Source organism: Burkholderia mycopellens (assembly GCF_964265025.1).
In the GTDB taxonomy this organism is placed as follows: Bacteria; Pseudomonadota; Gammaproteobacteria; order Burkholderiales; family Burkholderiaceae; genus Burkholderia.
Window position 1 is genome coordinate 451,618 of record NZ_OZ183802.1, and the last position, 113,507, is coordinate 565,124.

Genomic DNA, 113,507 nt, shown 5'->3' on the forward strand with positions numbered 1-113,507 from the left:
CGACCGGCAGCGGCAGCGTGAGGCCGCGCTCGATATGCGACGAGCCGCTCTGCATCACCGGCCGCAGCAGCGAGCCGAGCGCGAGCATCGCGCCGCGCAGCCGCACGGGGTGACCGCTTTCGAGCAGCATTTCCTGGAGGCCGTGCAGCGACTGGTGTTCGACGAAATCGTTGAAGGTGCCGTCATGCGACGTGCCGGGGCCGCCGACGTCGATCGGCACCTGCGTGTCGCCGAGCGCCTGCAGCGCGCCGGGCGGTTCTTCCTTGCCGAGCAGCGGCGGGATCTGCGTGGCGACGCGCGACCACAGCCGCGCGAACGCGAGCGGGCTGCGCGCGAGGAACGCGAGCGGCCGGTCGACCTCGAGCGCGGTTGCGCCGAGGAACGGGAAGCGGCGCATCGATACGTCGTGGCTCGCGACCATGTGGCCCGCGATCGCGAGCTTGCTGCGCGAGCCGAGGAATGCGAAATGCATCGGCTTCGCATCCTCGTAGACGAGCTTCCAGCGCGGATCTTCCGCGAGCAGTTCGAGCGCCTGCGCGATCCAGCGGTCGAGCGTCTGCAGCAACTGCGGGTTGTGCGGGCTCTTCACGAAGTCGCCGCGCGACGGAATCTTGCCGAAGTAGGCGATCTGCGCCTGTACGGTTTGCGTCATTGCGCCCCCTGGGCATTCGTTGCGTTGGCGGCCGCGACGGCCGGCGCTGCGGCCGGCGTGCCCGTGCCGGTGGACTGGGTCGCGTTCAGCGCGGCGCCCGCGCTCGCGTCGGCGACCGACGACGGCAGCTGCAGGCCGCGCAGGCTCTGCTGCTGCGGCTGGTCACCGCCACCGCCGGACGGTTGCGACGTGCTGATGATGCGCATCGTTACCGACACGTTCACGCTGCCCTGCGCCCACGTCAGGTCGAAGGTGCCGTCCGGACGGCGCTTGCGCTGCGCCGAGTTGATCAGCTTCTCGAGACCGTAGCGGCCCGGCTCGTTGACGAGCTGCACCGTGCGGCCGTCGAAGGTCGTCGCGGACAGCGTCGCGCCCGGCGAGCCCTGCGGGTTCGGCCACACGAAGTTGGTCCACTGCGGCGGCGTGTTGCGGTAGCGCAGCTGCTGGCCGTCGATCGCGATCGTGTATTCCGTCGTGCCCGTGCTCGGCTGCGGCAGGATCTGGAACACGGTCTGCGGTTCGGACGACGCGGCCGCGCTGCCTGCCGCACCGCCCGCGAGCGGCGCGACCCAGCGCGCGAAGCCGTTCGTGAAGTCCGGCGTGAGGCCGATGCCCATGTCGCCCCACGTGCGGGCGGCGAGGGTGTCGCCGCGGCGCACCGCGAGCGGCCCGAGCGTCGTGCCGACGAACTTCGCGATCGAACCGTCCGGACCGAACACCTGCGCGATTTCACCGGCGCCGGCCTCGACCTTCGCGCTCGCCGCGAACGGGTACTTCGTCGCGAGCGAGTTCTGGAACGGCTGGTAGACCTGCGCGTTCCACACCTTGTTGACTTCGGCGCTGGCCGGCTGGATCACGACCGCGAACGCCTGCATCAGCGGCCGCACCAGCAGCGGACGCAGCGACTTGCGTTGCGAATCGGTGAGGCCCGTCAGCATCTGCTCGTCGACGAGCTTCAGCGAATCGGCGAGTTCCGAACCGTTGCCGTCGAGCGTCTGCTGCATCAGTTGGCGCGCGCCCGGGCCCGGGTCGCCCTGGTTCTTGATCACGTTGAAGCGCGTGCGGACCTTCGACAGCGAATCCATGTAGCTCTTGAGCATCGACGTGCCGTCGTGCGTCGCGACGATCCGCGCGAGCCCGATGAACTCCTGGCCGATCGGACCCATCGGCACCTCGGCCGGATTGCCGTTGATGTCGATGTTGGCGGCCGCCACCTGGCCGGCCTGCGAGCGCGAGAACAGTTGCTTGACCCAGTTCACGACGCCCGTCTGCGCCTTCTTGATCGTCACGTTCGCGAGCGACGGGTTGTCCCACGACGTCTGGTCGTACGCGGTCTCGAGGATCTTGCGGATCGGCGAATCCTGCGGGTCGCCGAGGCGGTTCATCCCGTCGACGGCCTGGCCGAAGCTGCTGAAGCCCTGCACCGCGATGCCCTGCATGAACTTCTGCCAGTGCTGCGCGTACTCGGTCTTGTACATGCCGACGAGCGTCTTCTGGATCTGCTCGGGGCTGCCCTCGAGCGTCAGGTCGTCCTGCGTCGACGTGTTCAGCACCCAGTCCTTCGCCTGCAGTTCCTTGGTCGCCGCGTCGCGGATCGCCGGCTGCACGTAGTCGAACCATGCTTCGCGCGTGAACGTGCCCGGAATCGCGTAGCTGCCTGCCACGAGGCCCTGGTTGCCGTCGCCGACGATGCGCGCGATGGTCATCGGTGCGAAGCGGGTCGATGCGCGCGCCTTGATTTCCTCGTACACGCGCTGGCGGGCCGGCATGCCGCGCACCACGCGGCGCAGGTTCTCGCGGGTCTGGTCGACGAGCGCGAGGTTCGCGTCGATCATCGGCCAGTCGTCGTCATTCACGCGCGACAGGTAGAACGAGATCATGCGTTCCGCGCTCTTGATCATCTCGTCACGCGGCATGTTGCCGCGATTCGTCTCGAGCCAGCCGCGCCAGAAGCGGGCGAGCTGGTCGGTCAGGTGCGCCTGCTCGACGTGACGCTTGTCGGACAGCATCAGGTACGTCTTGAGCGCGTTGTACGCGTCCTGCACGTTGGTCGGCGACGCGTCGCTGTAGAGGCCGCCCTGCGGTGCGGCCGGCTGTGGCGCGGCTGCGGCCGGCGCGGTGCCGGATGCGGCCAGGGCGGCGCCGGCTTGCGGCGCGGCGCCTGCCGCATTCGTCGAAACCGGAATCGCGCCACCCTGCACGGCACCCGATTCGGGCGGGCGCGTCATCGGCACGAGCTGCTCGGGGTGCGCGTTCACGTCCTTCATGAACGATGCGAGGTTCTGCGACACCGGGGCCAGCAGGATCTGGCGCACGCCGTTGTAATACTCGGTCAGCAGGTGCTGCTCGAGACGATCGCCCTGGTACAGGCCGAGCGACACCGAAACCGGCTTGTCGCGGCGGAACTGCTCGAGCTGCTCGATCCGGTCCTCGAGGATGTCCATCGCCTGCAGGCGCGACTGCAGGTCGTTGCGGCCCTGCTGCAGCCGCGTGACGTTGTCGAGGTCGGCCTGCACGTTCGCGACGAGCTGCTGGTTGCCGATCGTCGACCAGGTCCAGCCGCCGAGCGCGAGCGCGAGCGCCGCGACGAAGCCGAAGAAGGTCGCGTAGCGCAGCCGCGTCTTGGTCGGGCTCGCGAACTGCCGCACAGTCTGGCGGTCCGCGAAGATCACCTTCGAGAACAGGTCGCGCAGGAAGAAGCCGTTCTTCGAGAACGCGCTGTGCGGTTTCGGCAGCGCGGTGCCGTCGAGGCCGAAGCGATGCGCGATGCGCTGCGCGGCCGCGCTGTTGGTTTCGCCTTCCTGCAGCGCGCTGGTGAAGTAGAAGCCGCGGAAGATCGGCTTGTACTGGAACGGGTTGTTCTCGAACAGCGTCGCGAGGAACGCGCGCAGCGACGGCTTGATCGTCGAGAATTCGAGCGGGAAGCTCAACTGGCCCGGCGACAGCTGGTTGCCGCGCGACAGCGACAGCTGCGCGACGCTGATTTCCTTCAGCCCTTCGTAGAGTTCCTCGAAGTGCGTGTCGAACTGCGCGACGACGTCGCGCTTGTCGTCGGGCTCGTAGGGCAGGGTGGCGCCCCACACGCGGTCGTACTCGTGCTTGTCGCTGCTGCTGAAGAATTCGGTGAAGCCGGTGATCAGGTCGGCCTTCGTGAACATCACGTAGACCGGCGCGAACACTTCGAGCTTCTCGGTCAGCTCCTGAACGCGCTGACGGAGGTTCTTCGCGAGGTTGATCGCGAATTCGGGGCGGTTGCCGGTGAGTTCGGCGATGCTGGCCGTGACGATGATGCCGTTGATCGGCGCCTTCGGGCGATAGCGCTTGAGCAGGCCGAGGAAGCCGAGCCACTCGCTGCGGTCTTCCTCGTGCACCGAATAGCGGCCGGCCGTGTCGAGCAGGATCCCCTCGGTCGTGAAGAACCAGTCGCAGTTACGCGTACCGCCGATGCCGTGGATCACCGCGCTGTTCTTGTCGGCGAACGGGAACTGCAGGCCGGAATTGAGCACGGCGCTGCTCTTGCCCGCGGCCGGGTTGCCGATGACGATGTACCACGGCAGTTCGTACAACGCGGAGCCGCCCGACACCTGGCCGATCTTCGACGTCTTGATCGTCTTCACCGCGTCCGACAGGCGCGTGCGCAGCACGTCGAGGTCGGCCGTCTTCGCGTCGGGGGCGAGCGCGGCGGCGGCGGGCGCGGCGATCTTGCCGGTTTCCGCCTGCTCTTCCAGCACCTGCCCGAGCTGCTGGTTCGCGCGCTTCACGCGCCAGCGGCGCCACAGCGCGACGACGAGCCACAGCGCGAGGATCGCCGCGAACGCGATCGCCGCCCACAGGAGCGGCAGCTGCAGCATGTCGGCGACGATGAAGAGAATGGCCGCTAGCGCGACGATCCCGACGATCGAGAGCGTACGCGGATGAGTCAGCACGTTGAGGATGCGTTGCATAGGACGTTCAGGTTCCGGTGCGATTCGGTGAGGCGACGCAGGCGCGCCGAGCGGTAAGGGTGGCGCCGCGATGTGTCGCCATGCTGTCAAGCGGGATGAAGGGGGCTGGCATCAAAGCGCCCGCGGCATCGGAGAAGGCGCGCGCATTAACGAAAGGACGCTGTGAGATTTAAAACGGAAGCGGCGGCCGGAAAAAATCGCGCACCGGAATGCATGATTTTTTGCGCCGCCCATATCGTTTCCTGCCGGGATATTAAAAAGCCCCATGCCGCCCTCATTATTTCCTGTCCGGCAGCCCTGGCTAGCTGCCGCGTCCCAGTTTAAAACCGGGTTTATGGTATTCCACGTGCCCAAGATCCATCATTTTCCAGCGGCCCCCCCAGGTCAGGCCAACCTGTTCGGCGACCTGGCCATACAACTGGTAGCCGCGCATCGCCCACGGATCTTTCTCGGAAATGACCAGCTTGCCGTCGCGCAGGAATGCATTGTCGGCCGCCAGCCCGAATTGGTGATAACTCTGGAAGGCTGCCGCGTTGGTCACGCTACCGCCCATCTGCGCCAGCCGGTTCTGCCGTTCCGGGCTCCGGTAACCTTCCAGCAACGCCATTTCATAACCATATTGTTCGTGCATGATCTTGTAGACCAGCAGCAAACGCGTACGGAAATCCGGATCCAGCAGGTTCCAGTCTCGGCTCGCATCCTTCAGCGCCGGGCGTACCTGTTCGACTTCCTTGGTAGCAAAGACTTCCGGCGGCAGCGGCGGGGGCGGCACGAGTTGTTCGCCCTGCAGCAGCGCGGCGATCTTCTCGTCGGGCACGCGCGCCGTGTCGTCGTACTGGAACAATTGCCGGCCGCGTAACGCAATGGCGACCAATGGCGGCGTCGCAAGAATACCTGCCGATACCACAATCATCAAGCGTCGCCGAATCAGTAAATTTTGCACATCGTTTAAAGCGCCGCGCGTAGCGCTTGCCGATTTAACAATCTGACTTCGCGTACGTGCGGCGCGATCGTTCGCACGGCGCGTCAGGCGGCCGTGAAACTGCGTGACGGATTCGAAAACGGTCGCGCGGATACCCGGTAAAAGCAACAGTGCCGCAACGGCTACGGCAAGGGCGAAATAGGCGACGAGTGCGACGGCAATCAAAGAAATCCCCGGAAATTGGAATTGATTGTGTTTTGCAATGCTTGCTCTTAGAATCAGGCTGCTTCGAGAGGCTGGGCTATATTATCGCGGTGAATTAAACTAGGATTCAATGAGACGCTGAATGAGTGCGCCGGAAAATTCAAATTCGAAATCTCCGCCCAGCCTGCTGTCCGATACCAAACCGGCAGGCAACGGAGCTCAGCAGTCGCGCATTCTCGCGAATCTGGAAGGACGTGTCACGCCGCCGGCCGAACCGCCGCGCCGTTCGCTGAAGGCGCCGATCGCCGCCGTCGTGGCCCTGGTGGTTGCCGTCGGTGGCTGGGGCGCGTGGCGCATGCAGCATTCGGGCGGGCAGGCCGCCGCCGTCACGGCCGAGGCCGCGCCTGCCGCAGCCGCCCCGGCGAAGGCCGCGGCGGCCAGCGACGCCGCCGTGCAGGTCGCGCAGAATGCCGCATCCGCCGCATCCGCCGCGCTACCGGCCACGATCGTCAACGACGACGCAGCTTCCCGAACCGTTGCATCCGCATCGTCCGCATCAGCCGCGGACAACAGCCGCCTGTCGCGTGCGCTCGCCAATGGCGCCGACGACGCATCGGGCGCGGCCACGGCCGCCGCCGCTGCGGCTGCCGCGACGACCAAGACCGCGAAGGCCGACGCCGCGAAGGGCGCGAAGGTCGCCGCGCATGGCAAGACCGACACGAAGGCCGATGCAAAGGCCGAGGCCCGCAAGCATCACAAGGAACAGCAGGCCGAGCTCGCGCAGGCGAAGAAGCATCGCGATGCGACGCCGACCCGCACTGCGAAGGCGGGCGGGAAGGACGATCCGGATGCGGATCTGCTCGCGGCGCTCGTCGCGCGCACGAAACCGGCCGACAAGAAACTCGCCGCGCAGAAGGCGCAGGCGGTGCCGACCAAGACGGCCGCGACGACCGGCTCGCTGGCGTCGCGCGTGAAGGAGTGTTCGGAGCGCGGTTTCTTCGAGGATCAACTGTGCCGCTGGCGCGTCTGCGAGGGTCACTGGGGCAAGGATCCCGCGTGCCCGAGCGCCGCGCAGTCGGAGACGCGGCAGTAACGCGTCTCGCGCGTGTCGACCCGCCGCACCTGCGCCGCCCGTTGGGCGGCGCTTTGCATTCGGGGCGCGGAATCGGCCGGCATGATGCGGCGTGACGCTGTCACCGGCGCGTCATGCCCGTCGGGCATACGTTTCCTTTCCTTTTCCGGCGCGGGCGCGCGGCCTGCTTTGCGCGGCGCGCCGTGCGCCGCACGACCTTCGACACGATGGACCTGATCGTACAGACTTACGGCGCCGATACGTCCGGCATGGTGTGCGGATTCCGCTTCGTGCCGGGCGGATCCGGCGCGACGCTCGATGCGGACGCGGCTGCCGCGTGGCTGCGCGCGTGCCGCGAGCACGATGTCGCGTCGGACGATTTCGTCTGGCTGCACTTCAATCTCGCGCACGGCGCGAGCGAGCGCTGGATGCGCACGCATCTCGGGCTGCCCGACAGCTTCTTCGAATTCCTCCACGAAGGCTCGCGCTCGACGCGCATCGAGCAGGAAGACGGCGCGTTGCGCGCGATCGTCAACGACGTGATGTTCAACCTCGAACTGACGCCGTCGGAGATCGCGACGCTGTTCGTCCACGTCGAGCGGCGCATCATGGTCACCGCGCGGCTCAAGCCGCTGCGCTCGGTCGACACGCTGCGCGCGTGCGTGCGCGACGGCGAGCCGTTCAGGTCGCCCGCCGAGCTGCTCGTGCACCTGCTGCGCGACCAGGCCGACCTGCTGATCCAGATCATGCGGCGCACGAGCGTCGACGTCGACCGCATCGAGGATCGCTTCCTGTCGATGCGGCTCACGTCGAGCCGCATCGAACTCGGCGCGATGCGCCGCACGCTGACGCGCCTGCAGCGCATGCTCGCGCCCGAGCCCGGGTCGATCTTCCGGCTGCTCGCGAAACCGCCTGCGTGGCTGCATCTGGAAGACGTGCAGGAGCTGCGCGAATCGACCGAGGAGTTCTCGCTGGTGCTGGCCGATCTGGCGGGGCTCAACGAGCGGATCAAGCTGCTGCAGGAAGAGATCGGTTCGCGTCTTGACGAGCAGAACAACCGGACGCTGTTCACGCTGACGCTCGTGACCGTGATCGCGCTGCCGATCAACATCGTCGCCGGCTTCTTCGGGATGAACGTCGGCGGCGTGCCGTTCTCGGAGAACAAGCACGGCTTCTGGCTGATGGTGCTGCTCGTCGCGGGTTTCACGGGGCTCGCCGCGTGGTGGGCGTTCCGCCGGCGCGACGACCGTTAGGGCCGCCGGCGCCGGATCGACTCGTCAGCGCAGCAGCGCGATCGCGCGTTCGCCGATCACCATCCCGAGCAGGCCCACGAGCGCGACGAGCGGCGGGGCCGGCGAGCGCACGTGCAGCAGCGCGTACAGCACGCCGACGCCGAGGCCCACCGCGAGCGAAATCACGTAATCCATCATGGCGGTCTCCCGTGTGGTCCGGTGTCAGGGCTTGAGGATGACGCGCTCGCGTGCACCGGCCAGCACCGCGCGATACGCGTCGTGTGCGCGCTCGAGCGGGTAGACGTAGTCGTCGCCGATCGGGAACGGGCGCAGCGTGCCGTTGCCGAAGCCGGGTGCGAGCGTGTCGAGGATCTGCGCGACCGTGGTACCGCCGAGCTGTAGCGAATCGACGCCCACGAACGTGTGCTGGCCGCGATAGAACGCGAAGATGTCGAACGGCACGCTGCGGTCGATCGTCGAGATGAAGATCTGCCGGGCACCGATCGCCATCGACGCGTTCGCCGCTTCGAAGTACGGGCTGCCGACCGTGTTGTAGACGATGTCCGCGCCGTGGCCGCCGGTTGCCGCGCGCACTGCGTCGGCCACCGATTCCTTCGACGCATCGATCATGCGCACGTCGCCCGATGCGTGGCCGCGGTAACCGCCGGCGCTGCGCTCGACGCCGATCACGGTCGCGCCGTGCGCGGTCGCGAGCTGGATCGCGGCCTGGCCGACCTTCCCGTTCGCGCCGAACACGAGCACGACGTCGCCGGCCGTCGGCATGCCGGCGCGGCGCAAGCCCTCGTATGCGGTGACGAACGGCACGCCGACGCCGGCCGCCTCGTCGAGCGTCAGCACGGCGGGCTTGCGACGCACCAGGGCCGCGTCGAGCACGAGCCACTCCGCGTGCGAGCCGTCGCGATGCACGCCGAGATCGCCACCCGAACCCCACACCGGCGCGCCGATCCAGCCGTCCGGGCCACTGCGCACGATGCCGGCCCAGTCGCGCCCGGGCGTGCGCGGCCACACCGCGTGCGGCATGCGGCCGAGCGCGGCCTTCACGTCGCTCGGGTTCACGCCGGCCGCGCGCACCTCGATCAGCATCTGGCCGTCGGCCGGGACGGGCGTGTCGATTTCCCTGACCCGCGCGTCGAGCGACTCGATGTCGGCGGCGGGGGCGTCGAAGCGGATGCTGCGCATGATGATCTCCGTGGCGGATGGCTGTCGCGCGGCCCGGCGGGGCGTGCAGCGGTTGAAAAGGATGAATGCAGTCTAGTCGTCCCGGTTTGACGCGGAAACGTGCAAAGGCGGATGATTGTTTTGCGATAGACGCATAGCCAAATCGGAAGGCACTGAATGGACGACTTTCTTTCCCCGCATCTGGCGCTGTTCGTCGACGTGGTCGACCAGCAGAGCTTCTCGGCGGCCGCACGCCGGCTGGGCGTCGCCGCGTCGTCGGTCACGCGGCGCATCGACCGGCTCGAGACGCAGCTCGGCATCCGTCTCCTGCATCGCACCACGCATGCGCTGCGGCCGACCGAGGCCGGACAGCTGCTGTACGGGCGCGCGACGCGGATGCTGGCCGAGCTGCGCGGCCTGCAGGAGGACCTGCACAGCCAGCATGACGAGCCGAGCGGGCTGCTGCGCGTCGACTGCCCGGCGCCGTTCGGCCGCCGCCACCTGATGGCCGCGCTGGCTGCGTTCATGCAGCGTCATCCGGCGTTGCAGGTCGACCTGGTGCTGACCGACTCCATGGTCGACCTGCAGGGCGCGCGGCTCGGTTCCGACGTCGATCTCGCGGTGCGCATCGGCCCGCTCGAGGACACGCGCTTCGTCGCGACCGTGCTGGCGCCGCAGCGGCGCGTGCTGTGCGCGAGCCCGGCGTATCTCGCGCGGCGCGGCGAGCCCGAGTCGCCCGACGCGCTCGCTGGCCACGACTGCCTGGCATGGCACGGTGCGCCGCCGCCGGGCGCGTGGCGCTTCGGCGAGCGCCGCCACATGCCGGCGCAGCCGCGGTTTCGCAGCAATCATTCGGAGGCGTTGCTCGAAGCCGCGATCGACGGGCTCGGTCTCGCGCACCTGCCGACCTGGCTTGCCGCAGACGCGTTGCGCGACGGACGCTTGCGCGCGGTGCTGCCGCAGTTCGCGGTGGCGCCCGAGCCGGCGACGATCCACGTGTTGCGCCAGCCCGCGCGCGGCGCCGCACGCGCGTCGCGGCTCGTCGCGTTTCTCGCAACCTGGTTCGCGCAGCCGGCGTGGGATGCCGCGTGGGCATGACGGCGACGGCGGCCGGCACGCCGCGCGGCCGGCCGAATGCCGGACATCAAGGCGCCGGGCATGAAAAAGGGCCTCGCATGCGAGGCCCGTCAAAGGTCGGAGAAGCCGGTACGCCGGCCGGCAGCCGCAGGCTGCGCGGCGCCGGCCGGATGCGCACCGTTACTGCGTCACTACCTTGCGCGGCTTGAAGATGCCCTGGTATTGCAGGGCCGGGCGTTCCTTCGTCACCGGCTCGATGCCGCCGAAGGTCGGCGTCTGGCGCAGCTTCATCGCGGCCGGCGAAGCGACCGAGCCGATCGACGTCGAGCGCGACGCGGGCGCGAGGTTGTTCGCGACGAGCAGCGCGGCTTCGCTCTTCAGGTTCGCGAGCAGGACCGGATCGGTCGAGCCGTTGACCTGCGTGAGCAGCCCGCTCCAGGCCGCGTCGCTGTAGTTCACGACGTAGTAGTCGAGCCCGCTCGGGTCGGCGACCACGCCCGAACAACCGTCGATCCGCGTTTGCGTCTGCGTATCCTTCAGCGCGAGCGTCGTGCGTTTCGCGAGACCCTGGCCGTACGCGAGCGTGATCGGCACCGTCCACTGCAGGCCCGGATACGCGTTCTTGTTCGGGAACGGCTGCTGTTTCAGCGTGACGACGGTCTGGTTCTTCGTCAGGTCGCACTGCGTGTCGAGCGAGATCAGCGGCACGCCGGTCTGGCGGACGTAGCTGTCGCCGATCGCGCCGATCGCCTGGCCGCTTTCCTTCGACAGCGCATCCCACAGGCGCTTCGGCGTGCCGTTGCCGAACGAGTAGTCGACCAGGTACTGCTGCAGGCCGCGACGCAATGTCTGTTCGCCGAGATAGTTCTCGAGCGTCTTCAGCACGTGGCCGCCCTTGTCGTACGTGAACGCGCTGGCGCTCAGCACGAAGTCGTTCGACGCCCAGCCGTTGAAGTTCGGCGCGACCGGGAACGCGTTCGGGCCGATGTCACGATTGATCACGCGGTACTTGTTCTTCACCTGGTCGAGCCAGCTGAACTCGTCGGGGAAGAACTGGATCGTCGTCTTCGTCTCGAAGAACGTCGCGAACGACTCGTTGAGCCACACGTTGTCCCACCAGTCGGTCGTGACGAGATCGCCGAACCACTGGTGCGCGACTTCGTGCGTCAGCACCTCGTTCCCATAGTGCGACATCGGCTGGCCCGGCTGCGGCAGGATGTCGTCGGCGAACTCGAGGATCGACCCCCAGTTCTCCATCCCGCCGAAGTTCAGGTCCTTCTGCTCCTTGAACGCGTCGTTCGCGGCCACCGTGTCGAACTTCGTGAGCGGCAGGGCAATGCCCGTGTAGCGGTAGTAGAAGTCGAGCGCCTGCTTGGTGCGGTCCATCGCCGGCTTCGCCCAGTCGCTCATGCCCGGCGGCGTGAACACGCGCAGGTGCAAGCCGCCCTTGCCGCCCGGCAGCGGGCTCGTGAAGTCGTCCTCGTAGGTGTCGAACAGGCCGCCGCCGAAGAACAGCAGGTACGACGGCATCGGCGGGGTCTTCTCGAACTGCACGAGCTTGTAGCCGCCGCCGACGTTGGTCGACGGCTTCTCGGCCGCGTTCGACACGACCCGCCAGCTCTGCGGCACTTCGGCCGTCACTTCATAGGTCGGGCGGAACGCCGGCTCGTCCCAGCCGGGGAACCACTGGCGCGACAGGTTGGTTTCGCCTTGCGTGAGGATCGCGCCGCTCGTCTTGCCGTCGGTGCCCTTCAGGTCGACGCGGAAGATGCCTTCCGCGGCCGAGCAGCCCGGATACGGATCGTTACCGCAGCTGCCGCCGGTCCTCGCGACCGGATCGTCATACGACTTGAAGTTGATGATGCCCGACCATTCCATGTGCAGCGAATAGTTGCCCGGCGAGATCGTGCCGCTCACGGGGCGCAGCTGATAGAAGTCACCCTTGTCCTGCGGCGTCGCGATCAGCTGGATGTTGCCCGGCTGCAGCGTGATGCGGCCGTTCGTGAACTTGATCCGGTGGCCGGCGATCACGATGTTGTTGACCGGCTTCAGCACCTTGATTTCGACGTCGGCGCGGCCGTCGAACGCGTTCAGCGCGTCGTTCGGGCGGAACCAGAGCCGGTAGTTCACGGGTACCACGGTATCCGGCAACTCGACAGGCGATACGCTCTTGTCGACGTTGGATGCGCTTGGCGGCGCGGTGACGGCGGGCGACGAGCCCGAGTGCGGCGCGCCGGCGGAGCTGAGCGCGGAAGCGGAGCCCGCGCCGCCGTCGTCGCCGCCGCACCCGGCGAGCGCGAGCGCGGCGACGATCGGCAGATAACGCATCTTGCGAATGTTGATCGACATGACTGAAACCTCGATTGTTGAAAGAATCGTTCAGTGCTGCGAAAACGCCGGCAAAAGCAATCCCCTCGCCGCTAATCAACAGCGATGAAAATGCCAATGACGGATTATTCGAAAAGACGGCGGCCGACTACGTGAAGGTAATCATGGTTTACTGCCCCCTCTGGATTTCCGGATGTCGGTTAACTTGCCGGTTCAAAATGGCCGGGCGCGTGTTGTACTGAATTGATTTCGCGCGCACGACACGGAACCGCACGCCCTGCGCGGGCGCGCCATCCCCTTGAACAGACGACCTACGGGGCTGGCCGGGCCTGGTCGCAGGATGGCAGGAAGGCGTGTCGCCGTTCCGTAAAATCACCGTCATGCGGTTTCAAGGTTTGTCGGCTTGCTCGAAGGATGCGTAAATATACTTGATGGTTTTGGGTAAAGGAAACGAAAAATTTAGAAATTGCATCTATTGAATTCGCCGTGCTTCATTGAATGCTGGAAAGCATTAATGTGCTTTCCGTTCAGGTGGTATTTCCGTAGTTTTAATCTATTAACGATCTCGCGCGACTGCGAAAACTACGAAACCCGGCGTGCGCAGGCGTGCTCGGTACAATGCAGCGACGATTCGCTCACCGATTGCCGCTAGGAGGCCTTCCCATGACCCGAGCCCTGTTCCGTATCGCGCCGCTGCGCGCCGTGCTGCTGCTGTGTGCCGCCGTGCTCCTGCTCGGTGGTTGCGCGGGGCTGACGCGCGACCCGGTGCGCGTGTCGGTCGCCGGGCTCGAACCGCTCGTCGGGCAGGGCCTCGAGATGCGCTTCAGCCTGAAGCTGCGCGTGCAGAACCCGAACGACGCGCCGATCGAATACGACGGCATCTCGGTCGCGCTCGACCTGAACGGCACGCCGTTCGCGAGCGGCGTCAGCGATCGCTCGGGCACCGTGCCGCGTTTCGGCGAGGCCGTGCTCGACGTACCGGTTTCCGTGTCGGCCTTCGCTGCCGCGCGGCAGGCGTGGAACCTGCCCGGCGCGGCCGCGAACGGCGAGCTGCCGTATGCGCTGCGCGGCCGGCTCGCGGGCGGCGTGCTCGGCACCGTGCACTTCAACGATGCAGGCACGCTGCGCCTGCCCGCGATGCCGGGGTGGGGCGGATAGCCCGCGCGCCGCGCGGACGCCGGCGTCATGCATGTCCAAGCGGCGCGCGTGTCGGCCCTGACGATTCCTGACGATTGAATTGCGCCGGCCTTGCGTTTTCCTGGCGGGATCGCGCTTAAACTGGCCGGGTCCGGAAGGCCGGACGAACTTTCACCCGAGGGGGATCCCAATGGCAGCGAAATTCGTCATCAAGAAAGCGAGCGACGGTCAGTTCCTGTTCCACCTGAAGGCCGGCAACGGCGAGATCATCCTGCGCAGCGAGCTCTACAAGACCAAGGCGTCGGCGGAGAACGGCGTCGCGTCGGTGCGCAAGAACGCGCCGGACGACGCGCGCTACGAGCGCAAGACCGCGAGCAACGGCCAGTTCATGTTCAACCTCAAGGCCGGTAATCACGAGATCATCGGCACGAGCGAACTGTACAAGGCCGAAGCGGGCCGCGAGAACGGCATTGCGTCGGTGAAGCAGAACGCGCCCGACGCGGCGCTCGACGACGAGACCTGACGCGCGCGTCCCGGGCGGCGGTGCGCCGCCGCCCGCGCTTTGCCGCGAGGGCAAAGCGCGGTATGGTGTGAGCCGCGCGGCGCCCGCAATCCGGTCGCGCCGCCCGTTGAAGCCAACCGTAACCGAGTTCGCGTGACCGATTTCCCTGTTTTCCACTGGACCGACGCCGATGGCGCCGATCATGCCGTGCGCTGGCGCTCCGAAGCCGGCGTGCAACCGCCGAAGCGCGCGGTGCCCGCCGACGACCGCCTCACCGCCGACGCGGCCTTCCGCCTTGCGTGCGAGGGCACCGCGCTCGTCTGGCAGGGCGACTTCCAGAATGCGCGCCAGCTCGTGCAGGCGATGGCGCGCCGTGTCGAGCGCAAGCCGAAGAAGGCGAAAGCCGCGGCCGGCGTCGAGGCATTCAACCTGCATCGTCTCGCGCAGTCGCAGCGCGCCCGCACGCTCGGCATGCTGCTGATCCCGCTCGACGCCGACTACACGATCCCGCTGCGCCGCGCGCCCGACGTGCGCGCCGCATGCGAAGAGGCGTACGGGCCCGGCGGCGTGCCGTCGGTCGTGTCGTTGCGCGAACTGCTCGGCCTCGTCGGCGCGCATGAATGGCGCAAGAAGGGCGTGCCGATCCCGGCGCTCGGCGGCGCGCCGATCCACCCGCACTACGGCGTGTTCTCGCCGGTGCGTGGTGAATACGTCGAACTCGTCGCGCGCGCGACGCTGCCGGCGACGTCGCTCGCGTTCGACATCGGTACGGGCACCGGCGTGTTGGCGGCCGTGCTTGCGTCGCGCGGCGTCGAGCGTGTCGTTGCGACCGATCAGGACGCACGGGCACTCGCCTGTGCGCGCGAGAACGTCGCTCGGCTTGGCCACGCGAGCCGTGTCGAGGTTGTCGAGGCGGATCTGTTTCCGGCCGGCCGTGCGCCGCTCGTGGTCTGCAACCCGCCGTGGGTGCCGGCCCGGCCGAGCGCACCGATCGAATATGCGGTCTACGATCCGGACAGCCGCATGCTGCGCGGTTTCCTCGCGGGGCTCGCCGCGCACCTCGAGCCGGGCGGCGAAGGCTGGCTGATCCTGTCCGATTTCGCCGAGCATCTCGGCCTGAGGCCGCGCGACACGCTGCTGCAATGGATCGACGAAGCGGGCCTCGTCGTGCTCGGCCGCGACGACATCCGCCCCGCGCACCCGAAGTCGATGGATGCCGACGATCCGCTGCACGCGGCCCGCCAGGCCGAGGTCACGTCGCTCTGGCGGCTCGGCGCACGAGCCTGACCGCGCATTTTCGGTAAACTACCGCCATTCCTCACGAATTCCCGCCGCTGGGCCGTGGTCGACCGACCGTGGCCCGGCGCCGCTTCACGATGTCGAACAAGACCCACGAAATCCGCCCGGAGCAGTCCGTCGAGCTGCTGAAGGAACTGCACATCCTCACCCGCGACGGGAAGCTGAACCAGGACAGCCGCCGCAAGCTGAAGCAGGTCTATCACCTGTTCCAGTTCATCGAGCCGCTGCTCGCCGGCGTGCAGGCCGAGCGCGGCAGCGTGACGCTCGTCGATCACGGCGCCGGCAAGTCGTATCTCGGCTTCATCCTGTACGACCTGTTCTTCAAGCAGCAGCCGGGGCACGGCACGCCGGCGTTCGCGTCGCACGTGTACGGGATCGAGACCCGCGAGGAGCTGGTCACGCGCTCGGCCGAGCTTGCCGAGCGGCTCCGGTTCGGCGGCATGTCGTTCCTGAACCTGTCGGTTGCCGATTCGATCACGTCGCCGAAATTGCCTGAGACGGTCGACGTCGTCACCGCGCTGCACGCGTGCGACACGGCGACCGACGACGCGATCCGCTTCGCGCTCGCGAAGCGCGCACAGCACATCGTGCTCGTGCCGTGCTGCCAGGCAGAGGTTGCGGGCGTGCTGCGCAAGAACAAGGGCAAGTCGCTCGCGAACGCGCTGACGGAAGTGTGGCGGCATCCGCTGCATACGCGCGAATTCGGCAGCCAGATCACCAATGTGCTGCGCTGCCTGCAGCTCGAAGCGCACGGCTACCAGGTCAGCGTGACCGAACTGGTCGGCTGGGAGCATTCGATGAAGAACGAGCTGATCATCGCGCAGTACAAGAACCTGCCGCGCCGGCGGCCCGGCGAGCGGTTGAACGAGATCCTCGGGATGTTCGGGCTTGCCGAGCTGAACGAACGCTTCTTCGTGCCGGAAGCCGCGGCATCGGGCGGCGACGCCGTCGAACCGGCCGCCAGCTGACCTGCGCGCGGGGGAGGGCGCGGCGCGCGTCGCACGTTGCCCGCCGCGTCAGACGTCGTCGCCCGGCCGGCGCATCCATTCGCGCCAGCCGTCGTGGCCGAGGCGGCGCAGCGTTTCCTGATTCCTTTCGTAGATCGCGGATGCGTCCGGGAACGCATCGACCGCACGCGCGATGCTGTCCTCGCGCAGCAGGTGCAGGATCGGATACGGCGCGCGGTTCGTATAGTTCTCGATGTCGTCGGGCTCGCTGCCTTCGAACCGGTAGTCCGGATGGAAGCTCGCGATCTGCAGCACGCCGTCGAGCCGCAGTTGCCGCACCAGCCGGTCGGCAAAGAACAGCGCGTCGTTGTAGTCGACGAATTCGGCGAATGCATGCGGGAAGATCACGAGCGTCGTGTCGAGCTGCTGCGGGTCCGCCGCGTCGAGCGCGCGCAGCTCCGTTTCGAGTTCGGCGAGCGCGTCTTCCAGCGTCGTCGCGTCGCTGATCGCGTAGCGCACCTGGTCCTTGACATAGACGCTTTTCGCGAACGGGCACAGATTGAGCCCGATCACCGCGCGCGCGAGCCAGTGCCGCGTGGCGGCGAGGATGTCGTCGTGCGATTCGGGGCGGGTGTCGGTCATCGTGAAACCAGTCGGGCGGAAGGGCGGCGAGGGCCGCATTGTAGCGGGCGCGCCGTCACGCGCAGGCGGCTTCGATCAACTGCGTGACGAGCGCGGGAGCGACGCCGATCGGCGTTTCACCGTGCCGGTAGGTCTGGCTTGCCGCGTAGATGCCTTCGATGACCAGCGCGAGCGAGTCGGCGAGCGCTTGCGGCTGCCGCGCGCCGGCGTCTTCGCTCAGTGCGACGAGCCGCTTCATCAGCTGTTCCTTGTTCCGCGCGACGCGCTCGCGGGCCGGGTGCGACGCATCCGGGAATTCGGCCGCGACGTTGACGAACGGGCAGCCGCGGTAATCCTTCTGCGTCGCGCGCTCGGCGAGATCGACGAAATACTGGATCAGCTGCGCTTTCGGCTGGCCCGGGTGCTTCGCGACGCTCGTGTTGAAGCGGTCGAAGAAGCACGCATCCATCCGCTCCAGGTACGCGAGGATCAGCTCGTCCTTCGACGAGAACTGGCGATACAGGCTCATCTTGTTGACGCCCGCACGTTCCACGACCGCCTCGACGCCCACCGTCCGAACGCCTTCCTTGTAAAACAGCTCCTCGGCGGCGCGTAGCAGGTGCTCCTGCGCGGTGGCGCCGTCGATCGGCCGGCGCGTGCGGCGCGCCAGCGGTTTGGCGATCTCGATGCCCGACATGATGACCCTCGACTGCATAGTGGACTGCTTGACATGTTACCGATTGGTCACTACGATCGCAACACGATTGTGACCGCTCGGTAACAATGCCGGTCGGATCGACAGACAAATGCCAAGCGTCGGCCCGGGTCAGCCGATGCAGCGTGCGGCGGAGGTGGCCTGGCAGGGCGGGCGGCGTGGGTGCGCAGGCACGGGAGCCGCCAACTGGAGAACGCGAAGATGAACTGGGCGGTGACACGAATCGGCGGGCGCTTCCACTACGGATGGCTCGCGGCGGCGGTGGTATTCCTGATCCTGCTGGCCGCGGCCGGCACGCGCGCGACGCCGAGCGTGCTGATGGTGCCGCTCGAACGCGAGCTCGGCTGGAGTCGCGCGGCGATTTCGCTGGCGATCTCGGTGAATATCGCGCTGTACGGACTGACGGGCCCGTTCGCGGCTGCCGCGATGCAACGCTTCGGGCTGCGCCCGACCATTCTCACCGCGCTCGTGACGATGAGCGCGGGCGTCGCGCTGTCGTCGATGATGACGCAGAGCTGGCAGATGGTAATGATCTGGGGCGTGATGGTCGGCTGCTCGACCGGTGTCGTCGCGCTGACGCTGTCCGCGACCTTCGTCACGCGCTGGTTCCATGCGCGGCGCGGCCTCGTGATGGGCGTCCTGACCGCGAGCACGGCCACCGGCCAGCTCGTGTTCCTGCCGATGCTCGCGGCGATCGCGCAACACCATGGCTGGCGGCCGGTCGTGCTGGTCGTCGCGGTCGCGGCCGCGATCGTGATTCCGCTGGTGGCGTTCCTGTTGCCCGAACGGCCGGCCGACGTGCAGTTGCGCCCGTACGGCGAGCCGGCCGATGCGCCGCCCGCGCCCGAAACGACGAAGGAGAACCCGCTCACGGTCGCGTTCCGTACGCTGCTGACCGCGAGCCGTTCGCGCGATTTCTGGCTGCTGTTCTTCAGCTTCTTCATCTGCGGCGCAAGCACCAACGGTTACGTCGGCACGCACCTGATCGCGATGTGCAGCGACTACGGGATGACCGAAGTGCAGGGCGCGTCGCTGCTCGCGGCGATGGGCGTGTTCGACCTGTTCGGCACGACGCTGTCGGGCTGGCTGTCCGACCGCTACGACAATCGCGTGCTGCTGTTCTGGTACTACGGCCTGCGCGGGCTGTCGCTGATCTACCTGCCGCACGCGTTCGGGATCGATTTCTTCGGATTGCCGCTGTTCGCGATGTTCTACGGGCTCGACTGGATCGCGACCGTGCCGCCGACCGTGCGGCTCGCGACCGACGTGTTCGGCAAGGCCGCGGCGCCGGTCGTGTTCGGCTGGATCGTCGCGGGCCACCAGCTCGGCGCGGCGTTCGCGGCGCTCGGCGCCGGGCTGTTGCGCGCAAGCCTTGGAACTTACACGGTCGCGTCCATGATCTCGGGCGGGCTGTGCATCATCGGTGCGCTGATCGTGCTGCGGATCAACCGCGGCCCGTCGCGCGCAGCCGCGCAGCCGGCCTGAGCGCGGCAATTCGATGGCCCGGCCGGCCGCGCGGCGGATGGCCGGGCAATGCACGCGCGGAGATTTGCATAGCGTGGGAGCATCAGGCGCGCATCGGCTCAAGCGGGTATGCTTGCGGTTCGCAAGGCGTTCGCGCCCCTTCATCGATGTCAGCGAGGAACCGCATGTCCGTCAAACCTGCTCCCACCACTGTTTCGATTCACGACCTGATCGCGGGCCGCTGGAGCCCGCGCGCGTATTCGGATGAACCCGTCAGCGCCAGTGACCTGCACGCCGTGCTCGAAGCCGCCCGCTGGGCGCCGTCGGCCTACAACGCGCAGCCGTGGCGCTTCATCGTATTCGACCGCACGCAGGACGACGACGCATTCAAACGCGCGTTCGCGACGCTGGTGCCGTTCAACCAGGGCTGGAATGCCCCCGCGCCCGTGCTGATCGCGGTGACCGCGCACACGCTCACGCCGAAGGGTGAGCCGGCGCCCACCGCGCTGTACGACGCGGGCGCCGCCGCGATGTCGCTGGTGCTGCAGGCGCACGCGCTGGGCCTGGCCGCCCACCAGATGAGCGGCTTCGACGCGAAGGCGTTTCGCGACGCGTTCGCGATTCCGGCCGACGTCGCGATTCCGTCGATCATCTCGCTCGGTCACTACGGCAACGTCGACAAGCTCGATCCGGTGCTGCGCGATCGCGAGAAGGCGCCGCGCACGCGCCATGCGATCGGCGAGGTCGTCTATGCGGGCGCGTGGAAGAAAGGTTTCGACGCGGCAGCCTGACCCGCCAGGCGGACGGGCTGCATCGCGCATCCCGCCCGCAGGTTTCCCCCGCGCGCCACGGTGCGCGCCGTTGCCACCGAGGCCCGCTGCGCGGCCCTGGTGGCTGGCCCCGGTTGTGATCCCGCGGGCTTCATGTTAAAAAGCCCGTCCTTTCCGTTTTCGCGCCGGCCCTGCTGCGGCAACTTCCCATGACTTACTGCGCGATCGATTTCGGCACGTCCAATTCCGCCGTGGCGCTGCCCGACGGCGACGGCATGCGCCTCGCGCCCGTCGAGGGCGACCACCTGACGCTGCCCACCGCGATCTTCTTCAACAACGACGAAGAGACGATCGAATACGGCCGTGCGGCCCTGGCCTCCTACATCGACGGTTTCGACGGCCGGCTGATGCGCTCGATGAAGAGCATCCTCGGCTCGCCGCTCGCGGAAACGACGACCGATCTCGGCGACGGCAGCGCGATCGCGTACACCGAAATCATCGCGCGCTTCCTGACGCACCTGAAGCGCAAGGCCGAAGCCCGCGCGGGCGCGCCGATTGGCCGTGCGGTGCTCGGCCGGCCGGTGTTCTTCGTCGACGACGATCCGCGTGCCGACCGCCTCGCCCAGGACCAGCTCGAGGCGGCTGCGCGATCGGTCGGCTTCATGGACGTGCAATTCCAGTACGAACCGATCGCGGCCGCGTTCGACTACGAGTCGCGCCAGCAGGCGGAGCGCCTCGTGCTCGTCGCCGACATCGGCGGCGGCACGTCCGACTTCTCGCTGGTGCGCGTCGGGCCCGAACGGATGGCGCGGCTCGAGCGCAAGGATGACGTCCTAGCCCACCACGGCGTGCACGTCGCGGGCACCGACTACGACCGGCGTGTCGAACTGGCGGCGATCCTGCCCGCATTCGGCTACCGTTCGCTCGACCCCGAAGGGCGCGAGCTGCCGAACAAGATCTACTTCGATCTCGCGACCTGGCACCTGATCAACACCGTCTACACGCCGAAGCGGCTCGGCGAGTTGAAACTGATGAAGCACCTGTACCGGGAGGTACGGCAGTACGACCGGCTCACGAGCGTGGTCGAGCAGCGGCTCGGGCATGCGCTGATGGCGCGTGCGGAAGAAGCGAAGATCGGCGTCGCGGCGGGCGGCGAGACGATGATCGACCTGAACGACGTGGAAGAGGATTTGCAGATCGCGTTCGATGCCGACCGGCTCGTCGACGCGAGCCGCGACGACACCGCACGCATCGTCGATGCCGCGCGCGAGACGGTGCGGCTTGCGGGCGTTGCGCCACGCGATGTCGGCGCGCTGTATTTCACCGGTGGCTCGACGGGGCTCGCGTTCCTGTCGGGCGCGCTGGCGGCGGCATTCCCGGATGCGCAACCGGTGTTCGGCGACCGCCTCGCGAGTGTCGCGACGGGCCTCGGCATTCACGCGCAGCGGTTGTTCGGTTGAATGCGGGCGGCTGAGCGGCCGCCATGCCGGGCAACCGGCGCCGAAAAACAAAAAGCCCCGCCGAAGCGGGGCTTTTTTTCACGAATTATCGCGCCAAGCTTAGACCGGACGGATGTTCGCAGCTTGCAGACCCTTCGGGCCCGTCTTCACTTCGAATTCAACCTTCTGGTTTTCTTGCAGCGTCTTGAAGCCTTCGACGCGGATTTCCGAGAAGTGCGCGAACAGATCGTCGCCGCCGCCTTCCGGGGTGATGAAGCCGAAGCCCTTTGCGTCATTGAACCACTTGACGGTACCGGTTGCCATGTTACTTGTTCCTAAAAAGATAAAACGGGGCCGAAGCCCATGGGGTGCGGAAAATCAAGGAAGGGGTAATAGGACCAACCGGAGTACCGTTGATGGGCGAACTACGAAAGAACCAATTCACTCGCCACTTGAAATCCTGCGAAGTTCTTTATACGGCTTATTAATCGCGTGGTCAACCGTATTTCCATGGACTCAGGGTTATTGCGGATATCAGGTTTACAAAGCTTGCAAACGACGCGAATTTTTTGTAGGGGTCGAACGATTTTGGCGCCACGTTTCAGGTGCAACCGTTAAACTACGCGCCGCGCGGCCGGGTTGCCCTGATCGGGTGGCTCGCCCCCCCAAAATTGCGTGCGCGTTGCTGTCCGAGCCGATCCCGGACCGCGAGCCGACCATGCTTTTTGAGACATAGGAGAGGATGTGAAGAGTTCTATTCAACGGAACATCGGCCCGTTTGCATTGATGCTGACGGGGCTGGGTTCGATTATCGGCTCGGGCTGGCTGTTCGGCGCCTGGAAGGCCGCAAAGATTGCCGGTCCGGCGGCGATCTGCGCATGGATCATCGGCGCTGTCGTGATTCTCGCCATTGCACTGACGTATGCGGAGCTGGGTGCAATGTTCCCCGAGTCGGGCGGCATGGTGCGCTACGCGCGCTATTCGCACGGTTCGCTGGTCGGTTTTATCAGTGCGTGGGCGAACTGGATCGCGATCGTATCCGTGATCCCGATCGAGGCTGAAGCGTCGATCCAGTACATGAGCACGTGGCCGTATCCGTGGGCGCATGCGCTGTTCGTGAACGGAGAGCTGACAACGCCCGGCCTGCTGCTGTCGGCCGTGCTGGTCGTCATCTACTTCATGCTGAACTACTGGGGCGTGAAGGCGTTTGCCCGTGCGAACACCACGATCACGATCTTCAAGTTCCTGATCCCCGGCCTCACGATCCTCGGCCTGATGCTGACGAGCTACCATCCGGAAAACCTCGGCACCGCATCGAATGCAAGCTTTGCCCCGTACGGCTGGTCGGCCGTGCTGACCGCGGTCGCGACGAGCGGTATCGTGTTCGCGTTCAACGGCTTCCAGAGCCCGGTGAACCTTGCGGGCGAAGCGCGCAACCCGTCGCGCAGCGTGCCGTTCGCGGTGATCACGTCGATCCTGATCGCGCTCGTGATTTACGTGCTGCTGCAGGTGGCGTACATCGGCTCGGTGAATCCGGCCGACGTCGCGCAGGGCTGGTCGCACTTCAACTTCAAGTCGCCGTTCGCCGAACTGGCGATCGCGCTGAACCTGAACTGGCTCGCGATCCTGCTGTACGTCGACGCATTCGTCAGCCCGAGCGGCACCGGTACGACGTACATGGCAACGACCACCCGCATGATCTATGCGATGGAGCGCAACAACACGATGCCGAAGATGTTCGGCAACGTGCACCCGCTCTACGGCGTGCCGCGCCAGGCGATGTGGTTCAACCTGCTGGTCTCGTTCATCTTCCTGTTCTTCTTCCGCGGCTGGAGCTCGCTCGCGGCGGTGATTTCGGTGGCGACGGTGATTTCGTACCTGACCGGCCCGATCAGCCTGATGGCGCTGCGCCGTGCGGCGACCGACATCGAGCGTCCGCTGTCGATTCCGCTGATGAAGCTGATCGCCCCGTTCGCATTCGTCTGCGCGTCGCTGATCCTGTACTGGGCGAAGTGGCCGCTCACGGGCGAGATCATCCTGCTGATGATCGTCGCGCTGCCGGTGTACTTCTACTTCCAGGCGAAGTCGGGCTGGACCGGCTGGGGTGACGACCTGAAGGCCGCATGGTGGCTGGTCGCGTACCTGCCGACGATGGCCGTGCTGTCGCTGATCGGCAGCAAGGAGTTCGGCGGTCACGGTGTGCTGCCGTACGGCTGGGACATGCTGATCGTCGCGGCCATTTCGCTGGTGTTCTACTTCTGGGGCGTGAATACCGGCTACCGGACCAAGTATCTCGACGAGCGTGAATCGGAAGACGAGATCCTCGAAGGGATCGGTGCCTGACGCGTGAACCTGCCGCCGGATTCGGCGGCGGCAGCCAGCAGCGGAAAAAAGCCCGCCCGAGCGATGCTCGGGCGGGCTTTTTGTTTGGCGGTCGACGCTCGCCGTGCGACGCTCAGGCCTCAGGCGGCCGTGCTGGCGAACACGTAGTTCGTCATCGCGAGCACCCGCTGGTAAGTGCCGAGCGACTGGATGCCGAGCTGGTAGTCGTCGTCCGCCGCGCCGAGCGCCGTGAACACCGGCAGCAGATGCTCGTCGGTCGGATGCATCAACGCTGCATGCGGCGCCTGCCGGCGGTAGTCGAGCAGCGCGTCGACATCGCGCGCGGCCAGTTTCGCCTCGAACCAGTCGGTGAATTCCGTGACGCGCGGGTCCGCATCCTCGGGGGCCGCACCGAAATCGGCGGCGCGCAGGTTGTGCGTGATCTGGCCCGAGCCGATCACCATCACGCCTTCGTCGCGCAGCGGTCGCAGCGCGCGGCCGAGCGCAAAGTGGTGGGCGGCATCCGCGCGCGGCTGGATCGACAACTGCGCCACCGGCACGTCGGCTTCCGGGAACATCAGCAGCATCGGCACCCACGCACCGTGGTCGAGGCCGTGCTCGGTCGTCGCGGTCTCGATGCCGGCCGCATTCAGTAGCTCGGCCGCGCGCTTGGCGACGTCGGGCGCGCCGGGCGCCGGGTAGCGGATGTCGTACAGCGCCTGCGGAAAGCCGTAGAAATCGTGGATCGTTTCCGGATGTGCGGCGATGCTGGCGACGGGGCGCTGCGTGCCCCAGTGCGCGGACAGCATCAGCACCGCGCGCGGGCGTGGCAATTCGGCAGCGAGGTGCGTGAATGCGCCGGACGGCAGCGTCGGGTCGATCGGCAGCGTCGGGGCGCCGTGGGACAGGTAGAGCGAAGGCAAGCGGTTCATGGTGGTGGCCTGCAAAGGGATTTGCCTGTGACTATAGGCGCGCACGGGGTATTGATAAATCCGCGATTCCGAATTTGATTGACGCTCACTTGTTGATAATGCGGGCGACGTCGTGCGTTCCACGGCAGGTGGGCGCTGTATTCGTGAAATCGAGTGATTTGCCGTTGAAATCGGCGAAGATGCGCGAAGAACGGATCGGCGGGGCGCGCTTACTGGGCGTGCCGGATGCCGGCCCACGGCGTCGTCTGCGGTGCGCTGAGCGCGAACAGGTCGAGCACGCGCGTAACGGTCTGGTCGATGAGTTCCTCGATCGTCTTCGGCATCGCGTAGAACGCGGGCAGCGGCGGGAAGACGATGCCGCCCATTTCGGTGACGGCCGTCATGTTGCGCAGATGCGCGAGGTTGAACGGCGTTTCGCGCACCATCAGCACGAGGCGGCGGCGTTCCTTCAACGTGACGTCGGCGGCGCGCGTGATCAGGTTGTCGGATAGTCCGTGCGCGACGCTCGCGAGCGTCTTCATCGAGCAGGGCGCGATCACCATCCCGTCGGTCGCGAACGACCCCGATGCGATCGTCGCGCCGACGTCGCGCACCGAATGCACGACGTCCGCACGGCTTTCGACATCGGCCTTCGACAGCTTCAGTTCGTGCTGGATGTTGAGCCAGCCGGCGTTCGAAATCAGCAGGTGCGTTTCGACGCCGCCGGCGGCGCGCAGCAGGTCGAGCAGCCGTACGCCGTAGACCGCGCCGGTGGCGCCGGTGATCGCGACGATCAGCCGGCGTGGCGGCGCGCTGGGAGATGCCATCGAAAGGGGGCGACGCGTATTACGCGGCGGCGAACAGTTGCTGCAGCTCGCCCGACTGGTACATCTCCATCATGATGTCCGAACCGCCGATGAATTCGCCCTTCACGTAGAGCTGCGGGATGGTCGGCCAGTTCGAGAATGCCTTGATGCCCTGGCGGATCTCGTCGTCTTCGAGGACGTTGACCGTCTTGAACTGGTCGACGCCGCAGGCCTTCAGCACCTGGACGGCGCGGCCCGAAAAGCCGCACATCGGGAATTGCGCGTTGCCCTTCATGAAGAGCACGACCTGGTTTTCGTCGACGATTTGCTTGATACGTTGTTGGGTGTCCATGACTGACCTTGCTTTAGCGGGGCGGTAGATCGAAATGATAGCGGATTTCAACCGGGCGGGCCGGGCATCAGCCCGGCAGGCGGCCGCCTGTCGTGCGTTCGATGGCGGCCAGATCGGCGAGCGATTCGACTGCGACGAAGCCGTGCGATGCGAGCACCGCGCGCACGGCCTCGGCCTGGTCGTAGCCATGCTCGATCCAGAGCGTGCCGCCCGGCTTCAGGTGGGGGCCGGCGCCGGCGACGATCGTGCGGATCGCGCTGAGGCCGTCGGCGTCGTCGGTGAGTGCGCCGCGCGGCTCGAAACGCAGGTCGCCTTGCTCGAGGTGCGGATCGTGCTGCGCGATGTACGGCGGGTTGCTGACGATCGTGTCGAATGCGAGCGCCGGATCGAGCGCCGCGTACCAGTCGCTCTCCAGCCAGTGCAGCGAGCCGCCGGGACGGTGCGCGTCGAGCAGCTTGCCGGCGTTGCGTTGCGCGACCGCGAGTGCGGCCGGCGAACGGTCGAGCGCCCACACGCGCGTATCGGGGCGCTCGGCGGCGATCGATACGGCGATCGCGCCGCTGCCCGTGCCGAGATCGAGCACGGCCGGATGCGACAGCCCGTCGATCGCATCGAGTGCGGCTTCGACGAGCAGTTCGGTTTCAGGGCGGGGGATCAGCACGTCGGGCGTCACGTCGAACGCCCGGCCGAAGAATTCGCGCATCCCGACGAGCTGCGCGACGGGCTCGCCGGCCACGCGGCGCGCCTCGAGCGCGCGGTAGCGTTCGACCGTAGCCGAGTCGAGCGGCGCGTCGCCGCGCGTGATCAGTTGCGTGCGCGTCCAGCCGAGCGCGTGCGCGAGCAGCACTCGCGCATCGACCGCATCGAGCGGCGACGCGCGCAGCAGTTCGCGGGCGGTGGTGTCGGGCATCGCGGCCTCAGTCGGCATCGCCGAGCGACGCGAGCAGTTCGGCCTGGTGTTCGCTGACCAGTGCGCTGATCAGTTCGTCGAGGTCGCCGTCCATGAGCGCCTCGAGACGGTACAGCGTCAGGTTGATCCGGTGGTCGGTCATCCGGCCCTGCGGGAAGTTGTACGTGCGAATCCGTTCCGAGCGGTCACCGGAGCCGATCAGGCTCTTGCGCGTCGCGGCTTCCTTCGCGTGCTGCTCGTGATACTGCTTGTCCTTGATGCGCGCGGCGAGCACCTTCAGCGCGCGATCCTTGTTCTTGTGCTGCGAACGGTCGTCCTGGCACTCCACGACGATCCCGGTCGGGATGTGCGTGACGCGCACCGCCGAATCGGTCTTGTTGATGTGCTGGCCGCCCGCGCCGGACGCGCGGAACGTGTCGATCCGCAGGTCGGCCGGATTGATCTCGACCTCGCCGATTTCGTCGGCTTCCGGCATCACGGCGACCGTGCACGCGGACGTATGGATGCGCCCCTGCGTCTCGGTGGCGGGCACGCGCTGCACGCGATGGCCGCCCGATTCGAACTTCAGGCGCGAATACGCGCCCTGGCCCGCGATCCGTACGATCACTTCCTTGTAGCCGCCGAGATCCGACGCGCTCTCCGACATCATTTCGACCTGCCAGCGCTGGCGCTCCGCGAACCGCAGGTACATGCGCAGCAGGTCGCCCGCGAACAGCGCCGATTCGTCGCCGCCCGTGCCCGCACGGATTTCGAGGAAGATGTTGCGGTCGTCGTTAGGATCCTTCGGCAGCAGCATCTTCTGCAGCTCGGTCTCGAGGCGGGTCATGCGCTCGCGCGCGTGGCGGATTTCGTCTTCCGCAAAGTCGCGCATCGACGGATCGCCGAGCAGTTCCTGCGCGGCCGTCTCGTCGCTGCGCGACTGGCGCCACAATGCATACTGTTCGACCACCGGGCCGAGTTCAGCATGTTCACGCGTCAGCTTGCGGTACTGGTCGAGGTCGGCCGTGACGTTTTCGCGGCTCAGCAGGTCGTTCAGTTCGGCCAGCCGTGTGGACAGCTGGTCGAGCTTGCGTTGCATGCTCGTCTTCATGGTGTGGAGCGGCGCTCCCGGGCAAGGGGTATTCGGAAAGGATAGGCCGGCGCGCGGCCGGCGGCAGGGCGATCGGCCGTCGCTAGTGGCCGGACTGGTCGTTCGAGCGCGGTGCGTGCTGGTAGAAGCCGCGCATCAGGTCGATCAGCGAATCGCGATCGGCGCCGTTCACGCGGTTGAGCGCGCTCGTCGGGCCGTGGATCAGCTTGTTGGTCAGCGCTTGCGACAGCGCTTCGAGCACGGCGACCGGATCGTCGCCGCGTGCGAGCAACTTCTGCGCCTTGTCGACTTCGGCACGGCGCAGTGCGTCGGCCTGAGTATGCATGTGTCGGATCACCGGCACGACGCTGCGCGTGTCGAGCCATTGCATGAAATTCTGCACGCGCGTCTCGATGATCGCTTCGGCCTGCGCGACTGCGGCCTGGCGCGACGCGTTGCCTTCGCGCACGATCGCGCCGAGATCGTCGACGGTGTAGAGGAACACGTCCTTCAGCTTGCCGACCTCGGGCTCGATGTCGCGCGGCACCGCGAGGTCGACCATGAAGATCGGGCGGTGGCGGCGCGCCTTCACTGCGCGCTCGACTGCGCCGAGGCCGATGATCGGCAGCGTCGACGCCGTGCACGACACGATGATGTCGAATTCGTGCATGCGGGTCGGCAGATCCGCGAGCGGTATCGCACGGCCGTTGAAGCGCTCGGCGAGCCGCTGGCCGCGTTCGGCCGTGCGGTTCGCAACCACGAGTTCGCGCGGGCCTTGCGCGGCGAAGTGCGTCGCGCACAACTCGATCATCTCGCCGGCGCCGATGAACAGTACGCGCTGATCGGACACTTTTTCGAAGATCCGTTGCGCGAGGCGCACCGCGGCGGCGGCCATCGACACCGACTGCGTGCCGATTTCAGTCGTGCCGCGTACTTCCTTCGCCACCGCGAACGTGCGCTGGAACAGCTGGTTCAGATAGGTGCCGAGCGCGCCGGCTTCCGTCGCGGTGCGGACGGCGTCCTTCATCTGGCCCAGAATCTGGGTTTCGCCGAGCACCATCGAATCGAGGCCGGATGCGACGCGAAATGCGTGCCGGACCGCTTCCGACTGCGGCAGCGCATAGACGTGCGGCGCGAGCTCGTCGACCGGAATCCGGTGATACTCCGACAGCCAGCGAACCGCGCCTTCGCGTGCCGCGCGATCGTCTGTCGCGCAATACAGTTCGGTGCGGTTGCAGGTGGAGAGGATCGCTGCTTCGGGCGTATTGGGCGCCTGGGGGCCGAGAAACACGTTCTTGAACGTGACGAGAGCCGGCTTGATCTGCTCGAGCGGAAACGCCACGCGTTCGCGCAGGGCGACAGGCGCAGTGTGGTGATTGATTCCGATCGTGAGGAGTTGCATATCGAGGGCTATCGTTTAGCCCCATATTATAGCGTTTCAGCGATTTCCTCACTCGCCGCATACCGGGCATCAGCGTGCCGGGGCCGGGAATTTGGGGGCTCGATCGGCACGCGGTCGAGTTGATAGCCATAGCCGTAGAGCGGCAGCAGCCGGTAGCCGCGCTCCGGAAGCAGTTGCAGTTTGCTGCGCAGCCGGGACGCGTGGGTATCGAGCGTGCGCGACTTCATGTCGCGGCGGCGCGCCCACACTGTTTCGAGGATATGGGCGCGCGACACCGGCCGCGACAGGTTCGTGAACAGCAACTGCGCGAAACGAAACTCCTTCGGCGTGAGTGAAACGATTGCGCCGCCAAAGCGAACGAGGCAGTGCGTGGCGTCGAAAGCGTAGTCGCCATACATTTCGCGCGAGCGGGTGGGGGCCCGGCGCACGCCGGCGCGCCGGCTCAGCGCGTTGACGCGCGCGAGCATCTCGGGCCCGCTCACGGGGCGCACGAGGCAATCGTCGGCGCCCGCATGCAGGCACGACACGATTTGGCTTTCGCGCGGCAACAGCATCACGACGATGGCGGGCAGCCCGGGCAGGATGGCCTGCGCGCGCGGAATGACTTCCTCGGCCGGCTGGTCGCCGGCCCACTGGCCGGTGATCAGCATGTCGCAGGTGCCGGTGGCGAGCCACTCGAAGAACGCCGCACTGGACGGAAACGCGTGGCACACATGACCGCCTGCGAAGAGCAGGCGGTTCAGGAGCGCGGCATGCCGCGCGTCCGGATCGATCAGAGCGATTCGCATGAGAATTTCTTCAATACGGCAGCCGGCGCGCGCTTGCCATAACGCCGAGTCGGCCCCTACACTCGAATGTTGGCGGCACCCGGCTGGTCTCGGGTTCGATGGATGAATCGATGCTAGCCGCTGGCAACGTTCACGCCTATGGGACGAATCTGAATTTATAGAAGGCGTCGAATGAACTGGTTTGGAATGCTTGTCCTGGGAGCGGCCGTCGGGCTGTTCGGCCGATGGCTGCATCCGATGCGGCGCACGGGCCGGCCGGCGTGGTGGATCGCGGTGCTCGCCGGCATCGTCGGCGCGGGTGCGGCCCGCATGGCCGGCAATCTCTCTGGATTGTTTTACGATGGCGAGACGCTCGAATGGCCGGTCTGCACCGGTGTCGCGTTCCTCGTCGTAGCCGTGACGGTTGCGCTGTCGGCCCGTCGCTGAATGTTCTCAGGTGAAATCATGAATGCCCGTCTTCCCGAAGTCTCGCCGGTGCCGGCCCGCCTCGCGCTGCTGCGTGACGCCATGGCCCGCGAGGACCTGGCCGCCTATCTCGTGCCGTCCGCCGATCCCCATCTGTCAGAGTACCTGCCGGAGCGCTGGCAGGCGCGCCGCTGGCTGTCCGGCTTCACCGGCTCGGTCGGCACGCTGGTCGTGACCGCGGATTTCGCGGGGTTGTGGGTCGACAGCCGCTACTGGGTGCAGGCCGATGCCGAACTGGCCGGCACGGGCGTGCAACTGATGAAGATGACGGGCGGGCAGCAGAGTGCGCCGCACGTCGACTGGCTCGCGCAGAACGTGGCAGCGGGTGCGACGGTCGGCGTCGACGGCGCCGTGCTCGGCGTCGCGGCCGCACGCGGGCTGACGGGCGCGCTGAACGCGCGCGGCATCGCGCTGCGCACCGATCTCGACCTGCTCGACGCGATCTGGCCCGAGCGGCCGGGGCTGCCCGGCGACGCGGTGTTCGAGCACGCGGCGCCACAGGCCGACACGACACGCGCCAGCAAGCTGGCCGAAGTGCGCCGCGCAATGCGCGCGCAGGGCGCGCAATGGCATTTCGTCTCGACGCTCGACGACCTCGCATGGCTGTTCAACCTGCGCGGCGCCGACGTCAACTTCAATCCCGTATTCGTTGCGCACGCAATGATCGGCGCCGATCGCGCGACGCTGTTCGTCGCCGACGGCAAGGTGTCGCCGGCGCTGGCCGCATCGCTCGCGAAGGACGGCGTCGACGTTCGCGCCTACGACGCCGCGCGCGCCGCGCTTGCGTCGCTGCCTGACGGCGCGACGCTGCTGATCGACCCGCGCCGCGTGACGTTCGGCACGCTCGAGGCCGTGCCGGCCGGCGTGAAGCTCGTCGAGGCCGTGAATCCGTCGACGTTCGCGAAGTCGCGCAAGACGTCCGCCGAGATCGAGCACGTACGCGTGACGATGGAACACGACGGCGCCGCACTCGCGGAATTCTTCACGTGGTTCGAGCAGGCCGTGAACCGCGAGACGATCACCGAGCTGACGATCGACGAAAAACTCACGGCCGCGCGTGCGCGGCGCCCCGGCTATGTGTCGGCGAGCTTCGCGACGATCGCGGGTTTCAACGCGAACGGCGCGATGCCGCACTACCACGCGACGCCGGCGTCGCACGCGACGATCGCCGGCGACGGCCTGCTGCTGATCGATTCGGGCGGCCAGTACGTGACCGGCACGACCGACATCACGCGCGTCGTGCCGGTCGGCACCGTCAGCGACCTGCAGCGGCGCGATTTCACGATCGTGCTGAAGTCGATGATGGCGCTGTCGCGCGCTCGCTTCCCGCGCGGCATCCGCTCGCCGATGCTCGACGCGATCGCGCGCGCGCCGATGTGGGCGGCCGGGCTCGACTACGGCCACGGCACGGGGCATGGCGTCGGCTACTTCCTGAACGTGCACGAAGGCCCGCAGGTGATCTCGCACTACGCGCCGGCCGAGCCGTACACGGCGATGGAAGAAGGCATGATCACGTCGATCGAGCCGGGCGTGTACCGTCCCGGCCAGTGGGGCATCCGGATCGAGAACCTGGTCGTGAACCGCGCGGCCGGGCAGACGGAATTCGGCGATTTCCTCGCCTTCGAGACGCTGACGCTGTGCCCGATCGACACGCGCTGCGTGCTGATCGAAATGCTGCATGACGAGGAACGCGCGTGGCTGAACGCATATCACGCGACGGTGCGCGAGCGTGTCGGCCGGCACCTGAGCGGCGATGCCAAGGCATGGCTCGACGCGCGTACGCAGCCGATCTGACACAACGAGCGAGAACGGCCTGACCACGGCCGAACGACACAACCGAGGGCAAGCAATGGCGGACACCGCAGTGATCGTGGTCGACATGCAGCGCGGGTTGGTGGAGCGGGCGCGGCCCGCTTACCGGCTCGATGACGTGGTATCGGGCATCAACCGGCTGACGGCGGCGGCGCGCGCGGCGAACGCGCCCGTGTGCTTCGTGCAGCACGACGGCGATGCGGACGACGACATCGTGCCCGGCACGCCGGGCTGGGAGCTGCATGCGGGGCTGGTCGTCGGGAACGACGACTGGCACGTGCGCAAGCAGGTGAGCGACGCGTTTCACGACACGCCGCTCGCGGCGCAGCTCGACCGCCACGGCATCCGTTCGGTGCTGATCTGCGGCTATGCGACCGAGTTCTGCGTCGATTCGGCCGCGCGCCGCGCGGCGCTGCTCGGCTACCGGACGATCGTCGTGTCCGATCTGCACACGACGAACGAGCGTACGCACCTGTCGGCCGCGCAGATCGTCGCGCACCATCACTTCGTATGGCAGAACAATACGCTGTCGGGCAACCCGGTGACGCCGCGCCCGCTCGCGGACGTGCTTTCGACGGAGTTCGCATGACGATCAAGGCCGTGGTGTTCGATTTCGGCGGCGTGTTGATCGACTGGAGCCCCGACTATCTTTACCGGCAACTGATTCCCGACGAGGCCGAGCGTCGCTGGTTTCTCACGCACGTGTGCGCGATGGACTGGGTGATCCGCCAGGACGGCGGGCAGACGATCGAGGAAGGCACGGCCGAGCTCGCCGCGAAGTTTCCGGAGCACGAGGCGCTGATCCGCGCGTTCTACGCGCGCTGGCACGAGATGATCGGCGGCGTGCTCGATGAAGGCGCCGCACTCGTCGATCGACTCGACGCGCAGGGGATGCCGCTGTTCGGGCTGACGAACTGGTCCGCGCAGACGTTTCCGTATGCGTGGGACAACTTTCCGGTGCTGCGGCGTTTCAAGGAGATCGTCGTGTCGGGCCGCGTGAAGCTCGTGAAGCCCGATCCGGCGATCTACCGCGAGATGCATGCGCGGATCGAACCGCACTTGCCGGGCATCGCGCCGCACGAACTCGTGTTCATCGACGACAACGCGAAGAATGCCGCGGCCGCGACAGCGCTCGGCTGGCACGGCATTCATCACACGAGTGCGGCGGCGACCGAGGCGCGGCTGCGCGAATTGGGCGCGCTCGCGTAAGCGGCGGGCGAGCAGCCCGCCATCAGATGAAAAAAGCGGGCCAGCGGCCCGCTTTTTTGTTGTGCCGCGTTCCGATGCGGCTGCCCTCGGTGCCCGGCCCCGCGTTGCCGCGGTGCCGGGCGCCCGGGCCGTGCCGGTCAGCGGCTGATCGGCTTGTAGCGCAGACGCTTCGGCTTGGCGGCTTCCTCGCCCAGGCGCGCACGCTTGTCGGCTTCGTACTCCTGGTAGTTGCCGTCGAAGAACGTGACCTGCGAATCGCCTTCGAACGCGAGGATGTGCGTCGCGATCCGGTCGAGGAACCAGCGATCGTGCGAGATCACCATCACCGAGCCCGCGAATTCGAGCAGCGCGTCTTCCAGCGCGCGCAGCGTTTCGACGTCGAGGTCGTTCGACGGTTCGTCGAGCAGCAGTACGTTGCCGCCCGAGATCAGCGTCTTCGCGAGGTGCAGGCGGCCGCGTTCACCGCCGGACAGGTTGCCGACGATCTTCTGCTGGTCGCCGCCCTTGAAGTTGAAGCGGCCGATGTACGCGCGCGACGGCGTTTCGTACTTGCCCACCGTCAGCACGTCGGCGCCGCCCGAGATTTCCTCGAACACCGTCTTCGTGCCGTCGAGCGCGTCGCGGCTCTGGTCGACGTACGCGAGCTTCACGGTCGGCCCCATCACGACTTCGCCCGAATCCGGCTGTTCCTTGCCCGTCAGCATCTTGAACAGCGTCGACTTGCCGGCGCCGTTCGGGCCGATGATGCCGACGATCGCGCCGGCCGGGATCTTGAAGCTCAGGTTGTCGATCAGCAGGCGGTCGCCGAACGACTTGCTGACGTTCTTGAACTCGATCACTTCATTGCCCAGGCGTTCGCCGGCCGGGATGAAGATTTCCTGCGTCTCGTTGCGCTTCTGGTATTCCTGGCTGCTCAGTTCCTCGAAGCGCGCGATACGCGCCTTCGACTTCGCCTGGCGGCCCTTCGGGTTCTGGCGCACCCACTCCAGTTCCTTCTTGATCGCCTTCTGGCGCGCCGATTCCGACGCTTCTTCCTGCTTCAGGCGCTCTTCCTTCTGGTCGAGCCAGCTGCTGTAGTTGCCCTTCCACGGAATGCCGTGGCCGCGATCGAGTTCGAGAATCCACTCGGCCGCGTTGTCGAGGAAGTAGCGATCGTGGGTGACCGCGACGACGGTGCCCGGGAAGCGCACCAGGAACTGCTCGAGCCAGTCGACCGATTCCGCGTCGAGGTGGTTGGTCGGTTCGTCGAGCAGCAGCATGTCGGGTTTTTCGAGCAGCAGCTTGCACAGCGCGACGCGGCGCTTTTCACCGCCCGACAGGTGTTCGATCTTGGCGTCCCACGCCGGCAGGCGCAGGGCGTCGGCGGCCACTTCGAGCTGCTGCTCGGGGCTGCCGCCGTCGCTCGACGCGAGGATCGCTTCGTACTTCGCCTGCTCGGCCGCGAGCGCGTCGAAGTCGGCGTCCGGTTCCGCGTACGCCGCGTAGATTTCCTCGAGCTTCTTGTTGGCCTGGAACAGGTCGCCGAGGCCTTCCTCGACGGCTTCGCGCACCGTCTTCGTCGGGTCGAGCTGCGGCTCCTGCGGCAGGTAGCCGATGTTCAGGTTCGGCATCGGCGTCGCTTCGCCTTCGATGTCCTTGTCGACGCCCGCCATGATGCGGATCAGCGTCGACTTGCCCGAGCCGTTCAGGCCGAGCACGCCGATCTTCGCGCCGGGAAAGAACGACAGCGAGATGTCCTTCAGGATCTGGCGCTTGGGCGGCACGATCTTGCCGACCCGGTTCATCGTGAAAACGTATTGGGCCATTTCGGTGTGAAATTCAGAAGTGGTTGAGACTGCCGCGCAGCGCGCGCGTGGCGGCGTCGGGTGATTCGGTACGGAGCGTGCCGCGCGCGGCGCGGCGCCGCCGCCGCGTGTCGGCGGCGCGAGCGGCTATTGTACTTCGCCGCCGAGTGTCGCTGACAGCGGCGGGCGGCCGCTGCGGTCCGGATTGGCCGATCGGCCGAGGCTACAGCCACGCGGCGACGCCGCCGTGCCCCGAGCACGTGCCGCGCCGGTGACGGCTGAAGCTGTACGTGCCGTCGCGGCAGCGCGCGCTCGCGCCATCGGGCACGCGGCCCGATTTCGAATGCGCGGGTGCGTGCACGGTTTCGCCGTCGCGGTTGCGATACGTGTCGTGGCGGTCGAGATCGGCCTCGTTGCCGTAGCTGGGCAATGCGCGGTAGGCATGCGCGGAAGGCGGTAACGCGGCACACGCGACGAAGAGCGCGGCGGACAAGGTCGCGATGCGTGTCGCGCAGCGGAGCAGGGCAGGCATGGTCTCTCTCGGTCTGTTGTTATCGGTGTCGGGCCGCATGTTAGCCGATCGGCAGAGAAACCGCGCCGTGAGGGGGGCGTAACGCTACGCCGCGCCGGACATCGATGCCGCACCGTCGGCCTGCGCGGCGTCGAGGATCCAGCGGCGGAATGCAGCGACCTTTGGCCGTTCCGCGTGATGCGGCGGATAGACGAGGTAGTACGCGAAATCGTCGAGCCACGCGACGTCGGCGAGCTGCACGAGCCGGCCGCTTGCCAGTTCGCCGCGCACCATCGCGGCCGGCAGCAGCCCGGCGCCCTGGCCGGCGACGATCGCCTGCAGCAACAGGCCCGAATCGTCGAACGCGGGGCCGCGCGGCGGGCCGAAATCGTCGATCCGCTGCGCGCCGAACCAGATGTGCCAGCCCTTGCGCTCGGCGTCGTGCAACTGCGGCCAGCCGACGAGATCGGCCGGCGTCGCCGGCATGCCGAGCCGCGCGACGAGCGCGGGCGACGCGAGCGCGACGATCTCCACCGTCAGCAGGCGCTCGCTGCACAGCCCGATGTAGCGCCCGAGGCCATGACGGATCGCGACGTCGACGCCGTCGCGCGAGAAATCCGCGAGCGCGTGGCTGGTGACGACCTGCAGGTCGACGTCCGGGCAAGCGTCCCGGAACTGCGCGAGGCGCGGGACGAGCCACGCGGATGCGAAGAATGGTGTGACGCTCACCGTCAGCACACCGCTGTCGGCGGCGCCCGACACGCGCTGCGACGCATCGGCGATCTGCCTGAATGCGTTGCGCACCGGCGGCAGGTAGTCGCGGCCGGCGGCCGTGAGCAGGATGCCGCGATTGACGCGCTCGAACAGCTGCACGCCGAGATGCGTCTCGAGCGTGCGAATCATCTGGCTCACCGCGCCGGGCGTGACCGACAGCTCCTCGGCGGCCGCCTTCACCGACAGGTGGCGGGCGGCCGCCTCGAATGCGCGGAGCGCGTTGAGCGGCGGCAAGCGGGAACGATTCATTCAGTTTTTCTAAATCGAAAGTCCGACGAAATATCGTTTGAGACGACGCGTACGCACGAGTACCGTTGACGCATTCGATCGTATGCCTTGCGACTGCCGGTTGGCGGCCGATGCGATCAACATAGTTCAACTATATCCATGAGGCAATCCGGACGCCGCCCGGCGGCCGGCCAAACCTGAGAGGAGCATCGTCATGAACCGCCCGGGCGCATCGCGCCTTTTCTACGGCTGGTACGTGGTTGCGGCCGCGTTTGCCGTCACGTTCGTCGGTTTCGGCAGCGCATACACGTTCAGCGCGTTCGTCGAGTCGCTGCAGCGGGATTTCGCCGCGTCGCGCGGGCAGATCTCGCTCGTGTTCTCGCTGGCCGGCTTCCTGTATTTCGGCTTCGGCATCGTCAGCGGGCCGCTGGCCGACCGCTTCGGCTCGCGGCGGCTTGCCGTCGCCGGGATGCTGTTGACGAGCATCGGGCTCGCGGCTGCCGGGGCCGCGCATACGCTGGTGCAGGTCTATGTCGCGTACGGGCTCGGTGTCGGTCTCGGCGTCGGCTGTGCGTACGTGCCGGCCGTCGGCGCCGTGCAGCGCTGGTTTGTGCGCCGGCGCGGCTTCGCGTCGGGGCTCGCGGTCGCCGGGATCGGCGTCGGCACGCTGGTGATGCCGCCGCTCGCATCCTCGCTGATCGCGCATGTCGGCTGGCGCGGCGCGTATTTCACACTGGCCGTGATCGCGCTCGTGATCGGCGCGGGGATGTCGTTGCTGATCGAGAACGATCCACGCGGGCGGGGGCTGCTGCCGGACGGGGAGGCCGCGCATGAGCCCGTCGAAGGCAGCGGCGCGAAAGTCACCGGATGCGAGGCGGGGGCTTCGGTGTCCGGTGCAGCCGCGAGTCGCACGCCGGCTGCTGCTTCGGCGTCAGCCGGCGCGACGGTGCGCGAAGCCGTCACGTCGCGTCCGTTCGCGAGCCTCTACGCAGCATGCCTCATCTGCTCATTCGGCGTGTTCGTCCCGTTCGTTCACCTCGTGCCGTACGCGCTCGATCACGGCGTCTCGTCATCGACGGCCGTGCTGCTGCTCGGCGCGATCGGCGTCGGCAGCACGGCCGGCCGTTTCTTCCTCGGCGGCCTTGCCGATCGCTTCGGCCGCCGCACATCGCTGCTCGCGATGTTCGCGGGCATGGCCGTCGCGCTCGTCGCGTGGGCGGGCGCCGGCACCGTCGCGACGCTTGCCGCGTTCGCACTCGTGTTCGGCGTGTTCTACGGCGGCTGGGTCGCGGTGCTGCCGGCGGTCGTGATGGACCATTTCGGCGGCCGCAACGTGAGCGGGATCATCGGCGTGCTTTATACGAGCGTCGCATTCGGCACGCTAATCGGGCCGACCGCGGCCGGCTTCATCTACGACGCGGGCGGCGGTTATCTCGTGCCGATCCTGGCCAGCGCCGCCGCGAATGCAATCGCGTTCGCAATCGTCGCGACGACGGGGCGCGCGTCGACGGCCGCACGTGCGGCGCGCGGATAGGCGCGCTTCGACCGGCGGACCATCGCGAATTCCGGTAGGGTGGCCGGATCGCGAACCGAAGGCATCCAGCCGGGAGGCCCCATGACATTCGACGACGTCCGGCAGATCGCGCTGGCGTGGCGCGGCGTCGAGGAAGGCATGTCGTACGGCACGCCCGCACTCAGGGTGAAGGGCAAGATGCTCGCGCGGCTGCGTGAGGATGGCGACACGCTCGTCGTGAAAGGCGTCGGCCCCGACGAGCGCGCGTGGCTGATCGAATCGGAACCCGACGTGTATTACGTGACGGATCACTACGCCGGCTGGCCGATCGTGCTGGTGCGGCTGTCGGCGGCCCGTCCGGACGCCGTGAAAAACCTGCTTCTGCGAGAATGGCAGGCCGTCGTCCCCGCCAAATGGCGCGACGAGAGGGCGAGCGGCACGCGCTGACGCGTCGGTTGCGTCCGGCCGGCCACGTGTGGCCGGGGGCTTTCGGCACGCTCGCGAGCCGCCGCGAACGGGTACAAGCGTTGCATCGATCGACGTCGATGCAACAAGTGGTTCCATCGAAATTCTTCAATTGGTTCTCAGTGAAGAACCGTTTGATGCTTACACTCCTTCGCTTCGAAGGCAGCTGACGAAAGCCGACGGAATGGGCGCACGCGATGCGCCGGCGCCCTGCGCGCCGCATCGCACCCGCAGCTTCGCAGACTGCATCGCGCACCGTTCCGGAACGGCCCCCGATCCGGCTCCGCGCCTGCATCCCGTGCAGGCGCCGCATCCGGCCCGGCTCAAGAACCACAATCCCCGTGCTGCCTTCACGCGATACCCGGCCATACCGGAACCGTTTTTTGGAGAGAGACAGATGAGTGGAAGCAACACAGGCCTCGGTACGGGCCTGAAGCAGCGGCACGTGACGATGATGTCGATTGCCGGCGTGATCGGCGCGGGCCTGTTCGTCGGCTCCGGCCACGCCATCGCGGAAGCCGGCCCGGCGTCGATCCTTGCGTATGCGATCGCCGGTGTGCTGGTCGTGCTGGTGATGCGCATGCTCGGCGAGATGGCCGTCGCGCATCCGGACAGCGGTTCGTTCTCCACCTATGCCGATCGAGCGATCGGCCACTGGGCCGGGTTCTCGATCGGCTGGCTGTACTGGTGGTTCTGGGTGCTCGTGATCCCGATCGAGGCGACCGCCGCCGCGACCATCCTCAATGCATGGTTCCCCGGCGTCGCGACCTGGGTATTCGCGCTCGGCATCACGCTGGTGCTGACGGTGACCAACCTCTTCTCGGTCAAGAACTACGGCGAATTCGAATTCTGGTTTGCGCTGATCAAGGTCGTCGCGATCGTCGTGTTTCTGTGCATCGGCGGCGCGGCGATCGTCGGCATCATCCCGGCGCCGGCCGTGTCGGGCGTGTCGAACCTGTTCGTGCATGACGGCTTCATGCCGCACGGCGCCGGCGCGGTGCTCGCGGCGATGCTGACGACGATGTTCTCGTTCCTCGGCACCGAGATCGTGACGATCGCGGCCGCCGAATCGGACAACCCGCAACGCCAGATCGTGCGTGCAACCAACTCGGTGATCTGGCGCATCACGCTGTTCTATCTCGGCTCGATTCTCGTCGTCGCGGCCATCGTGCCGTGGAACGACCCGCTGCTGCCGAAGCACGGCTCGTATCAGCGCGCGATGGAGTTGATCGGCATCCCGAACGCGAAGGCGATCATCGACGTGATCGTGCTCGTGTCGGTCGCGAGCTGCCTGAATTCGGCGCTGTACACCGCGTCGCGAATGCTGTTCTCGCTGTCCAAGCGCAAGGACGCACCGGCGTTCCTGCACCGCACCGATTCGACCGGCACGCCGCGTGCGGCCGTGCTCGCATCGACCGCGTTCGGCTTCCTGACCGTGATCGCGAACTACCTGATGCCGGAACAGGTGTTCGGCTTCCTGCTGGCGACGTCGGGCGCGATCGCGCTACTCGTGTATCTCGTGATCGCGATCTCGCAGTTGCGGATGCGCAAGACGCTCGAATCGAGCGGCGCGGACCTGACGTTGCGGATGTGGTTGTTCCCGTGGCTCACGTGGGCCGTGATCCTGTTCATCTGCGGCACGCTGACCGTGATGTTCGTGAGCGAGGATCACCGGATGGAAGTGGGTGCGACGGCCGTGCTGGCGTTGATCGTGCTGCTGGCGTCGTGGCTGAACAAGCGCGGTCGCGATGCGCGGGCGAGTGCGGGGCGGCGGGTGTCGGCGATGTGACCGGGCCATGGCGGATGACGCGATCGTCCGCCGCGATGCGTTGCGCCTGATTGGGACGACGGCGCGATCGGCGTATGCCGATCGCGCCGTTTTCCCTGTGGCGGCCAAGTAACGCGGGCCTGTTTCGCGAGCGTCCGCGTCGCGGCGGCCGGTCGGCAATCCGGTTGCCGATTTCCACCGGCGGGTGGGGCGCCACCGCACCTCCGCGCAGCAATCATGTCGTTCGTGTCGTGCCGGACACTGGCCGTCCATCGAATTTCTATCCGTTCTTCCCGACTCACTTCACCGCGGGCGGCAATTCTCGCCGCCTCAACAGGCGCGGGCCCTTTCGGCCTTGAACCATTGCGAAATCCGGATTGGCCTGATTTCGTGTCGATTCTGCGGTTCCCCCGTTTCCTCGTGCGATTCCGGCCGGACAGCCTGCTCCCGGCACCCTCCCAAATCTGGTAGTCCAATTCGCCCGGAATCCGGAGGGAGAAGCGACGACAGCATCCGGTGCGACGGAATTTCTCCTTTGTTATCAGCGGCTCACGTCGCGTCATGGCGTCAGCGATCCGACGCGCGGGCCGAAGGAAACAGGCGCCCGCCCGTTACCTCCCAATATTCGTAGTAGTGGGATCGGCGAGCAAGTAATTAAATGCACGTCAACGACAGGGAGGGAGCGATGCAAATCATCACGGGCACCACGACGACGCTTGGCGAACGTATGACCGCAAAGATGTTTGAGTACCGCTACAAGGTGTTTGTTGAAGTACTTGGCTGGGATCTCGCGTGCGAACGCGGCGTGGAGAAAGACCAGTTCGATCGCGAGGACACGGTCTATGTGCTGGCGCTCGACGATCAGGGCGAACTGGTCGGCATTGCCCGCCTGCTGGACACCTCCCGGCCCTACCTGCTCGGCGACGTCTTTCCGCAGCTGCTCAACGGGATGCCGAAGCCCTGCGATCCCGGCATCTGGGAACTGTCCCGGTTCGCGGTGATGGACTTCGGCGCCGAACGCCGAGGGGCGCTGACCCAGATGTCGAGTGCCGAGGCCATCGAACTGATTCGTGCGTCGATTTGCTGCGCGGCCAGGCTGGGCGCACGTGCGCTCGTCACCGTGTCGCCGCTCGGTGTCGAGCGTCTGCTGCGCCGTTCGGGAACGCACGCCCACCGGTTGGGGCCGCCGATGGTGGTGAACGACTACGCGCTGTTCGCGTGCTGGATCGACTGTGAAGAGGCGCGTGCGAGCGAAGCGGAGCTGGCGAACCGCATCGAGGTGAATCTGCGTCGAGGCGTGACGCCATCGGGAATGCACGCCGCTCTGGCGTGACCCGGACATGCATCAAGATCGGAGATGAATTGAACATGAAAACGTATGCATTGGTTACCGGCGCGACCGGTGGAATCGGTCGCGAGATTGCCAGGACGCTGGCCGCGCAGGGACGCAATCTGTTCGTGGTGGCCAGAAGTGCCGACGCGCTCGAACGCCTGAGCACCGACTTGAAGATCGCCTACCCGGAAGTCGAGGTCCGCGTCGCCGTATGTGACGTGAGCGAGCCGGCACAGGTGCGCGACATGCTGGAGGCGTTGGCGGCGGAGGGGAACCGGATCGACGTGCTGGTGAACGGCGCCGGCATTTCCGGAGGGGGGCTGACGGCGGAAGTCACCGATTCGCTGTGGCAGAACGTGATCAACACGAATCTGAACGGCCAGTTCTACGTGACCCGCGATGCGCTCCGGCTTGACTTGATCCCTGCAGGCGGCCGCATCGTCAACATCGCGTCCACCGGTGGCAAGCAAGGTGTCTTGCATGGCGCGCCGTACAGCGCGTCCAAGCACGGGATGGTCGGGTTCACGAAGGCGCTCGGCCTGGAACTGGCGCGCAACAAGTCGGGCATCACCGTCAATGCGGTTTGCCCCGGGTTCGTGGAGACCGACATGGCGCAACGCGTCCGCGATCACTACGCGCACATCTGGGGCACCAGCGAGCAGGAAACCCGCCGGCGCATCGAGGATCGGGTGCCGATCGGGCGCTACATCGAGCCTGCGGAGGTGGCCGCGATGGTGTCGTATCTGGTTTCGCCGCAGGCGGCGGGTGTGACAGCCCAGGCGCTGAATGTGTGCGGCGGGCTTGGGAACTACTGAGCCTGCGGATCGGGAGCGCCAGAACATGTCGAGGGCCATTCCACGAGGCGCCGAGGTCTGGATCGTGACGCTGTCGGATGCCGATCCCGTTTGCGAGCCGATTCTGATCCGGGACGACGACCGGGCTCGCTACGGGAAGATCCGGCTGTCTCGCAGGCGGCGGCTATTCGCATTCCGCCGTCATGTCCGCGAGTACGTGCTGCGCCAGTACGCGCCGCATCACAGCATCCGGATGGAGGGCGCCAGCGGCAGGCCGTATTTGCTGAGTCGGCGCGGGCGGCAACCGCTGTACTTCAGTTACGCGGCGTCGGGTGGCATCTGTGCCGTAGGCATTTCGCGGTGCCCGCTGGGGCTCGATGTGGAGGCGGTGGATCGGCCGATCGACATGGTTGCGTTGTGCACCCGGTTCTTTCCGGGCTTCCCGACCTGGGACGGCTACAGCGGCCACGAGGAATGGCTGCGGAAGCAAGCGTTCGGCTCCTGGTGCCGGACGGAGGCCTACGGCAAGTTGAGCGGCATCCCGCTTCATGCGCTGCTGGTCGATCGGGATCGGCAGATGACGCGCTTCGTCGCGAGCCGTGCGGGCAACGATGCCGTGATTTATGGGCAGGAATTCGTTTGCGCGATTTCCCAAAGGAATCGCGTGCGCGTCGATTCGGTGATCCAGGTGCCTTTTTCGACGATTTTGCATGAGACATCCAATGCCGAGAATTATTGATCTGAGCGTCAGCATCGATGAGACGTTCTGGGAGCCGGAAGCGATCGGCCGGAAAGTGCTCTCGCATCGAGAGGGGGCAGACGTACTGGGCGCGAGTTACCTGCACTTCAAGGCGAAGGGGTGGTTCGAGAAACTGGTGTGCAAGCTGCTCAAGCCGCGGAAGTACTTCATCGATCACAAGGACTTTCCGGACGAAATGGGGCTGTCGTTGATGACTTACACGTTGACGACGCATACCGGCACGCATCTCGATGCGCCTTATCACTACGGTTGGCGCAAAGGCGCGGAACGGCCGAAAACCGTTACGGAGATTCCTCTGGAGTGGTGTTTTTCCGACGGGGTGCTGCTTGATTTCAGTCATGACTCCGGGGTGATCGATGGTAATGCCGTGAGGGAAAAGTTGATCGAGGTCGGTCACGTCCTGAAGGAGCGGGATATTGTCCTGATCAATACCGGGGCATTCAGAAATATCGGCAGCCGGAAATACTTTACCGAGTACCGCGGGATCGATAAATCGGCGCTGGAATATCTGACCGGGGCAGGCGTGAAAATAATCGGAACCGATGCATTCAGTTTCGATGCTCCATTTTGCGAAATGATCGATGCATACAAGCAGACCGGGGACCAGGGGCGGTTATGGCCGTCGCACTTCTATGGCCGCGACTGCGAATATATCCAGATCGAAAGACTGGGGTATCTCGAAAATCTGCCCGTCAGGACCGGGTTCAAGGTGTGCTGCTTCCCGATCAAGTTGGAAAAGGCCGATGCCGCATGGAGCAGGGTTGTGGCTTTGCTTTGAAGATTTGATTGGATATTGAGAAAGATCAAAACCACAGAGAGGGCTGTTATGTCAGAGATTGCAGGCTTGGAGCGCGTTCCGTATCCGAAGAAATGCTACCTCCCGTTCATTCTTTATCCCCCGGGGATGTACCGGAATCAGGATGGTGACGATTTCCTGAAGCTGATCGATATGGAGCAGAAGGGCGATGATTTTGTTCTGTATATCGGGATTCCGTTTTGTCGAACGCGCTGCAAGTCGTGCCCGTATTTCGCGAGCCTGCTGCCGGAGAACGACAAGCGTAACCGCGAGGACGCGTACGTCGACGCGCTGGTCAAGGACCTGATCCACTGGTCCGGCTTCAACAAGTGGAAAACGGGCGTCGTCCGCGATATCTACATCGGCGGCGGTACGGGCAGCATTCTCAAGACCGCGAACCTCAAGCGCATCGTCGATACCGTCTACGAGCATTTCAATATCGCGGAAGCGTGCGGCTTCACGCTTGAAGGCAATGCACGCGACTTCGACGACGAGAAGATGGATTACGTTGCGTCGTCGAAGATCAATCGCATCAGTCTGGGCGTGCAGTCGTTCCAGCAGGAGATTCTCTCGGTCGTGGGTTCGCCGCACGCGGCCGACGACAGTATCCGGGTGATTCGGGGCTTTCAGAAGCGCGGCCTGCGCAATATCCAGCTGGATTTCATGTTCAACATGCCCGGCCACACCATGGAGATCTGGAAAAAGGATCTGGAAATGCTGACGGAGCTGGATGTTCCGCATTTCACGATCTACCTGTACCGGATCCACGATGCCACGCCGCAAAGTCGCCTGATCCAGAACGGCAAGGTCAAGCGGCCGGAAGATCCGGAAACCCCGATGGTGAAGGCGATGTACCGGGAGGCCCTGCAAATCGCGGAGCAGCACGGTTATCGCATGTACATGGTCGACCATTTCTGCAAGCCGGGCTACGAGAACATGTACAACCACTGGAACTGGAAAGTTTATGTGGACACGCTGGCGGTCGGGCCGGGTTCGTACAGCTATTTCGACGGCTATCGCCTGGGAACCGAAACCGACGTCGAAAAATATGTCGAGACGGTCAATCGCGGTGAATTCCTGATCAGCACCGTGACATCGCATATGTCGCCGCGTGTGCAGCGCGAACGCTACATCGTTTTCGCACTGCTTTATTTTGAAATCGAGTTCAAGTATTACGAGAGCAAGTTTGGGACGAGCCTGCTCGAAGATTTTTCGGAAGAAATCGAACGGCTGCTGAAGAAGGGGTTGATCGAAATCTCCGCGGACAAGATGACGCTGACGAAGCTGGGACTCATCTGGCATACCAACGTGATTCTTGAATTCTTCAATCCTGCGTTCTGGGGCGATACCGGTTCACTGAACGAACCGAACTGGTCCCTGAACGGCGTGATGGTCGAAGTGGGTGCACACCCGCGTGCTTATTGGCTCGGAGAAAAGGATCAGGTGTTCTTTGATTCGGCCGAAATTGAAACTGTTAATTCTGAGAAGGAGTATGCAAATGTCTAAGGTCAATTTCGTTTCGTCCTATACCGCGACGTCGAAGGCGAACGTGCACGATGTCTGGAGCATCTGGGCGGACGTCAATAACTGGAGCAAATGGGACAGCGGCATCGCGCAAGCGGAAATCCGGAACAACTTCAAGGCCGGCACGGTTTTTTCGCTGACCCCGCAAGGCGGTGAGCCGATCGAAGTCGAACTGAAAACCGTCACGGCCGGCGAAGAATTCTCCGACGAAGCGGTGCTGCCGTTCGGCGTGATCCGCAATTTCCACCGGGTCGAAAAGGCCGGCGAGCAAATCCACCTGACGCACGAAGTCCGTGCGGAAATCAACGCGGATGCCGCGGGCTTCTTTTCCGCCGAAATCTGGCCGCACATGCAAAAGGGTCTGCCGGAAGCCGTGCACAACATTCTGGCGCTTGTCAGCGAGGCCTGACACGTTTTGTCCGCCTCCCGCTCCGCAGGAGCGGGAGGGATGAACCAAGCCTGGATGGGGACGGTATGAGCAAATTTTGGTGCGGTGTGGTGTCTCGCGAGCATATCAAGCGCGGCGAAGCCGGGGGATTCTGTCAGGTCTGCCACGGCAAGAAGGGGCCGCTGGCCCGGATGTCCGTGGGCGACGGCATCGTGTTTTATTCGCCCGTTCTCGAGTTCAAGGGAACCGAGAAATGCCAGAAATTCACGGCGATCGGACGCGTGACCGGCGAGGACACGTACCAGTTTCAGATGGCGCCCGATTTCATTCCGTATCGGCGCGACATCGCGTACCTGCCATGCCGCGAGATCTCGATACATCCGTTGCTCGATCGTCTGGATCTGACGGCGGGCAAGCAGAACTGGGGCTACAAGTTCCGGTTCGGACATTTCGAACTCTCGGCACGAGATTTCGAGATGATCGGTCGCCTGATGGTGGAGGAGCGCGTGTTCGACGAAAGTTTCGACCTGTCGGCGGCTGCTCGTGGCGCGTTGCAGGGCGACCTCCTGGACGCACTTGCCGATGGTGCGCATGACAACACCGGGAGCGCGCGATGAGCCGAAGAGTCGTCATTACAGGCCTTGGGGTCGTCGCACCGAACGGTATCGGCGTCGAGGAATTCTGGAACAACACGTTGCAGGGCGTGAGCGGCATCAAGCCCTACGGGTGGGGCGCGGCGTTCGGTTTCAAGAGTGCGGCCAGCGGCCAGGTGACCGATTTCCGGCCCGACGAGTCCGCCTCGGAAGCCGGCCATAGCCGCTACGTCCAGTTCGCGCTGGCCGCCGCCCGGATGGCAGTCGAGGATGCTGGCATCGATGTGTCCGGACATGACCCGTTGCGCGTCGGTGTGTCCATTTCCTCCGCGATCGCGGACGCGGCCTCGATGGAGGAAAACCTGAAGACGCTGACCGGATCGGGCGAGGCCGACGTGGCGCCCGACAGGGTGCGGGACGGGTTCTATGATTCGTTCGACTTTGGTCTGGCCGCGACCGCCATCGCAACGAAATACGGTGTGGCGGGTTCGGTGTCGAACCTGTCGACGGGCTGCACCGCCGGACTGGACGCATTGGGTTACGCACTGGATCAGATTCGTTCCGGCACTGCGGACGTCATGATTGCCGGCGCGAGCGAGGCGCCGCTATGTCCTCTGTCGATTGGCTCGTTCGAAGCGCTGGGTGCGCTGTCCAGCCGCACCGTTCCGGCGTCGGAAGCATCGTGCCCATATACGGTGGAACGCGACGGGTTCGTGATTGCGGAAGGTAGTGGCGTGTTCGTGCTGGAGTCGTACGAGCACGCGATGCGGCGCGGGGCGCACATCTATGCGGAGCTGGCCGGCTATGCGTCGGTGAACAACACCTATCACATGACCGATCTGGCGCCGGACGGCGCCGAACTGGCGTGCTGTATTCGACAGGCGCTGGACGATTCCGGATGCCAGCCGGACGACGTCGATCACATCAGCGCTCATGGCAGCTCGACACCGCAGAACGACATCAACGAGACCAACGCGATCAAGTCGGTGTTCAACGCGCGGGCCTACGGCATTCCGGTCAATTCGCTGAAGGCGATGACGGGGCACAGCCTGGCCGCGGCCAACGCTGTCGAGACGGTCGCGCTATGCCTGGAAATGCGGCATCAGAAGATCCATCCGACGATCAACTATCGCCGGCCGGATCCGGAGTGCGACCTCGACTACGTGGGCAATCAGGCGAGGGACTCGCGGCTTCGCGTCGCGCTGAAGCTGTCGAGCGGTTTTTCTGGAATCCATAGCGTCATTGTTCTGAGGGCGATCTGAGCCATGTCTGCAAGAAAACGAATCGTGGTTACCGGGCTCGGCCTGGTCAGTCCGCATGGCGGCGTTGACGCGCTGAGCACCGGGCGGCTCGGGCAAGGCTCCGCTCTGTCGGTTCCACTGGCGAATGGAACCCGGCTCCGCTCATTCGAGGATTTCGATTCCTCGCGTTTCGTTCCGCCCAGGCTGAAGCGCAAGATCGACCCGTTCGTCGTCTATGGCCTGAGCGCGGCGGGGCAGTGCCTCGAGGACAGCGCCGTAGCGGCCGGCCGGATCGACAAGGCGAGTGTCGGCGTGTTCGTCGGCAATTGCCTGGGTGGCTGGGGATACATCGAGCCGCAGGTCCGCGGGCTGCACGTCGGCGGTGTGAAGGAAATGAGTCCGTACGTCGCCACCGCGTGGTTTCCCGCTGCCCTGCAGGGCCAGATCTCGCTCGAGCACGGAATCAAGGGGTTGTCCAAGACCTTTTCCGCGCGCAACGTCGCGGGCCTGCAGGCCATCGGCAATGGCATCGCCGCGTTGCAGAGCGGGCGCGTCAAGGCGGCGCTGTGCGGGGCGGCGGAAGGGCTGAACACGCCCTACGTTCGCGCGGTACTCGGCCACCCGAGCAGCCCGGCGAGCGCGCGTGGCGCAGTTCTTGGCGAGGAGGTGCGCACCGACCTCGCCGAGGGGGCCGCGTTCCTGATGCTGGAGGAACGGGAACATGCGCTTGCCCGCGGCGCCCGGGTCTATTGCGAAGTCAGCGGCGCGGCGGACGGTTTCTGTCCGTCCGAGTCGCTGATCCCGCGTGTCATGTACGACGCGCTGAAGCAAGCGGCCGGCGATGCCGGGAATCCGGCGCTCCTGGTGCGCGACGGCATGCTGGCGAAGGAGTCGGAATGGGTCCGCCATGTCGTCGGCGACATGGCCCCGACCGTCACTGTCGTGAACAGCAAGCCGGCTTACGGCCACATGTTCGCGCTGTCCGGCGTATTCGAGGCCGTCCTGGCGGCGCGTCACCTGCAAAGCGGCACGCTGACTGCGTCGCTTTACGAATCCGGCGATCGCCCGGACGCCGGCTGCTCGGCAGCGATCATCCAGCGCATGAGCCCTCGCGGCGGCATCGGCACGCTAGGGCTGGTGCAGTGCTGAGGGCGTGACCACCATCAAGATGAAAGGAAAAAAAATGAATGCAGACGTGACGAAAGTGATCCAGGAAATGATCGCCGGTTATCTGGGGCTGCAGGCGAGCGATGTGGACATGTCGGCGGATCTGGATCTCGAGTACGACATGGATTCGACCGAGTTGACGGACTTCGCGCAGCTCATCGAGAAACGGTTCTCGATCTCGATCGACAAGTCGCATCGGCGGAGTTGGGAGACCGGTTGCGATATTGCGGCCTTCGTGGCGCAGATGCTGTCGGAACCCGATGGCGCACGCGTTACCGCCGCGCGCGCGTACGCGGCGCAGCCGGTCGCCTGATCACGGCGGCTCCGCACGAACCTGAATGCGGAGCCAACTAAATAGGATCGCTAATGAAGTTGATTTCACTGATTGCGTCCGCTCGAGGCGAACGCGGCAAGGCGATGCTGACGGGCAAAGGCGGAGTCTATGCGTCCGACGATCTCCGTGGCGCCGTCGCGCTGACGATTCGTCGGTGGCAGGGAGCAGGCATTGCCTCGGGGCAGCGGATCCTGCTGATTGCCGACCATGACGAACAGGCGCTGTTCGCCCTGGCGGCGGCCAGCGCGCTCGGCCTGCAGGTGGTCATGCCGTACAACCTCGCGGACACTGCAGTCCAGGAGTGGCAGGACCTGCACGGACTGGTGCGGCCGGATCACGTGCTGTACGTCAAGTCCGACCCGGTCGCGGCCGACGCATTGCAGGCGCGAGGTATTGCGAGTCTGCGCAGCCGTGTCGATCCGGCATCGGCGCGCGCGGCGCGGCACGACTCGCTGGTCGTTGCCGCGCCTGACCCCGTCGAGCATTTCCTCATGCTGTTCAGCAGCGGAACGACAGCTCGCCCGAAGGCGATCAGTATCTCCGAGGCACTGATCTGCAGGCGAATCGCGAGCGTGACGCGGCGCCTCTCGTTTCGAGCGGACAGCCGGATCTTCCAGTCCGGGCTGATGAACAACACGACGGGAATCATTTTTTCGTTCGGCAGCGTACTGCATGGCGCCAGCCTGTTCTATCCGGAGGGCCGCGATGTCTCCCGGTGGCCGGCTCAGATGGCGCGGCTCGGCATCACGCACGCGATGCTGCGTCCCGTCACGCTGCAGCGATTCCTGAACGCGATGGTGCGGGACGACGTGCGTCTGGAGCAGATGCAGGTGATGGCGTATGGCGCGGCGCCGCTTCCGCTGTCCGTGCTGGAAGAGGCGAGGCGCCGCATCGGCTGCGACTGGGTGCAGGGATACGGCCTGAGCGAGACCTTCGGGCCGTTCTGCTGGCTGACGGAGAGCGACCATCGGATGGGCCTGCCACAGCGGCAGCTCCACTGCGTCGGCCGGCCCGACGACACGCTCGAAGTTGCGCTGCGCGACGGGGCAGCCGCGCCCGTGCCGCCGACACCCGGTGCGGAAGGTGAGGTCGTCCTGCGAGGCGACGGCCTGATGGCCGGTTACTTCGACGCAGGGCTGAGCGGCGTCGAGCCGCTCCCAGAGTGGTTTCCGACGGGCGACTACGCATGTATCGGCCCGGACGGCGAATGGGTGCTCAAGGGGCGTATCAGCGAGAGCCTGCTGACGCCGAACGGCCACCGGATCTACCCGGAGGAGGTGGAGGGCGTGCTGGCCGCGGTGCCTGGTATCGGCGAGGTGGTCCTGGCCGGTTGGCCGGCGTGTGGCGGGTTCGGCGAGCATCCGGTCGCCTGCATCTACCCGAACTCGGCTGCTGACACCCCGGACGCGCTGCTGGCGCGGATCAGGTCGAGGTTGCGGCAAACGCTCAGTGAAGAAAAATGGCCGTCCTTCCTGTTCGTGAGCGCGGCACCGTTTCCCAGGAATGCAAACGACAAGATCGTGCGCCGTGCGGTGGCGGGCGCGTTGGTCGAGGCGTCGCTGATCACAATTCAAATGGCGGAAATGAACCATGCAACTGTCTGAATCCAGTTCGATCGTGTGCAATGCGGCGCCGGAGCGTGTGTTCGGCATCATTCGTGATTCGGCGCGCTGGCCCGAGCTGTTCGAGCCATGCCGGGCGGTGACGCACTTGCGGAAAGACGAAGGTGGCGAGCACATCCGGGTGTGTGCGACGGTCAATGGCCTGGAAATGGAGTGGGAGTCACGGCGGACGTTCCTGCCCGACGTGTATGGCATCGACGTCGAATCGGTGAAGCCGATGGCGCTGGTGCGGGACATGGCGACCAGCTGGCGCGTGATCGTGGTCAACCAACAGCAGAGCCTGCTGGTGCTGGAGCATGTGTTCACGCTGGCGGACCCGGTCGCCGGCGTGGTCGATGGCGTGGACGATAACGCCGCGGCGGAAGCATTCGTGCGGCGGGCGATTCGCTCGAATTCCCTGCGCGAGTTGCGCAGCATCAAAGCCGCAACCGAGCAGCCTGACCTGCCGCGTGAGCCGTCGCGGGCGTTCTCGACGATGCATGCGATCGTTTGCGACGCACCGGCGCAAAACGTCTACGACGCGCTGAAGGATGTCGGCAACTGGCCGCTGATCATCGACGCGTGCACGTCCGCGACCGTGGTGTCGCGCGAGCATGACGCGGAAGTCGTCCGCATCGACGCCATCCAGGGCGGCCTGCCGGTGTCGTGGGAAACGCATCGGACGTACCGTCCCGAGATCTTCAGAATAGATTTTCACCTGCGCGTGCCGATGCCGTTGCTGGAGCGCATGGGTGGTCAATGGCGGGTGGTGCCGCTGTCGGATCGCCGCTGCGTCCTGCACGTCACGCGTGACTTTCTGGTCAAGGCTGACGTCACCGGCATCCGGCCGGATATAGCCGACGTGGCGGCGGCTGTCGATTTCATCCGCGAATTCACTTGCCGCAATGGCGAAAGCGAGATGGGGGCGATCCGCTCTTTCGTCGAGCGGCAGCGCGCGGACTGCGCGTCGTTCGAAACCCGCCATTCGCTGCCGTTCCCGCCGGACAAGGTCTACGAAGTCCTGGCCGATGTCGCGTCATGGCCGGACGTGCTTCCGCATTGCGAACGCATCGACATCCTGCACGACGACACCGTCAACCAGGAATTCCTGCTCACGATCGCCGCGGAGCGGGGCGGTGAGCGTTTCCGCAGCATTCGCCGCTGCGACGCCAACGCGTTGTCGATTCGTTACTTCCAGCCCGAGCCGCCGGCGCTGCTGCGCGCACATGAAGGCGAATGGCGGGTCGTGGCCTCCGCGGCTGGTTGCGAAGTGATTTCAGCCCATCGGATTCGCATCGACGAAGACATGGCGCGGCAGGCATTCGGGAGCGCAGACCTGCGCGAGAACAAGGCGCGGATCAGTGCGCTGATTGCCCGCAACAGCCAGGCCGCCGTCGACGCCTGCGGCGCGTGGCTGCAGCGCGCGGTAATGGAGGCGGCATGAGCGGATCGCTGAGACTGCCGGGAGGCGTGTACGAGGCGTGCCAATACTTCATGCCGCGCATGATGTTCCTGCATACGGCTCGTGGTCCGCAACTGCAATGGGGGGACATCGTGCAGGCGCTGCACGATTTCCCGACCGGCTGCACCGACCTCGCGTCGGGCGCGTTCTGGGACGAATGGATGATCAGGTGGGAGCGTCACGGCATCGCGTGCGTCGAGCAGGCGAAGCGGGTGCATCCCGGGCCGGGCCGGGCGCGTTGCTATCGCACCGCCGCGGCGAGCTTCCACTGGGCCGAGTTCATGTATTTCTCCGACCGGGAGCGCAAGACGCGGCTGCGTGAGCGTGTCCGGGACTGCTTTCTCGAGTCGCTGAAGGACAGCGATCTCGACGTATCGATGGGCGTGGTGCGCTGGCAGGGCGTCGAGATTCCGTATTACCTGCTGTTGCCGACCGGCAATCGCCGGTATGGTCCGCGTCCGCCGTGCGTGATCCTGTCGAACGGGCTGGATTCGGTCACCGAGCTCGAGCCGTTCGCGTTCGCCGAGCAGTTTCTCGAGCGCGGGATGGCGGCGTTGCTGTTCGAAGGACCAGGACAGGGGCGGCAGGTCGGCCGCACGCCACTGGATCCGCGCGTCGAACTGATCGTGCCGGAACTGGTGCGTGCGCTGCGCGCCGGGAATGCCGTCGATTGCGAACGGTTGGGCTTCTTCGGCGTGAGCTTCGGCGGTTATCTGGCTCTTCGCGTGGCGCAGCATGCGGGGCATCTGTTCCGCGGCGTGGTGAACCTGTCGGGCGGCCCATGTCTCGCGCCCTACGCCACCTTGCCGCGCCGGCTGAAGGAGGACTTCGAATACGCATTCATGCCGGACGACGTCGAGGCGATGCAGGCGCGTTTCGACGCGCTACGGCTGGATTTGTCGCGGCGTTGCGAGACCGACGTGCTTTCGATTCACGGTGCGCTGGACGACATCTTCCCCGTGTCGGGCATTGAACTGCTCGAGCAGGCATGGGCCGGCCGGCATCGGGCCGTGATCTACCCGCGCGCGGCACACGTCTGTCTGAACCACATCGGGCAGTACAGCGTGGACCTGACGGACTGGCTGGCCGAGCGGCTGTTGCCGGACGCGCCGGTGCGCGACCAGCAAGCGCCGCGTGACGAGGAACCGTTCTGCTCTGCCGTTCTCAATTAATTGGAGAGACACAAAATGGATCGATTCATGAAGCTTCGCCTGGGGCTCATGTACTTCTGCATGTTTTCCTTCATCGGGATCCACATGCCGTTCTGGCCGGTGTGGCTGAATTCGAAGGGCATTTCGCCCTCCGGGATCGCGACGCTGACCGCGCTGGCGTTCGCGCTGAAGATCGTGTTCACGCCGGTGGTCTCGGGCATCGTCGACCGTAATGGTCGCAAGCGCGAAGCCATCATCCTGCTGGCATTCGGTCTGCTGGCCGGGTGCGTGATGTTTACGCAAACGGATCGCTTCGTCACCATCTTCCTGCTGACGACGTTTGCGTTTGCCTGCTGGTCTCCGATCATGTCCCTGTGCGAGAGCATTGCGACGATGCAGGCGCGTGCTCACGGCCTCGATTACGGCAAGATTCGGCTGTGGGGTTCGGTCGGCTTCATGCTTGTCGTGGTCGCAGCGGGCAAGGTGATGAACATGTTCGGCGGCGGCTCGCTGTTGTGGTTCATCGTCGGTGCGGCGGCGATGGTCTTCGTTGCCGCATGCCTGCTGCCGCGAGAGCGCGTGGTGGTCGAGCGAGCCGGCAAGGTCAGTTCCGCGCCGTTCTTCGCCAGTAAATGGTTCGTCCTGTTCCTTGCGTCGACGCTGCTGATCCAGGGCAGCCATGCTGCGTATTACACGTTTGGCTCGCTTTACTGGCAGCAGCAGGGCCTGTCCGATTCGATGATCGGTGTGCTCTGGGGGTGGAGCCTCGCTGTGGAGATCGCATTCTTCGCGTTCGGGCGTTCGCTGGTGAGCCGTCTCGGTCCCGTCAACGTGATCGTCCTGGGCGGGCTGGCCGCCGCCCTGCGCTGGACATGTATCGGCATGAGCGCGAACGTGCCCTTGCTGATGGCGGCTCAGGTGCTGCAGGCGCTGACGTTCGGCGCTTCCCACATGGCTGCGATGAAGATCATTACCGAACGGGTGCATCCGTCGTTGTCGGCATCCGGCCAGGGGCTGTATTCGGCCTTCATTATGGGCATCGGCATGGGGGCGTTCGTGCTTCTTTCCGGCCCGCTCTACAGCGCGCTGAAAGGCGCGGTGTTCCTGACGATGGCACTGGTCGCGCTGCTTGGAACCGCCGGCGCTTTGTGGGTCCGCAAGCTGCCCCTGACGACGGTGCGCCCTGTCGAGCTCCCCGTCGTGCCGGCCGGAGTGATGCCGGCCGTCAAATGAAACGCGAGTCAGACCACGTCGACCTCGAAACAAGCTTGCTTACCTAGATTGGAGAGAATGAGTATGGAAAATAATCGATCAGCCCAACGTGTCGCGATCGTGACCGGAGCTTCCGGCGGTATTGGACGAGAGGTGGCCCTGCGACTGTCCGCGGAGGGTTTCGCGGTGGTGATCGGCTATCACCACGGCGAGGATGTTGCGCATTCCGTGTGTTCGGCGATCGAGGCACGGGGCGGTGCCGCCGTTGCCGTCAAGGCGGATCTTGCCGCCGAGTCCGGCGCGAGTCAGCTGTTTGGCGTGGCGCGGGAGCGCTTCGGCGGCGTGGATGTGGTGTTCAACAATGCGGGCGTCGTAGGCACGGGCCCGATCGCAACGCTGGCGGCGAGCGATTATGATCGATTGTTCGACGTCAACGTGCGGGGGGCGCTGATGGTGTTGCAGCAGGCTGCAATGCACCTGCGTGACGGTGGCCGGATCGTCAATACTTCGTCGACCATCGTGGGGGCGCCGATCGCGGGGTCCGCACTGTACTCCGCATCCAAGGCCGCGCTTGAAGCGTTTGGCCGGGTCTTGTCGAAAGAACTGGGGACGCGCGGTGTCACGGTCAATAATGTCCGCCTGGGGCCGGTCGTTCCCGGCATGTTTTCGAAAGCGCCCCCGGAGCGGCAGGCGGCAATGGCTGCCGCCTCGCCGTTCAAGCGGCTCGGGACGCCTCAGGATGTCGCCGATGTCGTGGCTTTTCTGGTGGGTGAGCAGGGCGGCTGGGTGACCGGTCAAACCTTGACGGTGGATGGCGGCGCGACCTGAAACCTTCGGGGTCGGTTTTGAGGTGAGTCGGCGGGGAGGCCATGGTCTCCCCGCGACAGCAACTTCGATTGGAAGGATCAAAGATCGTGGAGCATGATTTTCGGTTTACCGACGATGGTCGTATCGGATTGACGATAGAGAGGCTCTTGTCCGTCCAGCTGACCCACTTGATGTCGGGATTGGACGAGGACATCAATGACAGTGCTCGTGGAGAGTCCGGCGTGTGGACCGGCTACACCGAATGGATCGGCGAGGTGGCGAACACCAGGATCAGCCTCGGGTGGGATATCGAGTTGGGCGTGCAGGTCGGGCAAGGGGAGTGGAGCCGAAGCGGCTGTCCTCGCTCGAACATCTGCCTGCTGGAGGCGGGGGGCGACGCGTATTCGTGGAAGAAGAATCTGGTCGTGCTGGGGACCGTCGTCGATGCGCTGGGCTGGCAGCAAACCGTGGCACGGGCCATCGAGCAGCGCTATCGTTGACGGCGGACGATCAATGCGAATGCGGTGCGTCGGTCAACACAGGTAGCCGAGCAACGCCGCCTTCACGACGGCGGCGGTCTTGTTGGCGGCGCCGAGCTTCGCCACGGCGTTCTTGATATGGAAGTTGACTGTATTGTCCGAGATCGTGAGGATGGCCGAAATGTCGGCGGACGTTTTGCCGTCCGCGGCCCAGCGCAGCACCTCGATCTCGCGTTCAGTCAGGTTTGCCGTCGCGCTTGCGGTCTGGTTGAGGACGGACGTCGACATGACAAGGTGGGTGATGTGGGCTAGCCACCGCCGCTTTGTATCGTTCGCTTCCAGCTCCGCGGCCGTGAGCGGTTCTCGGGAGCGTGCCAAGGTCAGCATACCTCCTGTCCCCGACTTGTCCATGACGACCTGCGCCCAGCCCACGCGAAGATCGTGCGCTTGGGCCTCTTCCCACATGGCTGGCGCCGACTGGAACAATTCGTCACTCCAGATCACGGGGCGGCCGCTTTGGCGGCAAGCCTTGATGGTGGGGTCGATGGCGATATAGCCCTTTTCCTTGTAATGGTCCTGCCAGGCCTTGGGATAATTGCTGATCGTGATTATCTTTGGCTGAGTCAGCGGAAGCGGCTGTTTCATGCCATAGGCGCAATACTCGAAACCGAGCTCCTTGGTTGCTTTCTCCACTTTTCGCAAGATCTCGTCAATAGACTGCGAGCCTCCGAGCAATTCGAGAAGATCTTCTTGCCAGTTAAGCATGATGCGAATCGTAGAAAGTTGTAGCGATGTTCAGGGTTTTCGCATTCGGACATCATGTCGGTACCAACTCGGCAAGCATGGCGCCGGCATAGTCTACGACACGGACGAATGGAAATTCTCCGACTACAGGATTGTATCGCCTTCTTTTTTTCAACCGTTTCGGTTTTGTTTGGCGATTTCAGACGCCCTCGCGATTGTTGTTACGTCGTTTTTATTGCCGCTCGCTGCAATCGGGAACGGATTGCCTGCACTTTCAATGCGCTACATCAACTCGACGCAAAAGATTTGCACGTGGATGCGCGAAATACTTCAGCGCGGGCCGCTATTGGAAGCCGGGCGCGGATGCTGTGCGAGTCATGCATGCCGAAGTGTCAGCGGCATGAGTTGATTTCGACGGCTGATTATAAGAAGAATGAGTTTTCCTGTATAGGTTGTGATTTGAGCGCCGGACGCGCCTGATTGCCGGGCGGCGGTCGAGTTCCCGTTGATTGGAATGGATTCCGGTTCAATGGTGCAAATTGTGCAAATAATTGGAAAAGCATCCAGTTGCATGTGGGGCCTGACTGGGCGCGTCGCGGTCTTGAGGGAGGCTCGTGCGTCGGACCTGTTTTTGCTGTCGGGCACGTTGAGTATCGACGAGGCATTCGGGGGCCCGACGGATGCACACGGCCGACCGAGTCCACCACAATCCGTGCGATTGCCCTTTATGGATGCGATCACGCGCCTCCGAAAAAGAAAAGGCTCGCAAAATGCGAGCCTCTCGGGGATATCTCGAGCGCTTCGGCGCTTAGACGTTGAACAGGAAGTTCATCACGTCGCCGTCGTGCACGACATATTCCTTCCCTTCCGCGCGCATCTTGCCGGCTTCCTTCGCGCCCTGTTCACCCTTGTAGGTGACATAGTCGTCGAACGCGATCGTCTGCGCGCGGATGAAGCCGCGCTCGAAGTCGGTGTGGATCACACCGGCTGCCTGCGGTGCCGTGTCGCCGATATGGATCGTCCACGCGCGCACTTCCTTCACGCCCGCGGTGAAGTACGTTTGCAGGCCGAGCAGCTTGAAGCCCGCACGGATCACGCGATCGAGGCCCGGCTCTTCCATGCCCATGTCGGCGAGGAACGCTTCCTTGTCCGCGTCGTCGAGATCGGCGATTTCCGCCTCGATCGCCGCGCAAACGGCCACGACCGGCGCGTTCTCGCTTTCCGCGTACTTGCGGACCGCGTCGAGGTGCGGGTTGTTCTCGAACCCGTCGTCCTTCACGTTGGCGACGTACATCGCCGGCTTCGCGGTGATCAGGCAGAACGGCTTGAGCAGCGCCTCTTCGTCATCCGACAGCGCGAGGCCGCGCACGGCCTTGCCCTGGTCGAGTTGCGCGCGCACCTTCTCGAGCACCGCGACGAGCTTCGCCGCTTCCTTGTCGTTGCCCGACTTCGCAGCCTTCGAATAACGCGTGAGCGCCTTCTCGACGGTGCCGAGGTCGGCGAGCGCGAGTTCGGTGTTGATCACTTCGATGTCGTCGATCGGGCTGACCTTGCCGGCGACGTGAATGACGTTCTCGTCCTCGAAGCAGCGCACGACGTGCGTGATCGCGTCGGTTTCGCGGATGTTCGCGAGGAACTGGTTGCCGAGGCCTTCACCCTTGCTCGCGCCCGCGACGAGGCCCGCGATGTCGACGAATTCGACGACGGCCGGCACGACGCGCTCCGGCTTGACGATCTCGGAGAGCGCCTTCAGGCGCGTATCGGGCACTTCGACGATGCCGACGTTCGGCTCGATCGTGCAGAACGGGTAGTTCTCGGCGGCGATGCCGGCCTTGGTCAGCGCATTGAACAGGGTGGACTTGCCGACGTTGGGCAAGCCGACGATGCCGCATTTGAGACTCATGGAATCCTTCGGACGGGTAAGGCGGCGCGGCCGGACAGGGCACGGCGGCGCGGGAAAAAAGGGCGGCCGGCGCTTGGGGCGCGGCGGGCCGACGGTCAAAGACGCTATTGTACCGTGCCGACGCCCCGGATTCCGGGCTGGCGCCGAACGGCCGATGCGGCGGGCCGCCGCGCTGCCGCATCGGCCTGCGATTCTGCTGATTTCCCGCAAAGTCCGGCCGCGTAAGGGTTTGGCCCCGCGGCTATAATGCCCGCCATGACTGCCCACCACACCTTCGACGTCGCCGTGGTCGGCGGCGGGCTCGTCGGCAAGACGGCCGCGCTCGCGCTGACCCAGTCCGGCTACAAGACAGCCTTGCTCGCCCAGCCGGCCACGCCGCGCCCCGCCGATCTCGCATTCGACACGCGCGTCTACGCGCTGTCCTCCAGTTCGCAGGCGCTGCTCGAGCGGCTGCGGGTCTGGCAGGCGCTCGATCACAGCCGGCTCGCACCGGTCTACGACATGCGCGTGTACGGCGATGCGCACGCGGAACTGCATTTCTCCGCGTACCAGGCTTCCGTGCCGCAGCTCGCGTGGATCGCCGAATCGTCGCTGGTCGAGGCGTCGCTCGATGCCGCGCTGCGGTTCCAGCCGAACCTCACGTGGTTCGATGCGCGCGCACAGGGCTTCGACGTGCGCGACGACGCGGCCGTGCTCACGCTGTCGTCGGGGCAGGTGCTGGAAGCGGACCTCATCATTGGCGCCGATGGCGCGCATTCGTGGGTGCGCTCGCAAATGGGGGCCAAGATCGAGCGGCGCGACTACCGGCAAACCGGCGTTGTCGCGAACTTCAAGGCGTCGCTGCCGCATCGCGAGACGGCCTACCAGTGGTTCCACGAAGGCGAGATCGTCGCGCTGCTGCCGCTGCCGGACGGGCATGTGTCGCTCGTCTGGTCCGCGCACACCGCGCATGCGGACGAACTGCTCGCACTCGATCCGGCGCAGCTCGCGGCCGAAGTCGAGCGCGTGTCGCACGGCCAGGTCGGCACGCTCGACTGCGTGACGCCGGCCGCCGGCTTCCCGCTGGCGCTGCAGACGGTCGACAAGCTGATCGCGCCCCGCGTCGCGCTCGTCGGCGACGCCGCGCACCTGATCCACCCGCTCGCGGGGCAGGGGATGAACCTCGGGCTGCGCGATGTCGCGGCGCTCGCCGATGCGATCGCCGGCAAGGAAAGCTTCCGCAATCTCGGCGATACGGTGCTGCTGCGCCGCTACGAGCGTTCGCGCCGCGAGGACATCCGCGCGCTGATGGTCGCGACCGACGGGCTGCAGCGGCTGTTCGCGGCGCCGGGCTCCGTCGCGAAGGCCGTGCGCAACGCGGGCATGGCCTTCGTCGGCGCGCAGCCGCTCGTGAAGCGCTGGCTCGTGTCGGCCGCGCTCGGCTGATCGAACCTTCGGCCGCGTCGCCGGTCGGACACGGTTCCGTTACGGCGTACACTGTGCCGTGCACACCGATTGAGCTGAAGGAAGATTTCGATGAAAAAAACGATCCGCATCGCGTCGCTGGCGCTGGCCGTCACGATGGCGACGCTTGGCTGCACCGCGCAGGCCGACCAGACCACCGACAAGCTGAAAGCGACGCTGCAGGCCCGCCTCGGCAACGACGCACCGATCAAGAGCGTGTCGAAATCGCCGGTCGCGGGCCTTTACGAAGTGAACCTCGGCTCGCAGATCATCTATAGCGACGCGGCCGGCGACTACGTGCTGCTCGGCGATCTCGTCGACGCCAGGACGCACAAGAACCTGACCGACGCACGCCTGTCCGAAATCAACAAGATCGACTTCGCGAGCTTGCCGTTCGCGAATGCGATCAAGGTCGTCAAGGGCAACGGCGCCCGCAAGATCGCGGTGTTCTCCGATCCGAACTGCCCGTACTGCAAGAAGCTCGAGACGACGCTGCAGTCGGTCGACAACGTGACCGTCTACACGTTCCTGTACCCGGTGCTGTCGCCGGATTCGACCGCGAAGTCGAAGTCGATCTGGTGTGCGACCGACCGCGCGAAAACGTGGCAGAGCTGGATGCTCGACCATCGCGCACCGTCCGGCGCCGGCACCTGCGATACCACGGCGCTCGACAAGAACCTCGCGCTCGGCCGCGGGATGAATGTCACGGGCACGCCGACGATCTTCCTGCCGGACGGTCGCCGCCTGCCGGGCGCCGTGTCGGCCGACCAGCTCAACCAGGCGCTCGCCTCGAGCAAGTAACCGACCACACGCCGGGCCGCATGGCCCGGCTAGCGAGGGGCGCCCGCATCTGCCGGCGCCTCTCTTCGTTTTCGCTGCTGTATTCGACCGATTGCCACGATGACCCAGCCGATCCGCTATTCGATTGTCCCGAAAGATCTTGCCGCGCACCTGTTCGAAGTGTCGGTGACAGTCACCGATCCCGATCCCGAAGGCCAGCGCTTCTCGCTGCCGGTGTGGATTCCGGGCAGCTATCTCGTGCGCGAGTTCGCGCGCAACATCGTGACGCTCGGCGCGTTCAACGACGCGGGCCGCAAGGTGCGGATCGCGAAGACCGACAAGCACACGTGGCAGGCCGCCCCCGTGAACGGCACGCTGACGCTGCGCTACGACGTGTATGCGTGGGACCTGTCGGTACGCTCCGCGTATCTCGACGAATCGGGCGGCTTCTTCAATGCGACGGCCGTGTTCCTGAGCGTCGCCGGCCGCGAGTACGCGCCGTGTGAAGTCGACATCGCGAAGCCGGCCGGCTCGGCGTTCCGCGCGTGGCGTGTCGGCACGTCGTTACCCGAGGCGCGCGGCACCAAGCGCTACGGGTTCGGCGCCTATCGCGCGTCGAACTACGACGAACTCTCCGATCATCCGGTGACGATCGGCGAATTCGCGCTCGCGACGTTCGACGCGCACGGCGTGCCGCACGACATCGTGATCGCGGGGCGCGTGACACAGCTCGACATGGAACGCCTGCGCACCGACCTGAAGCGCGTGTGCGAAGCGCAGATCGCGCTGTTCGAGCCGAAGTCGAAGAAGGCGCCGATGGACCGCTACGTGTTCATGACGCTGGCGGTCAGCGACGGCTACGGCGGCCTCGAGCATCGCGCGTCGACCGCGCTGATCTGCAACCGCACCGACCTGCCGGTGAAGGGGCGGCCCGAAACGACGGAAGGCTATCGCACGTATCTCGGTCTCTGCAGCCACGAGTACTTCCATACGTGGAACGTGAAGCGCATCAAGCCGGCGGCGTTCGTGCCGTACGACCTGACGAAGGAAAACTACACGTCGCTGCTGTGGCTGTTCGAAGGCTTCACGTCGTATTACGACGACCTGATGCTCGTGCGCAGCGGGCTGATGTCGCAGGACGACTATTTCGCGGCGCTCGGCCGTACGGTCGGCGGCGTGCTGCGCGGCACGGGGCGCCTGAAGCAGAGCGTCGCCGAAAGCTCGTTCGACGCGTGGATCAAGTACTACCGCCAGGACGAGAACGCGACCAACGCGATCGTCAGCTACTACACGAAGGGTTCGCTCGTCGCGCTCGCCTTTGATCTCGCGATCCGCGCGCAGACACGCAACAAGAAGTCGCTCGACGACGTGATGCGCCTGCTGTGGCAACGCTACGGCCGCGATTTCTACCGCGGCAAGCAGGCGGGCGTCGAGGAAGATGAAGTCGAGGCGCTGATCGAAGAGGCGACGGGCGTTGCGCTCGGCCGCCTGTTCGCCGATGCCGTGCATGGCACGCGCGACCTGCCGCTCGCCGAACTGCTTGCACCGTTCGGCGTGTCGCTCGCGCCCGATGTCGCGAACGGCGCGACCGCGAAGCCGACGATCGGGGCGCGCCTGCGCGGCGGCGCGGACTGCACGTTTGCGGCCGTCTATGAAGGCGGGGCCGCACATCGCGCGGGGCTGTCGGCGGGCGACACGCTGATCGCGGTCGACGGGCTGCGCGTCACGGGCACCAATCTCGACGCGCTGCTCGCACGCTACCGGCCGGGCGACAAGGTCGAGGTTCACGCGTTCCGGCGCGACGAGCTGCGCGCCGCGAAACTGAAGCTCGACGGCCCGGAAGTCACGCGCTACCGGCTGACGGCGGCCGCGAAGCCGGCTGCGGCCTCGAAGGCCCGGGAGGCCTGGCTGAAGGGTTGAGCGTACCGAAGCGGGTATCGGGGCGCGATCAACGATTGTTCTGCTGCTGCAACAATCCGTCGCCCTGAACCCGCTTTTTCGTGGTCATGCGGCCACGCACAATGGCGTCACTCGCGCTACCAAAGCGCAACCCTACCGGAGCCTGACATGACGACCATTCTGCAAATCAATTCCGCCGCGCGTTCGCAAGGTGCGCAATCCACGCTGTTGGCCAACGAACTGACGGCAAAGCTGCAACAATCGAACCCCGGCGCGAAGGTCGTGGTTCGTGACCTGCTGGCCGATGCGCTGCCGCACCTCGACGAATCGGTGCTGGGCGCGTTCTTCACGCCGGCCGAGAACCGCACCGCGGAACAGAATGCGATCGTCGCGAAGAGCGATGCACTGATCGCCGAACTGCAAGCTGCCGACATCATCGTGATCGGCGCGCCGATGTACAACTTCGGCATCTCGTCGCAACTGAAGACGTACTTCGACTGGATCGCACGTGCAGGCGTCACGTTCCGCTACACCGAGAACGGTCCGGAAGGCCTGATCAAGGGCAAGAAGGTTCACGTGGTGACGGCCCGAGGCGGCAAGTACGCCGGTACGCCGAACGACAGCCAGACCCCGTACCTGCGCACGTTCCTCGGCTTCGTCGGCATGACCGACGTGAGCTTCATCTTCGCGGAAGGCCTGAACCTCGGCCCGGATGCGCAAAGCGCCGCACTGGCCGGCGCACGCGAAGCGATCGCCGCCGCGTAAGGTCGATGCGGGTGCGCCGCGCTCGCTGCGTCGCCCGATAAAAAAACGCCGCGTCCCGAAAGGGGCGCGGCGTTTTTGCATGCAGGCTGGCGCGGCCGAAAGAATCGGCGGCGCGGCCGTTATGCGAGCGTTTCCGCCACTTCCGGCAGGCGCCAGTCGATCGGCTCGCGGCCCGCATCGACCAGATAGTCGTTCGCGAGCGCGAAATGGCGGCAGCCGAGGAAGCCGCGGTGCGCAGATAGCGGCGACGGATGCGGCGCCTCGAGCACGCAGTGCGCGCTTGCGTCGAACAATGCGCGTTTCGCTTGGGCGTGTGCACCCCAAAGCATGAAGACGAGCCCGCGATGGCGACCGGCAAGTTCGCGGATCAGCGTGTCCGTGCATTGCTCCCAGCCGCGCTTCGCATGGCTCGCGGCTGCGCCGCGCTCGACCGTCAGCACCGTGTTGAGCAGCAGCACGCCCTGCCGCGCCCAGGTGTCGAGGCAGCCGTGGCGCGGCGTGTCATGACCGAAGTTCGCGGCGATTTCCTTGAAGATGTTGCGTAGCGACGGCGGGGTGCGCACGGCCGGCGGCACCGAGAACGCGAGCCCGTGCGCCTGCGGCGTGCCGCGATCGTCGCCGTGGTACGGGTCCTGGCCGAGGATCACGACTTTCACGTCGTCCGGGCTCGTCAGGCGCAGCGCGCGGAACACGTCGGTCGGGTAGACCGTCTTGCCGGTCGCACGCTCGTCATCGACGAAGCGGCACAGCGGCGCATAGGCGTCGCTGTCGGTGAAGGGTTTCAGCACGTCGCGCCAGACGGACGGCAGCGCGTCGAATTGCGCGGCGAGGTGCGGAATGTCGGCGGCCGCGGGTTGCGGTACCGTCGGGGCCGCAGCCGGTGCAGCTTTCTTTGCGGGCTTGCGTCCGGCCGCGGGCGCTTCGGGCGCCTGGGACGGAATATCGGCCGGTGCCGTTTCCGGCACGGGGTCGTCGAACAGCGACGCCTGTTGCGGCGCGCGGGAAGTCTTGCGGGTTGCCATGCGTGATGCGGGTTATTGCGCGCGCAGCCGGTAGCCGCGCTGCGCCTTGCTGATGTTGTCGGGAACGAGGCCCGGCAGCGCTTGCTGCAATTCGGCGGCGAGCGTTGCGAGCGCCGCTTCCGGGCCGTCGATCAGTTCGAGTTCGATTTCGCTGATCGGTTCGCGGCGCGTTTCGTGTTCCGCCTGGACGACGATCTCGCCGAGGTCCACCGCGGCTTCGACGGTTGCGCCGCCGATTGCGATGCGCCACAGCGTACGCGAAAAATCCGTGCGGAACAGCGCGTGCAGCGCGCCCGCCGCGTCATTCAGCGCGGCGGCGGCTTCCGGCACGTCGCAGGCCGCGACGAGCGCGTCGATCTCGAGCGCGTCGCCGGCGACCGGCAGCTCCCATTCGTGGCGGCGATGCAGGCCGCCTTCCGCGCTGCCGACCGTCTTGAACGTCTGCAGCCAGCCTTGCGGCGCGCGGCGCACGCGCACCGCGCTCTTCGAGCGGGCCAGTGCGAGATCGGGCGTGTCGTAATAGACGTTCGCGAGCGTGATGTCGTGACCGGGTTCGCCGGTCAGCGTCTCGAAGAAGCGTCGCGCGGCGTCGGCCTGGCCGGCCGGCAGCGCGAGCTTGATTTCCTTTTCGATCGCCATCAGAAGAACATCCGTGCGAGCTCTTCGCCCGGCTGGTCGGCGCGCATGAACGCTTCGCCGACGAGGAACGTGTTCACGTTCGCCGCACGCATCGTGTCGACGTCGGTGCGCGACAGGATGCCCGATTCGGTCACGACGATCCGGTCGGCCGGAATCATGTCGAGCATGTCGAGCGTCGTCTGGATCGACGTCTCGAACGTGCGCAGGTTGCGGTTGTTGATGCCGAGCAGTGGCGTCTTGAGCGTCAGTGCTTGTTCCATCTCGTTACGGTCGTGTACTTCGACCAGCACCGCGAGACCGAGCGAGTGCGCATACGCTTCGAGATCCTGCATCAGCGGGGTGTCGAGCGCGGCGGCGATCAGCAGGATCGCGTCCGCGCCCATCGCGCGTGCTTCGATGATCTGGTACGCGTCGACGATGAAGTCCTTGCGCAGCACCGGCAGCGAGCAGGCCGCGCGCGCTTCCTCGAGATAGCGGACGCTGCCCTGGAAGAACTGCTCGTCGGTCAGCACCGACAGGCACGCGGCGCCATGCTCCGCATACGAACGCGCGATGTCGGCCGGCACGAAATGCTCGCGCAGCACGCCTTTCGACGGGCTGGCCTTCTTGATTTCGGAAATCACGGCCGCGTGGCCGGCCGCATGCTTTGCGCGCAGTGCGCCGACGAAGTCGCGCAGGTCGCGTGCGGATGCTTCCAGTTTCAGTGCCTCGAGCGGCGCGCTGCGCATGGCCGCTGCGACTTCTTCGCGCTTGACGGCGATGATTCGGTCGAGAATGTCGCTCATGTGGATTCCTGCTTGGTTCGTAAGGGGAGTCAGCGCTTGAACTGCTGCGTGAAGCGCACGAGTTCGTCGACTTTCGCGCGGGCCTTGCCGCTTGCGATCGCTTCGCGGGCGAGCTGGATGCCGTCCGCGATCGATTCGGCGACGTTCGCCGCATAGAGCGCGGTGCCGGCGTTCAGCGTGACGATCTCGCGTGCGACGCCCGGCTGGTTGTCCAGCGCGCCGAGCAGCATCGTGCGCGATTCGTCGGCATTTTCCACCTTCAGCGTGCGGTTCGACACCATCTGCAAGCCGAAGTCTTCCGGATGGATTTCGTATTCGTGCACCTTGCCGTCGCGCAGTTCGCCGACGAGCGTTGCCGCGCCGAGCGATACCTCGTCCATCCCGTCCTTGCCGTACACGACGAGCACGTGCTGCGCGCCCAGACGCTGCATCACGCGCACCTGGATGCCGACGAGGTCGGGGTGGAACACGCCCATCAGCTGGTTCGGCGCGCCGGCCGGATTGGTCAGCGGGCCGAGGATGTTGAAGATCGTGCGCACGCCGAGCTCGCGGCGCACGGCCGCGATGTTCTTCATCGCCGGGTGATGGTTCGGCGCAAACATGAAGCCCATGCCCGTTTCGGCGATCGACGCGGCAACCTGGTCGGACTGCAGGTCGATGTTCACGCCGAGCGCCTCGAGCACGTCGGCGCTGCCGGACTTGCTCGATACGCCGCGGTTGCCGTGCTTCGCAACCTTCGCGCCGGCCGCGGCCGTGACGAACATCGACGCGGTCGAGATGTTGAACGTGTGCGAGCCGTCGCCGCCGGTGCCGACGATGTCGACGAAGTTCGAGTTGTCCTGTACCTCGACGTGATTCGCGAATTCGCGCATCACGGTCGCGGCGGCGGCGATCTCGCCGATCGTCTCCTTCTTCACACGCAGCCCGGTGATGATCGCGGCCGCCATCACGGGCGACATGTCGCCGCGCATGATGAGCCGCATCAGGTGCAGCATCTCGTCGTGGAAGATTTCGCGGTGTTCGATCGTGCGCTGCAGCGCTTCCTGCGGGGTAATCGTCATCGTGAGGCTCCCGTCAGGCGGCCGCGGCCGCGGCGCGTGCCTGTTTCAGGAAATTCTCGAGCAGCGCATGGCCATGCTCGGACAGGATCGATTCCGGGTGGAACTGCACGCCTTCGATCGGCAGCGTCTTGTGGCGCACGCCCATGATTTCGCCGTCGTCGGTCCAGGCGGACACTTCGAGGCAGTCGGGCAGCGATTCGCGCTCGATCGCGAGCGAGTGGTAGCGCGTGACGTCGAAATGCTTCGGCAGGTCGGCGAATACGCCGCGGCAGTCGGTTTCGATCTTGCTCACCTTGCCGTGCATGATGGTCTTCGCGCGCACGACGCGGCCGCCGAAGGCCTCGCCGATCGCCTGATGACCGAGGCAGACGCCGAGGATCGGCTTCTTGCCCGCGAATTCCTTCAGCACGTCGAGCGTGATGCCCGCGTGCTGCGGGTTGCTCGGGCCGGGCGACAGGCAGATTGCGTCGGGATTCAGGCTCGCGATTTCGTCGAGCGTGATCTCGTCGTTGCGGTAGGTGCGCACGTCCTCGCCGAGTTCGCCGAAGTACTGGACCAGGTTGTAGGTAAACGAGTCGTAGTTGTCGATCATCAGCAGCATGATTGCCTCTAATTCATTGAATTTATTGAAATTTCTCTTGAGCGTCATGGTCAAGGGTGAAATTTTCGCCCCAACTTCACCCCAAAATGAATGAGATGACTGGGATGCCCGCAGCGGGGCCGTAGGAGTGTCTGGGCAGGCTTAACGCCAACCGAAGAAGAGGAGAACGGAGGGGAATCGAGTGCTGAGTCGCATACGCAGCATTCTAGCAGTACGAAGGGGCGAGCATAAGCACCTTCCGACGCAGGCAGATCGCTTTGAACCTCGTTCCGGAGGGCAAGCTACAAGGGCGGGGTGAACCAATGTAATTTCACATCGTGGATTGTCGGGCGTTCGCAGCAGTGAAAGGATCGGCCCCTTATACTCGTTGGAGTCAATACTTCTGAGCGAGGTACAAGTGCAAGCCCAAGTCAAGCTGCCGTCCGATTCGCTGATCGATTATTTAGATTTCTGCCGCTCAATTGCCGAAGCCAAACATCCGACGGAGTTTAGCGGAATCGATTGCGTTGTCCGCAAGCTGGTTAATACGCGCTTCCCGGTTCCAGCGCCCGATGCTGATTTCTGGGGCGATGGACGTCGGGTAGCCTACCAGAGCGTGTTGATGTCGGGAGACGGCCGAACGCTTAATGAATTGGTTCCGTCCGATCTGCCGGCCGCTGCGCAAAGTGGAATGGCCGGGCTTCCGGTCGATGGATCTGGTTCCCAGTCATATTACGAGATGGAAATGGTCTACAAATTGACTGACGACGATCGGCGCGAGTTGGCAGAGGTGTTACAGAATCCAGCGTTGCCGCCGCTGCGCTACCCAATGTCCGAAGACGAAAGGGCAGCGTTCAGGGCGGCATATATCCGGCTACAGAAACGTCCATCGTGGGAGCCAAGGTTAATTAGCGACGAAATGGTTGAGCAACGAAAGACGGAGCAACTCGACTATCTGGGCCGCCTTCACGATGCCTTGCAACGAGAAGTTGAGGAGGGGCGAATCGTTCCGTTAGATCGTGATCATTTTCAGACCAAGTTTTTTGCGAATGGGGCATTTATTTCCCGAGAGCAAGCTGTCGCGTACTTGGAGCGAAATGGATTCGAGTACCAAATTGGGGAGCCGGAGGTTGTGGAGCGCGGTAGCGTTGATGTAAGCGAGGCGCAGGCGGAAAAGCTCTCGGCCGAAGAGGGCAAGGGCTCAGGCGTAGGTCGACGGAAGCTTAGTCCGGCGAGGGAGCGGGAACTCGTCGACTATCACAACAAACTAAAAGCGTCTGGGAAAAAACCTTACGTTAAGCCAACGGCGGAGAAGTTTGGCATCTCCGTGACGTGGGTCTCCAAGTTGGTGAAAAAAGCTGCGGTTGCCGCTTCCGAGCAGAAAATCGATCATCTCCTGGTGGCAAGAAAGAAGAAATAGTCTCGGAACAGTTCCGAGTTGGTTCCGACTTGGACGTCTGGAAGCCTTATGGGACAAGGTCAGACAAAACCGCTTGCTCGGAAGTGCACTTCCGACTGCATTCTTCGTCACTCTTGGCACCCGCCGGATTCCAGCAAACGAGGATAGACAACCTCGTTTGCCCTAACAGTGATGGAGAAAGTCATGAACAAGCAGCACGCGCAGAACGCCGTTCCGCGCCAGTCCACCCCCACCCACCATGATGTTCCGATCAACATGTCCGAGATGGCTCGCCAACTGGGCAAGGCGCTGCGCATCCTGCGGATGAAGCAATTGATCGAGCGCACTAATCTGTCGCGTGCGACCTTGTACGTGCTGATGTCGAGCGATCCCACCTTTCCCCGCAAGATCAAGCTGACTGCACGTTCGATTGGCTTTCTCGAATCGGAAGTCGACGCCTGGATCGAAGCTCGCGCGCAACTGCGCGGCGCGATGTAAGAGGAGGATGCGATGCCGCAGACTATTCCTCCCCAGTCGCAATCAACCATCACTGACGGCGAAGCAAATGGGGCGCTGTGCAAGCAGATTATGGCCGATATATCCACTGTCGCGAGTGAGGCCGTGCTTGGAGACGTTCCGGCTATAGGCTGGCATTTGATGTTCATCGTGTCGAAAACCCGCGGTGGTCACAACGCTGTACCGCTGGGTTGCGATACAACCGCTACGGAATCTGTCTTGGTCGTGCCAATGATTGAGGCCGGGCATGGGGGGACCTCGTCACATGGTTTGTCGGGAGCGTTCGCGTCTCTCGCGGTCGTGGCTTAACGAGGACCGGAGATGCCAATAACGAGGTACGTGAACGGCAATATCGCCTATGAGTGGCCCACGTCCCAAGGGTGCTACCCGGCGAAGGTGTTTCCGCCCATCATTCGTGATGCTGTATTCGAGGTCAGCGCAAACCTTCATTTGCCAGTCGAACTAGCGGCTCAGGCAGCGCTCGGAGCGATTTCGCTTATCGTTCAGAGCTTTGCTAACGTTGAATGTCCCGGTCACGAACCAGCGCCGTGCGCTATCTTTTTGATGGGGATCAGTAATTCAAGCGGCGGGAAATCGCTGGTCGAGCAGCGATTTATTCGTGAAATTGTTGCGTTCGAGCGCAGACAGTCTGAAGAGGTTGCTGCCAAGGAGGCGCAGTTTCGGGCTGACCTGAAAATCTGGCAGGACGACGAGCGGCGACTTTCAAAGGAGTACGGTCGTGTCGAGAAAGGTTCAGCCGAGGAGCAGCTTATTTGTGAGGCGCGTGTTCAGCACGAGTTGGACCGGCCGGTGAAACCTGTAAAACGTCAATTGCGCTATGCGGAATTGTCGCCGCAGGGATTGCGGGATGCACTCATCGAGCACGGCGCCATTGGCATCTTTTCGCCGGAAGCCGGACCGGTTCTCACCGGTATAACGTTCAGCCAGCAAGCAATGCTGAGTAGCTATTGGAGCGGTGAAGACCGGCCGACGGCTCTTGTTAGTGGAGATCGCCGCCCAGTAGAGCCACGATTGACCGTAGTGCTTCAGCTTCAAGAAGGCAAATTTGCCAACTACATGAAGCGTCGCGGTAGAGAGGCTTTCGAAGTAGGATTGATGGGGAGATTTCTAGTCGCAGCGCCGTACACCGACGACAAGCCGGGGCAACGAGTTTATGTTGAAGACATGTCCGAACTCAAGCTCGGGCTTTTCAATGAGCGGGTCAGACAAATCTTGGAACAGACTGTACCGTTGCCGCATGATCGACAAGTACGCAGATTGTCGGATGACGCAAAACTCTATTGGAAATATTTCAAGGAGCAGATTCATGATCGGCTGATCTGCGGACCATATTCTGATGACATGAAGTCATTTTTTCGGAAGCTTGCCCAGCAGGCAAGTCGCATTGCCACGTTGTTTGACTATTTCGAAGGACGGTCTGGTGAAATTTCGGGGGATGCGATGGAGAGTGCGATCGCACTGTGCGAGTGGTATGCACACGAATTCATTCAAATTTTCTCAGAGTATGTCCCATCGCAACGGCAAAAGATCGACGAGGCTAAGCGAGATCTTCTTTTGTGGCTTCAGGGAGTGCGGGCAGCGCCATATCGCTATCAAAAGCTTACGCCTGGCCGCTATACGGAGCGAGAGCTCAATAATTATTCGAATGTTCGTGGCGAGCCAGTTGTTTTGGGGATGGCGATTGATGAGCTCGAAGATGAAGGGCATATTTCGGTGGACCATGGGAGGAAGGGCGGGCGCATCATCGTTTTTCCTCCCTTGATCGAACCGATAATTCATCAATTTTTTCGGCCGATCAAAAATTTTTAATCTGGACTGGAATATTTCATCAGATGTCCTGGCACCATAAGCCTTGGAGTTGAGCAATAAGGCGCGTGCTATTTGCATGCGCCTTATTGCTTTGCGTCCAGGCAAGGTTCTGCGAGAACGGGGCTCATCATACCGCAGCTGTCCGTCCTGGGCTTACACGTGAAACAGATGAGTGAGAGGTAATTGTTGCCGGTGCTACGCTGCTACATTTGCTACCGTAGCAAATGTAGCAGCGTAGATGCCCCTATACATTCATGTTACGTTCTCCGCTGGAGGCTGATTTGCACCGTATTGGTGCCAGCTCTCGCGTTGGATGTGTGTTCGTCAAAGCTGCTGGACACGGTGAAGATTCGCGTCGCTCTGCCGCATTTTTGCAACCTGAGCAGCCGGTATTGACTGTTCTAGTCAAAGCGCTGCTTATATAGAACGGGTGAGTTCAAGGGAATAAATGCCGTGGTATTTCGCCGGTCAGTCGGTGGCGGTTCTTTATCCGGTGATGGTAATCGGGGTGCGTTATGTTGGGTGTGTTTGCGTCATCTGATTAAGGTGATTGTCTGGATAATTATGTAACGAATATTTGTTTGAAATTGATAGATTAAATCCGCTGAGATGCTTGTGTTTGCTGGGTGTAATGGCGTTTGTTGTTGGTGTTTTTGGTGTGATGTTCTTGCTGTCTCCTATATTAAGATTGTATTCGTGAATATTCTCAACTATAAGGGGTATTCCAGTGCCATGTATCCATGGATATTTTTAGCTATAAGAGAGGGGGTGTATTTGGTATTCATGGTCATCTCTCTTATAGATGAAGGGATTCTTGTAGGTAAGGATAAAGTGTCTTGTGGGTGTAAATGAGAACTGCATGATTGAGCGTCATCAATGTTGGATGCTGCAATCTTCATCGTAGATCCGTTTGGATGGAGAGGGTGATCTCATTGTGCTGACAGTAGTGAAATGTCGAATCACAATGCCGTACTTCTTGTGGTAGTCAGAGCAGAATATGTTCGACGTATAAGAGTTCGTTGTCTTGTGTTGTAAGAAATCACAGCGCTCATCTATTGGATGTCCTGGTAATGGGGATTCAAGATGAGTCAACAAGCAAGTCATGGGAATCGATTTGGATTCGATTCGAACGTCTTTGAGAACAGTCAATCTTATCCTGGCTTTGTCAGGTACTGGGAGATTGACGAGTACGCCGATCTGATGGGTGAGCTACAACGTTTCTTGGAGACGGTACTGGAGACTAGTCAAGTACCCTTTGACATTCGCAATCAAGCGGGATATCAGCGAGCAGTACGTAATCCGGTTGGGTATTCAGGGTATAGGAGCCTGTCGGGGTTCATGTCTCAATGTGGGCAATGGATGGACCTGTACTGGCCTGAGTATGCCTACAGTGCTGATCTCCACCTCTTCTTCGACTGCTTCATGCAGCATCCCTTTGCTCAGGTATTCAGTAACGGTACGTTATCGAATAGTGTCGACAAGGCAGTAGCAGCGGATCTGTACAACAACTTCATTGGTTGTCTGCGTACGGAGGCAGTGCGTAGAGGAGTCAGGAAGTCGCTACACAACTGGAGAGGTAATCTCGATAGCCAAGAGGGTTCTATTCGCCGGTACTTGGATGTGCTGTATGGGCGTCACAAGAAGCTTCTGCCGGTACGTCTAGACCTGTCTTACAAGTGCTATGCGGATGACGACAATAATGCATTAGAACGAACGAGCTGGACGAGGGAGGCTAATGGAGCTTGGACTCAAGTGCTATCGAATGCACCGATAGGTGACGGTATACCTGAGACGAGAGCACGTATTGATCCACGCGTGGCGATGCAGGATCGAGACGTGTTCTTTGGGAATCGTCGTGGATCAGATCGAGCGTTGTTCGATCCCATGGCAGGTCATATATGCAAAATGGAACAGGGAGGGGAGCATAGGGCGTACCACTTCCATTGCATCTTCTTCTTCGATGCTGAGCTGGTAAGGCGGAGTCAGCTGGACGAGCTGAAGGACGATATAGCGGATCGCTGGAGTCGGGTGACGCGTAGACAAGGCTTGACATTCGATTGTCATGAGAGGAAGGATCAAGCGGAACTCAGAGCACAAGGGCGATGGGCCATTGACGCTATCGACTGTAGTAATCCAGTCCAGGTCGCGAGGTTGTCTGATTACATAGCCGACTACTTCGCGAAGGATGACGGACAGATGGTTCGAGTTAAGCCTACTGCCAAGGCATGGACGCTTACGATGGGTAGAAAATGAATCGCGGTACGTCTGAACCGGGTGTCTATTGTGAAGGCCGGGCAATACCTGGTGCTTAAGGGAGTTGATCGTATCCGTACGTTCGGTATGGGGCAGGTGCCTAATGGAGTTGCCCCTGTAACTCAGGACACGCGACACCGTTAGGTTGATGACACCGCATTACGCCTGAACTCGCGAGGCGAGCGGTATTTCAGGTTGCTCATAGACGAGCCTCAAAAGTTCATCAAGGCCGCTGCCGTACCGTTCGTCTGTAGATACGTCGATGTAAATCCGGCCTTGCATGAAGACAGGAAAGCATGGCTGTCCATCGGCGTCATACTCGCAAACAACGGGAATGAACTTGGTTTGCTTGACTTTCCCGTAAAGCTCTTGCGAGATGATCTGAGACTCTGTACCAACGCCGCCCGCACGATTATTTGCTTTCTCCTGGTATTTGCGGTCACAGAGGACGAGAACCTTCAATACGTCTGGGTCGACAACCATCGATTCCATGAACACGTACTTGTCCTGGCCGGGTTTGAGGTCCCATTTGTCAAGAATTGCGTCTACGCCGTGGTTGCGAAGCGAGGTTGCCAGGTCGATGACGAACTGTTCATGTTTGGCATCCGTCCAACTGTACGAAATGAAAACCTTTGGATGTTCAGTCGTTCCGCTCATGGCCTAGAAAGTTTGGTTTTTCGGAAAATGAGGTGCTCTCTGCATCGTGAATATCCGTGATTTTAAGAGAGTTCCTGTGTCCCCGGACACGTGGGGCGACTTCAATCTTGACATGACGCGTTATGTCCCGATGAGTTGCTTGAGCGCCCAGCCTGCGAGCGTCTTGATGGCGTCGAACGTCAATTCAATACCTTTCGTTTGAGCGGTTGCTTTGATCTTTTCCCATACGGGCAGTGATCGCATCGTGTCGAGAAGATCGTGGCCCGCCATTGTCAGTCGTGGACTCGACAGGCCGAACGAAATGTGTCCGTCAGCGCCCCGTAGGACGTGAATGCCTTCGACGTACCCGTTGTTGATCAGCAATTCAAGATGGCCGGCGATTCGACCTTCTATCGAGCGGTACTCGTCGTACTGGCGCGTGTACTCCGCCTCCGGCTGGTCTGTCCATGTCGGAGCATCGGGAATGTCGTCGAGTACGTTGCGGTCTTCCTCGACGTCGGTAAGTTGCTTGCGCAGTAGATCCCAGTCGCGTTTCAAGGTTTTCTCCGGAAATTCTTGGTTAGCTCCAAAAGAGTTGCTTTGTCAGCCGTTCGATTAGACAGCGGTCGGCGGCGATTCAGCGGCACCGACTTGAGGGCTGCCATGATCATCTGTCTTGGTCGCGCGGCGTGTCCGCGGCTTTTTGACTGCGTCGGTGAGTGGTGTGCTCGGACTCGATCGTGTCGCGTGCGGCAGCGGATAAATTGCGTTGGCATTGAGCAATCGGCGTGCAGCATCTGCGCGGAGCGCGACCAATGTCAGCGCCGGCATAACGATCAGATCCAATGTGAACAACACGGCAATGGCGATGGGATCAACGAGCTTCAAAATTACACCGAACAGTATCAACCCGAGATAGGGGGCGACGATCAGCGCCATCGCGATGTGAAAGATGTGCTGGAACGACAGCTTCGGACGGATTCGTGCATCTTCGAAGCGTTGTTCGTCTGCCCGAAATTTTACGAGCAGCCCTGCTTGCTTGATATTGCGGAGAAGCGTAAGTGGACTATCACGCTGAAGCGCGAAGCGGATTGCGTCGCCGGGTAGTTCGACACCGAGCATGTCTTTGGTAGCCAGCTGCAATGCTCCTGAGGAGGCAGTGTGTCCTCCGTTCTTCCGGTTCATGATGTCATATAGTCGCTTCGTTCGGCCTTGGGCTAATCGCAGGCTTCCGAATCGGAACTTGACCAATGTAACAGCCCCAAGGATCGGCGCGGTGAAAAAAGAGATAGTCCCAATTGTTGCGACGTGGCCCTGCTGGATAAAATCGACGATGGAGTTGATGCTCATGCTGGCTCCAAAATGCTCCTCCAGAGCAAAGTATTACAGACTGGAGGGGAATGTGGTGAATTGGTGTGTAGCGCTTGTGTATTCTTCTGTAGCGAAATCGAAAATACTCACTTGGTGTTTGGGTTGCCGCTGTTCGGACCGGAGATAGTCAGCTTCCCGTCGGGTTGTCCGTTGTTGACCGTTACATCTACGACCGGCTGACTATTGGTGCGGCCATGGAGCTGGAATGTGTCGTCGAGAACACCATTCTTGAGTCACGTTTCGATTCGCTTCGGGCCGGAGTACGGCGCCGAGCAGGTCGCGTCGTCGATAAGTAATCTATTGTCGATGCCAACGTCCCACTCGGCTGAGTTACTGAGGCAACCCCACTTGGAAAGACGGAGTCACTGGGCGCTTATGGCGGCGACAGCTTAGGTCATGGAATGATGCTTGAGGTGACTCGACTGATGGCACAATGGCCCCATCAGGTCCATTTCTTAATTTAATGAGTATCGATCCCGCTAGCCTGGCCGTTCGTGACGCACTGTTTTCTCACGAGATGTTCGATGCTAGGCAGACAAACGCAATCGGATATTCTCTCGACGAGCTGCGTGATCATGAGCCCGCGCTCGCTTTTGAGCGGGAGCCGATCGAAGCCGAGCTTAACACCCTTGAGCGGGAGCGTCTCGTGAACGCAATGGGCGCGAATGCGTGGTTCGCAACGCCAGCGGGCCTCGTGGCTCGTGAGCGTCGGTGGCGTGAGCGCGGCTTGCGTAACCCGTCGCTAGGAGATCCAGGCGTACCGGTGCGCGACAGGATCATTGCGCTCGTGCACAGCAGCGGGGAACTCGACGAGAGCCTCGCGAGCCAGGGACTTGCGAGGCCGGCACTGCTTGTGTTGCTCTTTGATGTAGATCCGCTCGTAGTGGTCCTTGAGCTTGAGGCGCTGCAAGCTGGGGGACTCTTGCGAGAAGATGCTGGCTGGTTCGGTACCGAACCAGCCAGCGTGTATCTTCGTGCAGACGGACGACGTTACTACGTCAATGAGGTCGTTCAACGGCTGGGGCTGGTGCCGCCGGCGACCATCCTTGCGCCACTGCAGCAGGAACAACTGCCGTTCGACGAACTTGGATTGCCACCCGACATCGCGAACAACTTACGGTTCCGCTGGGAGGAGGCAGCGCGCTGTACAAAAGCGCGCGCTTGGCTGGCTGCGGTCGTGATGGAGGGGTCGATCCTGGAACTTGTCCTGCAAGCGTGGTTACGTGAGGATGAAGTTCGTGCGATGTCTGCCACAGGCGTTCCCCGAGGCAAGGGTGGTGCCATCAAGGCTGTAGAAGACTGGACCGCGGCGGAGATGATCCGGGTGGCGGCCTCACTGGACTGGCTCGAACCGAGCCTGGCGAAATATGCCGATGGCTTGCGCGATACCCGTAACCTCATTCACGCGGGGAAGCAGGTGCGCGAGCGGAGTCAGCCGGACGCGGGCGTTGCCGGAATCAGCAGCCAGGTCGTCAAGGCGGTTCTGGGCGCGCGGGCGAAGTGGTGTCGCACTCGCGAGTCGGCAGGGTGAGTGCGTCATCGCCAGCAGACTCGAGAGGAACACGCCGAAATTGCTCCGTCATGTAAGCGCTAGAAAGCTCAACATATACTCGGACCTAGAGCGAAAACAAGACGCTTGCTTGTGCGCGATAGTCGCCTCATGGCATGCATTTGATGTGCGGATGTGAGACCGTCCGGCAAGGAACAGGGGAACCAGTCCGGCTACACGCATGCAAAGTGAACATTACGTTAGGTAAGGCTGCTTCGATGGGCTCGGCTGCGCTCATCGAGGGACTTGTTCAAATCGTACGGGGATACAAGACCATGTTTGAATTCATAGCAAAGATTTTCAGTATGCTCATGGAGCTTTGGGGAAAGCTCCCTGAGTCCGCGAAGGAAGCGATCATCAAGGCAGCGGTAGATACCTTCGAGGCGATTTTCCGTGCCTATTTCAAATCTCAAAAAGGTGGAGAGGCAAATGCTTAAGGATAGCGCGAAACTCAACGTCAGCCTCGCCACTTCAGCTAGCGAAGACGCCGAGGAGAAGAGCCTCAAGAGGTATCTGAAATCACAGCAGGGAGCAGTCGCACTTCAGAGCAGTGGCGTGAAATTGACAAGTGACGTGACCGCGACGATTGCGGGATTCAGTGGTGCGCCATTCGTCTTCGGTGGTAAGGAGGTAGAGAAATTTTCTCAAAGAGTCACGGATATCGTCCAGAGCGAACAATTCACAGATGAGCTGAGTCGAGTGATCGGAACGCCTCTTCCGGATGAGACAGAGGACGAGTTTGTCAAACGGGCCAAAGAAAAAATGACTGGCTTACTTAGAAAGAAGTTTTCCATGTGACGACGAAGCATCTGCATGCGGCTCTATCAGATATCTCCTGAGCGCGTTTGATTTTTATCCGGTGAGCATATGAAAGAAAATTCGAATGACCCGCAGGATAGCGATCGATCAGATGGTGCTCCGGACGAGCCGGCGGCGCCTGGTGAACCCATAGTCTCGTGGAGCGACGCCCTCCGTGCTGAAAGTTCGCTAGGGAACACAGTTTCCAGTTTGAATGCGCTGAATGTAGGCGCGTTGTGGACCACGGTTCTGCCGGAACCCACTTGGCTCAGCCGAATTCAAGTCGGTCTGCGTCTGCCGAACGTGATGGGCTCCGTGCTTGGTAAGCTGGAAGAGCAGACGACCGGGCTATTTCCGATCGTGTCCCGAGTCAACGAGATTACGGATGCGATTAGTCGGAGTGTGATGGGACTTGGCGAGCCGTGGGGCAAGCTTGCCAAGGAACTCTCGGAATTTTCTCGGAAGTTGGATTCGTATCCGGACGAGATGCGAGAAGGCCTGATCGCGATGAGTCGATTCGGCTGGTATCTCGACCAAGATATGGAAATGTCTGATCCGATTCGTTTTAAGCGTGCGGTGGACGAGGGGCGCGAGGTGCAGGCTGATACCGAGATGGTGGAGTACTTCGACGCTCGTATCGACGGCATTCGCACGGAACTGATACAGGCATATTCGCATCGACAAGAGATTCTCGACGCGGCATTTGACGCTCATTCGAGGGGGCAGTATCTGTTGTCCATCCCTGTCTTGCTTGCCCAAGTGGATGGAATCTGCTTCGATGTGGTGGATGCCCATTTTTTCATGGGAAGAGAGCGGCCCGAAGTGTTGGCCAAAGCGGCTGAATTCGCGGACTCTCAAATTGCCCGTGCATTTCTGGCGCCCCTCGAAGCGGAGATGTCCATCGCCTTGTCCGAGAAGGCGCGTCCTCCGGGATTCGCAGGACTCAATCGACACATGGTGCTGCACGGAGAGTCGATCGATTACGGAACCAAGGAAAATGGACTTCGAGCGATATCGTTGTTGAACTACATTGCTCAGTCACTTGAGCGCGAAATTTCAGATACGGACGAACCGATCAATGATGCCGACCCTACGTCTGTAACGGATGTGTCCGGTTGTTGAGGAGGGCGCGTTGTTGACGGTTGCGGTGACTGGTACGAACACGCGGATGGGTAGTTTATGAATGGATGAATGTCGGGATCGACGATAACGTGCATCTCTTTTACGAGGACTCGCTTGGCTCTTACGGGCATGTTATTTGACTGTTGCTGTTCATCCTAGTCTCCGGCCCAAACGGAATTTTTGTCCGAATCTACGCACTGCTATCGTGTTCATGTTCCATGTATATTCGGTTGCGGTAAATTGTCGCTCGAGCTGCGTAGAGACGCTTACCAATCCGCAACTGCTTGACGAGAGGTGTCAGTGAAGCTGTACAACTTTGATCACGGATGTTCTAAGCCAACCACCATTCGGATTGGTCCATACAGAATAGAAATAGCTGCTTCACACTGCACCAATTTGGCAGGGATGCCGCAGCGTGCTAAGCAGATGTACATGTACGATGGCCAACTGCGCCGTGTGGTGGTGCACGTGCCTCGTGAGCGAGGAGGTTTCGTTGAAACGGCAGTTGCCAACCGCGACGGCAGCGAAGAGCAGTCACGTCTCTTTCCTGATATCTCAGGGATAAGTCAAGATTACGATCTCGTCTTGCTGCTATCGTTCTTGACGGGCCGTCGCGTCTACATTGACCAGGATCTGGAAGGTGATCCGCGACGAGCCTACGGGGATAGCGTCATTGATCCAATATTCCTTCAATATCTACCGCCCCAGATCTGGATTAGCCTAGACACAATTGCCAAAATTGGACTCTCTGATGCTTTAAATTGCATGGTGAATGCGGCGCATGCCCCTGATCTGATTGGACGCGGGGCTTATGCTAACGCAGCTTTCGATGCCGTGTGTTCCGCATGGGCGAAAAAGTCAAACAAAACGAAATATGAGAGCCGTCCGCTAATCGAGCGAGCTGCGTTAAGGGTAGTGGGTGAGATTGAAAAGACGATTTTAGCGAAATCACGGGATTTGATATTGAAGATATTCCAGATTGAGGGGGTGGCGCCCAACGTTGCTGAGGATATATCGGCCCGTTTTCGGTCAACGGCATCACCTTCGGCGGTGATGAAAATGACCTGTTTTTTACAGAAATTCGATCTATTTCCTTTGGAGCCGTCTGGCGAGCAGAACGATCGCCTAAAGTGGTTGAATACCGTCAGGAATGGTATCGCGCATAGTGGTGCAATTCGTACGGAAAAGACTCTGGGGGCTGAGACAAGTCTATCGGTCGCGGGTGCCGTTGTCATTTTAACTGAGCAGATAGTTGCTTTTTACCTCGCGTGCGAAATTCTCAATATTCGGAATCCAAGTATTGAAAGCATACGAAACGAAATTAGAGAATTTTTCTTCGAAGGAACATTCAGAAAGCAGCGAGTTTTTACGGAAAGCTATGGTGAGTATCTGGATCGACTAGAGAATGAGTGGGTGCAAGGCGGGGTCGTTTGATCGATACGTGTGGCGGCGCCTTGAGCCGCTGCGTTGGATGCTAGGTTGGCCATGAACGAGCTGCGCGTATCATGGATCGTCTAGGTCAAAGCAACCGGAGGTGTCGAATCTTCCCCATCTGAGGAGAGCGCTTCAGGATCAGGTCGGCGAGGTATTCGGGCAGCAATACAGGAGGGATGTTCGCTGGTATGTCGTCAATCAGCTGAGACGGTACCTGGACAATGAAGTCGTCCGGAGCATCAGAAAGGCTGTGTTCGTATGCGACTCTGACTTGCATGGGGATGTGGAGGATGGCCTGGGGTGCTGGTTGTCGCCAGTTGGAATTCGGAGCTGCGTGAGCACCTATCCACGACTTGGTCCGCCATAGTGACAGACCAAACCGTAGACGGAAAGATTTACTCCTGGATCAGAAAGCGATCTCGATTCTTGGCATCCTTGATCCACGCTGGCGCGCGACCGCGGCCTGACCAGGTTGCACCGGTTTTCGGATCGAGATACTTCGCCTCAGTCGGTGCTTTGACGGATCGCCCGCGCTTCCTGCCAAAGATGTCTTTCTCAGTAATGCCGTACTCGGCGACTTTGGCGCGGACCTCATCAAGAACTGCTTGGAATTCGGCGAGGCGTGCTGCTTCAGCCTTCTCTGCAAGTGCCAGTGCTTGAACTTTCAGCTCTTTGTACGTTGCCATACCCTTTTCCTCTTGATTGTGATGCAGAGATAGTAGCTCTTTTCGATGGTAAAAGATGTAAGGTAGTTCGTAGTAGGTTGATTGCGATCTGCTCCCCCAATGCTACCAAGCCGGCAAGGATCTGGATAGCTAGATCGGGCTATGGCATGAATTGTCGCGGGGTAATATCTGGTTTGCGTCTTGTCGTGTTCGTTGACGGACTGAAATTGGCCATCGACGACCATCTATTTGTGATCGGTTCCTCTGGCATTCTGTTGGCGTAGCCTTTATCGTGAAATTACAGGGTTAGTGTCTCAGGCAAGCGCTGGTTGCGGTATGGTGAGGTTTGCCAATGTGCCTGTGTTGATCGTGATTGTTTTTGTCACCATGTTTGGGAGAAGCGGTGGTTGCCGATGCGACGGGCTGACTTGACGGAACACTGAACTGATCTGGTAAGTCGATTACTCTGATTTCATCCTTGGTCGGAGTTAGGCAACCCTTTGAATCGATATTGTTGCTCTTTGATTTGCTGAGCACCGGTGCCGATTCTGCTTCTAGCTCGTCAGGGTTTCGGTTGTTGGACGGCGAATGCGTATCCAGGAAGGGAAACATTTTGGGGCAGACGAGTTTGACGTCTCCAAACTGAAATCGGACGAACGCCTGAACGAATCGATCGCTGGTCCTCGGTTTGTACCCAAGTGATTGATAGACTGGACGCTCATCGCTCTTCAGGATTTCGTATGTTCTTTCGTTATTATCTATAACGCCCATTGTTCTCATTGCAATGAGAGCAACAGGCTGGGCTGAAATTCCATTTAAGAGTGCGATGTACGTGACTGCTACGATAATCAGAAGTGCGCCCTTTAGTGCCTTTCCGTGCGATCCGTTGTCAGATCGTGTTTTGAGATAAAAGGCCCCGGGGAGGAAGCTGATCAGGATGGTTATAAAAAATAAAATTGCTGCTTTCCAGCCATGCAATGGAGAACCGAAAGAATCGGAAAGCTTGGAGGCGGTGAATATTGGATATATGGCGTATATGCCCGCGCCGATTATTGCGGTTGAAACGGCGACGCAGCGTGACGCGCGACGTGTGGAAATGGACTGAAGAAAGGCTATGACTCGATTTTTTTGTTCGGAAAGGTGCAGGGGCCAATCGATTTTTGAGGGCGATCTCGGAACAACATTCATCCAGGCCGGACTCCACCATGCAATCACGCTGAGGGCTATCCATATTGCTATCAGAGAGCCGATTGAAGTTGCCCAGAATTGCCAAGTTGAGAGCGTCGTTTCGTTAGACGAGTATCCGATAGCCGCGTAGAATGCCGCCAATATTACCGAGCTTAATAAAATAAATGTGGGTAGTCCTTTGGCCGGGAGCTTGTCGGCAGTTCCGCTCAGAAACATGCAGACGATTATGGATGGAATAATGATGGAGATGGTTAAGGATCCCCATAAAATCAGAAACGCTTGAAGCAAGGCCGAGAGCCCTGCGAGCGAAAGTGTCGACGGCGCGAAGAGGTCGGTGTGACTGATTAGTCTCAGGTAGTTGTATATCAGGATTGCTGGGATCGGCAGCGACACGGCCCCGGTTTTCAGAACGGCATCCAGGACGTCCCTGTAAAGTGCGAGTTGATCGCGGAAGGTCGGAGGTTTCGATTGCTCTGGAGCGGGAGTCCCCAGGCGACGATTTTTTCTCACCATTTTTAAAGTTCCAAGGTTACATTGAGTTAAAATTAAAAAAATCTACGCATATTCAAGCAGGCTAGGCAAGGATAATTGATTTCGATGAGGGCTGCATTTTGGAAGTTTTCGGTTGATTTTTCTCGTGGATAAATGGCGGATTGGCGCTGCAGCTGGCTGTGCTTCGTGGAGGCATAAATCTAAAGTCATACAAGCGGACCTTGAGCCGTTGTGTTCGGCGATAGGTGATGGACAAAGTCTCGAATTTGTTGCCCTAGGGCGCAAACGGTGAGAGCGCCTCGGTCGCCTGGAACTTAGCGATACGCTCTTGTTCGGAACTTACCGTAGGAGACGGCACGTTTGCCATGACTGATCGTGGGGAACCAGGATTTTCTCGAATGCCGAATGCTCGCCATCGGGTAGCAGGCAGACGTACTTTCGCTTTCGGCGTACGGAGCATTTGCTAAGTATTGCTCCGGCTGCACGGAAGTCGTTCAGCTCGCCGGCTCGAGAGGCCATGTCTTGTTTGAAATATGCGAGATTGATCGCGCGGAACATATGGCCGACGGCATCGCGAATGCCGTAACCTGATTTCAGGGGGGGGGGCATGACTAGGCTATCAATCTTGTCAAGAGGTTCGTCATACGAGGGCACGTAACTTTGTCGGCGGGCCGAAGCCATCGATTGCTGGCCGCACCCGGGCCGACTGCATTGTCTCGCCGTGCCCAGACCGGCAGACGGCGCATACGGCACACCTCGTTCCCAAGGACCGTTTCCAAACGGTAACGTCCGGACTCGGCACGGTTACGATTTTAGTGTTGCCACGAGATTCTGGATGTGTGCTTTATCATTTCGCCATGGCGGATGGAAAACGATTACCATCGAGGTTTGATTGCGACGCCGACGGAAGTCTGCATAGGGCCGCGTTAACGTCGCGAGCATAGCCCACCAACTTGCGAACCATCCTTAACAAACAGGCTGACATGGCTGAGCCTCGATTGCTAAATTTGCGATTACCGTTCGACCTAGTTGACGAACGATTTGTGCACGACATCGCGCTCGATGGTCGTGCTGTTGCGCTGACCGTTCCTGACAGCTATGTAGACGACATGGCTGGCGATATCGCGCGGTCGGAGGTACTAGCCATCCAGCGATTGCTAACTTTGAGTCACCACGCCGAGATTAAAGTTAGCTGGGAGGCACAGATTGCCGTGCGGGCATTGGCGTCTCCGTCGCTCTTTCCACTGCTAGCGGTCGCGATAACTTTGGAAGAGACAGGGCACACGATAGAGGGGATGGGAAACGAAGAGGCAACCGCTCATATGGAAGCCACTCGTCGGAAACTATTCAAGCAGCGTCTGAAGACTGACATGTTTTCCGACACGCAGATCGTTATTTGCGCTGACAGCCGGGGACGCGGTACGCCGCCGGATTTGTACGGCAATAACGGCCGTATGATCGCGCGCGATGATTTCGAAGCCATAATTGAAGAACTGGTTGTTCTGCAAGCGGGTACGGCCGTTTCGACCTCGACAGCAGTCCAATGGAGTTCGGCGTTGGCGACGATCGTCTCCGAGCTATTCGAAAACGCTGACACGCACGGAAAGACGGAGCTCTCTGGTTTACCGATTCGAAAGAACGGAATTCGGGGGCTTGTGTTAAAGCGAATCAAGCTCGACAGGCCAGCAAATAAGGGCGCGGGGAAAGTGGCAGAGAAGATGGACGCCTTCGAGCTCTCCGTTTTCGACTCAGGACCAGGCTTTTTTGCGTCCTTCTCTCGACGGCCGATTCTGGACGACGTTGATCTTGACCTTGAATGGAAGGTTCTTCACGCATGCCTTGAGCGTCACTACGAGCCTGGACTTACTGACGTGCGCCAAGGGCATCGAGGAATGGGGCTCTATGAGGTGCTTCGTGCCTTGCAATTGCTCCGCGGGGCGATGGAGGTCCGCACTGGAAGAATTTTTGGATATCGCACCTTCATGGAGGGTGACCTCAAATTCATGATGGAGCCAGCTACGTCTCTTACGCGCCCCGGCATGCCTAAGCCACAGCTGCTCGATGTGGCGCGCCGCATCGTAACGGTTCCGACACAGCATGAGTTGTTGATTGGTTCGTCCATCCGAGTAATCGTCCCCCTAAATTGAAAGTATGAGTGCGCTTCGTCTAACAACAAGATTTCGTCAAGAAGCGTATGAGGGCGAGCCCAGCCTTCTGGTTTATGACGAATATGAATTTACTGAATCGACTCTGAGCGAAGATGTCCGCAACATTTTCGACCGTCATCCAGCGACTGCGGACATTTATGTCCTGGCACCGTTCGTCGATAACGACGAAATCGTAAAGTCGATCGCGAACGGCATTGCGGTGGCGCGAGCTCGACGATATTTCGAAGGAATCGGCGGCAAGATTCGCCTTCTGTTTATCGCCGAAGAGGACGGCGGAAAGCGCCACATCTCAGCCATACCCTTTGAGTATATCGATGGGCAGGTCTCACCAGGTGAGCCACAGCCGTTAGACAAAAGGCTTTCGAGTGGTTGGTTATTCGACCTATTTGATCGCGGGGGTGGCTTAATAGAGGCCCCTCCTGGAGTTCACTTCGGAAAACTATCGGGGCGGCATTCAAATAAGTTTCTTCGAGCTAGCGCTCCGCTTCTTGCCTCAGAGCAGTGCGCAGTAGTCGCTTTTTTTGCTCTTGCCGCAACGACAGGGCAAGCACCCTCACGTATTCTAGTAGACACAGCTCCCATCATTGCTGTTGCGTTCGCGATGGCGCGCATGGCTGTTGCTTACAGATTGTGGGAGAAGCAGCCGCCAGTGAAATCGTTTAGTTCATATGGTGGTGTCGAAAACCTCCCTCGTCTGCGCCCGAGCGACTTGTTTTTGCTCTCCGCGTCGACGTCAGGAGGATTGGCGGAAGCGCTCAAAGGGGTCGGAGTCGCGAAAGAGAGGATTGTCACACTTTTTTATTTGGAATCGAGTGCAGCTGAATACAAAGGTATTGTCGTTTGTAACCTTACATATAAGAATGACGGCCTCTACGGCTACACGAAAATCAGCAATCACCAGGCTTCAAATTGTCCGTATTGTGAAGCAGGTTATTTTCTCGCTCAGCTCGAAGGTGACCAGTTCTTGCTAGAAAAGCGGGCCGTTAAGCGGCTTTCCGTTCGTACCTCGTCGCAACCGGCGGATGCGAGGAAGGTCATCGAGCGACTGGCTCGGACGGGCTGTCTATCTGTTACGCTTTACAAAACCCCCCGTTCGCCGGCAAGTACGGTAATCGATGGTGAGCGTTTTCTCGATGCGGATAAGTCTCTCCGAGCAGACTTTGTTCGAATGTTGCGTAGATTTGCTCCGGCACCACTGGACTGCATCCTGCTCGTCGGTATATCCGAAGACGCATTCGCGAAATTGGTGGAAGAAGCGGGAATGAGAACGGTTGTAGGGACCGCTACCATTACGGACTCCCTCGAGGGCTTGAAGACCGTGAAGGGCGGGGCCGCGCTTGTTGTCTTCGGCTGCCTCAGCGATCACGCTCAAGCACGCGAAATCAATGCGAGGATGCGAACGCTGGTTCCTGGTGGCGCAGTTGCCTATCTTTCAGCTATTACGGTAGCGCAAACTCGTCAAGCGCTCGATGACCTCGAGATGTTCTTAAGCTATGGCGAGAGAGGGCGCGACACGTTCACAGTCCGTTCTGCCCTCAATTTCATGCTTCCTGCTCCTGTACCATTGGCAAGCGCTTGGGAAGCGGAGCACGAGTTGTTGCTTCGCATGGAGGAGGAGAAAGCGCTGTCGCCCGAACTACACGCTCGATTGCAAGAGCTCAATGCCACTGCAACCGGTACAGACTGTTTGTTCTTCTGCGGCGACCGACCCAAGCTAGCGATCGCCCGTGATTTCGTCTATTTGGATACGAAAGTCAGGCACGAATCTATCTCGCAAGCAGATATCTACGCGGTCGTTTCGAATATGCTTGCATGCGTTCGCGCGGATAACCAGGGGCTTTCTGCAAAGAAGACGCGCGAGATGGACCCAGCGTCGGGAACCTCTAGCGTGTACGGCCACGCCCTGGTGTGTCCCACCAACTTCGAGAATTACAACGATGCGGTTCTTCGCGCCGCGTTTCTTCGTGCCGCCAGTCCATCGGAGCTTCTGTATTCAGTAGACGATGAGTGCAGTACTACGATGCTGAATGTGATTGTCGCCGAGGCTGCTGCTTGGAGTGAGGGTGCTGGGGCGGCTTTGCCGGAGTTCTTGTTGGCGTTGGCTGCTCGCAGGATGCGTTTGGCGGATAAGCACATGGAAGAATTGAGTACTCGACTCAAAGATTTAGCGTTACCCGAGTATCTTCGCGATCTCGCCAATGTGATAGGGAACCTCCAGGAGTTTGCATGAGTGTGTGCGCAGTGTTCTGGTCGCAAAGATGCTCCCGTGAGTTATTCTTTGGGAGCCGACGCACGGCCGGAACTGCACGCTGTTCTTAGAGCGACGGCATTCAAGGAAATCACCGAGAAGAGTGCAGTGTTTCCAGGGAAGAGGGCGGCTTAAATTGGCCGGATTGTCGCATGACTACTTGGTCAGATTTGCGAGTATTCCAGCCGTATCGAAGGTGCATTTCCCGTTCTCTGAATGCTAGTAGTTGCCAACTGCAGTCCGACGGAGAAGAGGCGTATATTGATAGTGCATGGCAGCAGTGTGGTGTGAAGGCGTGTATTCATTGCCTAATGCAAGGTAGGTCAGAATACACCCGATAAATTGGACGTCGATGGCGGAACTGAAAACGTGACGCTCGGTGTTACGTTTGAGATGTCGTGCCTGACGACGGAAATGGCGAGAGCGCTTCGGTCGCAAGGAACTGGGCGATGCGCTCTTGTGCAGAAGCTATTGTGTGCGTCGGCACACTTGCCAATTGCTGATCGTGGAGCAATAGGATCGTCTCGATTGCTGAATACCCGTCATCGGGCAGCAGCCAGATGTCTTCTCGTTTTCCGCGTACGGCACATTGGAGAAGGGCGGCTTCAGCTGCGCGGAAGTCACTCAAGACACTGGCGCGCGAGGTCATGTCCTGTACGAAATAGGCGACATAGATCGCCCGGAACAGTCTGCCGACAACATCGAGATTCCCGTGACCGGATTTCAGGGCGGTCAAAGCAAGGTGATGCTCTAGCGACTTCCTCTGAGCGACTGTCGCGGAGAGGGGCAGCAGCATCGTTTTGGTTAGGACCTTCCGATGCTTGGCGCTGGTTCGGCGCTTGTCTTTGCTCATGTGCGTTTAGTTCCGCTCAGGCCACCACGGCTTTGGCGCTTCCCGAATCAGGTAGTCGTCGAGGTTCTTGTCGACAAGCCACTTGGGCCGGGGGCCTTTGCCGGACCATGAGTTTCCGGAACTCGGGTCGTAGTACATTGCGGGCGCCTTCTGTCGCTTAGCCTGGATGAAGCCGCCTGCGCGCAGCAGTTCGATCTCAGAGATGCCGTATTCCTTGACGTCTTCGGCGATCTGTTTGAGTTTCGCTTGCTTCTCCTGCGTCTTTGCGTCTTCAACCAGCAGGTTCAGTTGGCCGAGCTGCTTCTGCAGTTCGCGAATGGAGGTGTTGCTCATACTTGCCTTGTCTCGAGCGAATCACTGCTTGGAGGCACTTCCAGCAGTCGAGTTCGCGGTGTAGTTGATTTTGCTGAAGATTGACCCGGCCACGAGAGGAATGGCGGCTGAGCGAGTCAACTAAGCTGAGTACTCCGAGCGGAGCATGTCGGGCATGCGCGTGCGATGCCGATGAGGACGCAATTGTAACCGACGCGCCGGGGGGGACCTTGACCGTGCGTGTGGACCACGAATAGCAGCGGTGGACGTTGACGTGTTTGAGAGGTCGAGCGCCGAACAAAAATGAGGAGGGGCGTCCCTCCTCGCCGGTTCCTTAGCTTTTGATCAGGAAGTCGTCGCGATTGGCGGCATCTCTGATCCAGGCCGGAGGTTTTCCTTTGCCAGTCCAGGTTGCGCCAGTCGCCGGGTCGCGATATTTGGGGATGCTGGTAGCTTTCGTGAGTTTAACTGACGATGCTTTACGTCCCTTGGCGGCCTTGGGGAAGTTGAGTTCCTGGGCCGTCACATCGTACGTGGCAATGAGTTCGTTGATTTGATTGATGGCTCCGATCTTTTCCTGCGCACGTTGCGCGTCGGCTGCTTTGCGCAACTCTTCGAGCTTTTGTTCAAGCTCTCTGATCTGAGTGTGAATGTCTGCTGTCGTTGTCATCTGCTGGTCCTGTGGGTTGAGGGGATAACACTGGCGGCGTTGCGCTTGCGGCTCGCCTGACGAGGCGAGATGCCACCGCATAGGCCGCGTGAGGGGCTGAAAATCAGCGGCGAAATCGGAACGAGCGTTTCGCAGCTACCATGGCGAAACGCGAGGAAGAATAATGCGTTAGGCTGCGCGGTATTTCAATGACCTGTTAGGTTAACACATGTCACACAAACCCGAATTCGTAACTCCCGCCGTGTTTGCCGTGATTGAGCACGTGAACTTTCCGAACATCAAGCCCAAACGTTGTGCATTGAGTGGTGAACCGATTTCACGCGGTGATTTTGCCTATCTCGTCAAGTTTCAGACCTACAACGATGCCCCGCGCTATTACGTTTCGGAAAATGCTGCTAGGCAAGACGTAGGTTTTCAACTGTCCCTGTCCTTTTATGCGTCTCGTGAATATTCGGCAAAGCTGATGTTCTATGGTCGTATCGATGATTTGCAATCCTGGGGCCGTACGTGGATGGTTGATCCAGATTGGTCACGCGAGCGATACGAGCGGATACAACGTCGCGACTACCTCGCGCGTGCGATTCATTCCGGGTCATCGGAGATGATGGAGCGGATGACAGAGAAGTATGGCATTCGAGCCGAAGATGTCACGGCGATACTCGCGGAGCCGTTGACGCCTACGCGCCCTCAATTGGACGACGATGCTCTCTGGGATCAGCTCTGGCAGCGCATCGGCGAACTGGAAAACGATTCGTAGATGGACGCTTACTACGGGCATGATCACTGGGAGGTGCTTGGGGCGGCCGTGATGTGCGATCTGCATCCTCGGCTCGCGCAGCGCTATACGGATCTGTCGCCGGTGCTTCGTGTTGCGCTGGCATGCTCGGACAATCCCCTGTTCGTGCGCCTTGCGATGGAAAGCGATGTGGTACCCGACTGGCAAAGCGTGCGCGACCTGCTGGCAAAGCCGCGCCTGGAACTGGATGACATGCTCGCGCTCGCGACTTGGGGCAAGGCCCATCCCGCGGCTTTGGAACGGATCAATATGGCACACGCCACGACCGGCATTCTCAACGTCTCCGCTGGCGGCTCCTTGGGCTTCCGGATGTTGGAAAGCGGGCATAGTTCCTACCTGATCTATTTGTTTGCCGGCGAGTCCAAGCTGTGCCCAATGTTGGATCGTTTCGATCCGTATGACCCTCAGGGAGAAGCATTACCGGCGGACGACAGTACATCGCCGACACGTCGCCCATGGAGCGATGGTGGCGGGGCCTATAAATTCCCGTACCTGTATCGTGCCAAAGTGGTTCAGGCGCTTCTTGAGGGCGATATCACGCGTGCAAGCGAGATCGTCGCGATCATGCGTCAACGTGTTCAGCACTATTACCATGGGAGCCCCGCGAGCTTCATCAATGCCACCGCCAAGCTTGTGGTTCAATTCGCCAAGCGCGCCAAGACTGTCACCAAGACGAACGGGAAAACCAAGCCAGTGGCCGCGACATGAACACGGCTTGTGATTACCGAGTCAGATACGTGGTGCGTCCAAAGGCTAGGCTCTGTGGAGGAAGTTCGTCTTCGACGCGCACGTGAACCGGACCTGCGTCTCGGCGATCGAACCCGCGATTGCGAATGTCACTCGGACGTCAGCCACGGTCCGTATCGAACTCTTAGTGGTTGTCTCGGGCTTCCATCCATCCGTTGTCGGTCTTGATCATGTGGATTTGACCATGGTTCATTGTCAGCGTGTGATCTTGCGCGAAGTCTTCCGGTTTCATGTGGGCGATATCGAGATGCTCCCAGACTACTTGCACAGTCTGGGGGCATCCTTGATGCATCTGTTGATAGATATACTGACTTGCCTCCATGTATGCCTTTGCAACATTCGTCCCACGATGCATGTGGTCGTAGTTGGATTGGTTGGCTGCATCCATGCCGATCGATTGACGGAAGTCACTATCTGACCCATTGGGGTTTTCTGCTTTCCATTGGTCTCTGACTGCATCTTCTTGATCGATGCGTTGTTGAATTTCAGCATCGGCATTCTGAGCGATTTGCAACGCCCCTTTATAGGACGACATGTTGTTGGCTGTCAGATAGTCCTTGATTTCATCCGTCGGATGGATGACTAGTTTATAGCTGACGTAGACAAGATAGCTTCCGTCTTGCTGCTGGATGCCGTTGAGTTTCTTGAAGTCTTGCATATCGACGAAGCTGCATTCACCGATGTTTGAGACAACAGCTTTTTGTGCTTCTTCGGCACTGGGTTTGCTGTCGTCATTGCAAGCACTAAGCGAGAGTGCGATAGCAATGCTTAGAGAGAGCTTCAAAATTCCTGAGCGTGTTTTGTTCTTCAATTTACGATTCCCCGATTGTGGTTAGCCTGTTGCTAACGGTGGTGTAAGGATTGAATGCGACGCAGATCGTTATGCAACGTTTGCGCGTTTGAGTTGTCGGGGCAGAACCCGGCAGTACGGTCCTCGAGATCGGTTGACTAGAGAGACCGATAACATCGAATTGAGTTGAGTATCAACTCTGTAGGCCCTTCATGTCAAAGGGATGGTGCCCAACCATTTCGGTTGACTGGGAGGGCTCATGCCGAAATCGAAGACCGACAACCTTGCTGTCGTGGTGGGGCGCGCAATCGCGAAACAGCGCATGGCTTGTGGCTTGACACAGGAGGACGTTGCCGAGGGGTTGGGCATTGGCCTAGAGGCGGTTTCGCGAATGGAGCGTGGGGTGGTGATTCCTACCGTGGTCCGATTGTTCGAGCTTGCGGATATCTTTCAGTGTGACGCTGCCGACTTGCTGACCGAGGCGAGCAGCCGGTCCAGCGATCAGGCGAGTCATCTGAGCCGGCTGCTATCGCGGCTCTCGACGTCGGATCGAACTCTGATGCTCGAGGTTTTCGAACGTCTATCGGCGCGCTTGTCCGATTGATGAGCGACTTTTCCTGATCGATAAGGGGCGGAGCAAGAAGCTCGTTTCCGCACGAGGTGCGGCAGAAGTCCCGCCAGGGTCACTGTGTTTTGTCCGGCGAAGGTGGCGAGCAAGTAAAAAAAGCCGACCGGCAAGCCGGTCGACAAAAAGTTCTGGCGATCCGAGGACGATGTGTGCCAGAACCTGAGCGGGACTACGAGGGTGCTGTCAGATGCGGGCGCTCTCGTGCTCGGCGATGCTCGGCAAGGATGGCGGCATGAACGCGTGCCGCGTAAATATCGGCCTGTGTCATCGTCTCGGGCTGTTCGACGAGAGCGGCGAGATGTTCAAGTGGAGGCGTGCTTGTAATCTCAAGCGCACCGTCTGATCGATCTTCGATGGTGATGATGTATTTGCTCATGATCCTGGATACGGCTCAAAGCGAAGGGTCAGGGGTGCCGTCAGACCGATGGGACGTATTCCGTTCTCCATCCACGGATCGACCCACGGTTGACGATTCCGTGTCCAGGACGGCGGCGCACTCGCGGTAGATGGACGACCCCAGCAGGCCGGCCCGTTCCAATGCATCTAATCGCTCGCGTCGGACGTGGACGGGGAAGGTTGCATCGCCGACAAGTGTCCAGGCGGCATCAATCAGCGCCCGCCGTGCTGCACCCCGTCGACAGAGATAAATCACCCCGGCGATCGGCCCGGTACAGATCGACGAAACGATCCAGCCCGCGGGCGTCAAATCGACGCGGCGGGCGCGGAGCCGGTGCATATCAAGCGAGATGGCGAACGCCGTGGCGATGGTGCAGCCCAGCCAAAGTAGTTGAAACATGTCAGCTCCTTAAATATAGCGTATACGGATACAGAATATCCGGTATGTGTATCTAGAATTTCGTCATGACCCACCCGATCCATGACCCCCGCTACCAGCGGATCGCGACGTTGCTCGCCGAACTGCGGAAGGCGCGCGGCCTGTTGCAGCAGGACGTTGCGGATCGACTTGGACGGCCCCAAGCCTTTGTCTCGAAGGTGGAAAGCGGCGCCCGCCGTGTCGACATGATCGAACTGCTGGATTTCTTGCGGGTCCTGGAGGCCGATCCCCACGCGTTCATCGACGCGCTGTTGAACCAGCCCATCTCTGCATTGCCGCGCTGATAGGCTTGTAGCCACCGGGTACCAGGAACGTCGTCGAGGGGGCTTCGAGCGTCCGTCGGCGCATTTGATCCGTCGATGCGCGACTATTCCGGATCAGTAAGCGGCGGGGCAAGAAGCTCGTATCGCAACGACGATTCCAGTTGAAACCACTCGGCAGGCAACAGGACGATCGTGGCGGACCGTTTGCTCGTCGTGTGCATCCAGATTTTTTGTCCAGACGACAGGAGATAGCTGGATTGCAAGTAGTGTCGTGTATGCAGGGCCCGCTCGTTGCGCTGCCAATCCTCGTCGCTCAGGCGGCCCCAGTCGCCGCGGATATGGCGAATGAGGAAATGAACAAGCGGGACATGCACGCGGTTCAGTGCGTCGAGTGCCCCCTGAGAGACGAACACGTATCCGAGCGGGACACGAGCTGGCGCACGGAGTTTGGAGGGGAGCGTATAGGTCGCCATGTCAGTAGTCCCCCGGCAACAGGAACGTCGTCGACGAGCGATCCGCTTCGGTGATGACCCAGACGGTCTGTCCGTTGGGTAGGACGTAGCTGGACAACAGGCGCGAACCGGCCTCGACCGACAATTCGTTTTGCTCGCGGTCGGATTCCGACAGACTCCCCCAATCGCCGAGTACATGACGGATCAGGAGATCGACGACGGGGATTCGTGCGTCGTTCAAGACGTCGACGGCCGCCGGCGTGGCGAAGATCCGGCCGGGCGCAAAGCGTGGTCGCGCGCGGATGGTGGATGGCAGGCTCATGAGGGTGGTTTCCTTAAATGGCGCGAACGCCGACCTCCGGTAGAACCGGATAGCGACGTCGGTGAATGGAATGGGGAAAGACGAGACGCAGGACGCGTCCCGGAACTACCGCGCTTCCGAGGCGAGCGCGTTCGGGTAGTGCTTCGCGAGGATCTTGTTCATTTGCTCGACGAGATCAGGGCGCAGAAACGTCAAGTGCCCATTGCCGTTCTTGAACCAGCGCAGTTGGAAGTAATCATTCTCGGCTTCGGTCTTTCGTTGGCGCTGCGCAGCTGAGATGAGCCCCGACATGCCGTGCCGATGATCTGGCTCCGGTACGCCGTTGAGCACGCTGAACACCCGCATCAGATCGTCCAATTCATTCGTGACGTGGTAGTTCGAGCAGCCTTGCGAAAACAGGTGTTTGACGATGATCCGTTTGCCGAACAGAAACGGTTGATTCGTTTTGTAGTTCCACGACAGCCGCTTGAAGCACTGCAATACGCCACGTTCGAACATGTCGCCACGCGCGCCATAGAGCTGCGCGAAGGTTGCTTCGATATTGGCGGCAGTCAGTTCAGGCACGTCGCCTTCGGCAATCTGGTTGCTCCATTGCTCGCGGGCCTTGGCGTCCATGAAGGTACGCAATCCCGATTCCGACAGCAGGTAGTCCCAGCCGCGTATGTCGATGATGCGCACCATGGAGGCTTCGGCCTCGTCGCGTTTCGCATATTCTCCGGTTATGGTGGGGCGGCCACGACAGCCGTAGCTTTCATCGAGCACGAGTCGTGGAAAGCCGAGATGTGCAGCCTTGGCAAGTTGTTGAGCTTCGCCGAGCAGATCGAGGGCGGCGCGCACGCGCTCGACGACGGCGACACGCTGGTTCGCGAGATTGGCGATGCTGATGCTGGGAACGAGTGTGTTCGAATCCATGTCGCATGAGAATGATGGAAGTGATGGGAACAGATGAAAAAACGCCGGGCGCGAGGCCCGGCGTTTTATGCCGCAACGTTGAGTTCGGCAAGCTGGCGACGTAGCTCGGCCGCGCGTGCCTGCGAGCAGCCCAGGTGTCGGCGGATGTCGGCGACGGTCGGCCGGACCAAGCCGGCGGTCACGTCACGAACGAGCTGCGACAGGTGGTCGTCGATGGGAGCAACGGTGGGTAATGGCGTGATCGGATCGTCGCGCGGAGCGTGGCTGCGGATCGGACTGTCGTAACGGGGCGCTACGTTTTTGCGACTAACGGTCTCGTCAGCGTGACTCGCCGTGACTGGCATGACTACCGGTCGAGTCATGTCGGGCGTGTCCGTGACTGGCGAGATGGCTGGCTCAGTCACGGCAGGAGTCACCGTGCCCGCCGAGCGCACTGGCGGTGTGATTCCAGTCAAGACTGGTTCTGTCGTCGGTAACGGCGACCGAAGTACGACCGTCCACAACAGGCACGCGACGCCTTCCAGTACGGCGGCGAACATCAACCCCGACAGCAGGTCGACGCGCGTTGTCGTGACTCCGAGTAACGCAGCGAGCCGTGACGTGACTGGATCGACGAGTAACGCGTCCCGCTGCACCGTGACTCGATCCGTGACTGCCTGCTGACGCCGAACGTCATCCGCTTCCGCATTCAGAGCGTCCAGTCGTGCGGCAAGCGTCACGCGACGGGCGTTCAGCGTCGTGCAGTTACCAATGCAGTCACGCGCGTTCGCGGTGGCGAGCTGAGCCGTCACAGTTGCTCGGTCCGCCATGACGACGGTGAGACTGCGAGCGGACACCAGTGCCGAGGTTGCCTGTACCGTCGACGCTCGCAATTCACCGGCATGCTGTTGGGCGAACGTAAAGAACACGGCATGACCGAAGCACGCAGTCATCAGGCACGCAACCCACAGCAGGCTACCTATGCCGCGAATGACGATCGGCGTATCTCGAAGCAGCGCCGGTAACAGATGCGCGCTCGTGACGAGCACCAGGCCGATTGCGACCCAGACGAGCCGTTCCGGGAGCGACCCGCCGCGCTGCCAGCCGGCGAGCACCGACAGGCAGAGCGCGGTGGAGGTTGCACCGATCGCCAGGACGAATGCCCAGCGGTGTGTGCTCATGCCGCCTTGCCGCCGAGCAGCACGGCTTTGCGTTCGAGCTTGTCACGCAGTGTCGAAGGTTGCGTTCTGGTTGTCTCACCGGCACCACCATCGCCAGCATCCTGGGGACCTGGCGTGGGATCGGGATAAAATTCTTCCACGACGGCCGCTTGTTCATCCGGGCTGTCTTCGAATGCACCGTTGGCAAACCCGAGTCGAGCCGCGGCATCCAGCGCAGCCTGGTCGAAACCGGCGGCCCGGCGGCGCGTGTCCAGTTCCTTTGCCTCGATCAACGCTTGTTCGAGCTTGCTCCCTGAGCGTACTCCCAGGTCGACGTAATAGATCGCCGACCGGTAGCTCTGCGTGGTCGACTTGCCGCGCAGCTTCAGTTCGAGTGGCAGGCAGGCGAGCAGATTGCCCGACACGGCACTGAAGTAATGCAGACGGGCGGCGAGCGTTCGAATCGAGTTGTAGGAGGTCGTGCGCAGGATGAACGAACCCATCTCGTCATCGTCGCCGATGATCACGTTCAAGCGCCCGTAAGGCTTGCAATTGCCTTGGCGGCCGAACGTGCAGCCGTCCGGGGAGGGGCAGGGCAGGGCCTCGATACCGGTATCGGTCATGCGCCGACACGTTTCGCCGTTACCGACGCACACGGGCCGTCCGGTATCGCGATCGAATAGCGAGTATTCCGACCGGAGGTTCAGATCCGGATCGTTGAACAGCACTCGGACAGGAATCGCACGCAGCTTGCCGGCGGATTTGCCAGATTCGGCCTTGCGCAGCGTCTCATTCAGCGGATGCAGCATCCATTCGCCGCGCTGCTGTACCTGCGTGGTGAGCGTGAATTGATCGTCCTTCTCGGGCAGACGCTTGCCGTTCTTCTCGACAATTTTTCCGATGGCAATTCGGCCCACAACGGGTGGAGTAATAGCAAGACCTTTGAGCATGGTGATTCTCGCAATAGAAAAGGGAAGGGGGATGACGGGCGAGCTGCGCCGACTACCGAGCGAAGTGCGCTTCGAGCTTGGTGTGGATCTCTTGCGCGACGCCGTGCCAGGCACGAGCACTGACCAGCGGGTGATCGCCGAGCTGTTTTTGCAACTCGTCGACCGGCAGCTTGGCGACGCGTTCGGCATGCTTGCTGAGCGCATCCATGACGAATGCCTGCGCGAGCGCGCCGTACCGTGAAAACTCCATGATGTCGGTCAGGCATTCGAGATTTGTTGTGCGTTGAGTCACGATCGGACTCCCGTCAGGTGGAAACAAGGAAGCGTCGGGAACCCGGCTTCGAGAGGGCGTACAGCGCTTCGAACTCGGGGTGATCGGCCAGCAGGCGAGCCAGGTCAAGCGAAGACGAATCCTTGCTGCGCTTGAACGACACGGTGCCGGTCTGGAATACGGCCCGGATTGCGTCACCCATTGCTTGCTGAATCGTTTGCTTGAATTGCGCTTCGAGCTGCTGACGCGTCTCGATCTCGGCCCGTACCGCGACCAGGTCGGCAAAGACGGACGATAGGCGGTGGTCGTCGCTGAAGTCGATCGTTCCGCCGTTGCCCGGATACAGGTGCCGCAGCGCACGGTCGGCCGACTCCGAGCCATCGGAGGGTGGCGGCGTGTCGGTTTCCACAAAGCGCCAGAAGCGCGCTTCGAGTTCGACCAGGCGTCCGATCAGCGCATCGTCGCGTTCGATCCGATGGACTTCGAGTGCTTGACCGCATAGCAGCACGGCGACGTGTGCCGCCGTCTTGCCGGTCACGGCCAACTGGTGCTGAACCTGGATCTGCACGTACTCGGGCACGCCGTCATGCCAGAGCCGCGCGCCGAACTCGCCGGCTGTCTTGCATTCCAGAATCTGCACGTCCGGCACACCGACAATTTCCCGGTCGATGTTGGCGAGCATCCATGGGATCGAGGGATGGCGCAGCACCGCGTTGACCTTGCGGACCTTGTTGCCGGTCTGCTGGGTATAGACGGCCGCAACGATGGGTTCAAGCAACGTGCCCCAGTACGTCGGCGACGTCGTGTCGGCTGGGTCCGGGCGGGGCAGACCTTCCGCGCGCCCGGTCTTGTCGAGCCACAATTCCAGCGAACTCATGTACGGATTCAGGCCGACAGCCGCGGCGGCATCGGAACTGCCAATGCCGGTACGACGAACAGCGAGCCAGTCGTCGCGACTCAGGTCGTGCGTCTTGACGAGCTTCAGTGCGGGCTTACGCGTGCGAGGTGGTTCGGGATGAGGTGTAGTCACGACGGACTCCAGAAACAAAAAAGCCCGGCAGAACGAATCTGACCGGGCGATAGGTGAGGGAATACGGGAGCTATGCGGAACCGATACGGCGAATGGCGTCTTGCAACGCATCGCCGACGAAGGTCACGAGCTTGCCGTTTCCGAGATGGACAGTCGTACCTTGGGGTTTGATTTGAAGGATCGTGGCGTAACGGCCGCCGAACCGTAACCCGGCTCCGCGCGGGATCTGGATCCGCATGTCGACGGCCAGCGGCAATGTCGGCGGCTTCATGCGACAAGCTTCATCGCCTCGTCCCAAACGCGCTGTTTCAACGTCGCACCGGCACCGAACCAGGCCGCATCGAGTCGGTGATCGTCGCTGCGAGCACGACGATGGTGATCCGTGAATTCCGTGACGGCATTCAACAGTCCCCATGCGGTACCCGACGCTGATGCGAGGTCGGCCCCTTTGCCGCGTCCGGCATAGAGCTGGCTGACTGCCTTGATGGCGCGTTCGTTGACGGCTACCGTTTCGCGATCGGGAAGGTTGGCCGTCGAGTAGGTCAGCACTCGCCGCAGGAACGCATCGGCGGCTGCGTCCGACACCTTGCGTTCGGACAGGGCTTTGGTGCGCGCCATGAACGCGTCCCATGTCGAGACCGCGATGCCGAGCTGGCGTTTGACTGCCGCCGCATCGAACTGTGAACGATGCGAGACCTTGATCGCGCCGACGTTGTGATCCAGTGCGATTTGCAGCGTGTTGTTACAGACGACACGCACCGACGTGAATTGCGCGGTGGTCGCCAAAGTGCCGTCACAAGCCGTAGCCAACAGCAGATAGCCGTTGATTTGATCCTTGCCTTTGAGCGTGCCGGATTGGCCGGTGCGGGCGAGCGCCCACAGCTTGCGACCTTCCTTAAGTACGCCGGCTGTCTCGAGCTGGAACCCGCCGATCTCCGTCAGGTCTCGATAAAATTCCAGGACGTCGGACGGTTGCACGACCTGATAACGGGCGGAGACGACGGACAGCGGCGCTTTGGTGTCCGAGCGGTACAGCACCTTCTGTTCGGGAAACGCGTGGATCGAACCGAGACTCCGGCCGCCCGCGGCGACGAAACGAACTTCAGCTTCTTCGATGCGCCAGTCCATGCCGGCGGCGTGAGCCCAGACTTCGAGCGGTTGTTTCGGCGCGAGCTTGTTGCCGAGACCGTGCCAAGGTTCGGCGCCGACGTACGCCATGGTTTGGACGAGATGCATGGGAAATGCTCCTATTAAAAAAACACAGTGCGTAAAACCCGGCTGAAGCCGAGCGAAATGAATGTGTGGAGAGAAATCGATGGGGAGGGGGATGGGCCGGTCAGGTGACGAGAGCGGCCGAGATAAGCGTGGATGTGCGCGTCACTGTGGCGGGGAGCCGAAAACATTCCCACACGAACGGCACCGATAGTTATCGAGAACGTTGTCGTCGATGGCGGCTCCCACGGCCGAGCCGGCGGCGCAGCCCGCAGCGCTACCAACCAGACCAGCGATGACCGCGCCGGCCAGCCCGCCGAAGACCGAACCGATCGGTCCGCCAATTGCGCCTACGACGGCGCCGGCCTCAGCGCCGGAAAGGGCCATCGCCATCCCGCTGGTTGCTCCGGCGACGCTCCCGATCGTACTGCCGGTCTTGCGTCCGATATTGAGGGTGTCGATCCGCGACGACAGGCAATGCGGGCACCGTATAGTCGGCTCGGTTGAAGTCGATGCATGCGCTCGGGACTGCAATGACGCATAGGGCGAGACGTCACGGGCGTCATCGGAGAGGCGCGACGATTCGGGTGTCTCGAACGATTCACGTCGTCCCGTTCGTCGAACGTATTCCTGACTATCGTCGGCGGTTGCACGCAATACGTGATCGGGATAGGGTGCGTCGGCCTCCCACTCGTCATGGGTATCGACACGGGGATACAAGGGGAATGCTGGAGCGGAGTGGTGGAGGCGTAGCCGCCTATTTCTGCTGACCAACCAATAGATGCCAAGCGCGAGCGAGACGGCAAGGGCGAGCGCCATAGCTGAGAGCGCGATGGGAGAGAGGGGGAAATTCACTGAGACTCCTGAGCGAAGTGCGCCAACTCAAAGTTGAGTCGACGGAGCGGCCGGGACTGGCCGTGCTCAAAAGGGTGATATGTGGCTGAAAAAGATTAGACTGTTGACCTAGCCGGGAGTCAGTTAAAGATCGTTAAAAAACGACGGATGCACCAACAAGACGCGGTGATAGAAAATTCATCGAACGGATTTGCAGTATCGTGGAAATAGTCGAGATTGTTGCTGGACTATCATGGACTACAGCGACATCGAGTAGAGCAGATAAATCGCGCGGGGTAGTGACGTTGTCGGTTGATCAATTGAAACGGTTGCGTGAGGCGCTCCTGCCTTATGGGCTCAAGCTGCTGAAATCGGAGTGGCATGGATGGAATGCGCAATATCTCGTCCGATGCCGCAACGGCCACGAGGTCAGCCGATCCGGTTCCCATCTGTACTATCACCTTGTCGCGTGCCCGTCTTGTCGCGACGAGGAATCCCTTCGGCAGCTAGACGAGCTTGCGCGACAAGCAGGTGGGCGTTGTTTATCCGAACGGTATTCCGGCTGGACGTCTCACTACCAGTTTATGTGCCGCGAAGGGCATGTCTTCGAGAAGACAGCCGCCAATATGCACAAAGGCTCATGGTGCGTACCGTGCTCACATGTGATGCATTCGAAGCGGATGGCTGATCCGGATGGGATGGAACGCATGCGTGCCGCCGCGCGGGCACGAGGTGGGGAGTGTTTATCGACCGACTATACGAAACTGAGCGACCGCTACAGCTTTCGGTGTGCGCAGGGCCATGAATGGGCGACGGTTGGGGCTGAGGTGCTGCGAGGTGCATGGTGTCGACAATGCGCGAACCGGGAGAAGTCGCGGGCATATCTCCGAGCGGATGGTCTACAGGAGATGCAGGCCCAGGCGTCAAAGCGCGGTGGTGCGTGTCTTGCCACGGAATACATCGGAAACGATGCTTATTACAGGTTCCGCTGCGAGCATGGTCATGAATGGGAAACGCAGGGCGCGAAGATATTTCGGGGAACATGGTGTCCCCGATGCCAGAACCAGGGCAACGTTTACGACATCGCTGATATGCGCAGGCTGGCGAAAGCGCGAGGTGGGCGATGTTTGTCCCGAGCCTACCGGAATGCCGCGACGAAACTCGAATGGGAGTGTGGCAACGGCCATCGCTGGTCGGCGGCACCTGGATCAATCGTCGCTGGAGGGTGGTGTCGCGTTTGTAGCTACGCTGCGAGGAAGTTGGGTATCGAACTGATGCGCACGATTGCAGCTGAGCGCGGTGGCCGATGCTTGTCGACCGAGTATGTCAACTCAAGCACGAAACTCGAATGGGAGTGTCATGTCGGACATCGTTGGCTCGCGCCGCCAAATGCGATTCGAAACGGCCACTGGTGCCGGCTATGCGCCTATCTGGCGATGACCACGAATCCCAAGACCATCCGCAAACGGCGTCATTTGCCGGTCAAGGTTTGATAGGCAAGGGGATTTCTGCCGCAGCAGAGGATGGGTTAAAGATCGTTAAAAGGTGTTCGATTGGCGGATTGGATGCCGTGATCGCGAATTCGTCAAACCGATTTGCGGTATGGTGGACGTGGCTGAAATCGTTGTCGGGTGTTTGCCACGCGTTACAGCGGCATCGAATACGACAGATTTTTTACACGGAGAAAAGGATACCGTCACTTGATTGGTGGTGAGTTCCGAAGCATGTATGGCCATCGACCCCGACGATTTACTGCCGCATTTCGAGCATGAAATGGCGTGGCTGCGCCGCTCGATGCGTACGTTTGCGCAGCGCGCCCCCAAAATCGCGGCTCGTTTAGCTATTACCGGTGAGCATTCGGAAGATCCGCATGTCGAACGGTTGTTGCAGTCGTTTGCATTGCTGGCGGCGCATCACAAAATCCGGCTCGAGGACGATGTACCCGCGTTCACGCGTGCTCTACTTGAGACGCTTCACGGGGCGTTTTTACGTCCATTCCCCTCCTGCGCGATCGCGCAGTTTCACGGCAGGCGCGACACCAAGCAGACAGAACCGCGTTTCATTGCGCGCGGCACGCAACTGGTGGCGCCTGCTCGCCAGGTGTTCTGTACGGCGGCTGACGTTACGCTGGTGCCGCTGGCGATCTCGGCCGTTCGGTACACGACAGCGGCCGTGGCGCCGATGCAGGCGACGCTGCCCGTCGACACGACGGGCCTTTTGTCGATCACGCTTGAACTGACTTCCCCATCGGTTCATTTTGCGATCGCACCGGACGTGCTGCGTTTGCATCTGGCCGGTGCCCGTGAGGTCGTCGCGGCACTTGCTGATGGCGTGCTACTGCATACGGCACGTGCGTTTGTCGAGCTGGATGACAATGGGCGCTGGAGCCGGGTGGATATGCCGCTCGCAGCGGCGGGCTTCGATGATGCCGACGCGCTGCTTCCCATGCCGCGTGACGCTGCGGTGGCGCCCTATCACCTGCTGATGGAGTACGGCGCATTTCCGGCTCGTTTCGATTGGTTCGATTGGAGTCTGGAGCGGTTGAAGCGGACGGCCGCGAACGCCCGGCGGATCACTTTGCACCTGGCGCTGACTGGCATCCACCCGGATTCTCATCGCGCGCAGCGATTGGCTGCGGCAACGGCCGACAATCTTCGCCTGTTCTGCGCACCGATCGTCAATCTGTTCCCGAGTGGTGCCGAGCCGATTGAGACACAGGCCGGGTTGGCGTATTACGCACTCAAGCCACTTGCTGCGAAGACGGCGGCAGCCAAGACTGAAGTCTGGTCGATCGATCAGGTTCGGCAGGCGATTGCGGACGGCACCGCAATCTTGCCGCCGTTCGAGTCGTTGCAGCACGTCATCAGCAAGGTACCGGGTCTGTACTGGATTCTGTTGCGTGACGAGGCGCGGCGCGCACCGAAGGCCCCAACCGAACCTCTGAAGCAGGTTCAGCAGGCGATGCTGAAATCGCCAGTGGCGGCGAATGTTGACCCGCTGCGGGGCCTAGAACTGGCGCTTGTGAACGCGAACGGCGCACCAGTCGATCCCGAAGTAAATCGTAAGCTCGACATCACCCTGTCGTGCACGAATGGCAACCTGGCGGACATGCGCGAGCGGCAGTTGGCACTGCGAGCCGGTGATTCGGCGGGTGACATTGTCCTGTTGTCCGCTCCGAGCCCAAGCAGCGCGCCGGTTTTTCGGCGCGGCGAGCTTTGGGAACTGCTGTCGTGGCTGGTTCCACAGGCGATACGGCTCAGTGTCGATGGGCTCGGGCAGTTCAAGCAGATGTGCACCCGTTTCGCGATGACTGCGCCCGACGCAGGGCGCCGCTTCGATGCGCTGACATCACTGTCGACCGTGCGTGTGCGCCGCTGGATTCCTGGCAAGCCTGCTTCCGCATTTGTACCCGGTCTGGAAATTCAGCTCGCGATCGACGAGCAACGCTTTACGCAATTCAGTCTCGATGGACTGGGACGCATATTGGATCAACTGTTTGCGCCCTATGTGCAGATCAACAGTTTCGTGCAGATTACGCTGCTGTCGGCCAATACGGGCGCAACGCTTCGACGCGGCGAGCTCTGTCCGGGCTTGCAGCTGCCTATTTGATCGTTCGAATTGCGGTGGATTTGTAGACAGATCGGTAGAAATTGCGCGGCATCCGGCATCTTTCACGTTGTCGGAATTTGTCCTACAGTAGCGAAGCCTCGCGCCAACCGACTGGCGGAGGAGAGAACCTGAGATGAGAATAAAGGAATAAGAATGAGTTTCGCCCCGAATGGCGGTATTCCGAGCGGATTTGGTGGGAGTTCCTTGGGGTCGCTGAGCGCGCTCGGCGGTCTTGCCGGTCCGATCGCGTCCACTGTGGCCGGTCAAATCGGCCCGCTCGCTGGCGTTGCCAGTCATCTCGAGACCGTACAACGCGCGGTCCAGCTTGCGCAAACCGGTTTCTCTCTGATGGAAAAAACGCCGGCCGCGATTGCCGACGCGCTCAATAATGCGGTCGGGGGCGTAGCGCGCCTGACGCAGATGAACCGGTACGTGACGATCGATACGCCACTTGGTCCTGATGTTCTATTGGTCAGTGCGGCGGTCATTGACGAGCATGTGAACCGCTTGCCGGAAATTCAGTTGGATCTGCTTTCGCACCAGCATGACCTGACACCCGATCACCTGATTGGTCAGCCGATCAAGCTCCAGCTCGATCATCAGGCACAACAGTCGACGCTGGAGCGTATTGTCGCGTCGGGCAGTGATGGCGAGGACAATCGCTTCTTCGATGGCTACGTTTCGTCGTTCGACCGCGCGGGTAATCCTGGTCGAGTGACGCAGTACCACATGACGGTCGTGCCGTGGTTCTGGTTTCTCACCCGATCGACCGACTGCCGTATCTTCCAGAACAAGACATCGCGTGACATTCTCACCGAGATTTTCCAGGAATTCGGCTTTACCGATTTCGAGTTCGACATTCGGACCGAACTGAAGCCCATCGAATACATCGTGATGTACCAGGAGTCGTACTACAACTTCTGCGCCCGTCTGATGGAACAGGAAGGCTTGATCTGGACACATCGCTACGAGAAAGACAAGCACATCCTTGTCATCGGCGACACGAATTTCGTGTTCCGCGCGATCGAGGGTCTTGCGACCGTACCGTATGCGGATCGGGAATCGAGCGAATACAACGGCATCGACCAGTTGCACGAAGGTCGGCGCTTTGGCGTAGGGCGAGTCACCTATCAGGATTTCAACCATCAGAATCCGTCGTCACCGTTGATGCTGGCACAGGCTGAGCCGCAGACGCTCCAGCATGCTCGCCTCGACACGACGGAGCGTTTCGAACATCAATCGCTCTACGATCACGGCGACGACGGTGATCGCTATACGCGCATTGCGATGCAGGCGGAAGAAGCGCAGGCCCATCGCTATACCGGTGGTGGTTACGCGTGGCGGATGACCGCTGCCGGTAGCGTGACGGTGACGAATCACCCGGTGATGGCGAACAACCAGGAGTACGTGATCCTGCATGTTCGGCATGAAGCCGTGAACGACTATACGGAGCACGCGGCAAAGCTGCCGTACCGCAACTCGTTTTCGCTGCTTCCGAAGAAAATCCCGTATCGCTCCCCTCGAAACACGCCGAAGCCGGTGATTCACGGTACGCAGTCGGCAATCGTGGTGGGGCCGAAGGGCGAGCAGATCCACACCAACGGCAGTTGCGTAAAGCTGCACTTTCTGTGGGATCGCCGTGGAAAGATGGATGGCTCGGACTCGATGTGGATTCGGGTGTCGCAACCGTGGGCGGGCGATGGTTGGGGGGCTGCGGCCATTCCACGAATCGGCCAGGAAACCGTGGTCGCGTTCAATCAAGGTGATCCGGATAACCCGGTCATCGTGGGGCGCGTATACAACGGTGAGCAAGGCAATCCGTATCACGGCGCGGCTGGCCAGACGATGGGGATCAAGAGCCAGACGCACAAGGGCGGGGGATCGAATGAGTTGCGGTTCTCCGACGTGAACGGCGCGCAAGAGGTCTTTCTGCACGCGCAGAAAGACATGAACACGCTGATCAAGGATGCGGAAACGCATACCGTCGAAGCCGGCGCACGGACCGTTTCGTTACTCAAGGGCAGCGAGACGAAGCAAATCGCGCAAGGCGGCATGAAGGAAACCATCGCCCTGACGCGCGACACTACCGCGAACGTCATCAATACGAAGGCTATCGCGAGCAAGGCCGGGCCGGGTATGCAGAGCCATCAGGCAAGCGATGGTATCGAGCATCGCGTTGGCGACGGCGTTGTAACGATGAAGCCGGACAGCATTAAGCTGACTTTCGGTCCTTCAACGATCGTGATCAATGCGAATGGCATCTATCTCGATGGCCCGGTTATTCACTTGAACCGAGGTAGCGCGCTGTCTGCCGAACAAGCATTAGCGCTTGAGTGGTCGGACGCACAAGCAATGATCGCGCAGGGATTGGCGAGTCCTGATCCCGCGACGCGGGCGGCGGCCACCAAGCTGGCGAGTTCGATGAAGGCACAGCAACTGGCGAAGCTTGCCGATCACGTCTATCACCCGAACGATCCGCCGCCGACCGGATGGAAGATGGCGACCAACGATCCGGACGCGCTTAAGGCATTCGGCCTCAAACCAAGCGATTTCGAGAAAAGCGGTAGCAACTTCGGGTCGCAGATGTATGTGCCCGATCCGAAGGTCTTTGGCGACAGCATGAAGCCGACGGTCGCGTTCAAGGGGACGCAGCAGCTCTTCGGCGAAGACATGAGCAACAACATGGCGCAAGGGCTGGGCGCGGATGCACCGTACTATCGCAACGCGGTTACGATCGGCAAGAACATCGAGACTACGGGCGCGTCGTCTGGCGTCGATTTCACCGGGCACTCGTTGGGTGGTGGGTTGGCCTCTGCCGCAGCCGAGGCCAGTGGCGGTTCAGCGGTGACCTTCAATGCTGCTGGCCTCAGTCCAGAGACGGTCGCGCAGTACGGCGGGACGGCTCAGGCAGCCAACATCACGGCGTACCGGGTCGATGGCGACATTCTGACTGGCCTGCAAGAAGGGCGACTCGGACCGATCAGCGATGGCACGGCGGCGCTGATGCCCAAAGCGGTCGGTAGCCCCGTCACGCTCGACGGCGAGAGCGTGACCACAGTCGGCCGTCACCTGATGGGTGACGTGACGAACGGCATCAACCAGCAGGTCGCGAAGGATCAGCTCGACCTGGTTTCTCAAATGAATTCATCTCACTGATGCGATACAAGAAAGCGATAACCGCCGGCGCGATCGCCGCACTCGTTGGAGTGACCTCGCCGCTTTGGTGGCCTGCACAAGCCCAAGGGACAAACATGACTGGTTTCAAACGGTACGCGCCGGAAGAATTTTTTTCGGGGCAGCAACTCACGTTGGCGCAGGCCATTCATGACGGTGATCTGACGCGCGTCCAGCAACTTGCGCCGAAGACTGACCTGAATGCGGCGGGCGCGAAAAACACGACGCTGCTGTCGTATGCCGTGCAGGAAATTGTCCCGGTCAAGAACGACGCGTCCAATGTGCGCTACCAGATCATCTCGGTACTTCTAAAGAACGGGGCCGATCCCAAGGCGCCCGTCGGCTCCGGTGGAAGCTCGGTGGTCGACGTCGCCTTGCGGGCCGATACGCCGAACGTACTTCGCGTGTTGTTGAATGGCGGGCTCGATCCCAATTGGTTGTACAACGGAGACACGCCGATGATTTTCGCGGTGGCCGAGAACCGGCTTTTGCCTCAATTGAAGTTGCTGGTTGAGCACAAGGCGAATGTGAACGCTCGCGATTCGCTCGGAAAGACGGCGCTGTTCGAGGCAACGATGATTCAGCAATGGGACATCGTCGATTACTTGCTTGCGCACGGCGCGGACCCGAAGGTTGCCAGCCAACTCGGCGTTTCGTACGGCTGGGCGCTGCAAAACGAACTGAAGAACCACGCGGCCGCGAATTCTGGAGCACAGGCGCGTATCGAAGAGATTCGCCGCAAGATTGTCGCAGCAGGTGCGCCATGGCCGCCGCTCGACCCGAAGGCGCAACGCGCGGCGATGCGCGCACGCGGCGAGAAAGTCGTGACCCCGGCCGGTCAGACCGATTGAACGCGTATTCGGCAAACTTCAAATTTCCACGCATCACGAGAGAACTAGCATGACGGATTCCGAAAACCGTATCCGGATTCACGAAGGCAGCATAGTTTTGCCGGACGGTTTCGAGGATCGTACGACCAACCTCTTTGTGCCGGCCAACACGGCTGCGCAGCCGAGCCTCAGCGTGGCGCGTGACTGGCTCAAGGATGGTGAAACGCTTGCGCCGTATATCGATCGTCAGATCGCGTTACTCAAATCGCGATTGCAAGGCCATCGGGTGCTGTCGCGTCGGGTTGAACGCCTTGGGTCTGAAACAGACGGCATGCCAGGTGAGCGCATCGACGCGGCCTATCGGAATGGTCCCAAGACGGTTTTTCAGCGGCAGGGCGCGTTCATCGTGGCGCCGGGGCGCGTGCTGATCTTTACGGCATCGAGTGCGAAAAGCTTCGGTGAAACACTCGATGCGCTCTGGCGGAACTGGCTCGACGGCTACCGTCCTGCCGATCAGGCGTCGGAATAACAACAACAGCAAAGGGCCATCACCGTGTACGAAGCCGCACGAGTCACCGATCCGATCGACCACACCAGCGCGCTCACCGGCTTTCTGATCGGGGCCGTGCTGGGTATCGCCCTGATCGCCGCCGTAGCATTTGCCACGTTCACGTGCGGATTCGGCGTGGCGTTGCTGGCGGGCATGGCGGCAGGGCTTGGCGCACAGGCGCTCCTGTCAATAGGCGAGTCGATCGGCAAGATGTTCAGTTCGCAGTCCGGCAACATCATGACCGGCTCGTCGGACGTCTACGTGAATGCCAAGGCATCGGCTTATGCGACGATGAGCGGCGTGACGTGTAGCAAGCACCCACCCATTCCGCTTGTCGCGCAAGGCTCGACGAATATCTTCATTAACGGGCGTCCTGCGGCGCGGAAGGACGACAAGATCACCTGCGGTGCAACGATCGCCGATGGGTCGCATGACACGTTCTTCCACGGCGGGACGCAGACGTACCTGCCGGTCGACGACGAAGTGCCGCCTTGGCTGCGAACTGCGACGGATTGGGCGTTTGCTCTGGCGGGTCTGGTCGGGGGCTTGGGTGGGCTGTTGAAGGCGGCCGGCGGCATGTCGCGCGCGGTGATGCCGTGCGCGGCGAAATTCATCGGTGGCTACGTGCTCGGCGAAGCCGTGAGTCGCTACGTCGCCGGGCCGGCGATCAACAAGGCGATCGGCGGGATGTTCGGCAACCCGGTCGACGTGACGACGGGCCGGAAGATCCTGTTGGCCGAATCGGAAACCGACTACGTGATCCCGAGCCCGATGCCAGTCGCGGTCCAGCGGTTCTATTCGAGCAACATCGACTACGCAGGCACGCTCGGGCGCGGCTGGGTGGTGCCGTGGGAGCTTCGTTTGCATGCTCGTGACGGTCGTCTCTGGTACACCGACGCGCAAGGGCGCGAGAGCGGCTTTCCTTTGCTGCGCGCCGGGCAAGCCGCGTTCAGCGAGGCAGAGCAACGGTACCTGACCTGCACGCCGGATGGGCGCTACATCTTGCATGACCTCGGCGAGACGTATTACGACTTCGGTCAATACGATCCGGATTCCGGCCGTATTGCCTGGGTGCGCCGCATTGAGGATCAGGCAGGGCAGTGGTGTCAGTTCGAGCGCGACAGCCGAGGCCGCGTTACCGAGATTCTGACGTGCGGCGGCCTGAATGCCGTGCTGGCCTACGAACCGGATTACGGGCGCCTGGGTTCGGTCACGCTTGTTCGTGGCGAGGCGCGTCGACTCGTCGTTGCCTACGGGTATGATGAAAACGGGCAACTGGCGTCGGTGACGGACGCGAACGGGGCGGTGGTGCGCCAGTTCACGTATGTCAATGGCCTGATGTCGAGCCACACGAACGCGCTGGGGTTCAGGTCCGGCTACGTCTGGAGCGTGATCGAGGGTGAGCAGAGGGTCGTCGCGACGCATACGAACGAAGGCGAGCGCGCGACGTTCGAATATGACGTCGAGGGCCGACAAACCCGCGTGACGCACACAGACGGCCGCACGGCGCACTGGCGTTTCGATGCGCAGTTCCAGATTGTCGAGTACACCGACTTCGACGGCGGACTCTACCGGATCAAGTACAACGACGCCGGCATGCCAACGATGCTGATGCTGCTCGGTGAGCGGACGGCGGTGTTTGAGTATGACGATGCGGGCCGGATCGTTGCCGAGACCGATCCGCTGGGCCGCACGACTCGCACCCGCTACGCTGGCAACAGCATGCGGCCCGTGGAAGTGGTGGGGGCAGATGGGGGCGCCTGGCGAGCCGAATACGATCACCAGGGCCGCCTGTTGTCGAGCACCGACCCGCTGGGGCGCGAGGATCGCTACGAGTATCCGAAGGGTTTGACTGCACTTCCGATCGCTCATATCGACGCCCGTGGCGGGCGCAAGATCCTGGAGTGGAACAGCCTGGGTGAGTTGGTTGCTTACACGGATTGTTCCGGCAAGACCACGCGTACCAGCTTCGATGTGTTTGGCCTGCCGCTCGCGCAGGAGAACGCGCTGGGGCAGCGTACCGAGTACTATATGCGCCCAACCGGGGAACCGCACCGCATCACGTATCCAGACGGCAGCTCGGAGACGTTCGAGTACGATGCGGCCGGGCTGATGGTGCGGCACATCGGCCTTGGTGGACGTATCCAGCAATCGTTGCGCAATGCGCGAGGTCAACTCGTCGAGGCGATCGATCCCGCCGGGCGACGGATTCACTATCGATACGACGTCGACGGGCGGCTTCGCGAACTCCAGCAGGACCACGCACGCTATACGTTCAAGTACAGCGCCGGTGGGCGCCTGTTGACGGAAACCCGCCCGGATGGCGTTGAGCGGCGATTCGAGTATGGGGATGCGGGCGAATTGCTGGCGCTGGACATCGTCGGCGCGCCGGACGGTCTTGCGACGAAGGATCGGCCGATCCGTACCATCCGACTCGAACGAGACCGGATGGGCAATCTGAAGGTCCAGCATACGCCGACCGAAGTCACGCGCTATGCGTACAACCAGGGCGACCGGCTGGTGAAGGTCGAGCGCACGCCGACGCCGGCCGGGATCGCGCTCGGTCTCACGCCGGACGTAGTGGAGTTTGAATACGACAAGGTCGGCCGACTGGTTGCCGAGCACGGCGCAAACGGTACCGTCGAGTACACGCTCGACGAACTCGACAACGTGACGGCGCTTGCGTTGCCGCACGATCAAACGCTACAGGTGTTGCGCTACGGCTCGGGTCACGTCCACCAAATCCGCGTGGGCGATCAGGTCGTGAGTGACTTCGAGCGCGACGATCTGCATCGCGAGATTACACGTACGCAAGGGCGACTGACCCAGCGTTCCGCCTATGATCCGCTCGGCCGAAAGGTCTGGCAGTCAGCCGGCTTCCAGCCCGAGGCGCTGGGTCGCAGTCGCGGCCAGGTGTGGCGAAACTACGGATACGACGCATCTGGAGAATTGATCGAGACGACCGATGGCCTGCGCGGCAGCACACAGTACAGCTACGACCCGGCTGGACGGCTGACGAGTTGCGCCAACATCATCGATCGCCAACTTGAGCAGTTCGCATGGGACGCTGCGGGCAACTTGCTCGATGAGGCGCAGCGCAAAAGCCGAGGCTACGTCGAAGGCAATCGTCTGCGCATGTGGCAGGACCTGCGTTTCGAATACGATCCGTTCGGCAATCTGGCGACGAAGCTGCGCGGCGCGAACCAGACGCAGCGATTCACGTATGACGGGCAGGATCGGCTACTGATCGTTCGCACTCAGGACGCGCGCGGCGTTGTAGAAACCCGCTTTGAGTACGACTCGCTCGGGCGGCGTCTTGCGAAGACCGATACTTCTTTCGATGTACGCGGCATGAGGCAGCGCGTGGAGACGAAGCGCTTTGTTTGGGAAGGGCTGCGACTCGCGCAGGAGGTACGCGAGACCGGGGTGAGCAGCTATGTGTACAGCCCGGATGCGCCGTACACCCCGGCGGCACGTGTCGACACGGTCATCGCGGAGGCGCTGGCGGCTGTTGCGATCGACAAGGCGAAACGCACGGCGCGGATCTACCACTTCCATACCGATCTGGTCGGAGCGCCGCTGGAGGTCACCGACGAATCCGGTGAGCTGGCGTGGGCAGGCAAATACTCAGCGTGGGGTAAGGTCGAGCCGAGCGCACGACAACTGACTGCGGCGCGTACCGATCAGCCGCTTCGCTATGCGGGACAGTACGCCGACGACAGCACGGGCCTTCACTACAATACTTTCCGGTTCTATGATCCGGATGTAGGGCGATTCATTAACCAAGATCCGATTGGGTTGCTGGGCGGTGACAATCTGTACCAGTACGCAGACAACCCAGTTAGCTGGACCGACCCTCTTGGACTGGCCCGGACGCCAGGGCACTTCCTCGAATGGATGTGGCAGCGGCCATCGACAGGGCAGCACATGGAAGGTATCGAGTTTAGCGGATCGGATAACCCTAAACCTGGGCGATTAACCTTCTCACAACAGCTTGACGTTCACACCGAAGCAAAAGTTCTCGCCAAAATTGAAGGAGGAGTGCAGCCAGGTGACAAGCTATATTTCCGTGGCACCAAGGACCCCTGCAATCCTGGTGGCCGGGGATGCTCGGCACGGATGAGCAAGTTTGCTCAGAAACATGGCGTGGAAATCACGTATGAGAATAAGACTACGGGTAAGGTGCACAAATATGGCTGCTAGGGTTATCGCGTGAACGATCGAATTGACATTTCGGGTCAGAATTTTGAATTTGCAGGATACGCTGTGAACGGGTGCCCTAGGTTTGTACATGTAGACAGTGGTATCCCGTTTCAGTATGTTCCGGGCGGTAGCTTCATGATGGGTTTTTCCGAGGCAGAGGAGCATGCGGCTTTAGCAATATCTGACGTTCTCCAACTCACTGTCGAGGAAATGCGACCGGTGCGGCACCGCGTTGTCCATCCAATGCTCGTTTCCGTGGCTCCTGTTCTCACCGTCCAGTGTTCCGACGAAAAAAGTGAATTTCCCTACAGTCCTGTATATCTGAGCCGGGAAGATGCAGAGATATTTGCGAGTGAAATCGGGTGCAGGATGCCAGGCGAAGCAGAGTGGGAATATATGTATCGCGCCGGAACTCGGACCCTGTTTCCGTTCGGCGATCGCTTGCCATCAGAGGACGTGCTGGAGAGATGGTTGTCGTCGGATTTCGCATCGTTGATAGAGTATTTTGAGTCGCGCCCAAAGTTCGAGCCTGCCCCAAATTTACAATGTAATGCGTTTGGTCTTTACGGAATGACCAATCCTGAGTGGTGTCTGAACCGT

General features: G+C 62.1%; 107 protein-coding genes (2 of these 107 only partly in view). 60 read left to right on the plus strand and 47 right to left on the minus strand.

Annotated features, from left to right (window positions below):
• The 3 genes from tagF to ACPTTC_RS02215 all read right to left on the minus strand — a co-directional run.
• A protein-coding gene (tagF, locus tag ACPTTC_RS02205) for a type VI secretion system-associated protein TagF (protein WP_175957678.1) crosses the window boundary here: on the minus strand, positions 1-652 show its 5' portion. 338 nt of this gene lie to the left of the window's left edge; only the first 652 of its 990 coding nucleotides appear in the window; its start codon is at positions 650-652; its stop codon lies beyond the left edge, outside the window.
• Positions 649-4,596, minus strand: coding sequence for a type VI secretion system membrane subunit TssM (tssM, locus tag ACPTTC_RS02210; RefSeq protein ID WP_423391408.1), 3,948 nt, complete (start codon positions 4,594-4,596; stop codon positions 649-651). The genes tagF and tssM overlap by 4 nt, the downstream gene beginning before the upstream one ends.
• A gap of 301 nt (positions 4,597-4,897) precedes the next feature.
• A complete protein-coding gene (locus tag ACPTTC_RS02215; RefSeq protein ID WP_175957680.1) occupies positions 4,898-5,743 on the minus strand; it encodes a M15 family metallopeptidase in 846 nt (281 codons plus the stop codon).
• Between the two features lie 121 nt (positions 5,744-5,864).
• Here ACPTTC_RS02215 and ACPTTC_RS02220 point away from each other — a divergent pair, with 121 nt between their 5' ends.
• Positions 5,865-6,815, plus strand: a complete 951-nt coding sequence (locus ACPTTC_RS02220) for a phage tail protein (protein ID WP_423391409.1) — start codon at positions 5,865-5,867, stop codon at positions 6,813-6,815.
• Positions 6,816-7,021: 206 nt separating this feature from the next.
• Positions 7,022-8,047 (plus strand): transporter, encoded by a 1,026-nt coding sequence (locus ACPTTC_RS02225; protein ID WP_226200929.1) that lies wholly within the window; start codon positions 7,022-7,024, stop codon positions 8,045-8,047.
• Positions 8,048-8,071: 24 nt separating this feature from the next.
• Here the strand turns inward: ACPTTC_RS02225 and ACPTTC_RS02230 are convergent, their stop codons facing one another.
• Together ACPTTC_RS02230 and ACPTTC_RS02235 are read right to left on the minus strand one after the other, a co-directional pair.
• Entirely contained in the window at positions 8,072-8,224 is a 153-nt protein-coding gene (locus ACPTTC_RS02230; protein WP_122944340.1) for a DUF1427 family protein, read from the minus strand.
• A 24-nt stretch (positions 8,225-8,248) separates the two neighbouring features.
• Complete coding sequence (locus ACPTTC_RS02235; RefSeq protein WP_175957683.1) at positions 8,249-9,226, minus strand: quinone oxidoreductase family protein; 978 nt, start codon at positions 9,224-9,226, stop codon at positions 8,249-8,251.
• Positions 9,227-9,382: 156 nt separating this feature from the next.
• On the opposite strand from ACPTTC_RS02235, the gene ACPTTC_RS02240 reads away from it, so the two are divergent.
• Entirely contained in the window at positions 9,383-10,303 is a 921-nt protein-coding gene (locus ACPTTC_RS02240; RefSeq protein WP_423391410.1) for a LysR family transcriptional regulator, read from the plus strand.
• 159 nt (positions 10,304-10,462) lie between these two features.
• On the opposite strand, the gene ACPTTC_RS02245 is transcribed toward ACPTTC_RS02240, so the two are convergent.
• Positions 10,463-12,631, minus strand: coding sequence for a M1 family metallopeptidase (locus tag ACPTTC_RS02245; RefSeq protein ID WP_175957685.1), 2,169 nt, complete (start codon positions 12,629-12,631; stop codon positions 10,463-10,465).
• A 642-nt stretch (positions 12,632-13,273) separates the two neighbouring features.
• Between ACPTTC_RS02245 and ACPTTC_RS02250 the strand changes: the two genes are divergently transcribed.
• The 4 genes from ACPTTC_RS02250 to ACPTTC_RS02265 all read left to right on the plus strand — a co-directional run bounded on the left by ACPTTC_RS02250 (position 13,274) and on the right by ACPTTC_RS02265 (position 16,516).
• Positions 13,274-13,768 carry an LEA type 2 family protein gene (locus ACPTTC_RS02250; protein ID WP_423391411.1) on the plus strand — a complete coding sequence of 165 codons (495 nt, stop codon included), beginning with the start codon at positions 13,274-13,276 and terminating at the stop codon, positions 13,766-13,768.
• Positions 13,769-13,937: 169 nt separating this feature from the next.
• Entirely contained in the window at positions 13,938-14,270 is a 333-nt protein-coding gene (locus ACPTTC_RS02255; RefSeq protein WP_034183695.1) for a YegP family protein, read from the plus strand.
• Between the two features lie 132 nt (positions 14,271-14,402).
• On the plus strand, positions 14,403-15,536 hold the full coding sequence (locus ACPTTC_RS02260; protein WP_423391412.1) for a methyltransferase: 1,134 nt from the start codon (positions 14,403-14,405) through the stop codon (positions 15,534-15,536).
• 89 nt (positions 15,537-15,625) lie between these two features.
• Positions 15,626-16,516, plus strand: coding sequence for a class I SAM-dependent methyltransferase (locus tag ACPTTC_RS02265; RefSeq protein ID WP_423391413.1), 891 nt, complete (start codon positions 15,626-15,628; stop codon positions 16,514-16,516).
• Positions 16,517-16,564: 48 nt separating this feature from the next.
• On the opposite strand, the gene ACPTTC_RS02270 is transcribed toward ACPTTC_RS02265, so the two are convergent.
• Entirely contained in the window at positions 16,565-17,137 is a 573-nt protein-coding gene (locus tag ACPTTC_RS02270) for a DUF1415 domain-containing protein (RefSeq protein WP_423391414.1), read from the minus strand.
• Between the two features lie 55 nt (positions 17,138-17,192).
• Complete coding sequence (locus ACPTTC_RS02275; protein WP_423393306.1) at positions 17,193-17,813, minus strand: TetR/AcrR family transcriptional regulator; 621 nt, start codon at positions 17,811-17,813, stop codon at positions 17,193-17,195.
• A gap of 219 nt (positions 17,814-18,032) precedes the next feature.
• On the opposite strand from ACPTTC_RS02275, the gene ACPTTC_RS02280 reads away from it, so the two are divergent.
• From ACPTTC_RS02280 to ACPTTC_RS02290, 3 genes are all read left to right on the plus strand, one after another.
• Positions 18,033-19,316 carry an MFS transporter gene (locus tag ACPTTC_RS02280; protein WP_423391415.1) on the plus strand — a complete coding sequence of 428 codons (1,284 nt, stop codon included), beginning with the start codon at positions 18,033-18,035 and terminating at the stop codon, positions 19,314-19,316.
• Positions 19,317-19,480: 164 nt separating this feature from the next.
• Positions 19,481-20,086, plus strand: a complete 606-nt coding sequence (locus ACPTTC_RS02285; RefSeq protein ID WP_423391416.1) for a nitroreductase family protein — start codon at positions 19,481-19,483, stop codon at positions 20,084-20,086.
• 188 nt (positions 20,087-20,274) lie between these two features.
• A complete protein-coding gene (locus ACPTTC_RS02290; RefSeq protein WP_423391417.1) occupies positions 20,275-21,525 on the plus strand; it encodes an Hsp70 family protein in 1,251 nt (416 codons plus the stop codon).
• A 99-nt stretch (positions 21,526-21,624) separates the two neighbouring features.
• On the opposite strand, the gene ACPTTC_RS02295 is transcribed toward ACPTTC_RS02290, so the two are convergent.
• On the minus strand, positions 21,625-21,828 hold the full coding sequence (locus tag ACPTTC_RS02295; RefSeq protein WP_006477070.1) for a cold-shock protein: 204 nt from the start codon (positions 21,826-21,828) through the stop codon (positions 21,625-21,627).
• A gap of 420 nt (positions 21,829-22,248) precedes the next feature.
• On the opposite strand from ACPTTC_RS02295, the gene ACPTTC_RS02300 reads away from it, so the two are divergent.
• Complete coding sequence (locus tag ACPTTC_RS02300) at positions 22,249-23,847, plus strand: APC family permease (protein ID WP_175957694.1); 1,599 nt, start codon at positions 22,249-22,251, stop codon at positions 23,845-23,847.
• Positions 23,848-23,966: 119 nt separating this feature from the next.
• Here the strand turns inward: ACPTTC_RS02300 and ACPTTC_RS02305 are convergent, their stop codons facing one another.
• From ACPTTC_RS02305 to ACPTTC_RS02335, 7 genes are all read right to left on the minus strand, one after another.
• Positions 23,967-24,758 carry a DODA-type extradiol aromatic ring-opening family dioxygenase gene (locus ACPTTC_RS02305; protein WP_423391418.1) on the minus strand — a complete coding sequence of 264 codons (792 nt, stop codon included), beginning with the start codon at positions 24,756-24,758 and terminating at the stop codon, positions 23,967-23,969.
• A 209-nt stretch (positions 24,759-24,967) separates the two neighbouring features.
• Positions 24,968-25,564 carry a UbiX family flavin prenyltransferase gene (locus ACPTTC_RS02310; RefSeq protein WP_423391419.1) on the minus strand — a complete coding sequence of 199 codons (597 nt, stop codon included), beginning with the start codon at positions 25,562-25,564 and terminating at the stop codon, positions 24,968-24,970.
• Between the two features lie 19 nt (positions 25,565-25,583).
• Positions 25,584-25,895 (minus strand): Grx4 family monothiol glutaredoxin, encoded by a 312-nt coding sequence (gene grxD, locus ACPTTC_RS02315; RefSeq protein ID WP_006477066.1) that lies wholly within the window; start codon positions 25,893-25,895, stop codon positions 25,584-25,586.
• Positions 25,896-25,962: 67 nt separating this feature from the next.
• Positions 25,963-26,805: a peptide chain release factor N(5)-glutamine methyltransferase gene (gene prmC, locus ACPTTC_RS02320; protein ID WP_423391420.1), complete on the minus strand. Its 843-nt coding sequence runs from the start codon at positions 26,803-26,805 to the stop codon at positions 25,963-25,965.
• 7 nt (positions 26,806-26,812) lie between these two features.
• Positions 26,813-27,895: a peptide chain release factor 1 gene (gene prfA, locus ACPTTC_RS02325; protein ID WP_175971676.1), complete on the minus strand. Its 1,083-nt coding sequence runs from the start codon at positions 27,893-27,895 to the stop codon at positions 26,813-26,815.
• Positions 27,896-27,977: 82 nt separating this feature from the next.
• Positions 27,978-29,276 (minus strand): glutamyl-tRNA reductase, encoded by a 1,299-nt coding sequence (gene hemA, locus ACPTTC_RS02330; RefSeq protein WP_226200940.1) that lies wholly within the window; start codon positions 29,274-29,276, stop codon positions 27,978-27,980.
• A gap of 26 nt (positions 29,277-29,302) precedes the next feature.
• The gene (locus tag ACPTTC_RS02335) at positions 29,303-29,926 is read right to left on the minus strand and encodes a response regulator transcription factor (RefSeq protein ID WP_423391421.1); all 624 of its coding nucleotides are present in this window, start codon (positions 29,924-29,926) and stop codon (positions 29,303-29,305) included.
• A gap of 309 nt (positions 29,927-30,235) precedes the next feature.
• On the opposite strand from ACPTTC_RS02335, the gene ACPTTC_RS02340 reads away from it, so the two are divergent.
• The 4 genes from ACPTTC_RS02340 to ACPTTC_RS02355 are packed head-to-tail and all read left to right on the plus strand — an operon-like array spanning position 30,236 to position 33,550.
• The gene (locus tag ACPTTC_RS02340; protein WP_175971678.1) at positions 30,236-30,490 is read left to right on the plus strand and encodes a hypothetical protein; all 255 of its coding nucleotides are present in this window, start codon (positions 30,236-30,238) and stop codon (positions 30,488-30,490) included.
• Positions 30,491-30,508: 18 nt separating this feature from the next.
• Positions 30,509-32,323, plus strand: coding sequence for an aminopeptidase P family protein (locus tag ACPTTC_RS02345; RefSeq protein WP_423391422.1), 1,815 nt, complete (start codon positions 30,509-30,511; stop codon positions 32,321-32,323).
• A gap of 55 nt (positions 32,324-32,378) precedes the next feature.
• Positions 32,379-32,930: a cysteine hydrolase family protein gene (locus tag ACPTTC_RS02350; protein ID WP_423391423.1), complete on the plus strand. Its 552-nt coding sequence runs from the start codon at positions 32,379-32,381 to the stop codon at positions 32,928-32,930.
• Entirely contained in the window at positions 32,927-33,550 is a 624-nt protein-coding gene (locus tag ACPTTC_RS02355; protein ID WP_226200944.1) for an HAD family hydrolase, read from the plus strand. The genes ACPTTC_RS02350 and ACPTTC_RS02355 overlap by 4 nt, the downstream gene beginning before the upstream one ends.
• A 137-nt stretch (positions 33,551-33,687) precedes the next feature.
• On the opposite strand, the gene ettA is transcribed toward ACPTTC_RS02355, so the two are convergent.
• The 3 genes from ettA to gcvA all read right to left on the minus strand — a co-directional run bounded on the left by ettA (position 33,688) and on the right by gcvA (position 36,868).
• Positions 33,688-35,355: an energy-dependent translational throttle protein EttA gene (gene ettA, locus ACPTTC_RS02360; RefSeq protein ID WP_175957705.1), complete on the minus strand. Its 1,668-nt coding sequence runs from the start codon at positions 35,353-35,355 to the stop codon at positions 33,688-33,690.
• A gap of 202 nt (positions 35,356-35,557) precedes the next feature.
• Entirely contained in the window at positions 35,558-35,866 is a 309-nt protein-coding gene (locus tag ACPTTC_RS02365; protein WP_423391424.1) for a DUF3761 domain-containing protein, read from the minus strand.
• Positions 35,867-35,950: 84 nt separating this feature from the next.
• Positions 35,951-36,868 (minus strand): transcriptional regulator GcvA, encoded by a 918-nt coding sequence (gcvA, locus tag ACPTTC_RS02370; protein WP_423391425.1) that lies wholly within the window; start codon positions 36,866-36,868, stop codon positions 35,951-35,953.
• Between the two features lie 193 nt (positions 36,869-37,061).
• Here gcvA and ACPTTC_RS02375 point away from each other — a divergent pair, with 193 nt between their 5' ends.
• From ACPTTC_RS02375 to ACPTTC_RS02465, 19 genes are all read left to right on the plus strand, one after another.
• Positions 37,062-38,381, plus strand: coding sequence for an MFS transporter (locus ACPTTC_RS02375; RefSeq protein ID WP_423391426.1), 1,320 nt, complete (start codon positions 37,062-37,064; stop codon positions 38,379-38,381).
• 81 nt (positions 38,382-38,462) lie between these two features.
• Entirely contained in the window at positions 38,463-38,807 is a 345-nt protein-coding gene (locus tag ACPTTC_RS02380) for an MmcQ/YjbR family DNA-binding protein (RefSeq protein WP_226200948.1), read from the plus strand.
• A gap of 415 nt (positions 38,808-39,222) precedes the next feature.
• The gene (gabP, locus tag ACPTTC_RS02385; protein ID WP_175957710.1) at positions 39,223-40,614 is read left to right on the plus strand and encodes a GABA permease; all 1,392 of its coding nucleotides are present in this window, start codon (positions 39,223-39,225) and stop codon (positions 40,612-40,614) included.
• Positions 40,615-41,278: 664 nt separating this feature from the next.
• Positions 41,279-41,926 carry an acyl-homoserine-lactone synthase gene (locus ACPTTC_RS02390; RefSeq protein WP_423391427.1) on the plus strand — a complete coding sequence of 216 codons (648 nt, stop codon included), beginning with the start codon at positions 41,279-41,281 and terminating at the stop codon, positions 41,924-41,926.
• A gap of 35 nt (positions 41,927-41,961) precedes the next feature.
• Positions 41,962-42,741: an SDR family NAD(P)-dependent oxidoreductase gene (locus ACPTTC_RS02395; protein WP_226200951.1), complete on the plus strand. Its 780-nt coding sequence runs from the start codon at positions 41,962-41,964 to the stop codon at positions 42,739-42,741.
• 25 nt (positions 42,742-42,766) lie between these two features.
• On the plus strand, positions 42,767-43,459 hold the full coding sequence (locus tag ACPTTC_RS02400) for a hypothetical protein (protein WP_423391428.1): 693 nt from the start codon (positions 42,767-42,769) through the stop codon (positions 43,457-43,459).
• Positions 43,443-44,258, plus strand: a complete 816-nt coding sequence (locus tag ACPTTC_RS02405; protein ID WP_226200953.1) for a cyclase family protein — start codon at positions 43,443-43,445, stop codon at positions 44,256-44,258. Before ACPTTC_RS02400 ends, ACPTTC_RS02405 begins: the two co-directional genes overlap by 17 nt.
• A gap of 48 nt (positions 44,259-44,306) precedes the next feature.
• Positions 44,307-45,782: a coproporphyrinogen-III oxidase family protein gene (locus ACPTTC_RS02410; RefSeq protein ID WP_423391429.1), complete on the plus strand. Its 1,476-nt coding sequence runs from the start codon at positions 44,307-44,309 to the stop codon at positions 45,780-45,782.
• Positions 45,775-46,209: an SRPBCC family protein gene (locus ACPTTC_RS02415; protein ID WP_423391430.1), complete on the plus strand. Its 435-nt coding sequence runs from the start codon at positions 45,775-45,777 to the stop codon at positions 46,207-46,209. Before ACPTTC_RS02410 ends, ACPTTC_RS02415 begins: the two co-directional genes overlap by 8 nt.
• 65 nt (positions 46,210-46,274) lie before the next feature.
• Entirely contained in the window at positions 46,275-46,805 is a 531-nt protein-coding gene (locus ACPTTC_RS02420; RefSeq protein WP_226200956.1) for an EVE domain-containing protein, read from the plus strand.
• The gene (locus tag ACPTTC_RS02425) at positions 46,802-48,043 is read left to right on the plus strand and encodes a beta-ketoacyl-[acyl-carrier-protein] synthase family protein (protein ID WP_423391431.1); all 1,242 of its coding nucleotides are present in this window, start codon (positions 46,802-46,804) and stop codon (positions 48,041-48,043) included. The genes ACPTTC_RS02420 and ACPTTC_RS02425 overlap by 4 nt, the downstream gene beginning before the upstream one ends.
• Before the next feature lie 3 nt (positions 48,044-48,046).
• Complete coding sequence (locus tag ACPTTC_RS02430) at positions 48,047-49,171, plus strand: beta-ketoacyl synthase N-terminal-like domain-containing protein (protein WP_423391432.1); 1,125 nt, start codon at positions 48,047-48,049, stop codon at positions 49,169-49,171.
• 4 nt (positions 49,172-49,175) lie between these two features.
• Entirely contained in the window at positions 49,176-49,502 is a 327-nt protein-coding gene (locus tag ACPTTC_RS02435; protein WP_423391433.1) for an acyl carrier protein, read from the plus strand.
• Between the two features lie 53 nt (positions 49,503-49,555).
• Positions 49,556-51,127: a class I adenylate-forming enzyme family protein gene (locus ACPTTC_RS02440; RefSeq protein WP_423391434.1), complete on the plus strand. Its 1,572-nt coding sequence runs from the start codon at positions 49,556-49,558 to the stop codon at positions 51,125-51,127.
• Entirely contained in the window at positions 51,114-52,568 is a 1,455-nt protein-coding gene (locus ACPTTC_RS02445; RefSeq protein ID WP_423391435.1) for an aromatase/cyclase, read from the plus strand. Before ACPTTC_RS02440 ends, ACPTTC_RS02445 begins: the two co-directional genes overlap by 14 nt.
• Positions 52,565-53,758: an alpha/beta hydrolase family protein gene (locus tag ACPTTC_RS02450; protein WP_423391436.1), complete on the plus strand. Its 1,194-nt coding sequence runs from the start codon at positions 52,565-52,567 to the stop codon at positions 53,756-53,758. The genes ACPTTC_RS02445 and ACPTTC_RS02450 overlap by 4 nt, the downstream gene beginning before the upstream one ends.
• 27 nt (positions 53,759-53,785) lie before the next feature.
• Positions 53,786-54,970, plus strand: a complete 1,185-nt coding sequence (locus ACPTTC_RS02455) for an MFS transporter (protein ID WP_423391437.1) — start codon at positions 53,786-53,788, stop codon at positions 54,968-54,970.
• A gap of 63 nt (positions 54,971-55,033) precedes the next feature.
• Positions 55,034-55,777: an SDR family oxidoreductase gene (locus tag ACPTTC_RS02460; RefSeq protein WP_423391438.1), complete on the plus strand. Its 744-nt coding sequence runs from the start codon at positions 55,034-55,036 to the stop codon at positions 55,775-55,777.
• 86 nt (positions 55,778-55,863) lie between these two features.
• Entirely contained in the window at positions 55,864-56,256 is a 393-nt protein-coding gene (locus ACPTTC_RS02465) for a DUF4902 domain-containing protein (RefSeq protein ID WP_423391439.1), read from the plus strand.
• 33 nt (positions 56,257-56,289) lie between these two features.
• On the opposite strand, the gene ACPTTC_RS02470 is transcribed toward ACPTTC_RS02465, so the two are convergent.
• The gene (locus ACPTTC_RS02470; RefSeq protein ID WP_423391440.1) at positions 56,290-57,000 is read right to left on the minus strand and encodes an autoinducer binding domain-containing protein; all 711 of its coding nucleotides are present in this window, start codon (positions 56,998-57,000) and stop codon (positions 56,290-56,292) included.
• A gap of 108 nt (positions 57,001-57,108) precedes the next feature.
• Here ACPTTC_RS02470 and ACPTTC_RS02475 point away from each other — a divergent pair, with 108 nt between their 5' ends.
• Positions 57,109-57,459, plus strand: coding sequence for a hypothetical protein (locus tag ACPTTC_RS02475; RefSeq protein WP_423391441.1), 351 nt, complete (start codon positions 57,109-57,111; stop codon positions 57,457-57,459).
• 328 nt (positions 57,460-57,787) lie between these two features.
• Here ACPTTC_RS02475 and ychF read toward each other — a convergent pair whose 3' ends face one another.
• The gene (gene ychF / locus ACPTTC_RS02480) at positions 57,788-58,882 is read right to left on the minus strand and encodes a redox-regulated ATPase YchF (protein ID WP_069247026.1); all 1,095 of its coding nucleotides are present in this window, start codon (positions 58,880-58,882) and stop codon (positions 57,788-57,790) included.
• Between the two features lie 246 nt (positions 58,883-59,128).
• Here ychF and ACPTTC_RS02485 point away from each other — a divergent pair, with 246 nt between their 5' ends.
• The 4 genes from ACPTTC_RS02485 to ACPTTC_RS02500 all read left to right on the plus strand — a co-directional run bounded on the left by ACPTTC_RS02485 (position 59,129) and on the right by ACPTTC_RS02500 (position 63,769).
• Positions 59,129-60,307 (plus strand): UbiH/UbiF family hydroxylase, encoded by a 1,179-nt coding sequence (locus ACPTTC_RS02485; RefSeq protein WP_423391442.1) that lies wholly within the window; start codon positions 59,129-59,131, stop codon positions 60,305-60,307.
• A gap of 90 nt (positions 60,308-60,397) precedes the next feature.
• Entirely contained in the window at positions 60,398-61,126 is a 729-nt protein-coding gene (locus ACPTTC_RS02490) for a DsbC family protein (RefSeq protein WP_423391443.1), read from the plus strand.
• Positions 61,127-61,225: 99 nt separating this feature from the next.
• Complete coding sequence (locus ACPTTC_RS02495) at positions 61,226-63,025, plus strand: M61 family metallopeptidase (RefSeq protein ID WP_423391444.1); 1,800 nt, start codon at positions 61,226-61,228, stop codon at positions 63,023-63,025.
• 147 nt (positions 63,026-63,172) lie between these two features.
• The gene (locus ACPTTC_RS02500) at positions 63,173-63,769 is read left to right on the plus strand and encodes an FMN-dependent NADH-azoreductase (protein ID WP_175957714.1); all 597 of its coding nucleotides are present in this window, start codon (positions 63,173-63,175) and stop codon (positions 63,767-63,769) included.
• Positions 63,770-63,888: 119 nt separating this feature from the next.
• On the opposite strand, the gene ACPTTC_RS02505 is transcribed toward ACPTTC_RS02500, so the two are convergent.
• Genes ACPTTC_RS02505 through ACPTTC_RS02525 form a run of 5 tightly spaced genes read right to left on the minus strand, consistent with a single transcriptional unit; the run spans position 63,889 to position 67,877 of the window.
• The gene (locus ACPTTC_RS02505; protein ID WP_423391445.1) at positions 63,889-64,791 is read right to left on the minus strand and encodes a uracil-DNA glycosylase; all 903 of its coding nucleotides are present in this window, start codon (positions 64,789-64,791) and stop codon (positions 63,889-63,891) included.
• Positions 64,792-64,803: 12 nt separating this feature from the next.
• Positions 64,804-65,430, minus strand: a complete 627-nt coding sequence (locus tag ACPTTC_RS02510; RefSeq protein WP_175957716.1) for a CYTH domain-containing protein — start codon at positions 65,428-65,430, stop codon at positions 64,804-64,806.
• Positions 65,430-66,215, minus strand: a complete 786-nt coding sequence (trpC, locus tag ACPTTC_RS02515; protein ID WP_423391446.1) for an indole-3-glycerol phosphate synthase TrpC — start codon at positions 66,213-66,215, stop codon at positions 65,430-65,432. Before trpC ends, ACPTTC_RS02510 begins: the two co-directional genes overlap by 1 nt.
• A 29-nt stretch (positions 66,216-66,244) precedes the next feature.
• Positions 66,245-67,276, minus strand: coding sequence for an anthranilate phosphoribosyltransferase (gene trpD, locus ACPTTC_RS02520; protein ID WP_043191545.1), 1,032 nt, complete (start codon positions 67,274-67,276; stop codon positions 66,245-66,247).
• Positions 67,277-67,289: 13 nt separating this feature from the next.
• Complete coding sequence (locus ACPTTC_RS02525) at positions 67,290-67,877, minus strand: aminodeoxychorismate/anthranilate synthase component II (protein WP_423391447.1); 588 nt, start codon at positions 67,875-67,877, stop codon at positions 67,290-67,292.
• Between the two features lie 397 nt (positions 67,878-68,274).
• On the opposite strand from ACPTTC_RS02525, the gene ACPTTC_RS02530 reads away from it, so the two are divergent.
• The 4 genes from ACPTTC_RS02530 to ACPTTC_RS02545 all read left to right on the plus strand — a co-directional run bounded on the left by ACPTTC_RS02530 (position 68,275) and on the right by ACPTTC_RS02545 (position 73,854).
• The gene (locus ACPTTC_RS02530) at positions 68,275-69,276 is read left to right on the plus strand and encodes a hypothetical protein (RefSeq protein ID WP_423391448.1); all 1,002 of its coding nucleotides are present in this window, start codon (positions 68,275-68,277) and stop codon (positions 69,274-69,276) included.
• A gap of 183 nt (positions 69,277-69,459) precedes the next feature.
• Positions 69,460-69,753, plus strand: coding sequence for a helix-turn-helix transcriptional regulator (locus tag ACPTTC_RS02535; RefSeq protein ID WP_423391449.1), 294 nt, complete (start codon positions 69,460-69,462; stop codon positions 69,751-69,753).
• 357 nt (positions 69,754-70,110) lie between these two features.
• The gene (locus ACPTTC_RS02540; RefSeq protein WP_423391450.1) at positions 70,111-71,601 is read left to right on the plus strand and encodes a DUF3987 domain-containing protein; all 1,491 of its coding nucleotides are present in this window, start codon (positions 70,111-70,113) and stop codon (positions 71,599-71,601) included.
• Between the two features lie 1,083 nt (positions 71,602-72,684).
• On the plus strand, positions 72,685-73,854 hold the full coding sequence (locus ACPTTC_RS02545; RefSeq protein WP_423391451.1) for a hypothetical protein: 1,170 nt from the start codon (positions 72,685-72,687) through the stop codon (positions 73,852-73,854).
• Between the two features lie 159 nt (positions 73,855-74,013).
• Here the strand turns inward: ACPTTC_RS02545 and ACPTTC_RS02550 are convergent, their stop codons facing one another.
• The 3 genes from ACPTTC_RS02550 to ACPTTC_RS02560 all read right to left on the minus strand — a co-directional run bounded on the left by ACPTTC_RS02550 (position 74,014) and on the right by ACPTTC_RS02560 (position 75,840).
• Entirely contained in the window at positions 74,014-74,511 is a 498-nt protein-coding gene (locus tag ACPTTC_RS02550) for a toll/interleukin-1 receptor domain-containing protein (protein WP_423391452.1), read from the minus strand.
• Positions 74,512-74,631: 120 nt separating this feature from the next.
• Entirely contained in the window at positions 74,632-75,048 is a 417-nt protein-coding gene (locus ACPTTC_RS02555; protein ID WP_423391453.1) for a DUF2513 domain-containing protein, read from the minus strand.
• Positions 75,049-75,105: 57 nt separating this feature from the next.
• The gene (locus ACPTTC_RS02560) at positions 75,106-75,840 is read right to left on the minus strand and encodes a hypothetical protein (protein WP_423391454.1); all 735 of its coding nucleotides are present in this window, start codon (positions 75,838-75,840) and stop codon (positions 75,106-75,108) included.
• 484 nt (positions 75,841-76,324) lie between these two features.
• On the opposite strand from ACPTTC_RS02560, the gene ACPTTC_RS02565 reads away from it, so the two are divergent.
• From ACPTTC_RS02565 to ACPTTC_RS02585, 5 genes are all read left to right on the plus strand, one after another.
• The gene (locus tag ACPTTC_RS02565; RefSeq protein ID WP_423391455.1) at positions 76,325-77,392 is read left to right on the plus strand and encodes a hypothetical protein; all 1,068 of its coding nucleotides are present in this window, start codon (positions 76,325-76,327) and stop codon (positions 77,390-77,392) included.
• Between the two features lie 206 nt (positions 77,393-77,598).
• Positions 77,599-77,847, plus strand: coding sequence for a hypothetical protein (locus ACPTTC_RS02570; protein ID WP_423391456.1), 249 nt, complete (start codon positions 77,599-77,601; stop codon positions 77,845-77,847).
• A complete protein-coding gene (locus ACPTTC_RS02575) occupies positions 77,840-78,208 on the plus strand; it encodes a hypothetical protein (protein ID WP_423391457.1) in 369 nt (122 codons plus the stop codon). The genes ACPTTC_RS02570 and ACPTTC_RS02575 overlap by 8 nt, the downstream gene beginning before the upstream one ends.
• A 69-nt stretch (positions 78,209-78,277) precedes the next feature.
• Entirely contained in the window at positions 78,278-79,330 is a 1,053-nt protein-coding gene (locus tag ACPTTC_RS02580) for a hypothetical protein (RefSeq protein WP_423391458.1), read from the plus strand.
• Positions 79,331-79,630: 300 nt separating this feature from the next.
• Positions 79,631-80,764 carry a hypothetical protein gene (locus ACPTTC_RS02585; RefSeq protein WP_423391459.1) on the plus strand — a complete coding sequence of 378 codons (1,134 nt, stop codon included), beginning with the start codon at positions 79,631-79,633 and terminating at the stop codon, positions 80,762-80,764.
• 395 nt (positions 80,765-81,159) lie between these two features.
• On the opposite strand, the gene ACPTTC_RS02590 is transcribed toward ACPTTC_RS02585, so the two are convergent.
• Both ACPTTC_RS02590 and ACPTTC_RS02595 read right to left on the minus strand, forming a co-directional pair.
• Entirely contained in the window at positions 81,160-81,450 is a 291-nt protein-coding gene (locus ACPTTC_RS02590) for an H-NS family nucleoid-associated regulatory protein (RefSeq protein WP_423391460.1), read from the minus strand.
• A 285-nt stretch (positions 81,451-81,735) separates the two neighbouring features.
• Positions 81,736-83,130 carry a hypothetical protein gene (locus ACPTTC_RS02595; RefSeq protein WP_423391461.1) on the minus strand — a complete coding sequence of 465 codons (1,395 nt, stop codon included), beginning with the start codon at positions 83,128-83,130 and terminating at the stop codon, positions 81,736-81,738.
• Positions 83,131-84,152: 1,022 nt separating this feature from the next.
• Between ACPTTC_RS02595 and ACPTTC_RS02600 the strand changes: the two genes are divergently transcribed.
• Both ACPTTC_RS02600 and ACPTTC_RS02605 read left to right on the plus strand, forming a co-directional pair.
• Positions 84,153-85,256 (plus strand): hypothetical protein, encoded by a 1,104-nt coding sequence (locus tag ACPTTC_RS02600; protein ID WP_423391462.1) that lies wholly within the window; start codon positions 84,153-84,155, stop codon positions 85,254-85,256.
• Positions 85,257-85,260: 4 nt separating this feature from the next.
• On the plus strand, positions 85,261-87,507 hold the full coding sequence (locus tag ACPTTC_RS02605) for a hypothetical protein (protein ID WP_423391463.1): 2,247 nt from the start codon (positions 85,261-85,263) through the stop codon (positions 87,505-87,507).
• Between the two features lie 400 nt (positions 87,508-87,907).
• On the opposite strand, the gene ACPTTC_RS02610 is transcribed toward ACPTTC_RS02605, so the two are convergent.
• The 3 genes from ACPTTC_RS02610 to ACPTTC_RS02620 all read right to left on the minus strand — a co-directional run bounded on the left by ACPTTC_RS02610 (position 87,908) and on the right by ACPTTC_RS02620 (position 89,360).
• Positions 87,908-88,378, minus strand: coding sequence for a hypothetical protein (locus ACPTTC_RS02610; protein WP_423391464.1), 471 nt, complete (start codon positions 88,376-88,378; stop codon positions 87,908-87,910).
• Positions 88,379-88,384: 6 nt separating this feature from the next.
• Positions 88,385-88,711, minus strand: coding sequence for an H-NS family nucleoid-associated regulatory protein (locus ACPTTC_RS02615; protein ID WP_423391465.1), 327 nt, complete (start codon positions 88,709-88,711; stop codon positions 88,385-88,387).
• Positions 88,712-89,024: 313 nt separating this feature from the next.
• Positions 89,025-89,360, minus strand: a complete 336-nt coding sequence (locus ACPTTC_RS02620) for an H-NS histone family protein (protein WP_423391466.1) — start codon at positions 89,358-89,360, stop codon at positions 89,025-89,027.
• Positions 89,361-89,568: 208 nt separating this feature from the next.
• Between ACPTTC_RS02620 and ACPTTC_RS02625 the strand changes: the two genes are divergently transcribed.
• The gene (locus ACPTTC_RS02625) at positions 89,569-90,117 is read left to right on the plus strand and encodes a hypothetical protein (RefSeq protein ID WP_423391467.1); all 549 of its coding nucleotides are present in this window, start codon (positions 89,569-89,571) and stop codon (positions 90,115-90,117) included.
• Positions 90,118-90,864: a hypothetical protein gene (locus ACPTTC_RS02630; RefSeq protein ID WP_423391468.1), complete on the plus strand. Its 747-nt coding sequence runs from the start codon at positions 90,118-90,120 to the stop codon at positions 90,862-90,864.
• Positions 90,865-91,027: 163 nt separating this feature from the next.
• Here ACPTTC_RS02630 and ACPTTC_RS02635 read toward each other — a convergent pair whose 3' ends face one another.
• Positions 91,028-91,714: a hypothetical protein gene (locus tag ACPTTC_RS02635; protein ID WP_423391469.1), complete on the minus strand. Its 687-nt coding sequence runs from the start codon at positions 91,712-91,714 to the stop codon at positions 91,028-91,030.
• Positions 91,715-91,952: 238 nt separating this feature from the next.
• On the opposite strand from ACPTTC_RS02635, the gene ACPTTC_RS02640 reads away from it, so the two are divergent.
• Positions 91,953-92,297 (plus strand): helix-turn-helix domain-containing protein, encoded by a 345-nt coding sequence (locus ACPTTC_RS02640; protein WP_423391470.1) that lies wholly within the window; start codon positions 91,953-91,955, stop codon positions 92,295-92,297.
• A gap of 193 nt (positions 92,298-92,490) precedes the next feature.
• Here ACPTTC_RS02640 and ACPTTC_RS02645 read toward each other — a convergent pair whose 3' ends face one another.
• Complete coding sequence (locus ACPTTC_RS02645; protein WP_423391471.1) at positions 92,491-92,697, minus strand: hypothetical protein; 207 nt, start codon at positions 92,695-92,697, stop codon at positions 92,491-92,493.
• Between the two features lie 15 nt (positions 92,698-92,712).
• Complete coding sequence (locus ACPTTC_RS02650) at positions 92,713-93,117, minus strand: hypothetical protein (protein ID WP_423391472.1); 405 nt, start codon at positions 93,115-93,117, stop codon at positions 92,713-92,715.
• Between the two features lie 65 nt (positions 93,118-93,182).
• Here ACPTTC_RS02650 and ACPTTC_RS02655 point away from each other — a divergent pair, with 65 nt between their 5' ends.
• Complete coding sequence (locus tag ACPTTC_RS02655; protein ID WP_423391473.1) at positions 93,183-93,440, plus strand: helix-turn-helix domain-containing protein; 258 nt, start codon at positions 93,183-93,185, stop codon at positions 93,438-93,440.
• Positions 93,441-93,523: 83 nt separating this feature from the next.
• Here the strand turns inward: ACPTTC_RS02655 and ACPTTC_RS02660 are convergent, their stop codons facing one another.
• From ACPTTC_RS02660 to ACPTTC_RS02705, 10 genes are all read right to left on the minus strand, one after another.
• Positions 93,524-93,892: a hypothetical protein gene (locus ACPTTC_RS02660; RefSeq protein WP_423391474.1), complete on the minus strand. Its 369-nt coding sequence runs from the start codon at positions 93,890-93,892 to the stop codon at positions 93,524-93,526.
• A gap of 1 nt (position 93,893) precedes the next feature.
• Positions 93,894-94,193 carry a hypothetical protein gene (locus ACPTTC_RS02665; protein WP_423391475.1) on the minus strand — a complete coding sequence of 100 codons (300 nt, stop codon included), beginning with the start codon at positions 94,191-94,193 and terminating at the stop codon, positions 93,894-93,896.
• 105 nt (positions 94,194-94,298) lie between these two features.
• Positions 94,299-95,105, minus strand: coding sequence for a DUF4942 domain-containing protein (locus ACPTTC_RS02670; RefSeq protein ID WP_423391476.1), 807 nt, complete (start codon positions 95,103-95,105; stop codon positions 94,299-94,301).
• Positions 95,106-95,170: 65 nt separating this feature from the next.
• Positions 95,171-96,265 carry a hypothetical protein gene (locus ACPTTC_RS02675; RefSeq protein ID WP_423391477.1) on the minus strand — a complete coding sequence of 365 codons (1,095 nt, stop codon included), beginning with the start codon at positions 96,263-96,265 and terminating at the stop codon, positions 95,171-95,173.
• On the minus strand, positions 96,262-97,194 hold the full coding sequence (locus tag ACPTTC_RS02680; RefSeq protein WP_423391478.1) for a phage capsid protein: 933 nt from the start codon (positions 97,192-97,194) through the stop codon (positions 96,262-96,264). The genes ACPTTC_RS02675 and ACPTTC_RS02680 overlap by 4 nt, the downstream gene beginning before the upstream one ends.
• Positions 97,195-97,246: 52 nt before the next feature.
• On the minus strand, positions 97,247-97,444 hold the full coding sequence (locus ACPTTC_RS02685) for a hypothetical protein (protein WP_423393307.1): 198 nt from the start codon (positions 97,442-97,444) through the stop codon (positions 97,247-97,249).
• Positions 97,445-97,499: 55 nt separating this feature from the next.
• Positions 97,500-98,495 (minus strand): YqaJ viral recombinase family protein, encoded by a 996-nt coding sequence (locus tag ACPTTC_RS02690; protein WP_423391479.1) that lies wholly within the window; start codon positions 98,493-98,495, stop codon positions 97,500-97,502.
• A 70-nt stretch (positions 98,496-98,565) separates the two neighbouring features.
• Entirely contained in the window at positions 98,566-98,766 is a 201-nt protein-coding gene (locus tag ACPTTC_RS02695) for a hypothetical protein (protein ID WP_423391480.1), read from the minus strand.
• The gene (locus ACPTTC_RS02700; protein WP_423391481.1) at positions 98,763-99,731 is read right to left on the minus strand and encodes a DUF932 domain-containing protein; all 969 of its coding nucleotides are present in this window, start codon (positions 99,729-99,731) and stop codon (positions 98,763-98,765) included. Before ACPTTC_RS02700 ends, ACPTTC_RS02695 begins: the two co-directional genes overlap by 4 nt.
• A 141-nt stretch (positions 99,732-99,872) precedes the next feature.
• On the minus strand, positions 99,873-100,562 hold the full coding sequence (locus ACPTTC_RS02705) for a hypothetical protein (RefSeq protein WP_423391482.1): 690 nt from the start codon (positions 100,560-100,562) through the stop codon (positions 99,873-99,875).
• Between the two features lie 1,707 nt (positions 100,563-102,269).
• Here ACPTTC_RS02705 and tssF point away from each other — a divergent pair.
• From tssF to ACPTTC_RS02735, 6 genes are all read left to right on the plus strand, one after another.
• The gene (gene tssF, locus ACPTTC_RS02710) at positions 102,270-104,150 is read left to right on the plus strand and encodes a type VI secretion system baseplate subunit TssF (RefSeq protein ID WP_423391483.1); all 1,881 of its coding nucleotides are present in this window, start codon (positions 102,270-102,272) and stop codon (positions 104,148-104,150) included.
• 153 nt (positions 104,151-104,303) lie between these two features.
• Positions 104,304-107,306 (plus strand): type VI secretion system Vgr family protein, encoded by a 3,003-nt coding sequence (locus ACPTTC_RS02715; protein ID WP_423391484.1) that lies wholly within the window; start codon positions 104,304-104,306, stop codon positions 107,304-107,306.
• A complete protein-coding gene (locus ACPTTC_RS02720) occupies positions 107,306-108,175 on the plus strand; it encodes an ankyrin repeat domain-containing protein (protein ID WP_423391485.1) in 870 nt (289 codons plus the stop codon). The genes ACPTTC_RS02715 and ACPTTC_RS02720 overlap by 1 nt, the downstream gene beginning before the upstream one ends.
• Positions 108,176-108,224: 49 nt before the next feature.
• Positions 108,225-108,683: a DcrB-related protein gene (locus ACPTTC_RS02725; RefSeq protein ID WP_423391486.1), complete on the plus strand. Its 459-nt coding sequence runs from the start codon at positions 108,225-108,227 to the stop codon at positions 108,681-108,683.
• A gap of 24 nt (positions 108,684-108,707) precedes the next feature.
• A complete protein-coding gene (locus tag ACPTTC_RS02730; protein ID WP_423391487.1) occupies positions 108,708-112,907 on the plus strand; it encodes an RHS repeat-associated core domain-containing protein in 4,200 nt (1,399 codons plus the stop codon).
• A 135-nt stretch (positions 112,908-113,042) separates the two neighbouring features.
• Positions 113,043-113,507, plus strand: partial view of a formylglycine-generating enzyme family protein gene (locus ACPTTC_RS02735; RefSeq protein WP_423391488.1) — the 5' portion only. Its footprint extends 288 nt past the window's final position; only the first 465 of its 753 coding nucleotides appear in the window; its start codon is at positions 113,043-113,045; its stop codon lies beyond the right edge, outside the window.

What these genes read in the sequence shown, in the direction of transcription:
- ACPTTC_RS02280 (WP_423391415.1), top strand. Translation starts at nt 18,033, where the DNA reads ATGAACTGGGCGGTGACACGAATCGGCGGGCGCTTCCACTACGGATGG.
- tssF (WP_423391483.1), top strand. Translation starts at nt 102,270, where the DNA reads ATGGCCATCGACCCCGACGATTTACTGCCGCATTTCGAGCATGAAATG.
- ACPTTC_RS02430 (WP_423391432.1), top strand. Translation starts at nt 48,047, where the DNA reads ATGTCTGCAAGAAAACGAATCGTGGTTACCGGGCTCGGCCTGGTCAGT.
- ACPTTC_RS02365 (WP_423391424.1), bottom strand. Translation starts at nt 35,866, where the DNA reads ATGCCTGCCCTGCTCCGCTGCGCGACACGCATCGCGACCTTGTCCGCC.
- ACPTTC_RS02495 (WP_423391444.1), top strand. Translation starts at nt 61,226, where the DNA reads ATGACCCAGCCGATCCGCTATTCGATTGTCCCGAAAGATCTTGCCGCG.
- ACPTTC_RS02700 (WP_423391481.1), bottom strand. Translation starts at nt 99,731, where the DNA reads ATGCATCTCGTCCAAACCATGGCGTACGTCGGCGCCGAACCTTGGCAC.
- ACPTTC_RS02510 (WP_175957716.1), bottom strand. Translation starts at nt 65,430, where the DNA reads ATGGCGATCGAAAAGGAAATCAAGCTCGCGCTGCCGGCCGGCCAGGCC.
- ACPTTC_RS02550 (WP_423391452.1), bottom strand. Translation starts at nt 74,511, where the DNA reads ATGAGCGGAACGACTGAACATCCAAAGGTTTTCATTTCGTACAGTTGG.
- ACPTTC_RS02615 (WP_423391465.1), bottom strand. Translation starts at nt 88,711, where the DNA reads ATGAGCAACACCTCCATTCGCGAACTGCAGAAGCAGCTCGGCCAACTG.
- ACPTTC_RS02285 (WP_423391416.1), top strand. Translation starts at nt 19,481, where the DNA reads ATGTCCGTCAAACCTGCTCCCACCACTGTTTCGATTCACGACCTGATC.
- ACPTTC_RS02455 (WP_423391437.1), top strand. Translation starts at nt 53,786, where the DNA reads ATGAAGCTTCGCCTGGGGCTCATGTACTTCTGCATGTTTTCCTTCATC.
- ACPTTC_RS02335 (WP_423391421.1), bottom strand. Translation starts at nt 29,926, where the DNA reads ATGCTGATCACCGGCCAGTGGGCCGGCGACCAGCCGGCCGAGGAAGTC.
- ettA (WP_175957705.1), bottom strand. Translation starts at nt 35,355, where the DNA reads ATGGCCCAATACGTTTTCACGATGAACCGGGTCGGCAAGATCGTGCCG.
- ACPTTC_RS02725 (WP_423391486.1), top strand. Translation starts at nt 108,225, where the DNA reads ATGACGGATTCCGAAAACCGTATCCGGATTCACGAAGGCAGCATAGTT.
- ACPTTC_RS02440 (WP_423391434.1), top strand. Translation starts at nt 49,556, where the DNA reads ATGAAGTTGATTTCACTGATTGCGTCCGCTCGAGGCGAACGCGGCAAG.
- ACPTTC_RS02450 (WP_423391436.1), top strand. Translation starts at nt 52,565, where the DNA reads ATGAGCGGATCGCTGAGACTGCCGGGAGGCGTGTACGAGGCGTGCCAA.
- ACPTTC_RS02380 (WP_226200948.1), top strand. Translation starts at nt 38,463, where the DNA reads ATGACATTCGACGACGTCCGGCAGATCGCGCTGGCGTGGCGCGGCGTC.
- ACPTTC_RS02695 (WP_423391480.1), bottom strand. Translation starts at nt 98,766, where the DNA reads ATGAAGCCGCCGACATTGCCGCTGGCCGTCGACATGCGGATCCAGATC.
- ACPTTC_RS02650 (WP_423391472.1), bottom strand. Translation starts at nt 93,117, where the DNA reads ATGTTTCAACTACTTTGGCTGGGCTGCACCATCGCCACGGCGTTCGCC.
- ACPTTC_RS02295 (WP_006477070.1), bottom strand. Translation starts at nt 21,828, where the DNA reads ATGGCAACCGGTACCGTCAAGTGGTTCAATGACGCAAAGGGCTTCGGC.
- ACPTTC_RS02230 (WP_122944340.1), bottom strand. Translation starts at nt 8,224, where the DNA reads ATGATGGATTACGTGATTTCGCTCGCGGTGGGCCTCGGCGTCGGCGTG.
- ACPTTC_RS02560 (WP_423391454.1), bottom strand. Translation starts at nt 75,840, where the DNA reads ATGAGCATCAACTCCATCGTCGATTTTATCCAGCAGGGCCACGTCGCA.
- ACPTTC_RS02235 (WP_175957683.1), bottom strand. Translation starts at nt 9,226, where the DNA reads ATGCGCAGCATCCGCTTCGACGCCCCCGCCGCCGACATCGAGTCGCTC.
- ACPTTC_RS02670 (WP_423391476.1), bottom strand. Translation starts at nt 95,105, where the DNA reads ATGGATTCGAACACACTCGTTCCCAGCATCAGCATCGCCAATCTCGCG.
- ACPTTC_RS02590 (WP_423391460.1), bottom strand. Translation starts at nt 81,450, where the DNA reads ATGGCAACGTACAAAGAGCTGAAAGTTCAAGCACTGGCACTTGCAGAG.
- tssM (WP_423391408.1), bottom strand. Translation starts at nt 4,596, where the DNA reads ATGCAACGCATCCTCAACGTGCTGACTCATCCGCGTACGCTCTCGATC.
- ACPTTC_RS02240 (WP_423391410.1), top strand. Translation starts at nt 9,383, where the DNA reads ATGGACGACTTTCTTTCCCCGCATCTGGCGCTGTTCGTCGACGTGGTC.
- ACPTTC_RS02580 (WP_423391458.1), top strand. Translation starts at nt 78,278, where the DNA reads ATGAAAGAAAATTCGAATGACCCGCAGGATAGCGATCGATCAGATGGT.
- gabP (WP_175957710.1), top strand. Translation starts at nt 39,223, where the DNA reads ATGAGTGGAAGCAACACAGGCCTCGGTACGGGCCTGAAGCAGCGGCAC.
- ACPTTC_RS02460 (WP_423391438.1), top strand. Translation starts at nt 55,034, where the DNA reads ATGGAAAATAATCGATCAGCCCAACGTGTCGCGATCGTGACCGGAGCT.
- ACPTTC_RS02505 (WP_423391445.1), bottom strand. Translation starts at nt 64,791, where the DNA reads ATGGCAACCCGCAAGACTTCCCGCGCGCCGCAACAGGCGTCGCTGTTC.
- ACPTTC_RS02720 (WP_423391485.1), top strand. Translation starts at nt 107,306, where the DNA reads ATGCGATACAAGAAAGCGATAACCGCCGGCGCGATCGCCGCACTCGTT.
- ACPTTC_RS02525 (WP_423391447.1), bottom strand. Translation starts at nt 67,877, where the DNA reads ATGCTGCTGATGATCGACAACTACGACTCGTTTACCTACAACCTGGTC.
- ACPTTC_RS02355 (WP_226200944.1), top strand. Translation starts at nt 32,927, where the DNA reads ATGACGATCAAGGCCGTGGTGTTCGATTTCGGCGGCGTGTTGATCGAC.
- ACPTTC_RS02415 (WP_423391430.1), top strand. Translation starts at nt 45,775, where the DNA reads ATGTCTAAGGTCAATTTCGTTTCGTCCTATACCGCGACGTCGAAGGCG.
- ACPTTC_RS02595 (WP_423391461.1), bottom strand. Translation starts at nt 83,130, where the DNA reads ATGGTGAGAAAAAATCGTCGCCTGGGGACTCCCGCTCCAGAGCAATCG.
- ACPTTC_RS02310 (WP_423391419.1), bottom strand. Translation starts at nt 25,564, where the DNA reads ATGGCATCTCCCAGCGCGCCGCCACGCCGGCTGATCGTCGCGATCACC.
- ACPTTC_RS02245 (WP_175957685.1), bottom strand. Translation starts at nt 12,631, where the DNA reads ATGTCGATCAACATTCGCAAGATGCGTTATCTGCCGATCGTCGCCGCG.
- trpC (WP_423391446.1), bottom strand. Translation starts at nt 66,215, where the DNA reads ATGAGCGACATTCTCGACCGAATCATCGCCGTCAAGCGCGAAGAAGTC.
- ACPTTC_RS02665 (WP_423391475.1), bottom strand. Translation starts at nt 94,193, where the DNA reads ATGAGCCTGCCATCCACCATCCGCGCGCGACCACGCTTTGCGCCCGGC.
- ACPTTC_RS02405 (WP_226200953.1), top strand. Translation starts at nt 43,443, where the DNA reads ATGCCGAGAATTATTGATCTGAGCGTCAGCATCGATGAGACGTTCTGG.
- ychF (WP_069247026.1), bottom strand. Translation starts at nt 58,882, where the DNA reads ATGAGTCTCAAATGCGGCATCGTCGGCTTGCCCAACGTCGGCAAGTCC.
- trpD (WP_043191545.1), bottom strand. Translation starts at nt 67,276, where the DNA reads ATGACGATTACCCCGCAGGAAGCGCTGCAGCGCACGATCGAACACCGC.
- ACPTTC_RS02270 (WP_423391414.1), bottom strand. Translation starts at nt 17,137, where the DNA reads ATGACCGACACCCGCCCCGAATCGCACGACGACATCCTCGCCGCCACG.
- ACPTTC_RS02620 (WP_423391466.1), bottom strand. Translation starts at nt 89,360, where the DNA reads ATGACAACGACAGCAGACATTCACACTCAGATCAGAGAGCTTGAACAA.
- ACPTTC_RS02475 (WP_423391441.1), top strand. Translation starts at nt 57,109, where the DNA reads ATGGAAATTCTCCGACTACAGGATTGTATCGCCTTCTTTTTTTCAACC.
- ACPTTC_RS02420 (WP_226200956.1), top strand. Translation starts at nt 46,275, where the DNA reads ATGAGCAAATTTTGGTGCGGTGTGGTGTCTCGCGAGCATATCAAGCGC.
- ACPTTC_RS02640 (WP_423391470.1), top strand. Translation starts at nt 91,953, where the DNA reads ATGCCGAAATCGAAGACCGACAACCTTGCTGTCGTGGTGGGGCGCGCA.
- ACPTTC_RS02470 (WP_423391440.1), bottom strand. Translation starts at nt 57,000, where the DNA reads ATGCTTAACTGGCAAGAAGATCTTCTCGAATTGCTCGGAGGCTCGCAG.
- ACPTTC_RS02645 (WP_423391471.1), bottom strand. Translation starts at nt 92,697, where the DNA reads ATGAGCAAATACATCATCACCATCGAAGATCGATCAGACGGTGCGCTT.
- prfA (WP_175971676.1), bottom strand. Translation starts at nt 27,895, where the DNA reads ATGAAGACGAGCATGCAACGCAAGCTCGACCAGCTGTCCACACGGCTG.
- grxD (WP_006477066.1), bottom strand. Translation starts at nt 25,895, where the DNA reads ATGGACACCCAACAACGTATCAAGCAAATCGTCGACGAAAACCAGGTC.
- ACPTTC_RS02680 (WP_423391478.1), bottom strand. Translation starts at nt 97,194, where the DNA reads ATGCTCAAAGGTCTTGCTATTACTCCACCCGTTGTGGGCCGAATTGCC.
- ACPTTC_RS02545 (WP_423391451.1), top strand. Translation starts at nt 72,685, where the DNA reads ATGAGTCAACAAGCAAGTCATGGGAATCGATTTGGATTCGATTCGAAC.
- ACPTTC_RS02565 (WP_423391455.1), top strand. Translation starts at nt 76,325, where the DNA reads ATGAGTATCGATCCCGCTAGCCTGGCCGTTCGTGACGCACTGTTTTCT.
- ACPTTC_RS02390 (WP_423391427.1), top strand. Translation starts at nt 41,279, where the DNA reads ATGCAAATCATCACGGGCACCACGACGACGCTTGGCGAACGTATGACC.
- ACPTTC_RS02610 (WP_423391464.1), bottom strand. Translation starts at nt 88,378, where the DNA reads ATGAGCAAAGACAAGCGCCGAACCAGCGCCAAGCATCGGAAGGTCCTA.
- gcvA (WP_423391425.1), bottom strand. Translation starts at nt 36,868, where the DNA reads ATGAATCGTTCCCGCTTGCCGCCGCTCAACGCGCTCCGCGCATTCGAG.
- ACPTTC_RS02605 (WP_423391463.1), top strand. Translation starts at nt 85,261, where the DNA reads ATGAGTGCGCTTCGTCTAACAACAAGATTTCGTCAAGAAGCGTATGAG.
- ACPTTC_RS02575 (WP_423391457.1), top strand. Translation starts at nt 77,840, where the DNA reads ATGCTTAAGGATAGCGCGAAACTCAACGTCAGCCTCGCCACTTCAGCT.
- prmC (WP_423391420.1), bottom strand. Translation starts at nt 26,805, where the DNA reads ATGCCCGACACCACCGCCCGCGAACTGCTGCGCGCGTCGCCGCTCGAT.
- ACPTTC_RS02345 (WP_423391422.1), top strand. Translation starts at nt 30,509, where the DNA reads ATGAATGCCCGTCTTCCCGAAGTCTCGCCGGTGCCGGCCCGCCTCGCG.
- ACPTTC_RS02305 (WP_423391418.1), bottom strand. Translation starts at nt 24,758, where the DNA reads ATGAACCGCTTGCCTTCGCTCTACCTGTCCCACGGCGCCCCGACGCTG.
- ACPTTC_RS02630 (WP_423391468.1), top strand. Translation starts at nt 90,118, where the DNA reads ATGGACGCTTACTACGGGCATGATCACTGGGAGGTGCTTGGGGCGGCC.
- ACPTTC_RS02265 (WP_423391413.1), top strand. Translation starts at nt 15,626, where the DNA reads ATGTCGAACAAGACCCACGAAATCCGCCCGGAGCAGTCCGTCGAGCTG.
- ACPTTC_RS02275 (WP_423393306.1), bottom strand. Translation starts at nt 17,813, where the DNA reads ATGTCGGGCATCGAGATCGCCAAACCGCTGGCGCGCCGCACGCGCCGG.
- ACPTTC_RS02535 (WP_423391449.1), top strand. Translation starts at nt 69,460, where the DNA reads ATGAACAAGCAGCACGCGCAGAACGCCGTTCCGCGCCAGTCCACCCCC.
- ACPTTC_RS02410 (WP_423391429.1), top strand. Translation starts at nt 44,307, where the DNA reads ATGTCAGAGATTGCAGGCTTGGAGCGCGTTCCGTATCCGAAGAAATGC.
- ACPTTC_RS02290 (WP_423391417.1), top strand. Translation starts at nt 20,275, where the DNA reads ATGACTTACTGCGCGATCGATTTCGGCACGTCCAATTCCGCCGTGGCG.
- ACPTTC_RS02445 (WP_423391435.1), top strand. Translation starts at nt 51,114, where the DNA reads ATGCAACTGTCTGAATCCAGTTCGATCGTGTGCAATGCGGCGCCGGAG.
- ACPTTC_RS02255 (WP_034183695.1), top strand. Translation starts at nt 13,938, where the DNA reads ATGGCAGCGAAATTCGTCATCAAGAAAGCGAGCGACGGTCAGTTCCTG.
- ACPTTC_RS02340 (WP_175971678.1), top strand. Translation starts at nt 30,236, where the DNA reads ATGAACTGGTTTGGAATGCTTGTCCTGGGAGCGGCCGTCGGGCTGTTC.
- ACPTTC_RS02250 (WP_423391411.1), top strand. Translation starts at nt 13,274, where the DNA reads ATGACCCGAGCCCTGTTCCGTATCGCGCCGCTGCGCGCCGTGCTGCTG.
- ACPTTC_RS02685 (WP_423393307.1), bottom strand. Translation starts at nt 97,444, where the DNA reads ATGGAGTTTTCACGGTACGGCGCGCTCGCGCAGGCATTCGTCATGGAT.
- ACPTTC_RS02425 (WP_423391431.1), top strand. Translation starts at nt 46,802, where the DNA reads ATGAGCCGAAGAGTCGTCATTACAGGCCTTGGGGTCGTCGCACCGAAC.
- ACPTTC_RS02375 (WP_423391426.1), top strand. Translation starts at nt 37,062, where the DNA reads ATGAACCGCCCGGGCGCATCGCGCCTTTTCTACGGCTGGTACGTGGTT.
- ACPTTC_RS02675 (WP_423391477.1), bottom strand. Translation starts at nt 96,265, where the DNA reads ATGAGCACACACCGCTGGGCATTCGTCCTGGCGATCGGTGCAACCTCC.
- ACPTTC_RS02485 (WP_423391442.1), top strand. Translation starts at nt 59,129, where the DNA reads ATGCCCGCCATGACTGCCCACCACACCTTCGACGTCGCCGTGGTCGGC.
- ACPTTC_RS02625 (WP_423391467.1), top strand. Translation starts at nt 89,569, where the DNA reads ATGTCACACAAACCCGAATTCGTAACTCCCGCCGTGTTTGCCGTGATT.
- ACPTTC_RS02400 (WP_423391428.1), top strand. Translation starts at nt 42,767, where the DNA reads ATGTCGAGGGCCATTCCACGAGGCGCCGAGGTCTGGATCGTGACGCTG.
- ACPTTC_RS02395 (WP_226200951.1), top strand. Translation starts at nt 41,962, where the DNA reads ATGAAAACGTATGCATTGGTTACCGGCGCGACCGGTGGAATCGGTCGC.
- ACPTTC_RS02225 (WP_226200929.1), top strand. Translation starts at nt 7,022, where the DNA reads ATGGACCTGATCGTACAGACTTACGGCGCCGATACGTCCGGCATGGTG.
- ACPTTC_RS02715 (WP_423391484.1), top strand. Translation starts at nt 104,304, where the DNA reads ATGAGTTTCGCCCCGAATGGCGGTATTCCGAGCGGATTTGGTGGGAGT.
- ACPTTC_RS02660 (WP_423391474.1), bottom strand. Translation starts at nt 93,892, where the DNA reads ATGGCGACCTATACGCTCCCCTCCAAACTCCGTGCGCCAGCTCGTGTC.
- ACPTTC_RS02490 (WP_423391443.1), top strand. Translation starts at nt 60,398, where the DNA reads ATGAAAAAAACGATCCGCATCGCGTCGCTGGCGCTGGCCGTCACGATG.
- ACPTTC_RS02350 (WP_423391423.1), top strand. Translation starts at nt 32,379, where the DNA reads ATGGCGGACACCGCAGTGATCGTGGTCGACATGCAGCGCGGGTTGGTG.
- ACPTTC_RS02220 (WP_423391409.1), top strand. Translation starts at nt 5,865, where the DNA reads ATGAGTGCGCCGGAAAATTCAAATTCGAAATCTCCGCCCAGCCTGCTG.
- ACPTTC_RS02655 (WP_423391473.1), top strand. Translation starts at nt 93,183, where the DNA reads ATGACCCACCCGATCCATGACCCCCGCTACCAGCGGATCGCGACGTTG.
- ACPTTC_RS02500 (WP_175957714.1), top strand. Translation starts at nt 63,173, where the DNA reads ATGACGACCATTCTGCAAATCAATTCCGCCGCGCGTTCGCAAGGTGCG.
- hemA (WP_226200940.1), bottom strand. Translation starts at nt 29,276, where the DNA reads ATGCAACTCCTCACGATCGGAATCAATCACCACACTGCGCCTGTCGCC.